The following is a 112489-nucleotide window of genomic DNA, read 5'->3' on the forward strand; positions in this document are numbered from 1 at the left end:
CAACAACGAGAACCTGTGGGGCTTCGCCGACTGGGAGTGGGAGCAGGTGCTCGCCGGCGACTCCTGGGGCGAGGGCTACTACCTGGGTCTGCTGCCACGCGTCGTGGCACAGACGGACCCCACCCGCCCGTACTGGGCCGGCAGCCCCTGGTCCGGTTCCTGGGACCACGCTCCGAACGACCCCGACCACGGCACCGCCCACTCGTGGGAGGTGTGGAACCGCCGGGACTACAGCGACTACCTGGCCACCGTGCCCCGGTTCGTCGCGGAGTTCGGCTGGCAGGCGCCGCCCGCGCTCGCCACGCTGGAGCGCGCCCTGTCCGAGCGCCCGCTGGCCGCCGACTCCCCCGGCATGCTGCACCACCAGAAGGCCGAGGACGGCAACGGCAAGCTCAACCGGGGTCTGGCAACGCACTTCGCCGCGCCCGCCGACTTCGACACCTGGCACTATCTGACCCAGCTGAACCAGGCGCGCGCCATCGCCACCGGGGTCGAGCACTGGCGCTCGCACTGGCCGCGCTGCGCCGGCACGGTGCTGTGGCAGCTCAACGACTGCTGGCCGGTCACCTCGTGGGCAGCGATCGACGGCGACGCCCGGCTCAAGCCCCTCTACTTCGAGGTCGCCCGGCTCTACGCCGACCGGCTGCTGACGATCCAGCACCGCGACGGCGGTCTCGTCGTGGCGGGCTGCAACCAGGCCGCCGCCACCTGGGACACCAGCGTCACCGTCCGCCGGGTCGACGCCGACGGCACCGTGCTGGCGAGTGCGGAGGTCGCACTCAAGGCCGACGGACGCAGCGTGGCCCTGGAGGGGCTTCCGGACGCGGTCACGGCGTTCGGCGATCCGCGCCGGGAGTTCCTCGTCGCGGACGCGGACGGCCTGCGGACGGCGTACTTCGCGTGCGCGGACCGCGAGTTCGCCTACCCTGCCGCCTCCTATGATGTCCGCGTGACCGAAAACGACGAGAGCGGGGCGGCGGTCACGGTCACCGCCACGGGCCTCGTACGGGACCTGCTGCTGCAGGCCGACCGGCTGGACGCGCACGCCCGCACCGACCGCGGCCGGGTGACGCTGCTGCCCGGCGAGAGCGCCACCTGGCACGTCACCGGCTGGTCGCAGCCCGACGCGGCGACCGCCCGCACGGCACTGTTCTGCGTCAACGGCGGAACCAGCGGTGAGTGAGTCCCAGGCACGCCGGCCGGGGCGCGTCACGATCAACGACGTGGCGGCCCTGGCCGGCGTGTCCCGGGGGGCGGTGTCCCTGGCCTTCAACAACCGCCCCGGCGTCTCGGAAGCCACGCGGGAACGCATCATGACAGCAGTGGCCGAGCTGGGCTGGGTGCCCAGCCAGGCCGCGATCAAGCTGTCCGGATCAGCGACCGGCGCGGCGGACACCATCGGCCTGGTCATCACCCGCCCGGCGCGCCAGCTCGGCCTGGAGCCGTTCTACATGGAGTTCATCTCCGGGGTGGAGTCCGTCCTGGAGGAGCACGGGTGCTCGCTGCTGCTGCACCTCGTGCGGGACACCGCGCAGGAGATCGCCGTCCACCACGCGTGGTGGCAGTCCCGTCGCATCGCCGGCTCCATCCTGGTCGACATCCAGCAGAACGATCCCCGGGTCACCGAGCTGGCGGCGATCGGCCTGCCGGCCGTCGCGGTCGGCCACCCGTCCCTGACCGGCGGCTTCACCTCGGTGTGGACCGACGACGAGGCCGCCGTCCATGAGGCGGTGCGCTACCTCGCCGCCCTGGGCCACCGACGGATCGCCCGGGTCGGCGGCCACCCGGGGCTCGGCCACACCATGATCCGAACGGCCGCACTCAACGCGATCGTGGCGGAACTCGGCCTGGAGGCGGCCCGGAGCCTCACCACCGACTACTCCGGGGAGCAGGGCGCCCGGGCCACCCGCTCGCTGCTCGCCTCCGCGCAACGACCCACGGCGATCATCTACGACAACGACGTCATGGCGGTCGCGGGTCTGTCGGTGGCGGCCGAGATGGGGTTGCGCGTCCCGAGGGACATCAGTCTGATCGCCTGGGACGACTCGCAGCTGTGCCAGCTCACGCACCCGACCCTGTCCGCCATGAGCCATGACGTGTTCGGCTTCGGCGCCGACGTGACCCGTCGGCTGTTCGACGTCGTCCACCGCCGCGACGTCTCGTCCGGCCCGGTGGCGACCCCCGTACTGCTGCCCCGCGGCAGCAGCGCGCCGCCGCGGGGCTCGGACGACTGACGGCGAGGCGGTGGAGGGCGGCCCGGTCCGGGGATGTGTCCGGACCGGGCCGCCCTGCTGCCGTCTCCCCTTGTTCTCCATCCCCTCCGAACCGAACGGCAGGACCGACATGCCGCAACTGCGCCCGCAAGGTGCCCTCATCACCGGCGCGGCCTCATGAGGCTCGCGACCCGTGTCTGGGGCGACGGTCCCCGCACGGCCGTGCTGGTGCACGGCATCATGACCGACTCCCGCACCTGGAACCGGGTCGCTCCGGCCATCGCCCACCACGGCTACCGGGTCATCGCCGTCGACCTGCGCGGCCACGGCGCGAGCGACCACGCCGCCACCTACTCCCCCGCCGAGCTGGCCGCCGACCTGATCGAGACCCTGCCGCCGACCCCCGACCTGGCCATCGCCCACTCCCTGGGCTCGGCCGCGCTCCTGATCGCCGTACCCGAGCTGCGCTGCGCCCGCGCGATCCACTGCGACCCCGCGTGGCTGCGCCGGCCCCGGGACTGGGACGCACTGCGGGCCGTCAAGCAGGCCACCTGGGCCGAGCTACGTGCAGCGCAGCCCCGCTGGCACGACGACGACATCGCCACCGAGCAACAAGCCCTCGCCACCTGGGATCCGGCGTCAGTCGACGCCCTGCGGCAGCTGCCCGGCCTGCCGGACTCCCCGGCCGTGCCCTCGCTCGTCCTGCTCGCCGATCCCAGCGAACGGATTCCCCCGGCCGAGGCCTCCGCGCTGCGCGGCAGTGGCTGGCACCTGCGGACGGTGGAGGGTGCCGGGCACACCATCCACCATGACGATCCGGCGGGTTTCCTCCATGGCTTGCGCGGCTGGCTTCAGTGACCGTTCCGTTCGCTCCGGACGTCCACCCGGTGCCGGACTACCGTCGCCGCCGGTGCCGGCCACGGTAGGCCGGCACCGGCGGCGACGCCGGACTAGAAGGTGAGTTCGCCCTGGTTCAGTACGCGAGGGAGGAAGTAGGCCGTCTGGATCTCGGCGTTGGTGTTGCTCCCGCGCAACTGCTCGGACCACAGCATGAACCACGCCCACTGCGGTTGGCTTTGCAGCAGAGCGGCGGTCGGCACCTTACCCATTTCCGCGATAGCGATGGGCTTGGTTCCGGCGATGCTCCGGATCTGCTGATAGTCGGCGGCGCTGGGGTAGTTCTTGTACCAGGCATCCAGTGAGGCGACGTCGACGTACTGGCTGCCCGGATAGTAATTGCTCCAGCCGCCGGCCGGGTTGTCCTGGACGTTCCACACCCAGATCAGATTGTCGAGGCCCTTGGTTCCCGCGAGGTAGTCACGCGTGATCTGGTAAAGGCGCGCGCTCCCATTCGCTCCGGGCCGGTTTCCCCACCAGTTCCACGATTCGTTCATCTCGTGCAACGGGCGGAAGAGGACGGGAACTCCGGCGTTCTTCAACTGCTGGAGGTAGGGGACGGCTTCGTCGAGCCGCTTCTTCCACGCGGTGTTCAGCGCAGTGCCGCTGGTGACGGTCTGCGAGAACTGCGCGTCCGAGATGTGCGACTTCACGCCGCCGTCGAACGCACAGCTGCTGCCCTGGGTCGGCGGGCAGACATGCCAGGTCAGAGCGACCAGTGAGCCGTTCGCCCACTCGGTCTTCGCCTGGTCCACCACACGCTGGCGGTTGGCCACGTCCGTGGCGTTGAACATCAGGTCACCACCCCACAGGCCGGGGTACTGCCCGGTGATGTCCTTGACCTGTTGCGTGTACTGACCGGGTGAGGTGGCGGGCTCCTTGTTGTGCTGACCGGAAACGATGTGGTTTCCGGATATGGAGTGCAGATAGTTCAGCACGGTCTGCTTGGGCGTCGCGGGAAATGCCTGAGCGGATTCCGTCGCGGGTCCGGTGAATACCGCGGTCAGGACGGCCGCGGCGGTCAGGGCCGAGGCGACGCAGAACTTCACTTTTTTCATGGGCATCCCAGCTCTCACGGAGGTACGGACTTCGTGTCGCTATGACGGTGGCGGCTGTTCCGCTTCTCGTCAATGGCTACCGCCGCTTTCCGCAACCCGTCGGCAACATTATTTACTCAACTTTTCCTAAACTCCGCGCGAAGATCGACCACTTGCCCCCAATACGCCGCATAGCGTGCGGACGGCAGAATCCCTGACCTGGCGTCAAGTCAAGCCTCCGGCGCGACCCGTACTTCCGGGGCGGCGAGATTCGGCCTCGCCCCACGCGACCGCCGGCTCCTCCGCGGCCTCCGCGGGGCTGCGTCCGGAGGCTGAAATCCGCCCCCCGTCCGCCCCCGGGGCCGGACGCCCGCGCCCCCATCGCTCGCGCGCGTCCTTGCGCAGGTGAGCGTTGCCGGACTCGGCGCGGGCGGGGCGAGGAGCGAGTGCCGGCGCCGCCGGGGACCGACCGGTTACCCCGGGCACCAGGGGTCATGCAAACCGTTCATGTTCCGTTCACGAGACCGCACCGTATTCCGACACGGCTTTCCGTCACCCGTGACGAATCGACGATGTCTCAAACCCATCGTTTACCACCGTAACGAATGAGCAGGAAACAATTTAGCGACGAAATCCGACATCACTCAGCCACTCCACCAAGGAGCAAACATGGCAATCGACATTGTCTCGGTCGGCGGATACGTACCGCCAGACGTGGTGGGTAACGAAACGATCGGCAACTGGGCACACGTGAGCGAGGACTGGATAGAGTCCAGGACCGGAATAAAGGAGCGCCGATACGCTCCCGACGATATGGCGACATCCGACATGGCCATGAACGCCGCCCGCCCGCTGGTGGCCGATCCGGCGGTGAAGGAGAACGTCGGCGTGGTCGTCCTGGCCACCGCAACCCCCGACCAGCCGCAGCCCGCGACCGCGAGCTTCGTGCAGGACGGGCTGGGACTGCGGGCCGTGCCGGCGTTCGACATCAACGCGGTGTGCTCAGGCTTCCTGTACAGCCTGACGGTCGCCGAGGCGATGATGGCCACCCGGTGCGACGCGAAGTACGGACTCGTCGTCGGTGCGGACAAGTTCTCCAGCATCATGGACCGTGACGACCCCAGGACCGTCAGCCTCTTCGGCGACGGCGCCGGGGCGGTGCTGCTGGGCCACGTGCCGGACGCGTACGGGATCCAGGGAGCTGCCCTGCTGGCCGACGGCGGCGCCGCCGGCCTGGTCCGCGTCGAGGGCGGCGGCACCCGCCACCCGCTCGACAGCGACAGCCTGGACGCCGGCGAGCAGCTCTTCCGCATGGAGGGCCGGGCGGTGCGCGACTGGGGGCTGCAGTTCGTCCCCAAGGTCGTGCAGGACGCCCTGTCCCAGGCCGGCTGGTCCGCCGCCGAAGTGGACCGGGTGATCCTGCACCAGGGGAACACGCGGTTGGTGGAGGCGCTGGCGGAGGCCCTCGGCATCAGCGACGACAAAGTGGCCCTGACGGCCCCCGAGTTCGGCAACACCGCCGCCGCCTCGATCCCCCTGACGCTCTTCGAGGAGCACAACCGGCGGCCCCTGCGGCGCGGCGAGCGCGTCCTCCTGGCCTCGGTCGGCGGCGGCATGACGGCCGCGGCTCTGGCCATGACCTGGTACTGAACCGGTAAATCCCGGGACTTCCCCCGGCGCCCCCAACGCAGCGCTCCGCGCTCTTTTCCGGCCCGCATCACGATGTCCGAACCACCCGGAACAGACGAATCGAGGAATTTCTTTCATGCTCCCCATCGTGGACCACGCACAAGGTGTTTTCGTATACGACAACGAAGACCGTGAATACCTTGACGGTTGCTCAGGTGCCGTCAATGTCAATATCGGGCACGCGGTTCCAGAAATCGTCTCCCGCATGCATGAGCAGATAGACCGGATCTCTTTCGCCTACCGTACGCAGTTCCGCTCGCAGCCCCTGCTGGATCTCGCGGGCCGGCTGGCCGAACTGGCTCCCGGTGACCTGAACCAGGCGCAGTTCAGCAACTCCGGCTCCGAGGCGGTCGAGGCGGCGCTGCGCCTGGTCACCCTCGTCAACGCCCGGGCCCACCGCCCCTTCAAGTGCGTGGTGCTCTCCGAGGAGCCCAGCTACCACGGCATGACCACCGGCGCCCTGGCGGCGTCGGGGCACCCCCTGCGCCGGCAGGGGCTGCAGTCGCTGCTCGCCAACCAGGTGACCGTCGCCCGGGTCCGGTCCAGCACCGAAGGGCTGCGCGCCTCCGCCGAGGACTGGGAGGACGCCATCAACGAGATCGGCCCGGCCAACCTCGCGGCCGTGATCATCGAGCCGGTCGGCGGAGCCTCCAGCGGCGCGGTGCCCGCTCCCCTGGACGCCTTGCGACGGCTGCGGGAACTGGCCGACGAACACCGGTTCCTGCTGATCGCCGATGAGGTCATGACGGGTCTGGGCCGCACCGGCCGCTGGTTCGGCTGCGACCACGCCGGCATCGTGCCCGACCTGATGGTGCTGGGCAAGGGCCTCTCGGGCGGCTACGTGGCGATCGCCGCCCTGCTGGTGTCCGACCGGGTCGCCGCGGCGCTGGACGCTCCGGTGGGACAAATGCTGTTCGGCCACACCATGGCCGGCGCCCCACTGGCCGCCGCCACCTCGCTGGCCGTCGTCGACTACCTCGTCGAGCACGACATCCCCCGGCGGGCCGCCCGCGCCGGGGAGCACCTGCGGCCGCTGCTCGACGCCCTGTGCCGGCGCCACCCGCTCGTCACGGAGGTCCGCGGCACCGGCCTGCAGCTCGCGCTGGGCCTGCACACCGACCCCGACCGTTTCCCCGGGATCTCCCTGGACCTGACCGACGCCGCCCGCGACCAGGGGCTGCTGCTGTACCCGGCGGGCGTCACCCCGGCCACCGAATCGGTCCTGGTCACCCCGCCGTTGACGATCTCCGAGCGGGAGTCCGACGAGCTCGCGCTGCGTCTGGACCGCGCGCTCACCAGCCTGGTGCCCTCCGCGCCCGCCGGTGATGTCCGCGAACTCCTCGCCACCAGCGGCTGACGCCACCGCGACCGCGTACGAACAGCCCGTACACCCACCGCGCCGAGCCCGGCAGCCGGGCTCGGCCGACCTTGTGCAAAGGACACCGTAATGATCAGACACTTCGCCACGCCCGAACTGCGGGACACCTACCAGGAGCTCGCCGCCGTGACGGTCGCCCAACGCGCGGAGGAGTTCACCCAGAAGGGCCGGCTGGACCGTGAGTCCTGGCGTGAGATCGCCGACGCCGGCGTGTGGGGCCTGGCCGTGCCGACCGAGTGGGGCGGCTCCGGCGGCACCTGGTGGGACTTCGTGGCCGCGCCGGAGGGCATCGCCGCCGGCGGGCGTGATCTGGGCTTCTGCCTGTCGATGGTGGCGCAGGCCGGCCTGATCCGCTCGATCCTCACCTACGGCACCGACGAGCACAAGGCGGCCTGGCTGCCGCGGCTGCTCGGCGGAGACGTGGGGGCCACCGCCCTCACCGAGACCACCGGCGGCTCCGACGTCACCCGCATCCGCACCGCGGCGGTCAGCGACGGCGACCATTACGTGCTCAACGGCCACAAGGACCACATCACCAACGGTCCGGAGGCCGACGTGGCCCTGGTGCTCGGGCGGGTTCCCGAGGCCGGGCAGCAGGACATCACCCTGTTCATGATCGACATGCACGCCGACGGCGTCGTCCAGGGCCCCATCGAGGACATGATGGGCAACCGCACCAGCCCGACCGGCCCCATCGCGCTGGACGGGGTCCGCGTGGAGGCCCGCAACATCGTCGGCGGCATCGGCGGCGGCATCGACGCCGTCTACAACACCATCTCCCTGGACCGGCTGCTGTACGGGATTCTGGCGGCCGCCTACCTGGACCCGCTGCTGGACGAGGTCATGGAGTACGCCCAGCAGCGGCACGCCTTCAAGGTGCCGATCGCCGAGCACCAGTACGTCCAGGGCCGGATCACCGACGCCAAGTTCGCCATCGAGGCGACCCGCTGGGTGTCCTACGGGGCACTCGACGCTCTCGTGCAGGACTCCGACCAGGCGTCGCTGATGTGCTCGGTGGCCAAGTACCACGCCGGGGAGACGCTCAAGCTCGGCACCGAGACCGCGCTGCGGGTCTACGGGCACCTCGGGTACATGGAAGGCCGGCACAGCCAGGCGCTGCGGGACGCGCTCGGCACGCTGATCGCCGGCGGCACCGCGGAGATCCAGCGCAAGAACGTCTTCAACCAGATGCAGCGACTGGGCGCCCGGGCGGCCTGACCCGGCCCGGACCCTGCCCGAACCCTCCGTCCCGAACCACCATGACAAGGAGTGGCATGACCAGCCGACCCACCTCACCAACCGCCTCCACCGGCACCCGAACGGCGACGCCCGCCCCCGACCTGGCCTCCCTGGTGGGAACCTCCGCCACCCTCACCCACACCGTCACCGCCGAGGACTCGGCCGGCCGCTGGGGCAACGACATCGACGTCCTGGCCACCCCGGTCCTGCTCTGGCTGAGCGAGATAGCCGCCATGCGGGTCCTGGGGGACGCCGTGGCCGAACCGTGGATGACGGTCGGACTGCACCACGACACCGGGCACCTGGCCCCCACCCCCACCGGCGAGGACGTGCACATCACCGCCCGGCTGACCCAGGTCGACGGCAAGAAGCTCACCTTCGAGGTCGAGGGGCGCGACAGCCGCGCCACGGTGCTGCGCGGGACCCACCAGCGGGCCGTGATCGACCGCGGCCGCTTCCTGGCCGGTCTCGCCAACCGCCTGCCGGGCTGATCCCGGGCCCTCCTACGACTCCCGGCGACCACACGACCGCTCACTCGCGAAAGGGAACCCATGCAGCACCAACTCGTCATCGGCAACGCCACCACCGAGTACACCTACGGGCGTTCGCTGGACAGCTTCCCCACCAAGACCCTCAACACCCGGCACGCCGAGTCCGCGCGCACCGCGTGGCTCCTGCGGGACGGCGACGCCATGGTGACCGAACGGCCGCTGACGGACGGGTTCGCCGCCTACCTCGGCCGTACGCTCGGGCTGGACCTGGACTCCATCACCTTCCTCACCCACGACAAGGAAGCGTCCGGCTCCCAGTTCCTGGACGGCGCCAGCCTGCTCGAGCCCGGCCTTGTCAAGCAGCTGAGCGACGTCGTCGGCCCGGACTGGAAGGTCGTGCCGTACATCCACGACCGCACGATCGCGACCCTCGGCCGCCGGCTGGGCCTCGACGACCGCGCCAACCCGCCGTTCTTCGCCCAGGGCGGCAGCGACATCTTCAACAGCAAGGCGTTCTTCCGCGCCTGGACCAGCGGGCTGGGCGCACCCGTGGCCGCGGGCCAGGTGACCCGCAACCGGGCGGCGACGGCGCAGGCCGTGGCCGAACTGCTGCCGGTGACCGGATCGGTGATCGTCAAGCAGGACTTCAGCGCCAGCGGCTACGGCAACGTGCTGTTCACCACGGACGGCGACACGCCCGGCATCGGCGTGTCCGGCACCCACGTGGTGGATGACGGCGTCGGGGTGGACGAGTTGTTCGCCCTGCTGTCGGAGTCCTTCCCCGCCGTCGACCAGGTCCGTGACTTCCCCGACGGCCTGCGCCCGTGCGAGGCGGTGGTGGAGGTCTACTACGCCAACAGCCTGACGTTCTACAGCGAGGTGGACATCCCGGAGCCGGATGCCGAACCGACCGTCCTGAACTGGGGGCTCATGCGGATGGAGCCGACCTGGAACGGGTTCGTGATCCCCTCGCCCGACCTGTCCGGCACAGCCGAGGCCGAGATGCTCTCCTGGTCCGTGGAGATGGCGGCGTACCTGCAGCGGACCGGCTACCGGGGCCTGCTCAACTGCGACTCCATCCTCACCCCGGACGGCCGGATGCTCTTCAGCGAGGTCAACGCACGGGTCGGCGGCTGCACCCACGTCCACCACGCGGCGGCCCGGCTGCTGGGCGACGACTACCTGCGGCACTACACGCTGCGGACCCGCAACAACCTGCCCTGCGCCGACTTCACGGCGCTTGCCAAGATCATCGACGATGACGATCTGCTCGGGTCAGGACCGGCCGGAGGCTGCGGCGCGCTGCTGCTGGTGGACGACACCACGTACAACCACGTCGTGCAGTACCTGGCCTACGGGGACACCCCGCAGAAGGCCCGAGCCGCGGAGGAGCGCCTGGTCGCACTCGCGACCGGCTGAACCCCGGCCGGCCGGGGTCAGGCGCCGCGGCCCGGTGCACCGCCGCGTGTGCCGGCCGCGGGCGGTCAGGATCCGGCGGCGGCCGACCGGCGCGAGCGCATCGCCGTGACCTTGGCGATGCTGCCGCAGGCGCGTCCGGTACTGCCCGCGTACATGCTGCACCACACGCGGGAGTTGTTCCGCGACTGGTCGTAGAAGACCCAGCGGCAGTCCGGGCAGGCACGCAGCCGGCTCCAGCGCCGGTCCGTCACCAGCCAGGCGGCCAACCGCAGGATCTCCTCCACCGGGGTGTCGGCTCCGCTCAGCACGAGGGCGCCCTCCTCGATGCGGGCCGTCTGCGGGTAGCGCGACAGCCACCCGTCGAGCCGTCCCGACCCGCGCTCCTCGACGTCGGCCCGCAGGTCGTCGCGCAGCCGGGCCAACTCGGCGCCGGCCTTGCGGCCGTGCGGGGCGGAGATACGGCCGAACAGCCGCTGCCAGGACATCACGTCCGCGGTCAGGGCGGGCAGCGCGTCGGTCAGGGCCCGGGTGTCGTTGGGGATCGACAAGGTGTTGAGAAAGTGACGCAGTTCCTCGACCTCGGCGGCCACCGTAGTCGGTTTCATGTTCCAACTCTATTGTCCCGGCGCCGCGTCGGCTCCCTCCCTGCAACGGGAGGGGCCGGCGCCGCGGCCGGCCCGACCAGGAAACCACAGGTGGTCACCCGTGGAGAACACTGAGAACACAGAACGTATACCCTCTATTTCCATGACCGGTAACCTCTCCACCGGCCGCCAGACGGCCGACACAGAAGAAACCGACGAGTCGGAACGTGATGCGGCGGCCACCGGACCGCCCGCGGAGGGCAAGGGCGCCGGCTACCGCCAAGTGCTGGCCCTGCCCGCCCACTCGACCTGGTACGCCGCCGCCGCGATGGTCCGCGCACCCGTGGTGATGGCCCCGCTCGCCCTGGTCTTCGTCGGCTACAGCACCGGCTCCTTCGCCGCCGGCGGCATCCTGGCCGCCGCCCACGCCCTGGGCGAGGCCGCCGCCGCGCCGCTGATGGGCCGGTTGTTCGACACCCGCCCGTTCGTCCGCCAGTTACGGCTCAGCCTGGTCGCGGAGGCGATCGCCTTCACACTGCTGGCGGTGTTCATGACGGACGCCCCGCTCCCCGTACTGATCGCCCTGGCCGCACTGGCCGGCGGCTCGGCGGCAGGCGCCCCCGGCGGGATGCGGGCCCAACTGTCGACCACCACCCCCGCAGACCTGCGGCCTACCGCACTGAGCTTGGAGAGCTCCCTCAGCCAGACGGTGTGGGCCGTCTCCCCACCGCTGGTCTCCCTGCTCTACGTGCAACTGACCGCGCGCGGCGCCCTGCTCGCCATCGCGCTGATCGCCGTCACACCCGTGCTCTTCGCCGGCCGCATCGCCCACAGCGACCGCCACACCAGCGCGACGGCCACCGCACAGAACGCGATGCCCACCAGGCAGGTGCTGCGACTGGCCTGGCCCACCGCGCTGCTGTCCGCGTCGATCATGTTCCTCATCGGGACCGTCGACGTGCTGCTGCCGGCCCGGCTGACGGAGACCGGCAGCGGGCCGGCGCTCGCCGGACCGGTGATGACGGCCTTCGCGGTCGCCAGCGTGCTGGCCGGACTCGTCTACGGCCTGCGGCGCTGGCCAGGCACCCCGCGCGTCCAGTCGCTGGCCCTGCTGCTCGCGATGGCCGCCGCGTTCACCACCCCGGCGCTGATGACCCATCCGCTGGCGTTCGCCGCCGCGTTCGCGGTCGGCGGCCTGTTCTTCAGCCCCCTGATGGTGATCAGGAACGTCACCCTCCAGGACCGCCTGCCGCAGCGGGCGTGGGCCACCGGCTTCTCGCTCCTCTACGCCGCCGGCGGACTGGGCTACGGTGCCGCCGGGCTGATGTCGGCGGCCATGCTGCGGGTGGTCAGCGCCGGCGAGACCTTCGCGGTGTGCACGGCTGTCACCGCTGCCATCGGCCTGGCATCGCTCGTCGCGGAGCGCGGGCGCGCGGCGGCGGCGCCGGCCGACGCTGTCGAGCCGGAGCAGGCCTGACCCGTCGGGCACGGCCTACTGGGGCTGGGGCAGCGGGGACTCCGCGGGGGCGCGGAGTCCCTCCGCGGCGTCCGAGACGCGGCGGATCAGCTGCAGGAACAGGACCTGCTCCTCGGCGGACAGCGGGGCGAGGAAGACCTGGTTCATCCGGGCCGTACGCACCGTCAGCCTGCGGTGCGTACGGCTGCCCTCGTCGGTGAGTCGCAGCAGGAAGCGGCGGCCGTCCTCGGCATCGCGGACCTTGTCCAGCAGGCCGCGGGAGTTGAGCCGGCTGATGACCTCGGCGATGGTGGAGCGGTCCAGGCCGACCCGCTCGCCCACGGTCCGCTGATCGAGGCCGGGCTCGGCGGTGAGCGCGTTGAGCACACCGAACTGCGGGGAGGTGATCTCCTCGGAGACCATCGCGGTCCACAGCAGATGATGCGCCTGCTGCAGGCGCCGGGCCAGGTGCCCCGGGTGGGTGGTCAGGTCGACCGCGGCCATAGCGCTCCCTTTGCATTTCGTTGGTGCACTGAGGATAACTCGGCAAACTCCTCCCCGTCCCGCGTCTCGCCGAGGCCACTGCCTGCGTATTTTATGGTTGATATTGACGGTCGGTCCGCCGAGTGCCAGCATGGCGACGCCTGAGATAATAGTCAGTGCACTGAGCATCTGAGGGTGTGAGCCCTTGGAGACCGGAGGCTTCTCGCATGGACAAGGTGGTCGCCGGCGCCGCTGAGGCGGTGGCCGACGCCCGGGACGGGGCGACCTTCGCGGTCGGTGGCTTCGGGCTGAGCGGTGTTCCCAACGTGCTGATCGCCGCACTGCACGAGCTGGGCGTGGCGGACCTGGGCGTGGTGTCCAACAACTGCGGAGCGATGGACGCCGGGCTGGCCGTCCTGCTGTCCGCAGGGCGCATCTCCCGCGTGACCGGGTCCTACATCGGCGCCAACAAGGAGTTCGCCCGCCAGTACCTCGGCGGCGAACTGGAGGTCGAGATGATCCCCCAGGGCACGCTTGCCGAACGGCTGCGCGCCGGCGGGTGCGGGATCCCGGCCTTCTACACCCCGGCGGGGGTCGGCACCCAGGTCGCCGACGGCGGACTGCCCTGGCGCTACGACGGGAGGGGCGGCGTCGCGGTGGCGTCCCCGCCCAAGGAGGTACGTGTCTTCGACGGCACCGAGTACGTCCTGGAACACGCCATCCGTACCGACTTCGCGCTGGTGCGCGCGGCCAAGGGCGACCGGCACGGGAACCTCGTCTTCAGCAAGGCCGGCCGGAACTTCAACCCCCTGGCGGCGATGGCCGGGAAGGTGACGATCGCCGAGGTGGAGGAACTGGTGGAGGCGGGCGGGATCGACCCCGACGAAGTGCATCTGCCCGGCGTCTTCGTCCAGCGCGTGGTCGCCCTCACGCCCGAGCAGGCCGCGGACAAGAAGATCGAACGGCGCACGGTGTCCGCACCGGCGGCACGAGAGACGGGGCGCGGCTGATGGGCTGGTCACGAGAGCAGATGGCGGCGCGCGCGGCGCGTGAGCTGGTGAACGGGCAGTACGTCAATCTCGGCATCGGGCTGCCGACGCTGATCCCCAACCACCTCCCGGACGGCGTCGAGGTGGTGCTGGAATCGGAGAACGGCATCCTGGGCGTAGGGCCCTACCCGGCCGAGGACGAGGTCGACCCCGACCTGATCAACGCGGGCAAGGAGACAGTCACCGTGCTGCCCGGAGCCTCCTACTTCGACTCGGCACTGTCCTTCGGAATGATCCGCGGCGGACACATCGACGTGGCCGTGCTCGGCGCCATGCAGGTGTCCGCGCGGGGCGACCTCGCCAACTGGGCCGTCCCCGGCAAGATGATCACCGGGATCGGCGGGGCGATGGACCTGGTGCACGGGGCACGGACCGTGATCGTGGTGATGACCCACACCGCCAAGGACGGCTCCCCGAAGATCGTCCAGGAGTGTTCGCTGCCGCTGACCGGCAGGACCTGCGTCGACCGGATCATCACCGACCTCGGGGTGCTGGAAGTCACCGACGACGGACTGGAGTTGACCGAGACCGCTCCGGGCGTCCCGGTCGAGGAGATCCTGGCCAGGACCGACGCGACGCTCCGTATCGCCCTCGCTGCCGGGAGTGCCTCATGAACCGCCGCGACGTCTACATCGTGGACGCCGTCCGGACCCCGGTCGGCAGGTACAACGGCGCCCTCGCGAGCGTCCGCCCCGACGACCTGGCCGCCCACACCCTCCGCGAACTCCTCGCCCGCACACCGGAGCTGGACCCCGCCCGGATCGGCGACGTCTACTTCGGCAACGCCAACGGAGCGGGTGAGGAGAACCGCAACGTCGGCCGGATGGCCGGCCTGCTGGCGGGCCTGCCGACCTCGGTGCCCGGCGTCACCGTCAACCGGCTCTGCGCCTCGGGCCTCGAAGCGGTCATCCAGGCCGCGCGGGCCATCGCCCTCGGCGACCTGTCCATAGCCGTGGCCGGCGGCGTCGAGTCGATGACGCGCGCCCCGTACGTGCTGCCCAAGAGCGACCGGCCGTTCCCAGCGGGGCACCAGGAGCTGTACTCCACGACGCTCGGCTGGCGCATGGTCAACCCCCGGATGGAACCGCGGTGGACGGTGCCACTGGGCGAGTCGGCCGAACTGATCGCCGACCGGCACGGGATCACCCGCGAGCAGCAGGACGCCCTGGCGCTCGCGTCCCACCGCAAGGCGTCGGCCGCGTGGCGGGACGGGCTGTTCGACCCCGAGGTCGTGCCGGTTCCGGTGCCCCGGCGCAAGGGGGAGGCGATCCTCTTCGGCCGCGACGAATGCGTGCGGGACGGTGCCTCGATGGAAGCCATGGCGCAGCTGAAGCCGTCCTTCCGCGAGGACGGAGGAACGGTCACACCGGGCAACGCCTCGCCGCTCAACGACGGCGCGGCGGCCCTGCTCCTCTGTGACGAGGCCGGCCTGAAGGCCACCGGACGCGAGCCGCTGGCCCGGGTTGCCGCCACCGGCGTCGCCGCGGTCGAACCGCACTACTTCGGCCTCGGCCCCGTCGAAGCCGTCAACCGCGCCCTCGCCCGGGCCGGCAGGTCCTTCGGTGACCTGACGACGCTGGAGCTCAACGAGGCTTTCGCCGCGCAGGTGCTGGGCTGTCTCGCCGAGTGGCCCGACTTCGATCCGGCGCTCCTCAACCCGCAGGGCGGCGCCATCGCCCTCGGCCACCCGCTGGGCGCCTCCGGCGCCCGCCTGGCCGGCACCGTGGCCCATCAGCTCGCCCGACACGGCTCCGGCACGGGCGTCGCCACCTTGTGCGTCGGCGTCGGCCAGGGCCTGGCCCTCGTACTCGAACGCTGAGGCGCTTGCCCGACCGCCGCCCTCACGGACCAGACATCCCAGGACACCCCATGACTCTCTCCCAGTCCGACATCGACACCGAGATCGACGACCTGCAGACCGCCTACGACCGGGCGCTCGCGGCCGGCGCGCCAGCCCGCCACCATCCGCCGCGGGACTACGCCCCCTACCGCAGCTCCCGGCTGCGCCACCCCCAGCAGCCGCTGGTCGCGGTGGACGGCGGCGACCCCGAGACGGTCGAGCTGTCCGGTCCGGTGTTCGGCCCGACCGACATCACCGAGACCGACAACGACCTCACCGTCCAGCACCTGGGCGAGCCGCTCGGCGAGCGCATCACCGTCTCCGGGCGACTGCTCGACCGCGACCGCCGTCCGGTGCGGGGCCAGCTCATCGAGGTCTGGCAGGCCAACGCCTCCGGCCGGTACGCGCACCTGCGCGACCAGCACCCGGCACCGCTCGACCCCAACTTCACCGGCGTCGGCCGCACGCTGACGGACGACGACGGCCGGTACACGTTCACCACCATCAAGCCGGGCGCCTACCCGTGGCGCAACCACACCAACGCGTGGCGTCCCGCCCACATCCACTTCTCCGTCTTCGGCGCAGCCTTCACCCAGCGTCTGGTGACCCAGATGTACTTCCCCAACGACCCGCTGTTCCGCTACGACCCGATCCTGCGGTCCGTGACGGACGCGGCGGCCCGGGACCGCCTGGTCGCCACGTACGACCACGACCTCTCCCGGCCCGAGTTCTCGCTCGGCTACGCGTGGGACATCGTCCTGGACGGTCCCTCCGCGACCTGGATCGAAGAAGGGCGATGAGCACGATGACCGAGACGTTCGTCCCCACCCCGTCCCACACCGTCGGCCCCTTCTACGGCTACGCGCTTCCCTTCCCGGACGGCGGACAGGTCGCGCCCAGGGGCCACCCCGACACGATCGTCCTGCACGGATACGTGCTCGACGGCGCGGGCGACCCGGTTCCCGACGCGCTGCTGGAGTTCTGGCAGGCCGCCCCGGACGGTTCCCTCGCCGGCGCCCCCGGATCCCTGCGCCGCGACCCGGTGACCGGCGGCTTCCTCGGCCGCAACGGCACCAGTCTCACCGGCTTCGGCCGGGTCGCCACCGATGCCGACGGCCACTATGCCCTCTTCACCCTGCCACCGGGCAACGCGGGACCGCCCTACATCAGCGTGTGCGTCTTCGCGCGCGGCCTGCTGCACCACATGTTCACGCGCGCCTATCTCGCGGACGGCGCCGACCCGGTTCTCGACTCGGTGCCGGGACCGCGCCGGGCCACGCTGCTCGCGCGGCCCGGCGAGAACCGCACGTACCGCTTCGACATCCGCCTGCAAGGCGAGGGCGAAACGGTCTTCCTGGAGTTCCAGTGAGCTGCCCCGACATCGACCACGGCCTGCTCGCCCCCGGCCGGGCCGGCTCCCCCGCCGAGGCCTCGACCGCGGACAGCGCCTTCCTGCGGGCGCTGCTCGACGCCGAGGCGGCGCTGGCCCGCGCCCAGGCGGCCGTCGGCCACGCGCCCGTCGAGGCCGCCCGCGCGATCACGGCCGCAGCCGGCTCGGCCCGCTTCGACATCGGCGCCATCGCCCACCGCGCACGAGCCGGCGGGAACCCCGTCATCCCTCTGGTCGCGGACCTGACGGCGGCGGTTCCCGAGGAGTTCGGCCCGTATGTGCACCGGGGCGCGACCAGCCAGGACATCATGGACACCGCCACCATGCTCGTCGCGGCCCGCACCCTGGACCTGATCCTGGTCGACCTGCACCGCACCGAGCGGGCGCTGTCCGCCCTGGCCGCGCACCACCGGAACACGGTCATGCCCGGCCGTACCCTGACCCAGCACGCCGTACCGACGACGTTCGGCCTCAAGGCGGCGGGCTGGCGCTCCCTGGTCCTCGACGCCCGGGACCGGCTGCGCACGGTCCGCGCCTCGCTTCCCGCGCAACTCGGCGGCGCCGCGGGCACCTTGGCGGCCTTCGACAGCTACGCGGGCCGGCACGACCCCGGCACGGCCGTACAGCTCACCGCCGCCTACGCCCGCGAGACGGGCCTCGCGGTACCGGCTCTGCCCTGGCACACGCTGCGCACACCCGTCGCCGACCTCGCCGCGGCCCTCGCGTTCACCGCGGGCGCCCTCGGCAAGACCGCGGCCGACGTCCTCACCCTGTCCCGCACCGAGATCGCCGAAGTCGCCGAAGGAGACGGCGGTACGGAGTCCTCCGGGGGCTCGTCCGCCATGCCCCACAAGCGGAACCCCGTGCGCGCCACCCTCGTCGCCGCGGCCGCGCGCCGCGCCCCGGGCCTCGCCGTCACCCTGTTCGCTGCGATGGTCGCCGAGGACGAGCGCCCCGCCGGCGCCTGGCACGCCGAGTGGGAGCCGCTGCGGGATCTGCTGCGCCTGACGGGCGGCGCCGCCCGCGACGCCGCCGAGCTGGCCGAAGGCCTGCGGGTACACGCCGCGACCATGCGCGCCCACCTCCACCTCACCCACGGGCTGATCGTCTCCGAGCGGCTGGTCGCCGTGCTGACCCCGATCCTGGGCCGCGCCCGGGCCACCGCCCTCCTCACGGATCTCGCGCGGCGCACGTACAGCGAGGGCAGGACGCTGGCCGCGCTCCTCGCCGAGCAGCCCGAACTCGCCGGCGCCGGGCTCGACGGCACCGCTCTCGACCTCGCCGGCCTCACCGACCCCGCCGCGTACACCGGCGCCGCCGGCACCCTCACCGACCGCGCCCTGGAGCGACGTTGACCAGCCGACAGAACACCGCACCGGCCGGCAGCCGGCACCAGGGACTGCACCACCGCGCCGAAGGGCCGGCCACCGCCCCCGCGCTGCTCCTCGGACCGTCGCTCGGCACTTCCACCGCCCTGTGGGACGCCGTCGCCCCCGAACTGTCCGCCACACACCGGGTCGTGCGCTGGGACCTGCCCGGCCACGGCGGCTCCCCCGCGGACCTCATCGGCCCGGGCGCGACCGTCGGCGAACTGGCCGACCTGGTGCTCTCCCTCGCCGACGCGCTCGGCATCGACCGGTTCGCGTACGCCGGGGTCTCGCTCGGCGGGGCTGTCGGCCTGCACCTGGCCGTCCACCACCCCCAGCGGGTGCGGAGCCTCGCGGTCATCTGCTCGTCCGCGCACTTCGGCGGCTCCGCGCCGTGGGAGGAGCGCGCCGCACGGGTCCGCCGGGAGGGGCTGTCCGCCCTGGCCGACACCGCGGACTCCCGCTGGTTCACGCCCGGCTTCACCGTGCCGCGCCTGGTGGCCGATCACCGCGGCTGCGACCCGGCCGCGTACGCGGCGTGCTGCGACGCGCTGGCCGCGTTCGACCTCCGCGACGCCCTGTCCTCCGTCACCGCTCCCACCCTGGCCGTCGCGGGCCGCGAGGACCCCGCGACACCGCCCGCGCACCTGCGGGAGATCGCGGACGCGGTGCCCGGCGCCTGGCTCACCGAGATCCCCCACGCCTCCCACCTCGCCCCGGCCGAGCGGCCCGAGGCGGTGCTGGCCGCGCTGCGCAGCCACTTCACGGGTGGTGCGAGGAGCGGGATGGCGGTACGCCGCCAGGTGCTCGGTGACGCGCACGTGGACCGGGCGCAGGAGCGTCAGAGCGACTTCACCGCGCCGTTCCAGGACTTCATCTCCCGTTACGCGTGGGGCGAGATCTGGACCGACGACACGCTCTCCCGCCGCGAGCGCAGCATGGTCACCTTGACGGCGCTCAGCGCCCACGGCCACTACGACGAACTGGCCCTGCACGTCCGGGCGGCGCGGCGCAACGGTCTGACCCCCCAGGAGATCGGCGCGGTGCTGCTGCAGACCGCGGTCTACTGTGGCGTCCCGGCGGCCAACTCCGCGTTCGCCGTGGCCCAGCGCGTGCTGGCGGAGGAGGAACCGACCGGCCACTGAGCGCGGGCCGATGCGCGCCGAAGGCCGGCCGTGCCGGGGGCGCCGGCCGAATCCACTTCACCCCACGAACAGCGGCTCGGTCCCCCGGGCCCGTTTCCGCGACGAGGAGAACTGATGCACACGACCGTCGGCATCATCGGCGGCGGCCCCTCCGGCCTGCTGCTCGCCCGCCTGCTGCACCGCGCCGGCATCGACAGCGTGGTGCTGGAGCGCCGCGACCGCGCCTTCGTCGAGCAGCGGCAGCGCGCCGGCATCCTGGAGCAGGCCACCGTGGACGTGCTGCGCGAGGCGGGCGCGGGCGCACGGCTGGACCGCGAGGCACTGGTCCACGACGGCATCGAGCTGCGCTTCGACGGCCGCAGCCACCGCGTCGACTTCCCCTCCCTCACCGGCGGCCGCCGGGTGGTGGTCTACGCCCAGACCGAGGTGGTGAAGGACCTGATCGCCCTGCAACTCGACGAGGGCGGACCGCTGCTCTTCGACGCCGAGGTCCTTGCGGTGGAGGGCGCCGACACCGACCGGCCGCTCATCCGCTACGCCCACCAGGGTCACGAACAGACCCTGAGCTGCGACTACGTGGTCGGCTGCGACGGCTTCCACGGCGTGGCACGGGGAGCCGTCCCGGACGGTGTGAGCACCACGTTCGAGCGCACGTATCCGTACTCCTGGCTCGGCATCCTCGCCGATGCCGCGCCGGTGTACGACGAGCTGATCTACGCCCACTCCGAGCGCGGCTTCGCCCTGGCCAGCATGCGCTCCCCGTCGGTGAGCCGGCTGTATCTGCAGGTGCCGAACGGAACCGACCCCGCCGACTGGCCGGACGAGCGGATCTGGGACGAGCTGGACGCCCGCTTCGCCCTGCGCGCGGAGCCCGGAAGGCTGCTGGAGCGCGGCCGCGTCACGCAGAAGTCGGTTCTGCCGATGCGCAGTTCGGTCACCGAGCCGATGCGCTACGGCCGGGTCTTCCTCGCCGGGGACGCCGCACACATCGTGCCGCCCACCGGCGCCAAGGGCCTGAACCTCGCCGCCGCCGATGTCGTGGTCCTGGCGCGTGCCTTCGCGCACCTCGACAGGACCGGCTCGGCGGAGTTGCTCGACACGTACTCCGACACCTGTCTGCGCCGGGTGTGGCGGGCCGAGCACTTCTCGTACTTCATGACCACCACCCTGCACACCGACCCGGAGCAGTCCCCCTTCGACACCCGGCTGCAGTTGTCCCAGCTGGAGCGGATCGCGACCTCGCCCCACGCCGCCGCCGAACTGGCCGAGAACTACACGGGGCTGCCGCTCGCGCCGACCGCCTGACGACGCAGCACCGGGACCGGCCCACGGGGGGCGGTCCCGGTGCTGTCGTGTCCGCGGGCCGTGCGCGTGGTACCCCGCCGTTTCAGCCGTCGACGAGAGCGTCGACGACGGCCCGGGCGACGCGGCCGGCCCGCTCCGCCGTCCAGTAGGCGGGCTCCTCCACGGTGGAGACGAAGTACCCGCGGGTCAGCAGGGAGAGCACGTCTGCCGCGAGCTCGGCGTCGGGCACCCCGGCGGCCAGGGACGCGTCGAAGAACTCCTGCCGCGACTCGCGCGGCTCACGATGGTCGACTCCCCCGGGGTCGGTGTGCGCCGAGGAGAGCATCTCGACCCACAGCGTGCGCAGCAGCAGGTCCTCGGGGTCCGTGCTCAGGTGCCACTCGACCGTCGCCCGCAGGCGCTCCTTGCCGTCGAGTTCCCCCACATGCGCGTCCAGGTCGGCCCGCCAGCGGGACTCCGCCGCGCGGACGGCGTTGGTGATCAGGGCGATCCGGGTGGGCACGTAGTTGGTGATCATCGCCGTGGAGCCGCCCAGCTCCTTGGCCACGGCGCGAATGGTGATCGATCGCGCCCCGTCGCGTGCGGCGACCGCCAGGGTGGCCTGGGCGATTTCCTTGCGGCGCTGGACTTCGTCGACGTCGATCGGCATGAAGGCAACCTAGCTCAGAGGGGGGGTTGACGCTGAACACATTCAGATGCAACGCTGTTATATCACGTTGTTTTCTTAAAGTTCTTCTTCCTGGAGGGCCCATGAGCCTTGCCGTTCAGCGTGTCACCTCCCAGCCCGCGCCCCCGCACGCGCGGCAGCACATGGTGCGTATGCGCGACGGGGTACTGCTGGCGACCGACGTGTACGGCGCCGGCGCCGCGACCGGCCCCGCGCCGACCGTGCTGGTGCGCCTGCCGTACGACAAGAACAGCCGGTACGTCTTCTTCGAGAAGATCGCCGAGCGGTTCACGGCGCGCGGATACGTCATGGTCGTCCAGGACGTTCGCGGCAAGTTCCGCTCGCAGGGCGTCACGCTCGGATGGACCGGCGAGGTCGACGACGGGTACGACACCATCGAGTGGGTCACCCGTCAGCCCTGGTCGGACGGGATCGTCGGCATGTTCGGCGACTCGTACTACGGCTTCACGCAGTGGTCGGCGGTCTCCAGTCAGCACCCCGCCCTGCGCGCCATCGTCCCCCGGGTGACCAGCACCAACAATGGCCCCGGTGTGGCCAGTTACGATCCCGGCTCCGGTCCGCAGCCGCTGTGGCTGGAAGGGGCCGACTACCAGGCACACGTCTGGGTGGACAACGACGGCTACGACTTCACCGCCGACCTCACCAAGCGCCCCCTGATCGCCGCCTACGAAGAGGCGTTCGCGGCCATCGGCAAACGCTCGGCCGGCTTCGACCTGGTCGTCGGCGACATCCCGCTGCCCGCCTACAACGGCCCTCACCCCTACGACGCCCGGCCGGTGCCCGTCCTGCACTGCGTGGGCTGGTTCGACAACCTCGGCATCGCCCACATGCGGGACTACACCGAGCTGGCCGGACGCCCCGGCTGGGCGGCCCTGCAGTACCTGGTCGCCGACGCGATCGACCACGAGAACTACTTCCTGGAGAACGCCCCGGTCTCCCCCGACGCGGACCACCTGCTCGACGACACCGCGTTGCAGCGCGTGCTCGACACCTACACCGAACCGGCGCTGGAGTTCTTCGACGTCTTCCTCAAGGGCACCGCCGCACCCGAGGCACTTTCCCGGGTGCGCTGGAAGCTCGGACACGTCGGCTGGCGCACGTCGACCGCCTGGCCTCCCCCGCAGGCGACGCGGACCGCCCTGCATCTGGCGGAACCGCGATCCGCCACGGGCCCGGTACCCGGCGGCCTCCTCGCCGAACACCCCGCCGCGGAAGCACAGTCCACGGCCTGGCGCTACGACCCCGACAACCTCGTGCCGTCCGCCGCGACCGACACCTTCCTGCAACTGCGTGACCATCGCGACGAGCGCCCCACCGCCGACCGGGACGACGTCCTCGTCTTCACCTCCGCGGTCCGCGACACCCCGCTCGACCTGGCGGGCCCCGTGCAAGCGGTCCTGCACGTCGAGAGCACCGCGCCCACCTTCGACGTCTTCGTCCGTCTCCTGGACCTGTCGCCCGACGGCGCGGCCCGGTTGATCGTGCGCGGCTGCGTCCAGGCCGACGCCCCCGGAGAAGCGCGGATCGACCTCGGTCACACCGGCTACCGGCTCCGTCCGGGCCACCGGCTCGCGCTGGTGATCGCCGGCAGCGACTTCCCGAACCACCTGCCCAACTCGGGCTCGCGGGAGAACCCGTGGCTGACGACCGCCCCCAAGGCGAGTCTGCAGACCCTGCGCACCGGATCCACCCACCCCTCACGCCTGCACCTGACCATCCTGCCCGACAGCGGCGAATAGCCCCCTTCCTGGAGGGCCCATGCTTCCTCTGCGCCCCGTTCCCACCGCGCCCGACACGGCCGCGCGCCGCCCGCTCCACGAGATCCGCCGCACCGGACACGGTGGTGCGCGATGACGCTCCACTTCGTCGCGACCCGGCTGGCCACCCTCGTCGTGACCGTCCTCGTCTCCAGCCTGGCCATCTACGGGGCGATGTTCCTCACCCCCGGCGACCCCGCCACCCTGCTGGTCGGCGGCAGCCGCCAACCCGACCCGCAGGTCCTGGCCGCAATCCACCGCGCGTACCACCTGGACGACCCGTTCCTCCAGGGGTACTGGCACTGGCTGAGCGGCTGCCTGCGCGGTGACTTCGGTACCTCCCTCGTCTACCGCGACACCGTCGCCGACCTGATCACCGCACGGGCCGGTGCCACCCTCGCGCTGGTCGGCTACGCGACCGTCCTGGTCCTCACGATCGGCACCGCCATCGGCACCCTCGCCGCCCTGCGCGGCGGACGCACGGAGACGCTGACCATCACGCTGACGGCGGGCGCCATGGCCGTCCCCACCTTCGTCATGTCGGTCCTGCTCATCTGGCTCTTCGCCGTCCAACTGCCCTGGTTCCCCGTCTACGGCGCGGGCGAGGGCCTCACCGGCACCCTCGCGCACCTGACCCTGCCCGCCGTCGCGCTGGCGATGACCTGGATCGGCTACGTCGCCCAGGTCACCAGGACCGCGGTCCGCGCGGAACTGCGCGCGGAGCATGTCGACACCGCCCGCAGTCGCGGTGTGCCGGAACGGATCGTGATCCGGCGGCACGTGCTGCACAACGCCTCCGGCCCCATCTTCGCCGTGTCCGGCGTCGGCATCGCGGGTCTCATCGCCACCGCGGCCGTCGCCGAGCAGGCCTTCGGCACCGGCGGGCTGGGAGCCCTCATGATCGAGGCGGCCTCCAAGCAGGACATGGCCGTGGTCCAGGCCGTGTCCCTGCTCTTCGTGGTCGTGTTCGTCGTCATCAACACCCTCGTCGACCTGGTCAGCGCCGCCCTCGACCCCCGCACCGCACAGAAGGGCGCCCGATGACCACCACCCTCTTCGCCCGAACCGCCCGCGCCCCCGGCACCGAACCGCGGCCCGGACGCCCGCGCGATCATGTGACGCTCGGCGCCGCGGGCATCGTCTCGCTGTTCTTCCTGCTGGCCGTCCTCGCGCCGCTGATCACCCCGCACGACCCCAACGCCGTCGACGCGCTGAGCGTCCACGCCGGTCCGTCCGCGACCCACCTCCTCGGGACGGACGACACCGGACGCGACCTCCTGTCCCGGCTGATCAGCGGTGCCCGCGCCAGCCTCGCGGCCCCTGCCGTGGTGGTCACGGTCTCCACCACGCTCGGCACCCTGCTCGCGCTGTGCGCGGCCTGGTTCGGCGGGTGGCTCGACCGGTGCGTCTCGAGCGCCCTCGACGTCGTGTTCGGCTTCCCGGGACTGATCATGGCCGTGCTGGCCGCCGCCGTCTTCGGCGCCGGCCTCACCGCGCCGATCGTGGCCCTGTCGATCGCGTACCTGCCGCTGATCACCAGGGTCGTACGATCAGCCGCGATCACCGAACGACGGCTGCCGTACATCTCCGCGCTGCAACTCCTCGGCGCCTCCACCACCCGCATCTGGCTCCGCCACCTGCTGCCCAACCTCCTGCCCCTGGTGCTCGTCCAGGCCACCATCGGCTTCGGATACGCCCTGCTCGACGTCGCCGCGATCTCCTTCCTCGGGCTGGGCAGCCAGCCGCCGGACCCCGAATGGGGACTGATGGTCTCCAACGGCGCCCCCTCGATCCTGGCCGGCCAACCGCAGGAGTCGCTCTACGCGAGCCTCGTCATCCTGATCGTCGTGGTCGCCTTCAACCTGCTGGGAACGGGACTTTCCCGACGTCCGCTCGGAGGGCCCGCATGACCGCACCACCCCTGCTCGAGATCAACGGGCTCAGGATCGATCTCCCCCTCGACGGAGCCGCGCGCACCGTCGTCCACCGCGCCGACGTGCACATCACCGAAGGAGCGGCCGTCGCCCTGGTGGGCGAGTCCGGATCGGGCAAGTCCCTGACGGCCCGCTCCGTCATGGGGCTCCTGCCGCCCGGCGCCCGCGTCCACGGGGACCTGCTCTTCGCCGGCGAATCCGTTCCGACGATGACACCGCAGCGCCTGCGCGCCTTCCGCGCGTCCGACGTCGCCATGGTCTTCCAGGACCCGCGGGCACACATCAATCCGGCCCGCAGCGTCGGCGACTTCCTCATCGAGGGGCTGACCACCGCACGCGGCGCACCGGCCGCCGAGGCCGTCACGAAGGTCACCGCGATCCTGCGGGAGGTCGGCATCGCCGACGCCGGCCGGCGGATGCGCCAGCGTCCGCACGAACTGTCCGGCGGGCTGCTGCAACGCGTGATGATCGCCGCGGCGCTGGCCGCCGAACCGCGGCTGCTGCTCGCCGACGAGCCGACCACCGCGCTCGACGTGACCACGCAGGAGGAGGTGATGGCCATCATCGGCGAGACCCGGGCGGCCCGCGGGCTCGCCCTGCTCTTCATCACCCACGACCTGGAACTGGCCGCCGCCGTGTGCGACCGGGTCGTGGTGATGTACGCGGGGTCGACCGTCGAGGAACTCCCCGCCGATCACCTGCGGGACAGCGCCGCCCACCCGTACACGCGCGCACTGCTCGCGTCCCGCCCGTCGCTCGGCAACGACACCGAACTGCGTTCCATCGCCGGCAGGCCGCTGTCCGGCTTCGAGGCTCCCGTGGGATGCGCCTTCGGCGACCGATGTCCCCGCGTACAGGATCTGTGCCGCGGTGACCGGCCGCGGCCGCGCCCCACCGGCGACGGCACGGCGGCGTGTCACTTCCCCCACACGCTCTCGTCCGAGGAGGTCGGCAGGCATGCTTGAAGTCAGCAATCTGCGCAAGGTGTTCGGTGACTTCGTCGCGGTGGACGACATCACCTTCTCACTGCGCGAGGGCGGATCACTCGCGATCGTGGGCGAGTCGGGATCCGGCAAGACCACCACCGCCCGCATGCTCGCCGGCGTCGAGACCCCCAGCGCGGGCCGCATCGTCGTCGCCGGCGACGAACGGCGGCCCGGACGCACCCGATCGCGGGAGCGGCGCACCCACGGCCGGCAGATCCAGCTGGTCTTCCAGGACCCGTACGCGTCGCTCGACCGGCGGCAGCGGGTGGCGGACGCGGTCGCCGAAGCGGTCCGGCTCCACCGCCCCCTGCCCCCGTCCGCCCTCCAGGCCCGGGTGAGCGAGCTGCTCGACATGGTCGGCCTGGACGACCGGCAGGCACGGTCACTGCCCAGAGCACTGTCGGGTGGCCAACGACAACGCGTCGCCATCGCCCGCGCGCTGGCCGCCGAGCCGCGGGTGCTGGTCCTCGACGAAGCGATCGCGGCGCTGGACGTGTCGATCCAGGCACAGATCCTCGCCCTGCTCGCCCACATCCGCGCGAGCCTCGGAACCGCGCTGCTGTTCATCACGCACGACCTCGGGGCGGTCCGCCACATCAGTGACGACGTGCTGGTGATGCGGGCCGGGCAGGTCGTCGAACACGGCCCCGTCGCCGCCGTCCTCAACGACCCGCAGGACCCCTACACCCAGCGCCTCGTCGCCTCCATCCCGAAACCCGGCTGGACCCCTCGCAGGCGGTCGCGCGAGGCGGCGGCCTGAGCTTCGGGGGCGGCCGTGGGCCTTGTGGGCTGTTCGGGCGTGCGGCATGATCGCGTGCATGATGGTCGACCGAAAGGCCCATGCCGCGTAGGCGGCCCGGCGCGTTGCGCGCCGAACATCCGGCCCCGCCCGTCTGGGGTCCGTGGACCGATCGAATTCCCGGGCTCTCCGAGCGCACCTGCGCCGAGATCCAGCGCGTGGAGCGCGAGCACGACGACTCCTGGCCCGGACTGTGGGACGGCCTGTGGGACGGGGCGGTGGAAGCCGCGCTCCGGAACTACCGGGCGTTCCTGCGACAGCCCGGCCGCTTCCTGGACCTGTGCTTCGCGGTCTCCCCCCACCCGGGGTCCTCGCTCGTCGACATGGCGAACGCCCGGGACATCCTGCGGGAAGCGCTGCATGCGCTGCCGCAGCCCTCCCGCGCGGAACTCGGGCGCGTGGTGGCGGGTCTGGACGCGGAGCTGCGCCGCCGGACCCTGCCCGACCCGCTCGCCCACCGGCGCCTGTGGTGGCACGGCGCGTGGTGGCACCGGCGCCTCTACGACGGTGAGTTCCGGTGGTGAGGGGCCACGGCCCACCGACGCAGGATGCAACATTGTCGCCCGGGTCGCGCGTCTTAAGGGGGACGGGGTATCGCACCCCGAGGCTGGGGGGATGCGACGTGGTTGTCGGCACAGGGGTACGGGCTCTGCTCATCGGCGCGGTGTCCGCGCTCGTCATCGGCGGGGGGTTGCCCGCGTCCGCCGTGGCGGCCCCCGCGTCCGACGCGGCCACGCCGCGCTGGAGCGCGGCAAAGCTGCCGGGCGGCGACACCGTCCTGACCGGTGCGATCAGACCCGACGCGCACACCACGTGGACGGCCGGCTTCCGGCTGGCCGACGAGGACGGCGTCATGTCGTTCCAGCCCGTCGTCTACACGCACGACGACCGGCGCGACGGGCCGTGGACCGAGATGCCGACCGCGCCCGGCGCGGCCGGCCGGGTCAACGCCCTGGCGGCGACCTCGGCCCGCGACGCGTGGCTGGTCGGTGACGCCGGCTTCGAGGGTGAGCCGGCGATGACGCAGCACTGGGACGGGCGTACGTGGCGGGTCAAGCCGGCGCCCATGCCGGCGAACTCGGTCAGCGGCGGGCTGTTGAGCGTCGACGCGGTCACACCGGACAACGTGTGGGCGGCGGGCTGGGCACAGGTAATCGACCGGCGGATCCCCGATCCGGACGGCGGTCCGTCCCAGATCATCGACCACCAGGAGGGCCTCATCGAGCATTGGGACGGGCACGCCTGGCACCGCGTCGCCCTGCCCGAGCAGTACGCGAACTGGGGGCTCAACGCAATCTCGGCGTCCGGCCCGAAGGACGTCTGGGCGGTCGGCAGCGGGTACGGCGATGACGACCGGCCTGTCGTTCTGCACTACGACGGGCGTTCCTGGACCGCGCTGCCGACTCCTCCCTACGGCGGCCTGTACGGCGAGTTCAACGATGTCGCCGCGAACGGGCCGCACGATGTGTGGGCGGTGGGACGCACCCTCCTGGACGAGAACGACCGTGGCCACGCGCTGATCATGCACTGGAACGGCCGGACGTGGACGCGCCTGGACGGGCCCCCCGACGCCGGCCCTCTGACGGGCCTGGCCACGACGCGCGACGGCATCGTCGCCGTCGGGAACACCGTCGACCGCGACAGCGGCTACGCGCTGCGGGTGGCCGGCACCCGAGTGACCTCACTGGGCTTCCCGCTGACGGCGGACGGAACGACGTACGCGCCGTGGAAGGTCTCCGCCGCCGGGCGCGAGGTGACGGTCAGCGGCGCGTTCAACTACGCCGGGCAGCGCCTCCCGCAACCCATGCTGCTGAGCGCGCGCCTCTGACGCGGACGTTCGTGCCCCCGGCGGTAGGGAAGCCGCCGGGGGTGCGAACGTCGGTACGGAGGGCGCGGACGGAGTGTCAGCCGGCCAGGGCCGGCCGCGTGCGCCGGGCCCTGGCTTCGATGTCGGTGGCCACATGGAGCAGGGTGTCCTCCCGGAAGCGTCCACCGATCAGCTGCACCCCGGAGGGGAGCCCGTCGCGGATGCCGGTGGGGACCGACATCGCCGGGAATCCGAGGACCGGTACGGCCTGCATGGGCCACTGGGCGGCCAGCAGTTCCCGCACCCGGGCGTCGCCGGCCAGGTCGGCGTCCTGCTCGAACGGCGGCTCCGCCGCCACCGGGGTCATCAGGATCCGGTCCGTGCCCAGATACTGCTGGAGGCGGGTGATGAGCGTGCCTCGCCGGGCGTAGCCCTTGATGTACGCGTCCAGGGTGGGCCGCTCGCCCCACGTCTCCGCGGCGGCGGCGAACGAGGAGGCGAGGGAGACGCGTACCGCGTCGTCACCGAAGCGTTCGATCTCCGGCATCATCGTGCGCAGCTCCTCGTAGAGCAGCAGCGACCACAGCCGGGCCGCCTCGCCGAGCAGCGGGAGTTCGACCTCCTCCACGTCGTGGCCCGTCTCGCTCAGCCACCGTGCCGCGTCGTCGAGGGCGGCGTTCACGGCGGGGTGGGGCTTGGCCAGGCCGACATCACGCACGAGGGCGACCTTGACGAGTCCGGGCCCGCCCAACGGCGGCCGCAGTGGGAGGCCGACCGGGTCGCGGAGGTCCGGGGTCACCATGGCGTGCAGCCCGAGCCGCACGTCGTTGACGGTCCAGCCGAGCGGGCCGTGGACGGCCATGGTCTGGAAGGACAGCGGGCTGTCGAACTCCTCGGCTCCGCGCGGTTCCGAGCCGGAGACCAGCCCCATCGTCGGGCGCAGGCCGACCGCGCCGCAGCAGTAGGCGGGGAAGCGGACGGAGCCGCCGATGTCGTTGCCCTGCGCGATTGGCACCATGCCGGCCGCGACCGCGGCGGCGGCGCCGCCGGACGATCCGCCGGGGGTGTGCGCGCCGTCCCACGGGTTGAGTGTCCTGCCGTGCAGGTCGTTGGCGGTGAACCACCGTACGGCGAAGGCCGGGCTGTTGCTGCGGCCCATGAGGTTGGCGCCCGCGTCGCGCAGCGCGGCCACGCACGCGGCGTCCTGCGGTGCGATGGCGCCGGCCCAGGCCGCGACGCCGTGCGAGCTGGCGTAGCCGCGCTGCGAGGTGTTGATTTTGGTAGCGACCGGGACGCCGTGCAGCGGCGGAAGGTCCTCGCCGGCGGCGACCGCCGCGTCCGCGGCCGCCGCCTGGGCGAGGGCTTCCTCGGGGCGGAGGTCCACCAGGGCGTTGAGCGCCGGGTTGGTCGCGTCGATTCGGGCGAGGAACGACTGGGCGACCTCGGTCGCGGAGAAGGACTTGTCGCGGATTCCCGCTGCCAGCTCAGCGGCGGAACGGTCCCACAGCGGCGAATCGCCCGGGGTGTCGGTCATCGTTGTCTCCTTCGAGGTGAAAGTGCGCACGTCACTTGCCGGTGCCGCCGAGCTGGGCGGCCCACGGCATGCCCATATAGGCGAAGGATGTGGGCGCGCCGCTGAGGCGCTTGTTCATGAACATCCGTTCGTGCGTGGTGGCGAGGTAGATCACCGGGGTGGTGGGGGTGAAGAGGGCTTGGGCCGCGGTGTAGGCCTTGGCCGACGCCGCGGGGTCGGAGGAAGTGCGGGCCTCGGTCAGCAGACGGGTCACCTCGGGGTTGTCGTACTTCGTCCAGTTGAAGATGCCGCCCGGGGTCACACTCTCCGCCACGTAGGACGCCGGGTCGGGCATGGCCACGTAGCCGAAGGTCAGGATCAGGTCGAGGCCCTTGCGGACGGACGGGTCGTAGAACAGCGACGACATCTCGATCGGCTGGAGTTGTCTGATCCGGATGTCGACACCCAGCTGCTTGGCGGCGGCCTGGATGAAGGTCAGCGCCTGCAGCCCCCTCTGGTCACCGGCGGGAATGGCTGCCACCAGCGGCCGGGGCACCGGCCCCGCCTCTGCCAGCAGCCGCTTGGCGCCCTCCGGATCCGGCTGGGGTACGGCCGGCAGGGCCGCGTAGGCCGCGTCGAACTGGTCGGCGGCCTGGTCGCCGCTCCAGGTGAGCGGTGGGACGAGTGACTTCAAAGTGGTGGCGTCGCCGCCGAACACGTTCTTGATCAGCGCGTCGCGGTCGATGACCTGCGACAGGGAGTCCAGGAGCCGGCGGTCGGCGGCCGGGGACTCGGCGTTGGCGGGGATCAGCAGGACGTTCTGCGTCGAGGGGCCGAGGTGGATCGCGCCGTTGCCGGCCTTGGACAATGCCGTGGCGCTGCTGGGCGGCAGCTCGTAGGTGCCGTCCACGTCACCGGAGAGCAGGGCGCTGGTCAGCGTGTTGCTGTTGGTGATGAACGTGAAGTCGACCTGCTTGGCCTTCGGCTTCAGTGCCGTGTCCCAGTAGGCGTCGTTGCGTTGCAGGGCGATGCTGGTGCCCGACTTCCATGAGCCCAGTTCGAACGGCCCCGTACACATGAGGCCGCCCTTGGCGGTGCCGTAGGCGGCGCCGGTCTTCTCGGTGTACGCCTTCTGGTTCACCGCGCCGAACGAGGTCGACAGCGCCTTGGGCAGTGTCTGGTCGTACGTGCTGGTCCGCAGCGTCACCTGGTGCGCTCCGGTGGCCTTGATCGACGTCACCTTGGCGAGGTAGTTGCCGTACAGCGCCTGGGTCTTCGGGTCCCGCTGCCGTTCCAGGCTGTAGATCACGTCCTGCGGCGTCATGGGTGAACCGTCCCAGAACGTCACGTCGGACCGCAGTTCCAGCACCAGGGTCCGGTCGTCGGTCCAGGTGACTTTGGACGCGAGTCCGGGGCTGAGGGAGAAGTCCGCGTTCATCCGCGTCAGCGTGTCGCAGAGGTTCGCTTCGACGGTCTGGGGCGAGTAGTCGCCCGTCCTGGCCGGGTCCAGGGTCGTGGGCTCCCCGTAGGGCAGGGCCCAGGTGACGCGGTCGACGCCGGCGGGGCCGGGCACCGTCGTGGTGGTGAGTCGGTCGGGCCTGCCCGCACCGCTGCCGTCTGTCGAGGCGGAGGTGCAGGCCGCGGTGGCCAGCAGACCCACGCTCATGAGCACCGTCAGCACCGGTCTCTTCGCAGCCATGGCTGATGCTCCTTGCCGAGGGGGAGGAAGGGAGGAACGCTCGCGATCGGGACGCGGGACATGCCGGCGCGCCGTGATAAACGAACGTCATATAACACTGTTGCATGTCACGCTCGCATCTGATGAGCTAACGAGTCAAGGCCCCGGCGCATCCATCTCACGAGGCCTCACCGCACCCCTTCGGGGCTCGAGCGCGGCCAGGCCCCGGCCTGTCACCAGCGACGACACCGGGCACCGAGCCCCCCCCCTCACCCAAAGGAGCACGACCGTGCCTCTCACTCCCGCACTCACCTTCGCGTTCGAGATCCGCGCCCATGTCGCCCAGACGCTGCACATCGGACACGGGGACGGAGAAGTCACCGAGTTCACCCCCATCACCGGAGGCAGCGTGGACGGCCCCCTGCTCCGCGGGAAGGTGCTCGCGGGCGGTGGCGACTGGAGCAGCACGCGCGGCAAGGTCTGCGAACTCGACGCCCGCTACCTCATCCAGGCCGAGGACGGCGCGGTGATCGACATCGCGAACCGCGGCTACTACCGGCCGGAGGCGGACAGCCCGGACCAGTACGACGGAGACCTGCAGGTCTCCGAAGCCGGCCACTACTACCGCACGTCCCCGGTCTTCAGGACGGACGCGCCGGCGCACCGGTGGCTGACCGGGACGGTCTTCGTCGGGCTGGCGCGCCCCGACGGCGACGACGTGGTCGTCATCCGCGTGTACGCACTGGGGTAGCGGCGGAGCGCCGGTGATCGGCCGTACCGATCACCGGCGGCCGCGCGGGCCGGCGTGCGCGGCCCGCGTCAGGACAGCGCGCGCCACGCACGGTTCAGGGCGTCGCGAAAACGCTCGGCCTCCTCCGCGTCGAGTTCCCCGACCATGCGCTCCTCGAGCTTCCTGGCCGGCTCGGCGTACTCGGCCAGCAGGGCGCGCCCCGCGCCGGTGAGCAGGATGAGCCGCTCCCGGCGGTTGCCGGGGTTGAGTTCGCGACGGATCAGAGCGCGGGTCTCCAGCGCGCGCACCATGTCGGACATCGACTGGGCCGTCACGAAGGAGTCCCGGGCGAGCTGCGCGGCGGACACCCCGTTGTGCCGCTCCAGCACCGTCAGGGCCGTGTACTGCAGCGCCGTGATGCCGGCGGGCTTGAGCATTTCCTCGAGGCGCGCCCGGACAACAAGTTCGGTGCGCTTGACCAGATAGAGCAGCGAAGGGCTCACGTTCGCCCTCCGGAGGTCGTCGTCCGCGCTGGTTGGGCCATGTCGTTCCTCCACTGGATCTCACCGCCACCGGTGAGGGCCCACCTTAGGCCATTGACAGGAAACCTGTTGATCGAGAACACTGCCGTTCATCAGGATTCCTGTCGATCAACCCTGGGGGCCGACGCGGTCGGCACCCGCCCCACACGAGAGGTGCGAGGAATGGATCTGCACGGGAAAGTCGCCGTCGTCACCGGCAGCGGACGCGGGCTGGGCCTGGGCTACGCCCGGGCGCTGGCCGCCGCCGGAGCCTGCGTCGTCGTCAACGACGTCGACGCGGATGTGGTCGGCGCCGCCGTCGCCGCCATCACGTCCGACGGGGGCAGGGCGGCCGGAGTCGTGGCCGCGGTGGGCGACAGCGAGGCCGCCGAGCGGCTGGTCGACACGGCGGTGCAGGAGTTCGGCCGGCTGGACGTACTCGTCACCAACGCGGGCATCCTGCGCGACCGGGTGCTGTGGAAGATGACGGACGACGACTTCGACGCCGTCGTCAAGGTCCATCTGCGCGGCACCTTCGCCTGCGCCCGGGCAGCGGCGGTACGCATGCGCGAGCAGGGAACCGGCGGCCGCCTCGTCCTGATCTCCTCGCCCGCCGGGCAGCGCGGCAACTTCGGTCAGACGAACTACGCCGCCGCCAAGGCGGGCATCGTCGCGATGGCACGGACCTGGGCGATGGAACTGGCCAGGGCCGGCATCACCGTCAACGCCGTCGTCCCCGTCGCGGCCACCGAGATGACCAGGACCATTCCGGCCTTCGCCCCGGTCATCGCAGAGTCCGAGCGCACCGGAGAGCCGCTGCCGGACTGGCTGCGCAAGGACGAGGGCCTGGGCACCGTCGAGGACGTCGCCGGGCTGATCACCTTCCTGGCCTCGGACGCCTCCGGCGACATCACCGGCCAGGCCATCGGCATCGGTGGTGACCGGCTGGCCCTGTGGGCGCACCCCCGGGAGAAGGCGGTCGCCTTCGCCGACGGCGGCTGGAGCGCGGACGCGATCGCCGCCGCGTGGCACGGCGGCGTCGGCGCCGAGCCGGAGACGTACGGCATCCCCGCTCCCCAGGCACCGGGAGCCTGAGATGAGCGACCTCAAGCTCGACCTCGACCGACTGACCGCCATCGACATGCACACCCACGCCGAGGTCTCCAAGGACGGACACGGCGCGCTGAGCCCCGAACTGTTCGGCGCCTCCGCCGACTACTTCAAGGCCCACGGGCACCGGCAGCCCACCATCGACGAGATGGCCGACCACTACCGCGAGCGCCACATGGCCGCGGTCGTGTTCACCGTGGACGCCGAACACGCCACCGGGCACCCGCGGATCGCCAACGAGGAGATCGCCGAGAGCTGTGCCGCGCACGCCGATGTCCTCATCCCGTTCGCCAGCATCGACCCGCACAAGGGCCGGGCCGGAGTGCGCGAGGCGCGGCGCCTGGTGGAGGAGCACGGGGTGCGGGGCTTCAAGTTCCACCCCAGCATCCAGGCCTTCGCCCCCAACGATCCGCCGGCCTATCCGCTGTACGAGGCCATCGAGGAACTCGGCGTACCGGCGCTGTTCCACACCGGCCAGACCGGCATCGGCGCGGGTGTCCCGGGCGGTGGCGGGATACGGCTCAAGTACTCCAACCCCATGATGATCGACGACGTCGCCGTGGACTTCCCCCACCTGCGGATCATCCTGGCCCATCCGTCCTTCCCCTGGCAGGACGAGGCGCTGGCGGTCGCCACGCACAAGCCGCACGTCTACATCGACCTGTCCGGCTGGTCACCGAAGTACTTCCCGCCGCAACTGGTGCGGTACGCCAACACCCTGCTCAAGGACAAGGTCCTCTTCGGCTCCGACTACCCCGTCATCACACCCGACCGGTGGCTCGCCGACTTCGAGAAGCTCGACATCAGGCCCGAGGTGCGGCCGAAGATCCTCAAGGAGAACGCCGCCCGCCTGCTCGGTCTGCTCAAGGACTGAAGGAGCCTCTCGTGTTGAACCAAGGCATCGGCTCCTGGCCGGCGCGCCGGGCCCGGAAGACGCCCGACCGGATCGCCCTCGTCCACGAGGGCCGCACGTTGACCTACCGGCAGTTGCACGAACGGGTTCTGCGTCTCGCCCACGCCCTGCGCGCCCTGGGCACGGGCCGCGGTGACCGGGTCGCCTACCTGGGCGTCAACCATCCGGCCTTCGTGGAGACGCTGTTCGCCGCCGGAGCGCTCGGCGCCGTCTTCGTGCCGCTCAACACCCGCCTGACGGCGCCGGAGCTGGCCTACAACCTCGCCGACTCGGGCAGCACCGTACTCGTCCACGCTCCGGAACAGGCCGAGGTCTCGGCAGCGGCCGCGGCGGAGTCCGCGGTACGCCACCGCATCGCCCTCGACGGAGCCGGGCCCGGGGTCCTGGGCTACGAGGACCTGCTGGCCGGCGGCGGGACCGGGGCGCTGGACGTGAGCACCGTCCCCGACGACCCCTGCATGATCATGTACACCTCCGGGACCACGGGCCGGCCCAAGGGCGCAGTCCTGTCCCACGCCAACATCATCTGGAACAGCGTCAACGTCCTCGTCGACACCGATCTGGCCGCGGACGAGGTGACCCTGGCCGTCGCCCCGCTCTTCCACACCGCCGGCCTCAACATGACGTGCCTGCCCACCCTCCTCAAGGGCGGACGGGTGCTGCTGCTCGGCGCGTTCGACCCCGACCGGGTGCTGCGGCTCATCGCGAGCGAGCGCGTGACCTACATGTTCGGCGTTCCCACGATGTACGACGCCATGGCCGCCGGCCCGCGCTGGGCGGACACCGACCTGTCCAGTCTGCGCAGCCTCAACTGCGGCGGCGCGCCGGTCCCGGCCCGCACCATCGCCACGTACCTGGAACGCGGACTGGCCTTCAGCCAGGGCTACGGCATGACCGAGGCGTCCCCCGGAATCCTCTACCTGGACCGGGAGCAGACCTCGGCCAAGGCCGGCTCCGCGGGCGTTCCGCACTTCTTCACCGACACCCGCGTGGTGCTGCCCGACGGTCACGACGCCCCACCGGGCCGACGCGGCGAGATCCTCGTGCACGGCCCGAACGTCATGACGGGCTACTGGGGCCGACCGGACGACACCGCGGCGGCCGTCACCAACGACGGCTGGCTGCGCACCGGTGACATCGCCCGGACGGACGAGGACGGCTACGCCTACATCGTCGACCGGGTCAAGGACATGTACATCTCGGGCGGCGAGAACGTCTACCCCGCCGAGATCGAGGACGCCCTCCTCGGACACCCCGCCGTCGCCGAATGCGCGGTCATCGGGGTGCCCGACCCGGCCTGGGGCGAAGTCGGCCGCGCCGTCGTCGTCCTGCACCCCTCGGCCCGCGCCGAGGAGCACGACCTCCTCGACCACCTGCGGGACCGACTCGCCAAGTACAAGATCCCCAAGTCCGTGGTGTTCCTGGGCGCCCTGCCCCGCACCGCCTCCGGAAAGATCATCAAACCCGCCCTGCGCGACTCCTGCGCGGGCCGTTCCGCCGACCACCCGACCTCGTGATCACGCGCCCTTCACCCGCGTTCGCCATCGAAAGGATCTCCCATGCGCACCACTGCCAACGGCCTCGACGAGCTCAAGGCCCTCAGCGGAGCCGACCTCGGCCGCACCGACTGGCGTCGGATCACCCAGGAGCGGGTGAACACCTTCGCCGATGCCACCGACGACCACCAGTGGATCCACACCGATCCGGAGAAGGCCAAGGACGGCCCCTTCGGCGGCCCCATCGCCCACGGCTACCTGACCCTTGCCCTCATCATCCCGCTCTTCAACGAGCTGCTGGACATCACCGGCGTCTCCATGAGCGTCAACTACGGCCTGGACAAGGTGCGTTTCCCCAGCCCGGTCCCGGTCGGCGCCGACATCCGCCTGCACGGCGCGGTCGGCGCCGTGCAGGACGTCAGGGGCAACGGCGTCCAGATGCCGTTGACCTTCACCGTGGAGGTCGAGGGCAGCGACAAGCCGGCCTGCGTCGCCCAGGCCGTCTACCGCCACTACGCGTGAGGTTGCGCGGGACCGGGTCGTCCCGGTCCCCGCCTCCGTGCCCGCGCTCGCTCTTGATTACCGGCCTTTCCCTATGTCAGGCTACCTGACGTTCGGTGCGCAGGTTGATCCAGGGAGACCGCATGACCATCGAGTACGCCACCCGCTACCGCACGGCCTCACGCATTCCCGCGGAACCCGGGAAGCCCTACTTCATCGAGAAGGGCGAAGGGGACCGCGCCCACCTGTTCGGTGACCTGATCACCATCTACGCGGGCGGCGAGCAGACGGAGAACATGTTCAACTTCTTCACCGTCGAGGGCCCCAGGGGCGAGCTGATACCGGCACACATGCATCCCGAAACCCACGAGGTCTTCTACATCACCCAAGGCGCGGTCCGGCTGTTCGTCGAGGACACCGAAGGAAACCAGCAGGAGAAGCTGCTGACGCCCGGCGACTTCGGCTTCGTACCCAAGAACTGCCCGCACGCCTACCGCATGGAGCGCCACCACAGTCAGGTCGTCGGCGTCGCCGCCGGCCCCGGCGGCACCTTCGAGCGGTTCTTCGAAAACCTCGGCGCCCCCGCGGAGCGCCTCGGCCTGCCGACCGAGCCCGTCGTCCCGGCACCCCACAAGTTCGGCTGCGTCCCCCAGCAGTACGACGTGCGCTTCCTTCCCGACCACCAGTGGCGCGCCCGATGACGGCCACCGGCGCGACGGGGCCTTCGAACCGGCAAGTGATCGCCGCACCCCATCCCGACCACGCCCCGCTGCCGCCCGCGAGCGAGCCGGGCGTACGCGAACTGCGGGGTGTGCCGTACCGCGAGGTCGCGGGCGGCCGGCCACTGGAACTCGACCTGTGGTTGCCCGAGGGCCGGCCCGCGGGACGTCGTCCGCTCGTGCTGTTCGTGCACGGCGGCGCCTGGCGCCGAGGTCGACGCGACGACATGGGCCTGCGCACGCGCGACTGGTCTCCCCGGCCGTTCGCACGGCTCGCGGCCGCGGGCTTCGTGGTCGCCTGCGCCGACTACCGCCTCAGCGGCGAGGCCGTTTTCCCGGCCCCGCTCGACGATCTGCGTGCCGCACTGCGGTGGCTCACCCTGCGCGCCGCGGACCTGGGCGTCGACACCGGGCGGACGGTGGTGTGGGGAGAGTCCGCCGGCGGCCACCTCGCCTCGCTCCTCGCGCTGACCCCCACCGACCCCGCACCGGTCGGCGCCGTGATCTGGTATGCCCCGAGCGACCTGACCACCGCACGGGGCGCCTTCGCGCCCGAGGACGCCGCCACCCCCGAGGCGCTGCTGCTCGGCGCCGCCCCGGCCGCCGCCCCGGAGCGCGCCCGCGCGGCCAGCCCTCTCGCCCAGGTCCGCCCCGGCGCGCCGCCGTTCCTTCTCGTCCACGGCGAAGCGGACAGCATGGTGGCCCGCTCCCACAGCGAATCCCTCGCGCAGGCCCTGGAGACGGCCGGCTCCCCGGTCGAGTTGTGGACGGTACCGGGCGCCGACCACGGGTGGCACGGGCTCCCCGATGCCCAGGTGGAGGAGATCTTCACGCGCTCCCTCGCCTTCGCCCGCGGCCTCGTGGCGGACGGCAGGCCCGCGGCGCGTCAGTGAGCGTCGACGAGGGGCGGCTCGCCCCATGGCGCGGTGAGGGCCGCGCGAAGCGCGGTGGCGTCGGTACTGCCGATGCGCTCGGTGAGAACCGTTTCGATGACGGAGATGGCGGCGAGGGCGCGCTGGTGGACGCGGGTGCCCTCGGCGGTGGTACGGATCAGGCTGCTGCGGCCCGAGGCGGGGTCGGGCACCTGCTCCAGCAGCCCCATGCCGATCAGGCTGTGCACGGCCTGGTGGGCGGTCTGCCGGGTGACACCGATCCTGCGGGCCAGTTCGGAGATGGAGGTGCCTTCGTCGTCGAGGGTGGCGAAGACGCCGGCCTGGGCGGCGGTCACCGGGCGCTCACCCGCGGCCTGCATGCTGGCGAGCAGCGCGTCCTCGAACCAGCGCTTGGCCTGGGCGAGCAGCTGGGGCAGGTTGCGTGCGGGCTCGCTCATGGCTCCTCTGACGGCGGGGGACCCCGAGCATAGCCACCGGTGGCGCAGGGGCGACAAACCTCATCCCGCGCGGGACGACTGAATCCCCTTGCCCTGGGAAGGGGGGAATGACGGCGGCCGGGGGGCCGTCTCCCGGCGCCTGCGATCGGCGTGTGCGGTTCTGAATATGTCGTACGCTGCGCGGAAGACACTGTTGCTGTCAAGAAACTGTTGTTATGAGGAAAGGGTCCATCGTGGTCGAGCACAACGCCCCGCAGCGGCTGGTCGAGCTGCTGTCGACCGACGGCGAGAGCATCACCGCCGCCTGGATCGACGGTGTGTCGACGTCACTGCGCGGGCGCGTGAGCGCCGCCGAACTCAACCGTGAGCTGCACGAGTTGTACGCGGCGACCCTCGATGCCCTGCGCAAGGGGGCCACGGACGGCACGGGCGAGGACTTCTCCGAGGTCCGAGCCCTGCTGACCGAGTTGTCCCGCAACCGTGCGCGCCAGGGGTTCAGTCCGTCGGAGACCGCCGCCGGGGTCTTCGGCCTGAAGTCCGCTCTGGAGCCGTTCCTGGAGGACGGCTCCGTGGAGGACGTCAGGGCCCTGCTGCGCATGAACCGTCTGCTGGACCAGCTGGGTCTGTTCACCATCGAGACGTACGCGCGCACCCGCGAGGAGATCATCTCCGCCCAGGCCGACCAGCTGCTGGAGCTGTCGACCCCGGTGGTCAAGCTCTGGGACGGGGTGCTCGCGGTACCGCTGGTCGGCACGCTGGACTCCGCCCGCACCCAGGTGGTGATGGAGAAGCTGCTCCAGGCTCTGGTCGACACCGGTTCCGAGCAGGCCATCATCGACATCACGGGGGTGCCCGCGGTCGATACCCAGGTCGCGCAGCACCTGCTCAAGACCGTCATGGCCGCCCAGTTGATGGGCGCCGAGTGCACCGTGTCCGGGATCCGGCCGCAGATCGCGCAGACCATCGTGGCGCTGGGCATCGAATTCGGGGACATCGTGACCAAGGCGACGCTCGCGGACGCGCTCCGCCACGCCCTGCGCAAGTCCGGCACCGACCTGGTCGCCCGCGATGGCGGCCGACGGTGAGCGAACGCGTACCGGTCCTGCGGATCGGTGATGTCCTGCTGGTCTCGATCCAGATGGATCTCGAGGACCAGGCGGTGCTGAACCTCCAGGAGGACCTCGCCGACCGGATCGTCACCTGGGGGGCAAGCGGCGTCGTGATCGACATCACCGCCGTCGAGATCGTCGACTCCTTCGTCGGCCGGATGCTCGCCACCACCGCCGCGATCTCCCGCATGCTCGACGCGGAGACCGTCGTGGTCGGCATGCGCCCGGCCGTGGCCATCACGCTCGTCGAGCTGGGCCTGTCCCTGGGCGGGGTGCGCACCGCGCTCGACCTCGAGAAGGGCCTCGCCCTGCTGCAGCGATCGCGCACGGCACAGCCATGATCGGGCCGTGGACGGCCGTCGACGCGTCGCAGACCCAGTCCATCGCCTCCAACGACGACGTCGTCAGGGCTCGCCAGCTGGTCCGGGCCCTGGCGCAGAAGTGCAAACTCTCCCTGGTCGACCAGACCAAATTCATCACCGCGGCCAGCGAGCTGGCCCGCAACACCCTCGTGTACGGCGGCGGCGGCTCGCTCCAGGCCGGCCTGGTCCGCGACACCCTCGGAAGGGTGGGCGTGGCCGCGGTGTTCGAGGACTCCGGCCCCGGCATCCCCGACATCGATCTCGCCCTGACCGACGGATGGACCTCGGGAGGCGGCCTCGGGCTGGGCCTGAGCGGCTCACGCCGCCTGGTGGACGTGTTCGAACTGGACACCGAAGCCGGGCGGGGCACCACCGTCACCGTCGTCAAGTGGTCCCGATGACGGCCCGGACGGCATGGACGCTTCTGGACAGCGAGGACGTGGCGTGGCTCCGCGACGACGACGCGCTGCCCACGACCGCACGCGGGGCGGCCGCCTCGCTGGCCCGCCGGATCGGCCTGAACGATCAGCGGGTGGCCGAGGTCTCCCTGGCGGTGTCCGAGGCGGCGACCAACCTCCGACGGCACGCCGTTGACGGGGCGATTCTGCTGCGCGTGCTCCGCACCGCGTCGAGCGCGGCGGTGGAATTCGTCAGCGTGGACAGCGGGCCGGGCATGGCCGACGTCACGGCGTCGATGTCCGACGGCACCTCCACGGCCGGCACCCTGGGGATCGGGCTGGGCGCGCTGGCACGGCTGGCGGACTCCTTCGACATCCACTCGCTGCCCGGCCGCGGCACCGTCATGATCGCCCGGTTCTGGCCCCGCGACGCCGCCACGCGGGCCGGCGGAACGGGGGGCATACCGGCCGGTGAACCCGTGGTCGCGGGCCTTACCCGGCCCATCAGCGGCGAGGAATCCTGCGGCGACGCGTGGTGCGCGCGCATCGACACCGGCGCCGCGATCCCCGCCGCCGTCGGCCTGCCGCCGCGCCGCGAGAACTCTCTCCTGCCCCAGGAGTGGGCCGACCGCCGTCCTCGGCTGCCGGCCGAGCCGCTCACGGTGACGGGCGACGCCGCCATCCTGGTCATGCTCTGCGACGGGCTCGGGCACGGCCCGCTCGCGGCCCTGGTCGCGGCGAAGGCCGTCGCGGCCTTCCGCGCCTCGCCGGCCCGGCACCCCGAAGCCATCATCCGCGACCTGCACCTCGCGCTGCGGGGAACGCGCGGCGGCGCCGTGGCGGTGGCCCGGATCGAACCCGACGCCGGCCGGGTACTGCTCTGCGGCGTGGGCAACGTCAGCGGCTTCGTCATCACGCCCGACCACCGCAGCACCCTGATGTCCACACCGGGCATCGTCGGTCACCAGATGCGGACGCTGCGCACCTTCGAACAGCCGCTGCCGACCGGCGCGGCGCTCGTCCTGCACTCCGACGGCCTGACCGAGCGGTGGACACCGGAGAGCATGCCGGGTCTGCTGCGGCACTCCCCCACGGTCATCGCCGGACAGGTACTGCGTGAAGCGGCCGTCCGCCGCGACGACGCCGGGATCGTGGTCGCCAAGGGGTCCTGGTGATCGTCGACGAGGTGGCCTGGCACCCGCTGACGCTCCCGCTCGCCACGGAGCAGGACGTTTTCGCGCTCCGCCGCCAGGCCCAGGCGTTGGGCGCGGCCATCGGCCTGGACCGTCAGGACCAGGTGCGGCTGGCCACCGCTCTCAGCGAACTGGGCCGCGACCGGTTCCCCTGCGGCGCGGCCACCGTGACCTTCACCGCGCGCACCGGCGCCTCGCCCGCGGTACTGGTGACGCTGCACTGGACCAGCGGCCCGGAACCGTCCCGTGATTCGCTGGACCTGGCCTCCCGCCTGCTGCCCCATATCGCCCACACACCGGGCAGCCACCGCATCGAGGTGGAACAACCGCTGCCCGGCACCGCCCCCGCGGACTGGAGCGGCCGGCTGCGCGACGCCCTGCGCGCCGACGCCCGCACCACCGTCGCGGAGGACCTGCGGGCGCAGACCCGCGACCTGATCGCCAGCCTGGAGGAGACCCGGGCCCAGCGGGAGGAGCTGCAGCGGCTCAACGAGGAACTGGAGGAGACCAACCGCGGGGTCCTCGCGCTGTACACCGAGCTGTCGCAGGAACTGGAGGAGACCAACCGGGGTGTGGTGGCGCTCTACGCGGAACTGGAGGACAAATCGCAGCAGTTGAGCGATGCCAGTGAAGCCAAGAGCCGTTTCTGGGCGAATGTCAGTCATGAACTGCGCACCCCCGTCAACGCCGTGGTCGGGCTGACCCGGCTGCTGCTGTCCGAGACCTCGGCCCTCACCGACGACCAACGCCGCCAGTTGTCCCTCATCGGCTCCTCGGGTGACACCCTGCTCTCCCTGGTCGGTGAGCTGCTCGACGTCGCCAAGGCGGAATCCGGGCAACTGCAGATCCAACCTGCCCCGGTCGACCTGCGCGTGCTGCTCGGCCAGCTCCACGGCACCCTGCGAGGCACCGCCGCACCCGACGTCACCCTGACGATCGCCGATCCCGCGCCCGCCCCCCGGATCGCGACCGACGAGATCCTGCTGACCCGCGTCCTGCGCAATCTGCTGTCCAACGCCCTGAAGTTCACCGACCACGGCGAGGTCCGGCTGGACCTGCGCGCCGAGGTCCGCGACGAGCAGCGGTGGCTGGTCTTCACGGTCACCGACACCGGCATCGGCATCGCGGCCGACCAGCACGTCCGCGTCTTCGAGGAGTTCTACCAGGTACCCGGCCCCCATCAACGCGGCCGGCCCGGCACGGGCCTGGGACTTCCCTACGCGCGACGTCTGACGGATCTGCTGGGCGGCGTGCTGACGCTCGACAGCGTCCCGGGCCGCGGCACCACCGTCGAAGTGCGGATGCCGGAACTCATCGGCCGCCCAGCGGCGGCCCAGGCCCCGCACCCGACCTCCGAACAGCACCATGCGCAAGGGAACGACCGGTGAACGACGACATCGCAACCGACAGTGCGCCCGCCGTCGTGCTGGTGGTGGACGACAACGCGACCAACCGCTACATCATCGCGAGTTGGCTGACCCGGGCCGGGCACACCGTCGTCGAGGCCGGCGACGGCACCGAGACCCTGGCGATCCTGGCGTCCGGCGCCGACCCCGCACCGGAGATCGTCGTACTCGACGTGCGACTGCCGGACATGAGCGGCTACGAGGTGTGCGAGGCCATCAAGGCCACCCCGCACACGGCCGGCATCCCCGTCATCCACGTCTCCGCCAGCGCCGTCACCGCCGCGGACCGCATCCAGGGACTGCACCGCGGCGCCGACGCGTACCTGACCGAACCCATCGACCCCGACGAGCTGCTCGCCACCGTGACCGCCGCCCTGCGCTACGCCCGCGCCCGCAGGCGAGCCGAGTCCCTCGCGGCCCGGCTGACCGCGCTGAACCGCACCACGCTGGAGGTGTACCGGGCGATAGGCTTCCACTCCTTCGCCCAGGCGGCCACCACCGGCGCCACCACCCTCATGGGCAGCCCCGCGTCCGCCGTCTTCCTCAGCCCGCAGGGCCAGGCCGTGTACACCAGCGCGACCGCCGACCAGCAGCCGGTGTCCCGACCGGTCCGCGCGGACCTCCTCGTCCGGCTGACCCAGCACACCCTGGGCAGTGACACCGGAGCTGACCTCACCACCCTCCCCCAGACGCTCTGGAACAGCCTGCTGCCCCACGCGCCCGTCGACGAGGACGTCACGGTGGTCCTGGCCCGGACCAAGCGCGGGCGGCCACCGGTGTGCCTGGCCGTACCGGCCGGCGCCGTCACCACCGGAGACGACCGCGACCTGTTCCTGCAGCTGGCCCAGGCCTGCGCCCTGTCGCTGGAGGCGCTGCGCACCTACAACGAGGAGCACTCCCTCGCACTGACCTTGCAGCGCACCTTCCTGCCCGAGCGCCTTCCCGAGGTTCCCGGCACCACCCTGGCCGTGCGCTACCTCCCCGCCACCGACCAGGCGGAGATCGGCGGCGACTTCTACGAAGCGACCGAGACCGACGCCGGCCTCCTCCTCGCCATCGGAGACGTCGTCGGGCACTCCCTCGCGGCGGCCGCCGTCATGGGCGAGCTCCGCCACGCCCTGCGCGCCTACGCCGTCGAGGGCCATGACCCGGGCACGATCCTGCGGCGCCTCGACACCCTCCTGGTACGCCTGCGGCCGGGGATCACCATGACGGTATGCATGGTCCTGATCGAGCACGGCAACCGCCGCGTCCACGTGTCCAACGGCGGCCACATCCCCCCGCTGCTGCTGTACCCGGACGGCACGGCCGCGTTCGTCCCGGAGCACAGCGCCCTGCTGGGCCTCGGCCTGCCCCACCCGCCCGCGGTCACCCGGGACGTCCCGGCCGGAACCCGGCTGCTGCTCGTCACCGACGGCCTGGTGGAGGAACGGGCCAAGGACCTCGACATCACACTCGAACAGTTCCGCCGGGCCGCCTTGGCCGGCTCGCTCAACTTGGAGGCGCTGTGCGACGATCTGCTGCAACGATTCGGCACCGCCAAGGACGACGACATCGCCGTACTCGCCGCGCAACTGGACTGACGGGCAGCACGTCGGCACCCCACGCACGGCACACGACACGGGGGCACACGGGGCGCATGAACGGCCAGGAATCGGTAAGGAGTCCCTTTCCGGCGGCGCACCACACGCCAGAAGTCACGGCCCGAGTTCACCCCCCGGGCGTCGCCGATTCGCCGCCACCGACAGCAGAGGAGCGACCAAGCGTCATGGGCGGGCCAGAACCGGATGATGCCGATGCACAGCAAGCCGGCGCCGGCCAGGCCGACGGACAGCGGAATCACGGAGTCGCCCGGCATACGGGGCACTTCGGAACCGGACACGGAAGCATCGCGTCCGCACGGCAGATGGCCGACACCTTCATGCGGGCGCTGAGCGAACGGCGGTCGGCCCAAGGCCTCGACCTGCTGCCGGGCGCCGCCCAGGACATCCTGCTGGTCGTCAGTGAACTGGTGACCAACTCGATCCGGCACACCGCGGGACCATGCCTCCTGAGCCTGCGGGCCGACGACGACACCGTACGGATATCCGTCCACGATTCCAGCCGCGCCCTGCCCGAGTTCTTCGCCCCGGACCCCACCCGGATCGGCCGGCACGGCTGGGAGATCATCAACCAGCTCTGCTCCCGCGTCCGCATCACCCCCGACCCCGACGGCAAACTCATCGAGGTCTGGCTGCCGATCAGCCCCTGATGACCGGGCAGTGTCAGTGGCGCGCGATACAGTCCGCTCCTCTGACCGAGGAGGGCCGATGACCACCCAGTGGAGTCTGACGATCGACTGCGCGCACCCGGCGAAACTGGCCGCCTTCTGGGCGCTGGCGTTGGGCTACGGGGAGAAACCCCCGCCTGCCGGGTTCGGCAGTTGGGAAGAATGGCTGTCCCACCACGAGGTTCCGGAAAGCGAGTGGGACGAGGGCGCCTACCTCGCCGATCCGGACGGAGTGGGACCGAACCTCTCCTTCCTGCAAGTGCCCGAGCCGAAGACCGTGAAGAACCGGCTGCACCTGGACGTCCAGGTCGGCGGCGGCCGTGACACCCCCTGGGAAGTGCGCTGGCCACGCGTCCTCGCGGCCATGGAACGCCTGACCACCGCGGGAGCGACCGCACTCCGCGAAGAGACATTGCAGGGCAGGCCCGATCACATGGTGATGGCAGACCCGGAAGGCAACGAGTTCTGCCTGCTCTGACCACGGCACAGGGCGAATGCCGCACGTGGCGAACACGGAACACTGCCCTACCGGGCCGCCGCCAGGAGGAATTCGTTGCCGTCGGGGTCGGCCAGCGCCACTCGTTCGCCGTCACCGTGGCCCTGACCGGTGTCGAGCAGGGTCGCCCCGAGGGAGAGCAGGCGGTCGACCTCGGCCTGTCGCTCACCGTCGGCAGGTGATGCCAGGTCGAATTGCACCCGGCTCTTGCCTGTTCTCGGATCCAGCGGCGGACCACCCCAGGTGATCTTGGGACCGCCGTGCGGCGAGCGGATAGCGGTCTCCTGATCCTGGTCCCAGACCAGCGGCCACCCCAGTGCCTTACTCCAGAAGTACCCGACTTCCTGGGAACCGTCGCAGGCCAGCGCCCCGACGAATCCGCAGTCGGCCAGGAAGTTGTTGCCCGGCTCGATGACGCAGAACTCGTTGCCCTCGGGGTCGGCGAGCACCACATGGCCCTCTTCCGGGAGCTGGCCGACGTCGATGTGCTGCCCGCCGAGCTCCAGCGCCCGGGTCACCGTCTGCTGCTGGTCCTCCAGGGACGTACTCGTCAGATCGAAATGCATCCGATTCTGGCCGAGCTTCCGCTCCTGGCTCGGCAGGAAGCGGAGGCGGAACCCGGTGTCATCGCTGGGCAGGAGCCCGACACCGTCGCGGGAATCGTCGACCAGTTCCCACCCCAGGACCCCGGACCAGAACCGCGCCAGACGCAACGGCTCCCTCGCATCGAAACAGACCGCGAACAGTTGACTCGTCATAGCCCGGTAATCTCCGATCGGCTGACTGACCTCGGTCGACAGGGCGCTTCGCCAGCCCTCCACCGAAAGCCTATGGTCGAGGCACCCTCACCCGCAGCCCGGTTTCCGGCAGCGCCCGCACCAGGCGGACCGCCCCCGTCGTCAGAAGACCCAAAAAGATCCACACGCGGATGTCGAGAACCTGTGTCCGGCTCCGTCCCCGGCGTGCAAGCGGCCACAATGGGTCGCACCAGTACCGAGGAGAAGCACGATGGCCAAGTACCTGCTGCTCAAGCACTACCGTGGCGCGCCGGCTCCGGCCAACGACGTTCCCATGGACCAGTGGACGCCGGAGGAGATCTCGGCTCACGTGCAGTACATGAACGACTTCGCGGGCCGCCTCCAGGAAACGGGTGAGTTCGTCGACAGTCAGGCGCTCGCCTCCGAGGGTACGTTCGTACGATATGACGGCGAGGGTCGCCCGCCGGTCACGGACGGGCCGTTCGCCGAGACCAAGGACCTCATCGCCGGCTGGATGGTGATCGACGTCGACGGCTACCAGCGGGCCCTCGAGCTGGCCGCGGAACTGTCGGCCGCTCCCGGGGCGGGCGGCAAGCCGATCCACGAGTGGCTCGAGCTGCGCCCGTTCCTGGGCGAGCACGGCGCCGTCACGGAGTGACCACTGGAGTGAACGAGGTCCTGCTAAGGAGCCTCACGCCGAGTGTGCTCGGCGTCCTCGTCCGCCGCGGAGCCGACTTCGCGGCGGCCGAGGACGCCGTGCAGGACGCGCTCGTCGAGGCAGTGCGCGTCTGGCCGGCCGAGCCGCCCCGGGACGCGAAGGGCTGGCTGATCACCGTGGCCTGGCGCCGGTTCCTCGACGCGACCCGGGCGGACGCCGCCCGGCGCCGGCGTGAGGAGCGCGTCGACGAGGAGCCGGCGGCCGGACCCGCCCCCGCGGTGGACGACACGCTCCAGCTCTACTTCCTGTGCGCCCACCCGTCCCTCACCGCGTCGTCGGCGGTCGCGCTGACGCTGCGCGCCGTCGGTGGGCTGACCACCCGCCAGATCGCCCAGGCCTACCTCGTACCCGAGGCGACCATGGCGCAGCGCATCAGCCGGGCCAAACGCACCGTCTCCGGCGTGCGCTTCGACCAGCCGGGCGACGTCGCCACCGTGCTGCGCGTCCTCTACCTGGTCTTCAACGAGGGTTACTCCGGCGACGTCGACCTCTCCGCCGAAGCCATCCGGCTCACCCGGCAACTCACGGCGGTCATCGACCACCCCGAGGTGGCGGGGCTGCTCGCCCTGATGCTGCTCCACCACGCCCGGCGCGCCGCTCGGACCGCGCCCGACGGCAGCCTGGTATCGCTCGCCGAGCAGGACCGCGGCCGATGGGACACCCGGTCCATCGCCGAGGGCGTCGAGATCCTGCAGGCGGCCCTCGCCCGCGACCGGCTGGGCGAGTTCCAGGCCCAGGCCGCCATCGCGGCACTCCACGCCGACGCACCCGCCGCGGAGGAGACCGACTGGGTGCAGATCGTCGAGTGGTACGACGAACTCGCGCGCCTGACCGACAACCCGGTCGTCCGGCTCAACCGTGCCGTGGCCGTCGGCGAGGCCGACGGGCCGCGCGCCGGCCTGGCGGCGCTCGCGGCGCTGGACGACTCGCTGCCCCGCCACACCGCGGTGGCGGCGTACCTCCACGAGCGCGACGGCGACCTGGCGACGGCGGCACGCCTGTACGCCGCGGCGGCCCGCAAGGCACCCAACCTCGCCGAACGCGACCACCTGACCCGTCAGGCCGCCCGGCTCAACGCCCGCAGGGATCGCTGACGAGTCCAGCGGTCTCGCTCGTGCAGGTTTTCCGCCGCCGCGTCGGGAGGATCGCCCGGCTGCGGGACCACTTCGCCCCGGACCTGCTGAGCTGACGTCGACGTCGACGATCAGCGCGTTCGTCAGGGGTGCCGGGCGGAACGCGGTGTCGTCGTGCCGGGCTCGGCGAGATGGGCGTCCATGGCGGAGTTCAGGTCGGCGACGAAGGCCTCGAACCGCTCCAGGAGTTCCGGCGGATAGCGGGACATCGTGATGTCCAGGCGGTCGGCGAGCGGGCCGAAGAACTCGTCCGCGCGTTCCTGGATGTGCGCCCCGCTGTGCAGGGTGATCACGCGCCGGTCGGAGTGCTCGCGGGTGCGCGTGATGTGACCTGCCCCTTCCAGGCGGTTCAGGAGTGCGGTGGTGGCGCCCGTGGACAGGGAGATGCGTTCGCTCAGCCGCGCAGGCGACAACGGCGTGCCTCGCTCCTCGGCGGCGGCGATCTCCAGTACCGCGGTCGCGTCGGTGGAGTGCAGGCCCAGCCAGGCGGCGAAGCGACGGCCGAGTTCGGTGTAGTGGCCGCCGTAGATCCGCAGTCCTTCCGTCAACCGCTCCCGCTGCTCCGCGAGGTCGTCGCGCATCGCCTCTGCCATGGACGCCTGCCGCCTTTCTCGTCTGCCGCGCCTTGGTTCGGCGGCCTGCTTTGACAACCTACCGCCCACACTTTACCTTCACCGCGGAATTACTTTACGATGGAGGTATCGCGCATGAGCGACGCATGTCCCGCCGCGGACCAGGTTGGCGAGCCCTACCGGTGGCGATGGCTGATTCTGGTGGTGATGCTCGTCGCGGAGATCATGGATCTCCTGGACGCGTCGATCGTCAACGTCGCCGGCCCGGACCTGGAGAGGTCCCTCGGCGCGGGTCCCTCCGCCTTGCAGTGGGTGATCGGCGGCTACGCCCTCACCCTGGGAGCCGGGCTGGTGGTCGGTGGACGGCTCGGTGACCGCTACGGGCGCCGACGCATGTTCCTGATCGGCCTGGCCGCCTTCACCGCCACCTCGCTGCTGTGCTCGCTGGCACCGAGCATCGAGTTGCTGATCGCGTTCCGGCTGTTGCAGGGCACCGCCGGCGCGATGCTCCTGCCCCAAGGGCTGGGGCTGCTGCGCGAGAACTTCTCCGGGACCGAGCTCACCAAGGTCTTCGGGATCTTCGGCCCCGTCCTCGGGCTGGGCGGCATCGTCGGCCCGGTGCTGGGCGGTTTCCTCATCCAGAGCGACATCGCCGGCCTGGGATGGCGAGCGGTCTTCCTGGTCAACCTGCCCATCGGCATCGCCGCACTGATCATCGCCGCCAAGGCCGTCCCCAAGAGGCCGGGCAACCCCGCGGTGCGGGTCGACATCGTCGGCGCGGGCCTGGTCGCGGTGGCCTGCGCCCTGCTGGTGCTGCCGCTGAACCAGGGGCAGGAGGACGGCTGGCCGCTGTGGACCTGGCTGTGCATGGGCGCCTCCGTCATCACCTTCGCCCTGTTCGCCCTCCAGCAGGGCCGCACCGCGGCGGCGGGACGCGAGCCGCTGGTGACCCCGGGGCTGCTCCACAAGCCCGCTTTCACCGTCGGGCTCGGGGGCATCGCCCTGTTCTTCGGCGGCCTGGTCGGCACCCAGCTCGTGCTGACCCTCTACCTCCAGATCGGCCAACACTTCACCGCCGGTCACGCGGGCCTGGGCAACCTGCCGCTCGCGGTGGGCACGGCGATCGGCGGCGCGGTCAGCGGCGCCGTCCTCGCCGACAGACTCGGCCGCGCGGTCGTGCAGATCGGTCCAGTGATCCAGCTCGCCGGCGCGGCCCTGCTCTGGTTCGAGCTCGACGGACTCGACCCGTCGGCGTTCTCCATCTGGGACATCGCCCCGGGCGTGACCGTCGCCGGCATCGGAGCGGGCATGGTCATCGCCGCCCTGTTCAGCTCCATCCTCGCCGCGGTCGACGACCACGAGATCGGCTCCGCCTCCGGCGTGCTGTCGGCGGTGCAGTCCCTCGGCGGCTCCATCGGCGTCGCCGTCTTCGGCTCGGTGTTCTTCGCCCGGGCCAAGACCGGCGACTTCACCGCCGGCTTCCACCACGCCCTCATCGTCCAGGGGTGTCTGCTGGCTGCGTTCCTCGCCATCACCTTCCTGCTTCCCAAGGAAAGCCGCCCCGAGGACGAGCAGCACGGCGTCGACGCCCCCGCCGACCCGCAACGCGCCGCCGTGTGACCCGGCCCGGCAAGGACGGGTCAACCGGTCCGCCGCGAGCACCGCAGCGTTCACCCACGGCGATCGGACCGGCCGAAGGAGCGCGTGGGAGCAGGCCGGTCAGATCTGGTACGACGTACTCACCGGTGGGCAGCTCTCGTCCGGCGCGAGCTTCACCGATTTCGCCGACCTTACCGTGGCATCGGCTCTCGCCCGGTGCGGCGCGGGCTTCGAGCGCGCGGCCGTCATCGCGGCGTGGACCCAGGTGGGTGTGCTGCAGGCACCCTCGGCGGGCGGTTCCCTGGCCGGTGAGAGGACACCCGGAGCGCTTGGGCCCGATTCTTGTTCGAACAGAGCCGCGAGTGTGGCAGGATCGTTGTCTTACGACAACAAACCAAATGGAGCGACCGTGGCATCTACGTCCGACCCTGTGCCGCAGGGCGCCCGTTTGACGGTTTCCCTCGCGCCGGGCGAGCCCAGTGTCATCACGGTGACCGGGGAGATCGACCTGCACGGGGTCACTCCCGTGCGGGACGCGGTGGATCGCGCCCTGGCCCACCATCCGCACGTGGTCCTGGACCTGGCGGGCGTGAGTTTCGGCGATTCCTCCTTCCTCAGCACCCTTCTGAAGGCTCGTCTCGACGCCCTGGAGCGCGCCGGGAGCCTGACCCTGGTGGCCCCCAGCAGCCAGATCCTGCGCCTTCTGACCATCACCGGCGCCCTGGAGCTCTTCCCGGTCGTGGACAAGGAAGAGGATCTGCAGGCGAAGCTCTGACGGGACCTCGCCATCGCCGGCGGCCCGCGCCGCGGCCGGACATGAGCGCGACCACCACCGACCGGCGTCGCACCCGCCCCCGAGCTCTCCCCGTGACCCGCCGAAGATCACTCTTCTACAACAGCCATCGTCCGAACGTTCGATCGATCGGGTCGCCGGGTATCGTCGTTCGAACGCCGTGGGGGGGGACCCACCGGAGCGTTGCCGCGACTACACAAGGTCGCCTTCCGCAGCAGCAAGGGAACGCGTGGGTAAGCGATGTGGCCGCCTCGCGGCCGAAGGGGGAACGGCTGCCGTGGTGACCGTCGGAGTGATCCGCAGGGGTACCGGGCCCGCAGCCACCGACGGCCCGGACGTCCGTCTCCTGTCGCGGCGCCCCCGGACCCCCCGCCGCTGACCGCCCGCAGAGCGACGGCTGCCGCCAACAGGCCGGCAGTCGGTACGGCTATGGCGAGAGCGCCCGTACGAGCTACCGCGGGCGCACCCTCGTGTGTCGCCGACATCGACCGCGCAAGGAGACCAGCCCCACCGTGAACGTGAACGACCTGCCCCCACCGCCACCGGCTCCCGAACGGCAGGGTCCGCACGGCGGGGAGCCTGTGCATTACCCGTATCCCCAGCAGTGGGCACCCTTGATACCCACTCCCCCGCCGTCGACCAACGGTGTCGCCATCGCCTCCCTGGTCCTGGCGTTGGCATGTCTGCCCCTGGTGGGCCTCATCACCGGCTTGGTCGCGCTGTCCAAGATCCGCCGGAGTGGCGAGGGGGGCCGGGGTCTCGCCATCGCGGGGATCACGATCGACTCCCTGCGGTCGGGCCTGATCGTGGTGGGCCTGCTCGCGGGTTCCTTGACGGGAGCGTCGGCCGGGAGCAGCGCCGGCGCCAACGGTACGACCGGCGCCGCGCACCTGTCGGTCGGGGAGTGCTTCACGCTGCAGGATGGCGAGTTGGGGAAGATCGACCCCGATGAGACCACCTACGCGAGGTCGGCGAGCATGACGACAGCAGTGCCGTGCACCGTTGCGCACGATGCCGAAGTCGCGGGCAAGTGGCAGTTCGACGACGTCAAAGGCTCCCGCTACCCGGGCGACGATCACATCGCCAAAGTGGCGGAGGACAAGTGCACTCCCTTGATGGAGGGCTACGCCATGGACACCTGGGCGCTCCCCGCCTCGGTGGACTCGTACTACTACATGCCGTCCAGAAGCACGTGGACGGTGGGAGACCGGGAGATCGTCTGCTTTCTCGCCAATGACAAGGTGAAGCTGACCCGGTCGCTGCGTGCCGACGCAACGGTATTGAACCCGGACCAGGTGGCGTATCTGACGGCCGTCATGAAGTTGAACGCGACCGATGCCGAAGGCCCCGACACCGAGGCGGTCGAGGATCTGGTGGACTGTCGCGACTTCGCCGCGCGTATGGCCAATGCCTTGCACGAGGAGACCCGGCAGCTCACCGAACATGCCTGGCCGGCGAAGGCGAAGCAGCCGGTGGTCGACATGTTGGCCGAGATCAAGATCAGCACCGTTGCCTGGGAGGACGCGGCGACGGCGTCGGACGCCGCGGAGTTCAGAACCCACGTCCGTCGAGCCGACGACCACATGGCCCACCGTGAAGCGATCCAGGTCCGTGCCGCCCTGAGCCTGACCACGAGCCAGGAGTCGGGACAGGACATCTGAGGCGTTGGGCGCCGAGCCGGAGAGGCCGTTCGATGCTTCTCCGGCTCGGCGTCGCACTTTCTCAACGGCTCGGCAGCCGAACCGAATCGCTCAGGGACAGCGGCGGGGCCGGTCAGGCCGTCGGGGTGGCGAAGTAGTGACCCTTGTCGAGGTCGTCGATGAGCCCGGGACCGGTCGGCTGCCACCCCAGCAGTTGGCGGGTGTACGCGCTCGAGGTGGCGCTGTCCATCCCGAGGTAGGCGGCCAACCAGGTGAAGTGCTCGGCCGCGTCGCCGGGGGCGATCGAGGCCACGGGCAGACCGAGGTGACGTCCGATCACTTCGGCGACGTCACGGATCGGCACACCCTCATCCGCCACCGCGTGCAGGCTGGAGCCGGCCGGAGCAATCTCCAGCGCCAGGCGGAAGAGATGCGCGGCATCCGATCGGTGCACGGCGGGCCAGCGGTGGGCGCCGTCGCCTATGTAGCCGGAGACCCCCTTCTCCCGCGCGATGGCGACCACGGTGGCGAGGAAGCCGTGATCCCCGTCGCCGTGCACGGTGGGGGGAAGACGCACGACCGACGAGCGGACGCCGCGGTCCGCGAGCGCGACCGTCGCATGCGCGTTGGCCAGCCGCTTGGCCGGTCCGCCGGCCCAGTGGGCGCCCATGGGGGCGGACGCTTGGCCGTCCTGCTCGGTGGCGAGCAGGCCCGGCGCCAGCCCGAGGGTCCCCGAGGCGATGAGGAACGGGCGGTCGGAGCCGGCGAGCACCTCTCCGAACGTGTCGATGGCGCGCCGGTCGGCGGCGGCGGCGTCCTCGAAGCCGCCGCTGAAGGCGATGTCGTGCTTGAAGGCGAGGTGGATCACGCCGTCCGACTCGGCAGCCGCGCTGCGCAGCGTGTCGAGATCGTCGAGCGTGCCGCGGCGCACCTCGGCGCCCGCCGCGGCGAGGGCGGCGGCCGAGGCGTCCGAGCGGGCGAGTCCAACGACCTGGTGACCGGCGTCGATGAGTTCCGGGACGACGGCTGAACCGATCCAGCCGGACGCGCCGGTGACGAACACACGCATGAGGAGAACCTCCGGGTAGGTCGAGCGTGTTCGCCGCAGGTGCCGAGGCAGGGGAATTGCGGCGAACACGTCGATGTCAGCGACTGACATCAACCGTAGCACTCGATGTCAGTCACTGCCATCACGTAGAATCCGCATATGGGTCGATGGGAACCGAACGCACGTGGGCGGCTTGAGCAGGCAGCGCTGGACCTCTACAAGGAGCACGGGTTCGAGCAGACCACCGCGGCACAGATCGCCGAACGGGCCGGGCTCACCGAGCGGACGTTCTTCCGGCACTACGCCGACAAGCGCGAGGTGCTGTTCGCGGGTTCGCACGAACTGGAACAGGCCTTCGTGGACACCCTCGCCGGCACGTCGGCCGCGACCGCGCCGATCGACGCGATGGCCTCGACGTTGGAGACCGTCGCGGCGTTCTTCCTGGAGCGCCACGAGTTCGCCCGGCAGCGCCAGGCGGTCATCATGGCCAACGCGGAGCTGCGCGAGCGTGAGCTGATCAAGCTCGCGTCGTTGTCCGCCGCGCTCGCTGCCACGCTGCGCCGGCGCGGCGTCCAGGACCCGGCAGCGAGCCTCACGGCGGAAGCGGGCATCGCCGTCTTCAAGGTCGGTTTCGAGCGCTGGGTCGGCGACAGCGGGGAACGGACGCTGGCGGACTTCCTGCGGGAGTCGCTCGCCGAACTCAAAGTCGTGACCGCGGGCCGGTAACCGGCGTCTCGGCCGACGCAGCGCTCCACCGCCCGGCCGCCGGCCATCACGTCCCCATCCAGTGGGGGTGCGGGCGGGACGGTGCCGCGCGCGCTGCGGCACCGTCCCGCACGGCGTCCGCGTCAGCCGACGCGCTCGATGCGCGCCTTGCGGATGAGGAACTTGCCCGGCTCCCTGACCTGCTCGAAGGCCTCATTGTTCAGCAGGGCGCAGCTGCCGGACGGGGAGACGACCTTGACGGTGGTCGACTTGAGGTTGTCCAGGTTGGTCACCTTGAGTGTGGTGCCGACCGGGAACTGGTTGCTGGAGGCGGCAGGGGCACCGGCTTCGCCGGAGAGCGTCACCGTTGAACCGGCACAGACGACCTCGCCCGCGTCGCCCAGGTCGCCGCCGGCCTGGTCCTGGCCGGCGGGGGGAGCCTGCTCTCCGGCGGCGGGTTCCTGCGCGGCCGGAGGCGCGGCTTCAGCGGGCGGCTGCTCCTGGGCAGGGGGCGCGGCCACGTCGTCGTCTCCCGCCACCTGACACCCGGAAGCGGCCTGCATACGCTTGATCTGCTCGATGACGGCCTGGCGGTTGGCGATGCGCGCCTCGGACTGAGCGTCGGGTTTCGCACGCTGGCCCGCGATGAACTGCTGGTTGTTCTGCAGCGCGGTGGTCAGGCCGTCGCAAGCGCCCGATGCCTGGCTGGTGCCGGTCATGACCACCGCTGTACCGCCGATCGCTACGGCGGCTCCGACGAGCAGAGCGATCTTCTTCTTCGTACTGAGCGTCCTCTTGCGTGACACGTGGGACTCCTGTGGGGTCGGTTCCGTGTGTCGTCAAGTACGAGTAGGGATTCCGGTTCTCTCAGCCGACCCACCCACAACTTCCTTAACTTTCCTTAAGGTTGTGGCCGTCCGTCCCCCAGGCCTGCGGCTCGTCACGTCCGCATGGTCGCCGATACCGGCAGAACGGCATGGCAACGCCCACGCCCAGCGCCGGGCGAGGTTCCACCGGTCGGTCAGGCCGGGCGGCGGACCAACACGCGGGTGGCGCTGCCGTCATCCTCTTCGATGTCCCGGACGTGCTCGAAACCGATTCCGCTCAGCAGAGCCAGTGAGGCCGCGTTCGGTGCGGCCACAGTGGCGTACACCTTGGTCAAGCCGAGGGTGCCGAAGGCATGCGCGACGATCGCCTCCGCCAGCTCGGTCCCGAGCCCGGACCCCCATGCCGTCGGCGCCAGGGCGTAGATGATCTCGTGCCCTCCGACGGCGTCGGTCGGCTTGATCTCGGCATGCCCGACAAGGAGTCCGTCGCGCCGAACGGCCCAGACATCGAACAGGTCCTGGGCATAGACCTTCGTGAAGATCCGCCCGAACAGGGCCCGGTCTTCTGCTGCGGAAGCAATGCCGTCACCCATCCACTGCGACACTCGGGCGTCCTGGAACAGAGCGACGAAACCCTCTTCGTCCCCTGGAATGTACGGCGCCAGAACCAGCCGCTCGGTGTGCAGAGTCGGTGTCACAGACGGCGACGCTACTCACGCGACATCCGGGTCGGCAAACCGATTTTCCCTGCGCCGGCATCGTCCAGCTGCGGGTCAGCCCTCAGCGGTGCTCGGACTGGTTGTAGAGGACCTTGGCGAACGCCCCCAGGGGAGTGCCGAAGCTGGTGGAGTCGTTCCCGCTGACGTTCACGGCGATCACGCTGCCGAAACCGGTGGCGCCGAGACCGACGATGTAGGGGCCGCCGCTTGAGCCGATGCCCATGTGGCAGGGAATCGCGATCATCGAGGGGGCTCGGTCGTCGCGGGAGCTGGGGCCTTCGCAGTGCAGAGGACGGGCGGTGTAGGGGTAGCCGATCTGGTGGGTCCGGGCACCGGGTTCGAAGGCGAAGTCGACGTTCTGCGCACCCGTGATCGCCGAGATGCCGCGTCCGTCCGACGCCGTGTTCATCTCCAGCATGGCCACGTCGTACCCAGGCTCCTGCCAGTCCTTGGCCATATGCACCGAACGCACGGTGAAGCCGCCGTAGGGGCGTTCTCCGTCCAGATATCCGGGGACGAAGTAGAGGTCCTTGTCCCAGGTCGCCGACGCCGAGGTCCCGCCGGGCGTGGAGGTCCTGACACAGTGCCCGGCGGTGACCACCGTGTTCTTGCCCACCACCGTCGCGGTGCAGGCACCACCGCCTGTGTTGCCTCTGCTGTACAGCCGGCCGACGGTGCGGGCAATCGCCCCGCCCTTGTTCCAAGCGGGCGGCTTGAAGTCATCGGCCTGATCGTTGCGCGCTATCGCGGCGATCCCCGTGCTGATCCAGTACTGCTCCACGCTCCGCCGCACGGCCGCCGTGGACGCGGCGTCGCGGACCACGACCTCCTGCGACACCGCTGCCGACGACGAACCCGCGGTCGGTGCTCGATCCTCTGAAACCGCGGAGTCATCCCCTGGCGACGCCGGACTGCAGCCGGCAACCCCCAGAAGCAACGTCCCCGCCGCCAGTGCGCCCAGCACTCTTCCGTACGTCATCCGACCCGCCCCCCGTAAAGCCCCCGTGCAACAAGATCCGCAGACTACGTGACCGTCTGACCAGCACGGACGCCAGGTACCGCGTGTCGGGTATGGGGGAGGTACGCAGGAAGGTCCAAGGTTCCCGCCGGACCGGAGACGCTTTTGAGGTAGTTGTCCGGCCGAACCAGGAACAGCGTCGGTGTGGTCACGTCGTACGCGTCATGAGCCTGCCCGTTGATGTCGACGAGAGCGCCCGGAGCCGTTGGTGCGCCCGGCAGAACTATGTGGTGGATGTGCAGATCCGGCGTCTCCGGCGGGAGCTCGGCATCGGGGGCGTCGAAGACCAGTAGCGTCCACTGCGGACCGCGCAAGAGGTCGAAGACACGGGCCGGGCCGCAGGGCGCGTCGGGGGCTCGGTCGCCCGCGCGCAGCCGGCCCGGTTCCGTCCCCGCCGTCTCCGCCGCGACGGCGGCCAGCGGCCCGCCGCGGTAGTTCAAGGACAGCTGACGCAGCACCGGATCGTCTCTTCGCATCGCGTCTTCGGCGTTCTCCCGGTGCCTCTGGTGCAGTCGCGTGCTGATCCCGAGCACGTCGGCCGCGACCGGCAGACGTTCGGCCTCGTAGGTGTCGAGCAGCGCGTCGTCCCCGCTCGCCAGCTTCCAGCCCAGGTTGAAGGCGTCCTGGATCCCGGTGTTCAGACCCTGCCCGCCGGCCGGCGAGTGCACGTGCGCGGCGTCTCCGGCCAGGAACACGTTGCCGACGCGGTAGCGGTCCACCATCCGGATGTTGGCGCGGAACAGCGACGTCCATCCGACATGGGTGAGTGCGATGCCGGGCGCGACGTCGTCGACCAGCCTCCGCAGTGACGTCAGGGAGATGTCGTCCTGTGTCGCGACGGAGGAGCCCTCGTCCACGGGCGCGGTGAGCTGGAAGTCCTCGGTCCCCGGCAGCGGGCACAGGCCCAGGCGCAGGGTGTTCGGCCGGTCGCCGGGCCACACGTGCCAGTGCTCGCGGTCCAGACCGGTCAGCCGGACATCGGCGATCAGCATGCGCTCGGTGTCGTGTGTCTCGCCTGCGAATCCCACTCCCAACTGCCGCCGGATGGTGCTGCGCCCGCCGTCGGCCGCGACCAGGTAGCGAGTGGTGACGCGTTCACCGGTGCTGAGGGTGACGTGCACCCCGCTCTCGTCCTGGGTGAACTCGTCCACCGCGACTCCCCGTTCGACCTTTCCGCCCAGTTCGGTAAGCCGTTCGGCGAGGAGTTCACCCGTGCGCCACTGCGGGAGCATCAGCACGTTCGGGTACGGCACCGAAGGCGTCGGTGCGTGCAGTTCGTCCATGCGCAGGGTCATCGTGCCGCCGTCGGGCCGGCGGATCAGCAGTTCGGGATAGTCGGCCCCGAACGCCCGGAACCGGTCGAGCACGCCCAGATCCTCGAGGATCTCCTGCGTTCTGGGCTGTATCCCCTTGCCGCGTGAGCCGTAGTAGGGGTTCGGCGACTTTTCCACGATCCGGCACGGCACACCCCGTCGCGCCAGGTCGATGGCCAGGGCGAGTCCGGTCGGACCGGCACCCGCGATCATTACGGTGAATGACGATTCAGTGAACATGAATTCAAGCTAGAGGTGCTGTTAGCCTGCTGTCAAGACCCGGATTGCGGAGGTGGAGCATGGCGGTTGGCGTGCGCAAACAGCAGGCGGCGCGGACCGAGGCGGAGCTGAAAGAGGCGGCGGTCCGGGTGTTCGCCCGCCTCGGCTACCTGAACACGAAGATCACCGACATCACCGCCGAAGCGGGTCGGGCGGCCGGCTCCTTCTACACCCACTTCGCCAACAAGGAGTCGTTGCTCGAGGCCCTGCTGGCCGACCTGCTGGCCCAGGCGGACACCTCCGTGGTGGCATCCGGACACAGCGACGACTTCCGGGACCGGGAGGCGGTCCGCTGGCACGTGGCCACCTACTGGGACTTCTACCGGCGCTACCGGACGACCGTGGTGGCGCTGCAACAGGCGGCCACCGTCGACGAGTCGTTCGCGCGGCGCAGCCGGGAGTTGATGGACCCGGATCTCCAGCACATCGCCGACCACCTCAGGAATCTGGACCTGCCGGGCGATCCGCTGGTGGTGGCGTCGATGTTCACCACGCTGTTGTCGACCTGCGCCGACCTCTGGCTCTCCGGGCGCGGCCCGCAGTTCGGCCGACAGCTGTCCGACGACGAGGCGATCGAGACGCTGACCTCGTTCCTCTACGCCGGCATCGGCGGAACCGGCGCAACCGGCGCAACCGGCGCAACCGGCGCAACCGGCGGCGGGAAGTCGTGATCCGCCAGCCGGGTTCCGGCTTGGGGGCCTCTCGATCGCGGCAGCCGCCAAAACCCCGTGCGCGGCGCGGTGCCCTGGCCACACACTGCGAGCATGGACGCACCGGGCCGCAGCCCCTCATCCGACCGACCTTCCGTTCAGTCGAGTGAGTCACTCGGGTTCGCCCCTGATGCCCGACTGCTGATCGTCAACTGCGACGACTTCGGAATGCACCCATCGATCAACACCGCGGTGATCGAGTCGATCGAACAGGGGATCGCCAGCTCCTGCAGCCTCATGACCCTTTGCTCCTCGGCCCCGCAGGCCATGCGTCTCCTCGAACAACGACCCGACATCCCGTTCGGCATCCACCTCACCATGGTCTGCGAGACGACCCACGCCCGGTGGGGACCGATGAGCGCCAAGGAGAAGGTGCCCTCCCTGCTGAACGACGAGGGGGAGCTGTTCGCACCCACGCCCGCCGGACGCGCCGCGCTGCTCGACCGAGCCCGGATCGACGAGGTCGAGCGCGAGTTCCGCGCACAGATCGATGCCGTGGGCGACGCGGGACTCACGCCGACCCACCTGGACTTCCACTGCCTGGCCGACGGAGGCCGTGACGACATCCTCGACCTGACCGTGGACCTGGCGGCCGAGTACGGCCTGGCAGTGCGGGTCTGGCTCCCACCGGGGCTACGGCGAGTACGGCACCGCGGGCTGCCGGTCATCGACAACGGCTTCCTGGACAGCTTCTCCCTGAGCATCGGGGGAAAGGCCGCCCGGTACGAGCAGCTGCTGCGCGACCTGCCGGCCGGCCTCAATGAGTGGGCGGTGCATCCCGGCACAAGCGGTCGCCGGCCCCACGTCGTGGACCATGACCAGCTCGTACGGGGAACCGACTACGCGTTCCTGATGTCGTCCCGGGCCCATGACGTTCTACGCCACGAGGGAATCGTGGTGATCGACTACAGGGTGGTCCAGCGGATCTGGTCCGACACCACGGTTCAGTGGCCCCCCAGGACCGCCGGTCGACTCCGACCGTCCGCTCCACCCCTGGGGCCACAGGTCAAAACGTAGGAAATCGCCCAACTCGCTGTGAGCCTCGTCATATGACGCACGCCACATACGACTCGGGGTAGTGGTTGATTCATCCGGCACACCCGGAGCAGCCCCGCGGCAGAGAGTTGCCGTCCCAGCAGCCACGATGGCGGTTAGTAGAGACGCTGGTTGCCGAGTTGTTTTGCGTGGCGCTAAACATCTCCCCCACCCGAAGAGCGCGCCCGCAGAACGTTTGTCCCGTTTCTGCCAGGTGAGACGCGCTCGCACACCCGGAGAGATGGGGTCAGTCATGGGCAAGCACGCCCGGAAACGACCGAATCGGACGCGCATCGCCGTCGTTGCCACCGCGTCGGCAGCCGCGGTGACGGCGACCATCGCTTGCACCGTTCTGCCAGGAACCCCGGAAGCCGACACGCAGAACGCCTCGGCGGCGTCGGACGCCGCGCTCGGGAGCGACCTGGTGCCCGCGAACCACGTCATGTCCCAGCAGGTGGCCATCGCCCGCCAGAACGTGCAGACGGCCGAGGACGAGGCCCGCTCGAAGGCCCGGGCGGCCGCCCGGTCGCAGGCCGAGGGCCGCGCGAAGGCGGAGGCCACAAGAAAGGCCGAGGCCATCAGGAAGGCCGAGGCCGCCAGAAAGGCCGAGGCCCGGTCCAAGATCGAGGCCCGCCAGCGCGCCGAGGAGGCGGCGCAGCGCGCCGCCCGCTCGCAGCCGACGCGGACACCCGCCAGTGCCACGCCCTCCGCCAGCGCGTCCGCGTCCGCCACACCCTCGGCCGGCACCTACAGCGACGACCTCGACGGCTGGATCAAGGAAGCGCTGGCCGTCATGACCGCCCACAACATCCCGGGCACCTACGACGGCATCTACCGCAACATCATCCGTGAGTCGTCGGGCAACCCGCAGGCCATCAACCTGACGGACTCCAACGCCGCCGCCGGCATCCCGTCCAAGGGCCTGCTGCAGGTCATCGACCCGACGTTCCAGCAGTACCACGTCGAGGGCACCTCGATGGACATCTACGACCCGGTCGCCAACATCACCGCCGCGTGCAACTACGCGGCCGCGAACTACGGCTCCATCGACAACGTCGACTCGGCCTACTGAGTCGGTCGCACGAGCGGATCACGGCGGCGGGCGCGGGACGGTCCAGCGCTCGTCTTCGCCGAGGCCTCGTCGCAATTCACTCGACCGGTCGGCTCCTGGACGAGACCCTGGGGCATGGAGTTCTTCTGCTACCACCGCGACCGGCCCGGCTCCGTAGCACTGCGTGACGATCTGTTGGAAGAGCACTGGTCCTATATGGATCTGTACGCGAAGGAGTTGATCGCCCGGGGTCCGACCCTCGCCGACGACGGTGACACGCCCACCGGCAGCATGCACATCGTCGACCTGCCCGGCCCCGCCGCCGCGCGCGCGTTCGCCTTCGACGAGCCCGGCTACCAAGCAGGCGTCTATCGGGATGTGTTGGTGCGACGGTGGCGCAACACCCTGGGTCGCACCATGTGGGACTTCCCCGGCGGCCGGATCGGTGGCAGCCGGTACCTGGTGCTCGGGCTCGGCACGGGGCCCGCCGCGGACCTTGCGGTGCCGAGGGAGCTGGACGAACTCATCGCCTACGGACCCTTGTTGTCCGACGACGGCGACACCTGGCTGGGAACGGCGGCGCTGGTCCGGGCACCGGACCCGGACACGGCTCGCACGCTCCTGACCGCGGATCGGTACGCCGACATCGAGGTGCACAACTGGCAGTTCGGCGGGCGGTCATGATGTCACCCCGGGGGACTCACGGCCGGTTGTTCAGCCGAGGACGAGCGGCAGGCTCTCGACCAGAGAACCCAGTTCGGCCTTCTCCACGTCGGTCGCGGCGCGCCGGCCGGTGCCGACCAGCAGGACGTCCGTGTCGCTGAACGACGCGGGGAACGCCGCACCGGCGATCTGTTCCAGCAACTCGCGGGACCCGGCGAGCCCCTCGGCGGGCGGTGGCGCCGCGTCAGGGAGGTACGCCACCAGGTCGAGGTGGTGCAGCGTCCACTCCAGGACGTAGGCGGAGAGGTAGTCGCCCGCGGTGAGGACCTGGCCCTGCGTCGCGACCCGCAGCCCCGGGTCGACCAGTTCGGCGGCACGGCCGGCGGCGGAGCCGACGTCGTCGAGATGGAACGTGAGCAGCCCGGGCTCCCCGTACGCGGCCGCGAGCCTGACGGTCAGCGCGTCGAGCGGGTCAGCGCCCGTGGGCGGTGTCGTGGCGACGGTCCAGTAGGTCGCCGCGTCACGGGTCGGCTCCGTTGCGGCAGGGGTCACGAGGGTGATCAGGACGTCCTGGGCATCGATGACCAGATGGCACACCAGGTCCCGCACCAGCCAGCACCGACCGTCTGCACCTGCTCGCGCAGGACCGCCGCCCCGGTGCGGCTCGGTCGATCCCGACTCCCCCGCGTCCGGGATCGTCGGCCGCAGGCTCGCAGCCCTGGCGGCCGAGATCGAGAGGCTGGCGCGACTGCGCGAGAACCTCGCGCGGCGGGCTTCGGGAGCCGAGTGACCGCGAAGGTCTCCTGAACCGGACCGAACCCGAACCGAACTCGAACCTGAACCGAAGCGAGTCAGGTCCGGAGTGCGTGCGACCGGCCATCGAGAGGTCAGGGCAGGGTGAGGACGCGGGGGCCGTCCTGGGTGACGGCCATGGTGTGTTCGATATGCGCGGCGCGGCTGCCGTCGATCGTGCGCAGCGTCCATCCGTCGGGGTCGGTGTAGTAGTCGTTGCGTCCCCCGGCCATGAACATGGGTTCGAGGGCGAGAGCCAGGCCGTGGCGCAGCGGGAAGCCGCGGCCGGGTCGGCCGTGGTTGGGGACGTGGGGGTCCTCGTGCATCTGGCGGCCGATGCCATGGCCGCCGAAGTCGGCCGGCATGCCGCAGTCGGCTTTGCGGGCGACCGTGCTGATGGCGTGGGAGATGTCGCCGATGCGGTGCCCGGTGGTGGCGGCGGCGATGCCGGCGTCCAGGGCCTGCTGAGTGGCGGCGATGAGGTCGAGGTCGGCGGGGCGGGGGGTGCCGACGGTGAAGCTGATCGCGGCGTCGCCGGTCCAGCCGTCGAGTTCGGCGCCGCAGTCGATGCTCACCAGGTCGCCGTCGCGCAGGCGGTAGTCGCCGGGGATGCCGTGCGCGACGGCGTCGTTGACGGACGCGCAGATCACGGCGGGGAAAGGAGTGGGGGCGAAGGAGGGCTGGTAGCCCAGGAACGGAGAACGTGCTCCGGCCTTGGTCAGGACGGTGCGGGCGGCTTCGTCGAGCTCGCACAGGCGGACTCCCACGGCTGCGGCCGCCCGGGTGGCCGCGAGTGCGTGGGCCACGACGCGCCCGGCTTCTCGCATCGTGTCCAGTGCCGTGTCGGTCTTGATCTCCACCATGTGCCGTGTCTCCCTGCGATGCGCCGTTGTCCAATACTTATACCGGTATTAGTATCACGGGCATGGTGAGAGTTCCTTTGAGTCCGGAAGAGCGGCAACGTGGAGAGCGCTTCGGCGCCCTGCTCCGCCAGGCCCGCGGCGATCGCAGCATGGTGGACGTGGCCGCGGCGGCCGGAGTGTCCGCGGAGACGCTGCGCAAGATCGAGACGGGCCGGGCCCCGACCCCGGCGTTCTTCACCGTGGCGGCCCTGGCCCACGCGCTCGATGTGTCGCTGGACCACCTGGTCACGGTCTGCGCAGAGGGTGCCGATGACGGTGGCCAGGCCCTTTCGGCGTGAGCATCAGGGACCGGCCTTCCACCGGTCCGCCCCTCAGGCGCGTTCGAAGCAGTGCGAGTGCCCGATGGGCGTAAAGCCGTGGCGCTCGTACCAGTGACGCGGCCAGTCCCCCGAATCGGCGATCAGGAACCGCGTACCGCAGTCCGCGTCGCCGGCCCGGCTCAGGGCGGTGGCCAGCACCGCGTTCGCGTAACCGCGTCCGAGGTGTCGCTCCGACGTGACCAGATCCTCGATCTGGGCGATGCCCGCTGCCGGATCCAGATAGAGGTCGGCCCAGGAGGCGACCTCGCCGTCCTCCGCACGGGCACCGATGAACTGCACGACGTCGGCGCCACGGCGGCGGGTGTCGCGCCGGTCGACGAGGTGGCGGATGACCTCGTCGTTCACATCCGGCAGGAAGTTGTGCCAGCGCCGGGTGAGCGGCACGCGCAGCGTGTCGAGGTCCACTTCCTCCGCACCGCCGGCGACCGGCAGCGGGCCCGTGTGCAGCATGATCAGATCAGCGGAGTGGCTGTATCCCGCCCGGATCAGCGGCTCGGCGCAGACTGTCCCGAACTCGTCGTCGAAAACGGCGATCATGCGGTGCGACAGATGCCCCAACGCCTCGTCCGCGAGCGCGGGCAGCGTCTCGGGGTCGACCGACGTCTGGTCGATGACGACGAAGTTGTTCCCGCGAGAGTGCGCGAAGGTGTCGTCGAGTGCGGCGAATCCGCCCGGGAGGACGACAGTGCGCGCGGCCTGGCGCCGGGCGAAGGCAGACAGGAAAGCGCGGATCCGCTGCAGTTCTGGGCTTGCCATGAGGCGCAGCCTACGCAGCCGTGGTCCTGGTGCGCCTCCGATTTTCTCCCAGGCGCGTCAAGGTTCCAGGATGCGCGGACCGATAGGAACGCGCAGCCGATCCGGGGCCACCTTTTCGCCGGGGAATGGGCGCCCGCGGTGTGCCGTTCTCCTTTACGTGACCGATTCGCCCCCCGATGCCGCCTCTCCCCCGATCGAGCACGAGTCCGTTCGCGAACGGCTCGCGGTCGAGCGCGGCGACACGAACGGGCGGATCGCGGCGCTGAGCCGGGATTTCGACGGGATCGTCGCTGCGAACGCTCTCGTGGCGGTCGATGACGAGCACGATCCGGAGGGGGCGAGCACCGCCTTCGAGCGGGCCCACGTCGCCGCGCTGCTCGCGCAGACCCGTGAACACCTCGCCGACCTGGACCGGGCACTGGCACGGTTGGAGCGGGGTGACTACGGACGGTGCGAGCAGTGCGGCGCGCCGATTCCCGTGGAGCGTCTGGAAGTGCGCCCTGCGGCGAGCACTTGCGTCCACTGCGCGGCGACTCGCCACCGCTGACGGGAAGGTCCGTCCCGCCCCCGGTGTCCGGCCCGCCGGACGGCTTGTCGGCGGCGTTCGCGCGCGTGCCGTCAGCCGACCCGTCGGGACAGCACCTGGCCCGGCCACTCCTGGGACAGGAAACGCTCGGTGGGTGCGAAGTTGTTGCGCTCGTAGAAGGCGACGAGTTCGCCGCCGCCCCCCGCCCAGCAGTCGACCCGCAGCAGCTGCACCCCGGCCCGCCGGGTCTCCTCGGCGGCGCGCTCCAACAGTCGCGCGCCGATCCCGCGTCCGGCGTACCGGCGGTCGGAGACCAGGAGCCGCACATACCGCTCGGGTTCGCCGGCCGGCGCGATCGGCATCTGCGGGCTGGGGCCCGAGTCCAGCACCAGCGCTCCGACCGGTCTCCCGTCCAACTCCGCGATGTACGGGACGTTCTGAGTCCTGTACCGCTCGACCCGCGCCACCCCGCCCGGCTTCTGCGAATAGGGCGTCGTGCCCCACTGCTGGGTGTTGCCGCGAGCGTTCATCCAGACCACTGCCGCGTCGAGCATGTCCAGAATGGCCGGTGCGTCGGCCAGGCTGCCCGGCCTGATCTGTATCCCCTGCGTGCTGTCGTTCACGGCGAGAGTTTAAGCGCCATCGGGCCGCGGGCCGTCGTGAGCGGTCCGCCGAGCGCGGTGCCGAGCGGCCATGCGGTAAGCAGCTCCGCGCCGTGGGGGACGCGACGGCGCGGCACCGGGGGCATGTCCCGACAACGAGCGGGTCGATCTCGTCTCAGCGGATCTCGTTGATGCGGATCAGGTTGCCCGCGGGATCGCGGACGGCGCAGTCGCGAACGCCGTACGGCTGCTCGGTCGGCTCCTGGACGACCTCGGCCCCGGCCTGCAGCCGCTCGAACGTGGCGTCGAGGTCGGTGGTGGCCAGGATGATGATGGCGTACGTGCCCTTGGCCATCATTTCCGTGATGGTGCGGCGCTCGTCGTCGGTGATGCCCGGGTCGGCGGCCGGCGGGTGCAGGACGATGGACAGTCCCGGCTGGTCGGCGGGCCCGACCGTGATCCAGCGCAGCCCGCCGTAGCCGACGTCGTCGCGTACCTCGAAGCCCAGCAGGTCGCGGTAGAACGCCAGGGCGGAGTCCGGGTCGTCGTGTGGGAGGAAGGTCGAGCGAAGGGTGAGGTCCATGCCGTGAACGCTAGTTGCGGCCCGGTGCCCGGTGCTTCTCGATTCCTGATCGGTCCGCACCACCGGTCGCGACCGCACCCGGCGCGATCGCTCGCCGCCCGCCCGGCTCACTCCGACGCGTTCTCCCATACGAACCCGTCCGGGTCGGTGAAGGAGCCGCCACCGGTGCCGATCGAGATCCGGTGCGAGCCGGTGCCGTCGGCCGGGACGCCGGCGTCCTTGGCGAGGGCCCGGCGCCCGTACAGCCCCAGCTTGACGGGACTCGACGGCGTGGCGAACTCGACGTACATGCGGGGAATGCTCTTCGCCACGGCCAGGCCCCGGTCCACGTAGAACCGCTTGCTCGCGGCCAGGTCCGCGACCCCGAGCAGGAGCACGATGTCGTCGATCTCGCGGGTGGCCGGTCCGGAGTCCTTCTTCGCCGAGGTCGCGACCTTCCAGATCGTCCCGTCGGGGGCTCGAACGACGCCGCCGTGGCCCCACAGCGACTTCGTGACGGGCTTCAGCGGTGTGGCACCGGCGTCGATCGCGGAGTCGATGAGGCTGTTGACGGTGGACGGCTGGGAGACGGTGAGCGACAGGGTGAACCCGCGGAAGCCGTCCGTGGGCACCTCCGAGGCCCGCAGGCGCACCTGCTTGTCCAGGCCGAAGGCGGCGGCGTAGAAGTCGGCGGCGGCCGCGGGGTCGGCCACGTCCAGGGTGATGGATTCGATGGAAGTCATAGCTTCACGCTAGGTGTGGCCGGGTGGCCGGCGCTTCTCGATTCCTGATCGGTTCACGGGACCGCCGGGGGATCACGGGCACACCGGAGGATTGACTTGCCCCTTGGGGCGGACGACGATTCCTTCCGGGGTCGGGGCGGGCGGCGACCGGCCGAAGGGAGCTGTCGATGGACGAGGCGGCAGCAGGGCCGACCGGACACGGCCAGGCGCGGTACGACAGCGCCGCAGCCGATGCCGTCGCCTTCATGCGCACGCTGGGTGCGGAGGATATGGAGCATCCCGGGGGGACGCTCCCGCAGCACCTCCAACGGGTGAGCCGGCTGCTGGCGGCATGGGGCGCCCGGCCGGATCTGCGACTGGCCGGCCTGTGCCACGCCTTCTACGGCACCGACGGGTTCGCGCCGTCGTTGCTCCCGCTGGAGGCCCGCGGCGAGCTGGTCCGTCGCATCGGAGCGGACGCTGAGGAGATCGTGTACGTCTACGCCAGCTGCGACAGGAAGGTCTCCTACCGCGAACCGGCAAGCGAGAGCGGGACGTTCCGCGACAGGTTCACCGGGCGCACGTACTCCCCCGGCCCGCGCCAACGCCGGGACTTCGCCGAGCTGACAGCGGCGAACGAACTGGACCTGGCCGGCACCGACCCGGCCTTCCGTGAGGAATGGGGAGACGGCCTGCTCAAGCTGCTCACCCGGCTGCGGCCCCTCCTGAGCGACCACGCATGGGAACACACCCAAAAAATCCTGACCTGACGCCCCCGCCACCGCAGGCGTGTCGAGGCCGGTCTCCGCCGGGGCCCGGGGCGCTTCCGGGTGGTCGTCGCTGAGCGGCTGCCGGCGTTGGTCGGTAGGGTCGGAAGTGATCGCCGCTCGCTTCTCCCGCCCGGCTCATGAGCCGCGGCAGCCGAGCGGAGGGAGGCAGGCCGCCCATGACTGTGATCTCCCTGAAGTCCGCCCTGGTGCGGAAGGGCGTCACGCTGCCCTATGCCGAGGCGGGCTATCCCAACGGCACGCCGGTGGTCTTCGTGCACGGGCTCGGCGACTCCTGGTGGTCCTTCGAGCAGCTGCTGCAACGGCTCCCGGCGTCCCTGCACGGTTATGCGCCCTCCCAGCGTGGCCACGGCGACGCCGACCGTCCCCCCGACGGCTACACGCCCGAGGATTTCGCTTCCGACCTGGTGGCCTTCCTCGACGTCGCAGGCATCGAGCGCGGTCTTCTCGTCGGGTCCTCGACCGGCGGTGTGGCCGCCCGGATCGTCGCGGGCAGCCATCCCGACCGGATCTCCGGGCTGGTCCTGGTAGGCGTCCCGGCCACGCTCGCGGACAAACCCGCGGCGGCCGCTCTGAGCGAGACCGTCCAGGGCCTGTCGGACCCGGTTCCCCGTGCGGTCGTGGAGAGCCTCATGGCTGGTGTCACGGGCCGCCCGGTTGCGCCAGGGCTCATCAAGACCATGACCGACGAGAGGCTCAAGCTTCCCGCCCGCGTCTGGCAGGGGACCCTGCGCGGGCTGCTCGAAGCCGATCTCGGCGCGACCCTCGCGGGCATCCTGGTGCCGACACTCGTCATCTGGGGCGACCAGGACGACCTCCTGCCGCGCGACGACCAGCAGGCCATCCTGGACGCCATCCACGGCTCGCGCCTGCTCACCTACGAAGGGGCCGGGCACGCCGTCCACTGGGAGCAGCCCGAACGCGTCGTCGCCGACATCGCCGCGTTCGCCACCCAGATCGCACGCCGCGCCACTTCTGGCGGGCGGTGAAGGGGGCGTCCAGGGCCTGGTGACACCGTCGCTACTGACGAGTAGGGTCAGGGGCCGACGAATGGAGCTCCCATGACCCGCACGTTCACCGTGTCCCGCAGCATCCTGATCGAGGCCGCCGCGTCGACCGTGTACGAACAGGTCAGCCGGCCCGCGCAGATGGGGCGCTGGAGCCCCGAGAACCTCGGTGCGACCCTTCCCTGCGAGGACGAGTGTGCCCCCGTCGGCCTCGTCTTCAACGGCCACAACAAGCGCGGTCCGTTCCGCTGGACCACCCGCTGCACCGTGACCGCCTCCGATCCCGGTCGCCGGTTCGCCTTCCGCGTCCACGCGATAGGGCTGCGCCGTCCCCGCCTGTCCGCTCCCATCGCCTCCTGGGAGTACCGGCTGGAGGAAACCGGCACCGGCACCACGGTGACGGAGACCTGGACGGACGACCGCCGCTCGTGGCCCGCCTTCGTGGCCAACACCTTCGACCGCCTCGCCACGGGCGGCCACACCTTCGCCGTGTTCCAGGTCCGCAACATCGAGACCACGCTGCGCAATCTGAAGCGCGAGCTGGAGACCTCGATCTCCGCCTGACCCGCCCCCCGCCCCGGACCGGTCGCGCGACCGCGGCGCGAGCGTCCCGCGAGGGGTATCCGACGCGCAGAGCCCAGGATGGTGACCGGGGTCCGGCAGGTCCCTGCCGCCCGGACACCGACTTTGGTGCGCCACCGCTCCCCCACAGCGTCGCGCTTCCGTGTCACCGTTCCTGTATGCAGCCCTTACGCGCCCTCACCGAGCCCACCGCGCCCGCTCTCCGAGACTCCCCGCACCCCGGGGCGACCCCGGCACCCGCTGGATCCACCGCGAGAGAGGAAGAAGCCTCCTGATGTCCGACACAGCGCATCTGTGGATGCGGCAGGAGTTCCGGTCCGGTGAACGGCGGGCACCGATCGTTCCCGAGGACGCCGCGCGGCTGGTGGACAGCGGAGTGCGGTTCACCGTGGAGGAATCCACCCAGCGTGTGTTCCCTCTCCAGCAGTACGCGGACGCGGGATGCCGGATCGAGGCTGCCGGCAGCTGGCAGCGCGCCCCGAAGGACACCTACGTCATCGGGTTGAAGGAACTTCCGGCCCAGCCACCGACGTTGCGGCACCGGCACATCTATTTCGGCCACGCGTACAAGGGCCAGCACGACGCTCCCGCGCTGCTGGAGCGATTCTCGGCAGGTGGCGGGACGCTGCTGGATCTGGAGTACCTCGTCGACGAGGACGGCCGCCGGCTGGCCGCGTTCGGCTACTGGGCGGGATACGTCGGCGCGGCCCTCGCCGTGCTCAACGCGACCGGACGGCTGGTCCGGCCACTCGTACCACTCGCCCGGGACGACCTGGACGCCGCTCTGCGCGCCACGCCGACGCGGCGGGAGGCGGACGGACAGCCCCTGCGCGCCCTGGTGATCGGCGCGTTGGGCCGCTGCGGCCAGGGCGCCTGCGACGCGTTGGAGGCGGCGGGTCTGTCACCGACGCGGTGGGATCTGGCGGAGACCGCCGACCTCGACCGTCCGGCGCTGCTCGCGCACGACGTGCTGATCAACACCGTCCTGACGACGCGACCGCTGCCGCCCTTCCTGACCCCCGCCGACCTGGACGATCAGGCGCGCCGGCTGTCGACGATCTGTGATGTCACCTGCGATGTGACCTCGGAGTGCAACCTCCTGCCGATCTACGACGAGATCACCGACTGGGACCGGCCGGTCCGCCGACTGCGCGACGGGGAGCGGCCGGTGGAGATGATCGCCATCGACAACCTGCCCTCGCTGTTGCCCGAGGAGGCCAGCCGCGCCTTCTCGGCCGACCTGCTGCCGCAGCTTCTGCGCCTGACGTCGCAGGGCGACGACGCACCGGCGTGGGCCCGCTGTCAGGACACCTTCGACACGGCGGTCCGCGCCGCGAGCAAGGAGACCGATCATGCGCGATGAGACGACTTCCGCCCCGCCCGCGCCTCCCATACCCGCGAGCGGCACGGTGCACTGGGTCGGCACCGGCCTGTCGACCGGCGCCGCCGGGCTCGGCCTGCTGTTCGACTGGGCCGAACGGGTCCTGCTGTGGGGCCGCAGCACGGAGCGCGCCGCCGGACTGCTGGCACGGCTGGAGCTGACCGGCCGGGCCGGTGTGCGGGCGCTGGAGGACGGGGCGCTCGCCGCCGAAGTACGCGCGGGCGATGTCGTGGTGTCCATGCTGCCCGCCACCGAACACGCGGGTCTGCTGCGGCTGTGCGCCGAACGCGGCGCGCACTTCGCCTGCTCCAGCTACGTTGCCGAGCCGCTCGCGGAACTGGCCGCCGACGCCGCGTCCACCGGTGTCGTCGTGCTGACCGAGGCGGGCCTCGACCCCGGCCTCGACCACCTCCTGGCCCACCGGCTGATCCAGCGCGCCAGGGAAGCCGTCGGGGACCGCGCCGGATCGGTCCGCTTCACGTCGTTCTGCGGCGGCCTGCCCGCGGTGCCGAACGACTTCCGCTACCGCTTCAGTTGGGCGCCCTACGGCGTCCTCGCCGCCCTCACCTCGCCCTCGCGGTACATCGACGAGGACGTGGAGCGCACCAGCGTCCACCCGTGGGAGGCGACCCGGCCGCACCGCCTCGACGGTGAGGAGTTCGAGGTCTATCCCAACCGCGACAGCCTGCCGTTCATCGCGCAGTACCGGGTGCCGGACGGTTGGCACTTGACGTCCTTCGTCCGGGGCACGCTGCGCAACGCGGGCTGGAGCACCGCCTGGAAGCCGGTCTTCGAGACCGTACGCACCGGCGACGAGGCCAGGATCCGGGCGCTGGCCCAGGATCTGGCCGAGCGCTACCCGACGACCGACGCCGACCGGGACCGCGTCGTGCTGTCCGTCGCGCTGGACGTGCGGGGCGCGGACGGAACGGACTGGCAGGGCTCGTACGTGCTGGATCTGACCGGCGACGGCACCCACAGCGCGATGGCCCGCTGCGTCTCCCTGCCGCTCGCCTTCGGCGTCACCCGCATCCTGGACGGCGGGCTGCCCGCCGGCCTCAACCGCGCGGCGGAGAGCCCCGGGGAGGTCGACCGCTGGCTGCGGTTCCTGGACGACAACGGCGTACGGTCCACGTTCCAGGAGACGGTCGGCACCGGCCCCACCGCGCCGGCATGAGCGCGGATCCGCCACCGATGGGGGACCTGCTGCGCCTGTACGCCATCGCCCCGCACCTGGGGGCGGACGAACTGCGGCGCGGCGTGTGCCGCGTCCTGACGGGCGACGACCCTCGGCCGGGGCCGTGGCCGTGGCCCGAGGGGCGGCACGGGCAGGTGCTGCGGCACGCGGGCGTCACGGCCGAGGTGGCCGGGTCCTGGGACGGGCCGCAGCTGTGGCTGCGCGTCGCGCACGACTCGCAGCACGCCTCCCGGGCCGCGGAACTGCTCGCGGACATAGCCGCGTCGGCCGGGGAGACGGCGCGTCATCCCCGCCCACGCCCCGCCGCCCGGCACGATCGGCGCGACGGGAACGACGCGCCGGGGAACCGGAGCACCCCGGGATACCGCGCCTGGCGGGCCATGATGCGCCGGTGGGACGTCCCCGGCACCGGGCGGGCGGAGATCGCCGTCCCCGGCCGGCTGGATCCCGTCGATCCCACGGATCACGACATACCCTCGGAGGCTCCCCAAGGAGTCGACGGCGTAGCGCCGTTGACCTTCGTCTTCGATCACACGCCGGCACGGCAGCCGCCTCCGGGGTGGTTGCTGCGCTCCTGGTTCTTCCCGGCCGCCGGCAGGTTCCACTGTTCGTGGGAGGCGTCGGGCCGGTTGCGGGTCAGGACGCCCCGCACCGCGGACCGCCCGCAGGCGGTGGCGCTGCTGTCGGTCTGGCGGGCGGTGACCGCCGAACTGGACGTGCGCCCCGACCTGCCGCCCGATGCCCTGAACATTCCGCCCCGCGCCTTCGTCCTCGCCGCGCGGGACGTCAGCCCGTCGGCGTGATCCCCGGGCGGGTGCCGCTGGAGCCGGATGGTTCGAGGGACGCGGGCCTCCGCCCGTCCCGGACGGGTTCGGTGATCTCGATGTAGCCACCCTCCGGGGTCCTGACGATCCGCCCGGTCTCGCGCCCGTGTGCGGCCTCGTGGCTCGCCCGTTCCAGCAGTCCGAGGCAGAACCAGCGGGTGAGGACGAACGCGAATACCGGTCCGGCCAGAACGGCCGCCCGCAAGAAGTCGGTGACGTCGTTCACGGACAGGTGGAAGCGGACGGCGATCTGGTCGTTGGCAGCGGCAGCCCACAGAAGCCCGTAGAAAGCCAGGGCCCCCGCCCCGACGCCCGTGCGGGTCGCCGCGTCGCGTGGGCGATCCAGCTCGTGATGCGGCTCCCTGTCGCCGGTCAGACGGCGTTCGATCAGGGGGTACGCCGCCAGGAACGTGAAGAACGCGCCGGGGATGATGAGCGCGGGAACCAGCACGGCGACGGTGAGCGTACGGCCGGCCACCTCGAACTCCCAGCCCGGCATGAGTCGCACCGCGCCGTCCAGGAACCCCATGTACCAGTCGGGAACCGCCCCTGCCGTGATCTCACCGGGACGGTAGGGGCCGAGCAGCCAGACCGGGTTGATCTGGGCGAACGCGCCGAGCAGCACCAGCACCCCGCACGTTCCGAAGAACAACGCCGGCCCGGCGGCCACCGGGAGCGACCGCAACCAGTGCGGACCGCGGGTGGCCGCTGCCGGCAGGCGGGGGCGGCCGTGCCGCCGCACGAGCCTGTGCCGCAGGACGAACAGGCCGATGATCGCGACGGGCAGCACCACCGTGTGCAGCCAGTAGAAGCGCGGGACGATCGCCTCACCCGGGAAGTCGCCGTCGAACAGCCAGAACGTCAGGCGGGTTCCGACCAGCGGGATCGACTGGAGCACGCCTTGGATGAGCGCGAGGCTGCCGCCGGACAGCATGTCGTCCGGCAGGATCGTGCCGGTCAGCCCGGCCGCCATACCCAGCACGAGCAGCAGGACCCAGATCGACCACAGCGGCAGGCGAGGCCTGCGGAACGCTCCGGTGAAGAACATCCGGACCAGCTTGAGGCAGATCGCGGCGACGAAGATCAATGTGGCCCAGTGGTGCACCTGCCGCAGCAGAAGACCGCCGCGCACCTCGAGACTGAGGCGGACCGTCGACGCGTAGGCCTCGCTCACGACCACCCCCTTGAGCGGGCGGTAGGGGCCCTCGTAGGCGCTGCGCGCCATGTCCGGCCGGTAGAACACCGCCAGGAGGATGCCGGTGACGACGAGTACCACGAGCGCGTGGGCGGCGATCTGTCCGAACAGCGCCGACCAGGGGTCCGCAGGTGCGCGCCGTGACCACCGCCGCGCCGGCCCGGCCGGGGAGAGTGCCGCGAGCAACCTCTTCATGTGTGTCCTCCAGCTGCCTCAGTAGCTCTGCTGCTAAGACACCGGGGGACGAGGGAATGTGACATCACGGGCGTGCGGGCTGTCCCTGGTTGCCCACGGAAGGCGTGAAGGACCCGGCCGCGCCCCGACATATCGAACGGATCAGCGCGTGGGAGCTCCGGACATCCCGTCCTGGCGTCCCTTATGGGCAGATTCGTTCATGATCTGGAACACAACGTGGGCGTTTGTGGGGGCACGGCCTGACAGAGCACGGGAGCCGCGGGCAGGATCGGACGTTATGAGCAACTCTGAGACGGCCGGTCATCCACCGATCTACGAACGTCTGATCCATGAGCGCGGGGACGCGCCGGCGGAGGCGCGTCAGGCGGCCCAGCAGGTGCAGCGCCGGGCAAACGAGGCACTGGACTGGAGCGACCTTCGGGCCTCGCAGAAGAAACGGGAAGAAGGCTTCTTCTCCGCCTTCGACTGAGCGGGACGGGCGGGCGGTGGGGGCGCGGGCCGGACTGTCGTGGGTTCATGACGCGGGCCGGGCGCCGTCCAGTGGTGTTCGCAGCGCTGTGCGGTTGTTGCGCCAGGCGGTCATGATGTGGGCGCCGAGGCGGTCCTCCAAGAAGTTGGTGCTTTCGATGCCGAAGGCGATGTCGGCTTCGAGCGCGGGCTCGTCGGCCAGCAGTCCCCCGATCACCTCGCGGCGGACAACCTGTTCGTGGACGGCGTCGGCCTCCACGTGTTCGTCGTAGAACCGTTCCGCAGCCGCTCCCGCTCCCGTACGCCGCATCGCCTGCGCCATGCGGCGCGACCCCGGCGACGACGTCACCTCCACAGCGGCGAAGTGACCGACCAGCGCGCCGCGCAGGCTGCGATGCAGACCGAACAGCGACATCTGGTTGACCGTCGCGAGGACGGTCGCGGGGGCCGCGTCGAGGTAGTGCCCGTACCTGATGTCCAGGGCAAGGTCCTCCATGAGGTCGGCGTAGAGCCGGGCGTGGAGGTCCTGCGCGCGACCGGCACCGAACTCGTCGAACTCGACGGCGGCCATCGCGGCCTTGGCCCGGCCGTACAGCCGCGGGAGCACCCACGCGTGCGGGTCGGCCTCCTTCAGGTGATAAAGGGACCGCGCCGCCGCGTACTCGCGTACGTGGTCCAGTGAGCCGTCCCGCTGCAGGTAGTGGCTGACCCCGGCATCCTCGCCGTCCGCGACGACGGGCTCGACCAGCAGGCCGGCCAAAGCGTCCTGAGCGCTGGTCACGGAACCGGCGTCGGAGCGCAGGGCATCGAGGAATCGGTCTTCGAGCGCGCGCCGCAGGCGCAGGAGCTCCGGGTCCCACTCCCGCTCGTCGTCCACGCCCGCGAAACCCTGGTAGTGCAGTTCGTACAGCACGTACAGAGCCAGCTGCAGATCCTCGCCGTACGGGTCCGACTCCCGCACGCTTTCCGGACCGGGCAGCTCCGAACGGCCGGACCGGAGGGCGGCGATGACCGCCGCGGACAGTTCGCCTCGTTCCGCCGGCAGTGCGGGGCGGACGCTGCGCGGCTCCTGACAGTCCGTCATCGTCCGACCTCACCAGCGGGAACCGCCGAGGCCGCCGCAGCCTTCTTCTCGTCCGGCTTGGTGCGGCGCCGGTGGCTGGTGTCGCACCACGGGTAGGTCCGACTGCGCCGGCAGGTGCAGATCGCGCAGACGAAACGATCCGACGTTGCGACGCTCCCGTCGTCCGAGATGACTTCCACCGGCCCCTCCACCAGCAACGGTCCTTCCGGGTCGACCGTGATACGGCGTGCTCGCTCAGGCGTGTTCGGCACGGATGATCACCAGCTCTTCCCGGTTCTGTCCTTCACGCAGCAAACCGCGCGCCCGCAGCCAGGGCAACCGGGAACGCAGCACCGGCCCGAAGGGCACGAGCGCCCGCTCACTGACGGTCGCGTGCATCCCCGCCTGTGCCAGCCGCCGCACCGTCGCCTCCGCGTCGCACAGGCCCGAGTGCACCAGCAGCAGCGCTCCCCGCGGCCGCACCGCCTTGGGCGCCAGGTCGCAGATCCGGTCCACCAGGGCCCGTCCGTCGGTGCCCGCGTCCCAGGCGCGCGCCGCACCGTGCCGTGGCGGCACCCCATCGGGGGCGGGCACGTACGGGGGGTTGCTGAGCACCAGGTCGTACGGGCCCCGGGACACCGCCGCGGTGAGGTCGCCGCGCTTGACGGTCACCCGCTGACGGCACAGGAAGGCGTTCAGCCGGGCTGTCAGCACCGCTCGCCGTGCGATATCGACCGCCGTGACCTGCCCACCCAGCTGCGCCGCGCGCACCGCCAGCGCACCGCTGCCCGTTCCCAGGTCCAGCACCTCGCTGCCGGGGCGCAGCCGCTCCCGCTCCAGCGCCGCCATCAAGAAATGTGTGTCGTACTGAGGGACGTACACGCCCGGCAAGGTCACCATCCGCGGCGCGCGTCCCGGCGCCGGCAGCTGCAGGTCAACGGTCATGAACATCCTCCGCTCTGGAAAAGCACGAGAGCGAACCGAACTCGTAGCCAACTCTCCGCGCACTCCCCGACAACCGCCACGGGAGAGGTAACCCTCCGTGACGGAGCATCTCGTTCGTGCTGCGCACGGGTCTCGTAGTCGCCGTGTTTCTCGACTGCCCCAGGCGTCACACCGCACACGCAGGAGATGGCAAAACGTTGCTTCCTCACCCAAACCGGTCGGTGGCGCACGCGACGGCGGCCCACCGGAGCATCCGGTGGGCCGCCGCTGAGCGGGTATGCCGTGCGTCAGTCGCGGGGTGTGCCGTAGTAGCCGCCGACCTGCTGGTGATAGCCGGCGTCGCCGAGGTGCTTGTCCTTGTCGAACTCGGGGGCGTCCTTGATCTCGTCCTTGGTGCGCGACACGAACACCGTCTTGTTCTCGTGGTCCACGCGCGAGATCGTGCCCGCCGGGAGCAGTACGGACTTGCCGAAGATCCACACGCCCGTGTCGACGACCAGGTACGCGGCGCCGACCTCGTCGGAGTGCTTGTCGACCTTGCCGATGTGACCGTCGGTCGCCTCGACCTTGTACCCCGTCACGTCCGCTTCCGTCTGGTAGCCGGAGTCCGCCCCGTATCCCCAGATGTTGTCGCTCATCGTGCGCGTCCTTCCCTCGCCGTCACGGAAGCCCAAAACTGAGCCAATCGCCAGAAAGCGTCCAGCGCTTCCCAAAAGACCGGCTACCCGCCCCCATCACGGCCACACGTGCGTCCTTTCAGCCATCCGCCGGGCGGGGCCGGCCATCAGCCGTGCGAAGGGGGCGGTGTCAGGCCGCAGTGGTCAACTGCTGCGCGGACGCGCCGCAGTGGCGGTGCGCGACGCGCAGCGCGTCACCGATGTTCCGGGTCCCGGTGGAGACGCACAGCGTGTAGGTGGTGTCTTCCAGCCGCCGACGGTCTTCGGACGTCGCGGCCCCGGCGGCTTCGAGCGCCCGCAGTTCCTCGTAGCGGTTGATCAGCCGCTGCAGCGTGGCGGGGTGTGGCATCAGCATGACGGTGTCTCCTTCAGCGCCGAGTTCTTCGCTCATCAGGTGCCCCGGATCAGAGATCGACGGGACGGGAGAACGAGGCACCATCGCCCGGCCGCCGCTTGGCAACCGCGGGCCTACGGTTCCCAGAAGCGCGTGTCTCCCGTGCCGCTCCTACCCAGCTCTCCGGACAGCACACTGCCCTGCGAGTCGATGGTGACGGACGCGACAGTAGCCAGGGGCCGTGAGATTGTCTATTGTGTTCACGATAGTTTTTCATGCACCATGAGAGCAGCCTAGAGGCCGGGGGCGCGCAGGACGCGAGAGCCGCGGTTCGCGGGCGCGGGAAGTGAAGATGCCGGTGTGCGGTCCGGTTCTGGGGGTACGTGGCGCCCAGTCGCCGTACCGAACCAACAGGATGAGGAGCAGTCATGACGATCACCACGGCCGCGCAGACCACCGTCACCGCTCCGGCATCGCGCCCTGAGCCGCTGCCGTGGATCGAGGACGCGGGGAAGATCGCCCCGGCCGACGCACGGGAGCTGTCGAAGCTGTTCTTCGACCGTCTGCAGTCACTGGAGGAGGGCACCCAGGAGTACCAGTACGCCCGCAACACGCTCATCGAGCTCAACATGGCCGTGGTCACGTTCGTCGCGCGCCGCTACCGGAACCGCTCGGAACCGCGCGAGGACATCATCCAGGTCGGCACGATCGGCCTGATCAAGGCCATCGACCGGTTCGAGCTGAGCCGCGAGGTCGAGTTCACGACCTTCGCCATTCCCTACATCTCCGGTGAGATCAAGCGGTTCTTCCGAGACACCAGCTGGGCCGTCCACGTCCCGCGCCGCCTCCAGGAACTGCGTCTCGAGCTCGCGAAGGCCACCGAGGCGCTGTCCGACCGGCTGGAACGGGAGCCGACCGTCGCGGAACTCGCGGCGCTCCTGGAGATCACGCCGGAAGAAGTCACCGAGGGCCTGGTCGCGTCCAACGGCTACACCGCCGGGACTCTGGATCTGCCCCTCGGCGGCGACGACAGCGGCGACAACGACAGCCTGCTGGCCGACCGTATCGGCGACATCGACCCGGCCCTGGAGGGGGTGGAGAACCTTCTCGCCCTCAAGCCGCTGATCGCCGCCCTGCCCGAACGCGACCGCCGGATCCTGAACATGCGCTTCGGCCAGGAGATGACCCAGTCGCAGATCGGAGCCGAACTCGGCGTGAGTCAGATGCACGTCTCCCGGCTGCTGAACCGCACCCTCAGCCACCTGCGCGACCACCTGACGGCAACAGCTTGACCTGCGATGACGCCGGCGGAGCAGCGTCTCCCCGACAACGTGTGTGGGGACCCCGGAGCCCCGCCGGCTCCGGGGTCCCCACGCGACCACTGCTCGCCGGCACGGCCGCGAGGGCGGCGGCGACAGCCGCCGCGCCGCGCCGAAGGGGCGCGGCCTACACCCCGGTGTCCCGGGTAGTCGGCGACTGACCATCCCCTGCCCCGGGGTGCAGCCGCCCGGTGGCCGGGTCAGAGTGGAACGGTGCGCCGGGCGGCCGGACAGCGGTCATCGGCTGTCCGTGACGTACGGCCCCGACGTCGAGGAGCATTGATGCCGGAGACAACCTACCCAGCGGCTGCGGCACGTGCCGCGGGCCCGCCGCCCGACGGCGCGGTTCCCAGCGGGTTCACACCTCAGGCCGCGCGTCAGGAGACGTCGCAGGCGTTCTCCCGGCTGGTCGCGTCGCTCGCGGCGGGGGATCTGGAGTTCCCGCTGCCCGGATCGGGACGGACCGGCGACCGCTTCGCCGCGCTGCGCTCCGTCGCCGAGCAGGACCTGTGCCTGGCGCGGTTGGCCGAAGGACACGCGGACGCGCTGGCCATCCTCGCCGAGCTGGACGGTCCGGTGCCCGGTGCGTCCGAACGGTGGGGGGTGTGGGCCGCCGAGCCGCCGGGCGACGGGGTGACGGCCACGCGCGTCGGCGACGGGTGGGAGCTCGACGGTCTCAAGCAGTACTGCTCCGGGGCGCACAGCTGCACGCACGCCCTGGTGACCGCCACGGCCGGCGACGAGCGGCGGCTGTTCGCGGTGGAAGTACGGTCCCCCGGGTGCGGCCCGGTCGAGGACTCGTGGCAGGCCATCGGCATGGCGGGCAGCGACACCCCCGATGTGCGGTTCCGTGCGGTCGCCGCCGTGCCGGTCGGGCGGGCCGGGGAGTACCTGACGCGCCCGGGCTTCCAGCACGGCGGCATCGGCGTGGCCGCCTGCTGGTACGGCGGCGCCCGCGCGGTGGCCGCGACCCTGCACCGCGCGGCGGCCGGACGGGGACCGGATCCGCACACCGACGCGCACCTCGGGCACATCGACATGCAGCTGCACGCCGCGCAGGCGGTGCTGGAGCGGGCCGCCGCCGAGATCGACCGGGATCCGCTGGACCTCGAAGGCGGGGCCAGAGTGCGCAGTCTGCGGGTGCGGGCCCTGGTCGAGGCGGTGTGCACCGAGGTGCTGACCCGGGTGGGCCGGGCCACCGGGGCCGGGCCCCTCTGCCATGACGTACGCCATGCCCGGAACGTCTCCGACCTGACCGTGTACATCCGCCAGCACCACGCCGAGCGGAACCTGGCCGAACTGGGTGCGCTCATCGCGCGCCCGGAGGGGTCCCGGTGACGCCACCCGGCAACGAGGCCGCCGCGGCCGCGATCGACGCGCCGGGGACGGATGAGGCCCTGTGGCGGGCCTGGCCGGTTCTGCGCTCCTTGCCCGCGGTGGACCTGCCGGCGAGCGGCCGCGTCGTGATCGTGGCCGCGCATCCGGACGACGAGGTGCTGGGTTTCGGCGGGTCGATCAGCTTGCTGGCCGCCGCGGGGACGGAGCTGACGGTGGTGTCCGTGACCGACGGGGAACGGTCGCACCCGGACAGCAGCGTCGTCAGCGCGTCCTCGCTGGCCGCCATCCGGGCCACCGAGACCCGGCAGGCGCTCAATGAACTGGGAGCGGAGCGGGCCCGGGTGATCCGGCTCGGCGTACCCGACACCGAGGTGGCCGGCCAGGAGGTCCCGCTGGCCGCCGAGCTCGCCGGTCTCCTGCGCGGCGCGGCCCTGTGCGTGGCGCCCTGGACCGGAGACCTGCACGCCGATCACGAGGCGGCGGGGCGGGCAGCCGTGCGGGCGGCTGAGGTGGCGGGGGTGCCGTGTCTGCTGTATCCCGTGTGGATGTGGCACTGGGCCCGGCCGGACGATCCGCGCGTGCCGTGGGAGAGCGCCGCCCGCATCGCCCTTCCTCCGGTGAACGCGGCCCGCAAGGCAGCCGCCGTGGAACGGTTCGCCAGCCAGATCCGCCCTCTCGGACCGGGCCCGGGAGACGCGGCGATCCTGCCGCCGGACGAGACGGCCCACCATCTGCGCGACTTGGAGGTCGTTTTCCGTTGAGTACCGCCGCGTCCTACTTCGACGACATGTACCGCGGCTCCGAGGACCCGTGGAGCCTGGCGAGCCGCTGGTACGAACAGCGCAAGTACGACCTCACCGTGGCCGCGCTCCCCCGGCCCCGCTACCGATCCGCCTTCGAACCCGGTTGCTCGGTCGGCGAGTTGACCGCCCGGCTGGCCGAGCGGTGCGACGAAGTCCTGGCGTGCGACCGGGTCGGGAGCGCGGTCGCCTCCGCCACGCGGCGGACCGCGCAGCTGCCCCGGGTGACCGTCCGGCAGCTGACCCTTCCCGAACAATGGCCCGCGGGAACCTTCGACCTCATCGTGCTGTCGGAACTCCTCTACTACTTCGACGCCCACGACCTGACCCGGCTGCTGGACCGCACGGTCGAGGCCCTGGAGCCCGGCGGGACGCTCGTCACCGTCCACTGGAACCATCCGGTGGAGGAACACGCGCGGACCGGCGACGACCTGGCCGTGATTCTGGCCGGCATCCCGGAGCTGGGGCTCCTGGCGAACCATCGCGAGGACGACTTTGTCCTGCAGGTATTCGGCCGCGCCCATACCGACGGCGGCCGTCCCCTGTCGCCCGCCGCGCGTGAGGGCCTGGTGTGAACGCCGCAGCGATCGCCGTCGTCATTCCGGCGCACAACGAGCAGCTGCTGCTGCCGCGCGCCCTCGACGCGCTGGAGGTGGCCCGCCGTCATCCGGCCCTCGCCGGGGTCCGGATCGTGACCGTGGTCGCCGCCGACAGCTGTCGCGACCGGACGGCGGCGCTGGCCCGCGAGGCCGGAGCCGAGGTCGTGGAACTCAGCGGCCGGAACCCCGGCGCGGCCCGTGCGGCGGGGGTCGCGCACGCGCTGGCCGTGCTCGGCACGCGGCCGGCGCGAACCTGGATCGCGACGACCGACGCGGACAGTGCCGTCCCGCCGGACTGGCTGGCACGGCAGGCCGGACATGCGGGCGAGGGCTGGGAGGCGGTGGTCGGCACCGTACGGGTGGAGAGCTGGCCGCCGCACGCCGCAGCGCTCGCCGCGCGGTTCGAGGAACTGTACGAGGCCTCCCGACCCGCGGCCGGACTGCACTGGGAGCATCCGCACGTCCACGGCGCCAACCTGGGCGTCGCCGCCAGCGCCTACCTGCGCATCGGGGGGTTCCCGCCCCTGACCGTGGGCGAGGACCGAGGTCTCGTCGCGGCACTCGAACGGGGCGCCCACCGCGTCCTGCGCACGGCGGACTGCACGGTGGTGACGTCGGCCCGCCTGCGCGCGCGGGCCAGGGGCGGCTTCGGCGACCATCTGATCGGGCTGGCGATGCCGGAGGGTGCGCGAGCCGAAACAGCCGGTTGACGCCACGTCCGGTAGGAGCGCGCAGCGCTTCCGCACGCGCGAGGGCCGCAGCCAGCGCTGGCTGCGGCCCGGAGTTCGCGGTATCCCGCTCAGTCCTTGAAGGCGTCCTTGATGTGCTCCCCGGCCTGCTTCACGTCGCCCTTGGCCTGGTCGGTCTTGCCTTCGGCTTCGAGGCGCTCGTTGCCCACGGCCTTGCCGGCTGCTTCCTTGACCTTGCCCTTGGCCTTCTCCGCAGTGTTCTCGGCCTTGTCTTCGGTGCCCATGAGGTCTCCTCCACTATCGGTACGGGGTGATGCACTCAGCCGCCTACCCCGGGCCTCCACCTCCATACCAGGAGATAGCGGACTTGGACCGAATGATCCCCGAAGATCCACCGGACGGCCCCGCCTGGATCCGCAGGGCGCCCTTCAGAGTCGCTTCGGGTCGCTCAGAGCGCTGTCGTCGAGCCGTGCCAGCAGATCGCCCGGGCTCTCGTAGACCTGCTCCGCCCCGGCGTCCAGAAGTTCCTGACGGGAGATTCCGCCGGACAGGACGCCGAGAGAGCGGACTCCCGCCCGCTGTGCCGCCCGCGCGTCCCAGAGCGCGTCACCCACGAAAACCGCCCGCTCGGGCGGTACGCCGGCGCGCTCCAGAGCCACCCGCACGAGGTCGGGCGAGGGCTTGCTGGCGTCCACGTCGTCGGCTTTGGTACTCGCGTCGATGGCATCGTCCGCGCCCAGCGCCTTCCTCATGACGTCGAACTCCTTGCCCGAGGCGGAACTGGCAAGGACCACGGCCCAGCCCCGATCGGCGCAGGCACGCAGCAGGTCGGCCGCGCCGTCCAGCGGAGGCAGGCGCGTCCAGTACTGGGCGTAGAGCGCGTCGTGCGCCGCGCTCAGTCCTTCGTCCTCGTCGCGGTCCCGGTCCTCGCCGAGCAAGCGGTCGAGCAGGTGGTCGGAACCCATTCCGATCGTGCGGTGGATCGACGCCATGGGCACCTGGTGCCCCTTCTGCCGAAACGCCTCCCACCACGCCACGGTGTGCAGGTAGACCGTGTCCATCAGGGTGCCGTCCACATCGAACAGCACGGCACCGCCTGCCTGCTCCGAATTCACCACCACTGCCTCCGTTGTGCTCGCTGAACAGCCAGCCTGCTGACGTCCTCCCTCGTGTACCCGAAGCCCGAGACCCCCACTCACGGCGGAAACACCACGCCACCCGGACAGTGGGGTCGGCCGCCGGCGATCGCGGACCTCCGTCCGGTGAGGTCGTGACCAAGGTCCCGTGCCCGGATGCCCTGGGCAGGGAACCCTTGAAGAGGCCGCCGCCCCCTGCCGAGTGGATGACACGATGACGACTGCGATCGAGTTTTCCGGGAACAACCAGGACGAGAGCTCCGAGGACGAGGGCGCCCTGGCATCCGGCACCGCCTGGCTGACGGTCTCCGTCCTGCCCACCGGAGGCGAACCGGGCGGGGGCCGGATCGTGGACGCGAGTCGCCGGGCCTGCCGGCTTCTGGAGCGCGACGCCGACGCGATCACCCAGCACCCGTTCACCGCACTCGTCACCGACGGCAGCCGGCACATCGCCCGGTCACTGCTGATGGCAGGAGGCCGGTCCGGCGCCGGGGACGAGACGGTGACCCGTCAGCCGGTGGAGTTCGAGCTGTCCGAGGGCAGCGTCATCTGCATGGTGTCCGCCACCCGCGTGGGCACGGCGTACCTCGAAGGACGCGGCGAGGACGACGAGGCGGACATCCTCCTCATCCGTCTCGAGGAAGGGCGCCGCTGGGACAACTGGGAGACCCTGCGCATCGGGGCGGTGCTCTCCGGCGAGTCGCTGTGGATGTACGACGAGGACGAAGACCGCCTCAGCTGGCTCGACGGCGAGCAGGTCCACAACAGGATCGGCCCGGGACAGAGCCTTGACCTGGACGGCTTCCTCGCCACCCTGCACACGGAAGACCGCGACCGGGTGGCCGAGGTCTTCCACGAGCTGCGGCGCGGCGAACGCGACCGGGTCGACATCGACTACCGCGTCTCCGAGGGACCGGAGCACCTCCGCTGGCTGCGCACCCGCTCCCGCATGATCCGCTTCGGATTCGGGGGCCCGCGCCGGATCGTCGGCACCACCGCGGACACCACAGCGAGCGTCGAACGGCACCGCGCCCTCCGTGAGGCCTACGCCTCCGAGCTGAGGCGCGGCGACCTGGTCGCGGAGCTGTCCGCGTCCTTCATCGCGGCGTCGACCGAGGCGGAGCTGACGGACGCGATCCTCCACCGCCTCGCCCCGGCCTTCGGCGGGACCGGCACCCTGCTCGTGTTCGTCGACGACGACCGGCTCCGGGTGACGTTCGGGGACGGTATCGACCCCGCCCTCGCCCACTCCCTGAACGGGCTGCCCCTGGACGCGCCCAAACCGCTGGCCGAGGCCATCCGCACCGGGCGCCCGCAGTTCATCGCCAGCCGGGACGACTACCGCGCGACCTGGCCCATGGCGCACAGCCTTCTGCACGCCACCGGCGCCGAGTCGTTCGTGATGGTCCCGTTCCTCGCCGGCGCCGGCCGCCCGCTCGGCGGCTGGGTGATCGCCTACAACCGGCCGCGCCACCTCACCCCCCAGGAATGGACGCTGCTGGGCGCGCTCGCGAACCTGGCCGGCCAGGCATGGGAACGCATCCGCCTGCACAGCGTCCGCGTCGAACTCGCCAACGCCGTCCAGCGCAGCATGCTCCCCCAGCGCCTCCCCGCCCTGCAGCGACTGGAGATCGCGGCACGCTACGTCCCCGCCAGGACCGGTCTCGACGTCGGAGGCGACTGGTACGACGTCATCGACCTCCCCGGCGGCGCGGCGGCCTGCATCATCGGCGATGTGCAGGGGCACAACGTGACCGCGGCGGCCCTGATGGGCCAGGTGCGCACGGCCATGCGCGCGTACGTCTGGCAGGATCCCGAACCCGATCACGTCCTGGCGTGCACCAACGAACTGATGCTGCGCATGGGCGTCAAAGCGTTCGCCACCTGCCTCTACGTTCTGGTGACCGCGGACGGCCTGCTGCGCACCGCCCGTGCGGGCCACGTCCCCATGGTGCAGGCCGGTCCGGACGGCACGGCGGTGGTCAACGAGGGGCCCGGCGGACTTCCGCTGGGCGTCCTGCCCGAGGCCACCTACCCGATCGTGGAGTACACCCTGCCCGAGGGCGGAATGTTCGCCCTGGTCACCGATGGCGTGGTCGAGGGGCCGCGGCTCTCGGTGGACGAGGGCCTGGCCCGGCTGGGCGACACCCTGCGTGACCGGGCGGGTTCCCCCCTGGACGAACTCGCCGACCGCGCGATGGGGCCGGCCCGCGCGACCGGCCACGACGACGATTCCGCGCTGCTGCTCGTCCGGCGCAACGGCGTGACCCGGTGAGCGTCGCCGCGCCCAGCGCGCCACGCAGGGGCGCTCAGGCTGCGGCGGTCCGGCGGACGGCGACACCGGGGAAATCGCAGTCCAGTTGTTCTCTCGCCGCGGTCAGGGCGGCGTCCACGTCCTGACTGTCCGTCGACACGCACAGGGTGAACGCGGCGTCCTGCAACTGCTGTTGGATCCGGGGTCCCACAGCCTGGTGGTGAGCGAGGGCCGCGAGGGCCTCGTACTGCTCGACCAGTTCCCTCATCACCAGGGGATGGGCCATCAGCATCGTTGTTTCCTCCTCGCGCGGCACGGAATTCGCTGATCGGCTTCCCCGCTCGGACCGACGCATGCACCCCCTTCGCGCCGACCTTCGAAGGAGGCCGAACACCGGAGCAACCGGCCACGGCGGGACCGGAACTCCGGGCCCACCGTGGCCGGGCGTCAGCGCGCGAGGCGCGCCAGCAGGGAACCGCGGATCTCGCCGGCACGGATGGCCGCGTACGGCGTCGCCATGACGGCGGTGGCCTTGGCGAACTCGGGGTGCTGCTTCTGGGCCGTGCTGAAGGCACTCTTGACGCCCTCGACGAGCGTCCTGGCCTCGGCCTGCTTGCCGAGCGCCTTCCCGATGGTCTCGGTCTGCTGCTGCCAGGGGATGCCGAAGTCGTTGAACTCCTTGGGCTGCGCCACGACCGGCGCGAACTTCGACAGCGTGTCGTACTGGGCCTTCGTCAGGCCGGAGTACAGGGCGATGATCAGATCGGGCCGCAGGGCGGCGATCTTCTCGGTCTGGGGCCCGGTCCCGGTGTCCTTGAGCACGGTCGGCACGGCCGCGCCGCCCAGCTTGCTCTGCGCCCAGGGGCCGATGGCGCCCTTGTAGCCGCCGACCCACTCCGTCGTCGCGACCGGCACCTTGCCCAGCGCCAGCACGGCGTCCTGGTCGGTCAGACCGACCGTGACGATGCGCTTCGGCTCGGACTTGACGGTCGTACTGCCGTACTTGTGCGCGATGGTGACGGGGAAGGCACCGGCGTCGGCCGTCTTGCCGCTACCAGTGGACGGGGAGCCGGAACCGGTGCCGGAGTCGGACGAGCCGCAGGCGGCCACCCCACCCGCGAGCAGCAGTACGGAGGCGAGCCGTCCGGCGAACCGGGTGGCTCTCTGGGCGCGGGACATCACATGATCCTTCGGTTCGGGTTCGGGTTCGGGTTCGGCTTCGGGTTCGGGTTCGGGTCCTGGGGGACCTCCGGCCGGCGATCAGTGCCGGCCGGAGCTACGACTGGTTGCCGGGGTTACGGCCGGTGGTCCGCGGCGGGTCCGGCATCTCGGCTCGGTACCGCGGTGCTTCGGTGCTGTGACCAGGCCTGCCACAGGACGGCATAGGGTCCCCCGGCGGCGCGCAGCTCGCCGTGGCTGCCGCTCTCGACGACCCGGCCGTTCTCCAGGACGACGATCCGGTCGGCGGCCGCGGCCTGGCTCAACCGGTGCGCGACGACCAGCGCGGTGCGGCCTTCCAGAGCCCGCTCGGCAGCCTGCTCCAGCAACTGCGCGCCGGAACTCCCGGCCTCGGCCGTGGCCTCGTCGAGGACCGCGACCGGCGGATCGGCCAGCACCAGCCGGGCCAGCGCCAGCTGCTGCGCCCGGTCGGCGGTCAACCGGTGGCCGCCGTCGCCGACGACGGTGTCGAGCCCGTCCGGCAGGGCGTCGACCCAGCCCAGCGCGCCCACCCGCTCCAGCGCCTCGCGCAGTTCCTCGGGGTCGGCGTCCGGCCGGGCCAGCCGCAGGTCGTCGGCGAGCGGACCGGCGAAGACGTGCACCTCCTGGGTGACCAGCGCCACCGCACGGCCGGCCTCGCCCGGCTCGCTGCCCGCGATGTCGATCCGGCCGGCGGTCGGGCGGTGAATGCCGACGACGAGCTTGGCGAGGGTGGTCCTGCCCGCCCCGCTGGCACCGACGAGGGCGACCTTCTCCTTCGGCCGCAGGACCAGGTCCACGTCGTGCAGCACGGGCCGGCCGGGCAGGTAGGCGTGGCCGACACCGGTCAGGGTGACGGTCGGGACGCCGCGCGGTCCCTCCGGCGCCGCACCGGCCGCTTCCTTCGGTACCGGCTCGTCGACCACTCCGACCAGCCGGGCCAGCCCGGCCGCGGCGACAGCCCGACGTACACGACGCCGAGCAGGAGCAGCCAGCGCACCAGCGCGCCGGTGTCGCCCTTGGCCACCGCCTGGTCGATCACGACGCCGATCAGCACCGGCACCAGGGCTTCGCCCAGTTGGTGCCCGGCGCCCAGAACGGCCCCGGTGCACACGTCGCGCCGTTGCCCCCCGACCGCCCGCCCCAGCACGTCTCGCCCTCGCGGTCCCTCTGCTCCCACCGGCACACCTTCCGGACCCAGCCCTACCCGAATGTTAGGTAAGGCTAGTCTAAGTAAGTGCTCTCCGGTCAAGCCGTCGGGACGGCCCGTCCCGACGGCCGGCGACGATCCCGGGGCGCTAGCGGCCGATCAGCGGCACCGCCGGGAAGGTGTGGTCCTGCCAGATCAGCCGGGAGGTCTCCTCGGGGTAGGCGGTGACCACCGACCGGGTGTCGAAGAGCTGCACGAGGCGTCGACCGGCGTCGTACGCGGGCCAGCCGGGGTCGCCGTGGGCGGCGAACGCGGTCCACGCGGCGCGCATGCGGGCGGACAGTTCCTCCGCCTCCGCGGACGGGCTCTCGCCGAACAGCAGGGCGGGCCCGCCGCGGTCCAGGTTGCCGAAGACGAGCGGCACGTCGAGGCCGTGACAGGCGCCGAGCACACCGCCCATACCCGGTGCCGGCCACGTCAGCTCGCAGACGTGGGCACGGCCCCCGCCCGCGATCTGGGCTTCCGCGAGGTGGAGGGAGGGCATGCGGAACAGCCAGTCGGATTGGACGAGTTCGTACAGCTCGTCCGGGCCGGCCGTCGGAAACCCCTCGCGGTAGCAGAGCGCGCCGTCCCGGCCGGGGCCGAAGACGGCCAGAGCGGTCTCCGCCTGCTCCTGCGTCACCTGGCCGAGCCGTCCCTCGAGGAGGGTGAGCAGACGCTGTTCGTCGCGGGTGTGGCTGACGAGGAGCTCGATGTCCCGTCCGGCGCCGTCGGCCAGGGCCTGCCACGGTGTGACCGGCAGCGTGTCCCCGTCGACGACGGGCGAGTACGGGATCGACCGGTGCGCGATCCGGCCCCAGCGCTCCGCCCACTGGACCGTCTTGGCGCCGACCGCGTCACCCGCGGCGGACAGCCGGGGCGGTGCCGCGGCCGACAGGTCGGCGAGGGTGGGCTTCAGCCCCAGCTCCGCCGCGCAGGCGGTGGCGATGTCGGCGGCGAGCTCGGGTGAGAAGAACGTGCCCGGCACACTCTGTGCGACGGCCCGCCCGAAGAGCCCGGCCGCGCGCGGCATCGCCAGCAGAGCGGCGATGGATCCGGCGCCCGCGGACTCCCCGAAGAGCATGACGCGGTCCGGGTCACCGCCGAAGGCCCGGATGTTGTCGCGGACCCACTCCAGGGCGGCGACCTGGTCCAGCAGGCCCCGATTGGCGGGCGCGCCCTCGATCCACCCGAACCCCTCAGGACCCACCCGGTAGTTGAACGTCACCACGACGACGCCGCCGTCGCGTGCCAGACGGCCGCCGTCGTACTCGGGGAGACCGGACATACCGACCACGTAGGCGCCACCCTGGATCCACACCATCACCGGCAGGCCCGCGCCCGGACCCGGGTCCGGTGACCAGACGTTGACCGTCAGCCAGTCGTCGCCCACCGCGTCCCGCGACATCGCGGCCATGCCCAGAGCGCCGCCCTGAGGGGGCGGCGGACCGTACTCCAGGGCCGGCCGCACGCCGTCCCACCCCCGTACCGCCCGCGGCGCGGCGAAGCGCAGCGGGCCGACCGGCGGCTCGGCGAACGGGATGCCGCGGAAGACCGCTACCCCCGCCTCGCGGCTGCCGCGCAATGCCCCGCCCGCCGCACGGACTTCGGGCCGGGCTCCGGACGGATCGGACGGCTCGGACGCGGCAGCACGCATCACAACTCCTCGCGGGGCAGGTTCGTGGCGGCCCGGACACCACGCACGCGCGGCCGGCCGGACTCTCCGGATCCTCCCGCCGCACTCCGATGCCCGCCAGTCATTTACAGCAGGCGGGAACCCGTACAGGAGCCCGGCGGCCGGCGGATTCCTCCGGCCGGGCAGCGCCGCGACGTCCGGACCTGCCCCGGCGGTCAGAAGTCGACGCGCATGACGACCCGGCGCAGCGTCGGCGCGCTCACCTCCGTGAAGCCCGCGTCGGCGAAGACGTTCCGGCTGCCCACATGGAGCTCGCCCCAGGTGATCTCCACTCCGGGCCGGGTGATCATCGGATACGCCTCGATCGCGCGAGCGCCCCGCTCGCGGGCGAATCCGATGGTGGCGCGGGCGAGCGGGTAGGTCAGACCGCGTCCGCGAAAGTCCTTGCGGACGACGAGGCACGTCACCGCCCAGACGCCGTCGTCGGCCTTGTCCTCCTGCCGTCCGGTCCACGGGACCCGGGTGCGCATCAGTCGGGGGAAGGCGGTGCGGGGCTCGACCGCGCACCAGCCGGCCGGCTCCCCGTCCCAGTAGGCCACCAGTCCGCTCGTCGACGACGCCCCCGCCTCGTCGCAGCCGGTCTGCTCTCGCAGCCGCTCGGCGCGTTCGGCGAGGGGGACCGACGTCCACTGGTCGCCGAGGATCTTGAACCGCTGGCACTGGCACTGGACGGATAGTCCGTGGTACCGAAGATCGCCCGCAGGTCGTCCCAGGACGCCTCGTCGGCGGGAACGACCCTGACCCGGCCGTCCGCGGCCGGTCGGCCCGCGCCGGACACCGACGGCGTCACTCCGGGGCGTCCTCTCCGACCAGTCCGTCGACGGACTCGCGCAGGAGATCGGCGTGCCCGACATGACGCGCGTACTCCTCGACGAGATCGACGAGCAGCCGCCGCAGGCTGGGTGAGCCCCCGCCCGGGTGGACGACCGCCGCTATGTGCCCCGGGCCCCCGTCGGCCACGGCCTGCCGCACATGGGCGCGCGACCGGGACACCGCGTCCCGCCAGAGCGTCAGGAGCTGCTCGGGGGTGTCCTCGGCGGCGGTGCGCCACTCCCAGTCGGGATCGGCTTCCCAGTCCACGGCGTCCCACGGCGACGCGGGCCGGAGCCCGAGCAGCTTCTGCGAAGAGGCCTTGCGCACACTCGGTGAACGCCTGTTGCGGGCAGCCGGCGGTGGTGTCCCGGAGGCCGGGAGCCGCTGACATCCGCACGCACCCGGTCAGGGCCGGGACGGCTTGCCCGCCGTGTCGATCCACGTGTGGAACAACCCGCCGAGGTGCTTGCCGGACTGACGCTCCGCGAGGTGGATGAACTGGGCGGTGGTCCCGTGACCTTCGCGGTGGTCGGTGGCCCAGGCGCGCAGGATCCGGAAGAACGTCCGGTCACCGACCGTCTGGCGCAGCTTGTGCAGCGCCATGGCGCCGCGGGAGTACACGGGTGCCTCGAAGATGTGCTCCCCGCTGCCGGGGTCCCCGGGCGGGAACGACCACAACTCGTCGTCCTCGGGGGTGGTGTACAGCTCGTCGAAGGTCTTCTGTGCGCTCTGGCCGCCGTGCTGCTCGTCGTACAGCCACTCGGCGTAGGTCGCGAAGCCCTCGTTGAGCCAGATGTCCTTCCACGTGGTGAGGGAGACGGAGTCCCCGAACCACTGGTGCGCACTCTCGTGCACCAGGGTGCCCAGGTCCGGCGCCCGGTCGTACACCGGCCGGGTCTGGGTCTCCAGCGCGTATCCGACCTGCGGTGCGTGGTCCACGATGGCTCCGGCGCCGCGGAACGGATACGGGCCGAAGAGCTTGCTCTCCCAGTCCAGCACCGACGGCAGTTTCTTGAGCACCGGTGCCGCGGCGGCCGCCTCGCGGGGGTCGACGGCGTTGTAGATCCTCAGGCCGCCCGGAGTGGTGAACTGCTCCACCTTGAACGTGCCGACGGTGGCGGTGGCCAGGTACGCGGCCATCGGCTCGGATTGCCGCCAGCGGAAGGTGGTCCGTCCGCCGGTGGTCGTCTGCCCGAGGAGGACCCCGTTGGCGACGGCGCTGCGCCCCTGGGGGACGGTGACGGTGAAGTCGTAGCTCGCCTTGTCCAGCGGGTGGTTGTTGGCGGGGAACCAGGTCATGGCACCTTGCGGTTCTCCGGCGACGAAGGCTCCGTCGTCGGTGGGGATCCACCCGTCCAGGGAGCCGTCCGGGTCGGTGACCGGCTGCGGTATGCCCGCGTAGGTGACGGTGGCACGGAACTCGCGGTCCTTCCCGATGGTGTGCCGCGGGGTGACCACGAGTTCCTGCCCGTCGCGGCGGAAGGACGCGGCGGCCCGGTCGACCGTGATGCTCGTGACCTTCAACCCGTTCAGATCGAGGTTGAAGCGGTTGAGCTGCTGGGTGGATCGCGCGGTGATGACCGCGCGCCCGTCGAGATGGCCCGTCGCGGGGTCGTAGCCGAGGGTGAGGTCGTAGTGCTCGACGTCGTAGCCCCCGTTGCCCGCCAACGGGAAGTACGGGTCGTTCACGCCGGGCGAGCCCGCGGAGGCGGCTGCCGCGGGCCCGGCGGCGCCGGCGAGGAGCGCCACGACGGCGATGGGGATACCTGCCGCGACAAGGGTTCCTCGGCGGCGGAGGGCCGAGCGCCGGACGGGCTGCTGCAGGGGTGGCGTCACAAGTGCTCCTTCGAACGCGGACCGGGGACGGGGGTGTGCGGCGGCGAACCCCCGTCCGGTCCTTGCTGGTCTTCACAGGTGTCGCCACCTGTAGTGATCAGTGTTGAGGGAAATCCGCACCCGCACCAGTGATCGGAGCAGACTGCGGCGAGCCCGGCCGGCCCCGCCTCGCGGCGGGCGGATGCGGTGAGCCCCCAAGGGGTCAGCGCCGGGCGAACTGGGTGATGGTGACGTCGTTGTCGAACGAGGTGCGGTCGGTGACCTTGAACAGGGTGGGGTTGAACTCCCCGTTGAAGGCCGCGATCCCGGCTCCGGCGACGACGGGATAGCTCTTGATGACCAGCTCGTCGATCTCGGGCAGCAGCGCGCCGGCGAGCTGTCCCCCGCCGCAGAGCCAGATGTCCCGGTCCCCTTCCTCCTGCTTGAGCTCTCGGACCAGGGCGACCGGATCCCTGTCGCCGACAACGGTGACGGCGGGGTCGGTGTCGGGGGCGAGGGTGCTCGACACGACGTACTGACGCAGGTGGGCGTAAGGGCTCGTGAAGCCCGCGTCCAGGCCGGGGCGGTAGGCACCCAGGCCCATCAGCACCGTGTCGAAGCGCGGGTTGGGGGTGTCCGCCAGACCGTGGGCGGCGCGCAGGAAGGTCGGGACGGTCTCGGGGAAACGGGCGTTGGTCCATTCGATGTAGGCGGCGGCCTGCTTCTCGTCGCCCTGCGGGTAGAAGTCGAATTCTCCGCCGGGGCCGGCGATGTAGCCGTCGAGGGTGACCGCGACGTAGTACACGAGCTTTCGCATACAAGAACCTCATCTATAGTACTGTGATTGAAGTGGTATCACCGTAGTACTACATCTGGAGTGGTGTCAATGGCGCGCAGGAACGACGAGCGACGGACGGCCCTCATCGACGCCGCGATCGAGGTGCTGGCCGACGTGGGGGCGCGCGGGCTGACCTTCCGGGCGGTGGACACCGAGGCCGCCGTGCCCGTGGGCACCGCCTCCAACTACTTCGCCACGCGCGACGACCTGCTCACCCAGACCGGCGCCCGGGTCTACGAGCGCCTGCAGCCCGAAGAGGCCACGACCGTCCGGCAGCGGACCGGCGCGTCGGACCGGGACACGTACGTGATGCTGATGCACGAACTGGTCGACCGGGTCAGCGCCTTCCGCACCGGCTACCTGGCGCTGCTCGAACTGCGCCTGGAAGCCACCCGCCGCCCCGACCTGCGTGCCGTGCTGACCGAGCGGGTCCGGGCCGATCTCGACGCGAACGTGGCCTACCATCTGGCGGCCGGACTGCCGGGCGACGAGACCTCCGTCAAACTGCTCTACCTGGCCTTCAACTGGCTGATCGTCGAGCAGCTCACCCTGCCGGGAGTCTTCTCACCGGCCGACCGCGAACAGCTCGTCACGGCGGCGGTCGACCGCATCGTGCAGGCGTGAAGGCGTGACGCCCACCCGCCGATCCGCGGGGCCCGAACGCGCGTCGGCCCGCCGGAATGTTCCGGCGGGCCGACGGTCCGTGCGGTGGGCCCCTCCCTGGGAAGAGACCCACCACCACGGGGGCGCTACTGCGGCGAGGTCGCGTCCGACAGCGCTTGGACGAGACTCAGCGCCAGGGCGTCGAGGTTCTCCCGATGGAAGCCCAACTTCACGTGGAAGTTCTCCGCCGAGAAGTACGTCGAGCTGATGAGGAACATCGTCGCGGCCGCCGTCAGTGCCGCGTGCACGGCGTGCAGCTCCCGCAGGTCCAGGACGTACTCGCGGGTGGTCCGGTGATCACCGGCGAGCTTGTCCACCAGCACCCCGACCCCGTCCCGCCCCATGCCGAGTTGCACGGTGAGGGCGGCATCGGAGAAGTACTGCTCCGCGAGCAGGGCCAGCGCGTTGACCATGGCGTCCGACTGGGGCCAGGTGAGGCGCACGCGGTACGCCTCACCTTCACGGGTCAAGCTGATGCGGGTCCTCATGGCAGGGGAACGTACTTTCGCAGGAAGTTGGCCTCGGTCATCGAGTACCCGTGGATGAACCGGGCGTTGATGATGATAACGACACCCCCGTGCTGGGGGTCCCACACCGTGCGGTTGCCGGTCGTCGGGTCGACGTGGGTCGCCTTCCCGCGCCACTTGGCGAAGTAGGCGGCCAGCTTGTCGTAGTCCATCCCGATACCGGGAATCGTGTGGTCGGCCGCCTCCTTGGGCGTCCCCTGGTGGATCTTCTTGTAGTTGTAGTCCACGCCGTCGGCGGCATCCGTGCCGTAGCGCTTGTCGAGGTCGTCGAGGACCTCGATGTCGAGCTCGCCGTCACCGTCGTGCGTGCTGCCGTCGTGCCCCTCGATGTCGCACTCGTCCGCGGCGGCCGAGGCGTGTGCGGAGGCCTGGATCACTCCGGTGCTCGCGAAGCCGCCCGAGGACGGCACGAAGGTCGCCGCGCGCAGTGGCGTCTTGCACGGCGGCTTGTAGTCCGGCTCCTTCTTGACCTTCTCGATCAGCTTGCGGAGCCGGTCCAGGGTGCGCTTGCCCGCGGCGGAGGCCTCGAAGAACTTGGTGAGACCCGTGCCGATCTTCACCATGGCGGCGGCCACGGCCTCGAACTTCAGGATCAGCAGCGCGTAGCTTCCGGCGTTGACCAGGGTCCACAGGCAGGCTTCGATGTCGCCCTTGCTGAAGCACGCCTTCGCGTCGGTGTACCCGACGAGATCCAGGATGATCCCGGCGCCGTTGGCCTTGATCCAGTCGATGACGTCCTGAGCGGTCACCGCCTTGGCCGCGCGCCACTCATCGACGCAGACCTGGCCGCAGGTCTTCAGGAGGATGGCCTCCTCGTCGGCGGTGAGGTCGGCTCCGGTGTCCGGTGCGCCGTTGACGCGGGCGGCCCGGTTGGCCTCGATCCGCTTGCGCTGTTCCTCCTCCGCGCGCGTGGCGGCCTGGTCGGCCTCCGTCGCGCTGGTCTGGGCGTTGGCCGCGGCGGTCTCGGCGCCGGTGGCGTCCCGCTCCGCCGCCGTGGCGATGGTGCCGGCCTGGGTGGCGTCGGCCTGGGCCGCGTTGGCGGCGCCGCGCGCGCTGGCGGCATCCTGTTCTGCCTCGGTGGCCGAGGCCCGGGCGGCCGTCGCCTCACCGGCGGCGACGCCCGCGGCGGCCTTGGCCGCAAGGGAGTCCGCGATCGCCTGCCGGTCGTATTCGACGGTGTTGGTCTCTGCCTTGGTCGCCGCCGCGGCGGCGGTCGCGGCCGCGGCTGCCGAGGCGCGGGCCTGGCTGAGCGAGGCGGCCGCCTTGGACGCGGAATCCGCGGCTTCGGCGGCGGCGGTGGCCGCGGCCTTGGCGTCACCCGCGGCCTGGGCGGCGAGCGCCTTGGCCTCGGTGGCGGCCTTCGCCGCCTGCGCGGCCTTCGCCGTGGCCAGGGCGGCCTGTTGCTCGGCCGCGGTCTTGGCGGCCTGGCCGCTCAGCACGGCAAGGCCGGCTGAGGCGTCGGTCTCCTTGTAGGGCGATCCGAGCTCGATCGCGTCATTCGCCGGATTGATCACCTGGGCCGCGCTGTCACGGGCAGCCACGGCGGCCTGCGCGGTGGCGTAGGCGAATCCCGCGGTGCGTACCGCGGAGGCCGCGGCCAGGACCGCTTCGCTCTGCGCCGCCGTCGCGTTCTGGCGGGCGATGATGGACTGAGCGGCCGCCTCCTGAGCCAGCAGCTCGGCGGCCTTGACGTTCTGCGCGGCGCCCTCGGACGCGGCGATGGCCTCGGCGGCCGCCGCGTGCGCCTTCTTGACCGCCGCCCCGGTGATCACCACGTCGGCGGCGGCGGCCTCGGACGCGGCCTGGGAGCGCGCGGCGGCGCCGCCGGCCTGGGTCGCCGCGGTGCGAGCCGCGACGGCGGCCTCGCCGGCCTGCCCGGCGGCGGTGTTCGCGCCGGCCGCGGCAGTGGCGGCCTGGTTGGCCGCGGTACGTGCCTCAGTGGCGGCCTGACGGGCCGCGCCGGCCGAGCTGGAACCCTCGGCCGCTGCCGCGGCGGCTTCCAGTGCCCGTGCCCTGGACGCCGTCGCGTTCTTGTTGTTCTCCGCCGCGACGGCCTGGTCGCGGGCCGTGGCGGCCCGGATCTCGGCTGCCACGGCCGCGCCACGCTGCGTCTCCGCGGTCGATCCCGCGGTCTGCGCGGCGCTCAGTGCGGTTGCCGCGGCGGTGCGCTGCTGCTGAGCCGTGGCCTCGGCGGTGGCCGCCTTGGCCCGCTCCGCGTCCGCCGTCGCGCGGAAGGCGGCTGCCTTGTCGCGCTCGGTCTCGGCGGTGGCGCGCTTGGCCTTCGCGTCGGCGGCGGCCTTCTGCGCGGTCTTCTCCGCGGCCTCGGCCTTGGCCTGCGCGGCCTTGGCCTTGGTCGCGTTCTCCGCGGCCTTGGTGGCCTGCACCGCCGCGCCGTCCGCGGCCGCCTTCGCCTGAGCGGCTGCCTCCTGAGCGGCCATCCGGCGGAACTCGGCCGCCGACGCGTGCGCCTGGGTCTGCGCCAGCGCGTTGAGGGTCTTGCTGTCGGCGGCCGAGGCGCGGGTGGCGTTGGACGCCGTCTCCGTCGCCTTCGCCACCGCCACGGCGGCGGCCGCGGACGCCCGGGTCACCTGAACGGCCTGCTGACCGTAGAGGAGCCCACGGCCGCGGGGCAGCCCGGCGGCGTCCGCGATGCCGTACGCGGTCTGCTGCGCGGCGATGGCGGTGGTGGCGTGCCGCTGGGCGGACTGAGCGGCCCGCGACGCGACGAACAGCCGTCCCAGCGCCATGGCCTGCGCCTTGATGATGTCGGCCTTGACCTTGGTGAACACGGCCGCTGCCGGGTAGGACAGGCCGGCGCCGGCGGGGGTCTGCTTCAGCCAGTAGGCCTGCCAGTCCGCGAGGCGGCTGGCGATCGTCGACTGGCCGAGCGCCTCACCCAGCGCCTGCGTGGCGACCTGCAGGTCGGCGGAGGCCTGGGCCTCCTCACCGAGGATGGTGTCCCGCTGGGTGCGCTGGCCGTTGATCTCCTGCTGCCACTCCGCGGAAGCGGTGATCAGCTCCGAGGTCAGCACGTGGTGCGGGTCGGGCGGGTTGTGCGTGGTGCAGGACGCGAAGCGCGCCTTGAGCGCCTCGACGTCGACCCGGTACTCCATGCTCGCCGGGTCGGGGGCGCTGGTGGGGAACCCGCCGTTCTGCAGGAAGATCCGCGCGTCGTCGGCGTACATGGGATGCATGAACTGCATCTCCCACTTCCACGCCGTCCAGTCCTCGTAGTCCTCGTGCCGGTCCTCGGAGTACCGGGTGGTGGCGATCTTGGTCACCGCGGCCACGGAGTCCGCGTTGGCGACCGGAGCCTGGTCCTCGTGGAACAGGTCGTACTCGGACTGCCAGAACTGGTCGGCGATCCACCCCGACAGGCCCGTGGCGTTGAAGGGGTTGTCCTTGTCCTCGATCCACTGGAATCCGGTGTAGGTGTAACCGGCCGGGGGCTCGATCTTGAGGGACTTCTCCCACTCGAGGTGGCGGTCGCCCAGTTCGTCCATCTTGGCCGAGGCGGACGCCCTGTCCTTGTTGTACGCACCGTCCAGCGGTGGTCGCGGATCCTCGTAGTACGCGGGGTTGGCGGCCTGCAGCAGTTCGGCGTCAGTGCCGTTCAGGCCGCCGCGGGCGACGGACTTCATCTCCTGCCCGCCCTTGCGCTGCATGAGATTGAGCAGACACTGGGCCGTGCGGGTCTTGGCGGCGGCGTCCAGGTCGAAGCCCGGTGCGTCCTCGAGCGCGCCCACCGGCACGGCCCGGTGGAGGGGCTGGATCTGGCTGCCGGTGAACGTCACGGCGGCGACGGTCACCAGGGCGGTGGAGGCGAGCATCCGCCCCAGGAGGCGCCGGGGAAGGCGCGGGAAAGGTGGCGCGTTGGTGCGCATGGGTGGTGTGAGCCGTTCTGCTGGTGCCGCCCTCGTGGCCGGCCGGGTGCCGGGCCGCGGGGCGGGGGAAGTGGGGAGAGTGGCCGGGAGGTGAACGCCGGTCTCAGAACAGGGTGTTGAAGGCCTGCCAGCCGGAGGTGCCGATCTGCACCCGGGCCGCGAAGGGAGTGGCGGCGGTGCCGGTGCCCTTGAACAGCCACAGGGCGCCGGCCGCGTCGCGGCCGATCAGGTCGGCCTTGCCGTCTCCGTTGTTGTCACCGGTCGACACCAGGGTGGTGTAGTTCGTCCAGTCGGTTCCCGGCACCGTCAGCCGGGTTCCCAGGATCGCGTTGGCCGTCACACTGCCCGTTCCCGGGTAGATGTAGAGCGCTCCCGCCGTGGTGCGGGCGATCAGGTCGTTCTTGCCATCGCCGGTGTAGTCCCCCACCCCGGCCAGGGTGTCCATGCCGCTCCAGCCACCGGTTCCGGCCTGGACCCTCGCGGCGAACGTGCCGTCCGGCTTGCCCTGGTACAGCCACAACGCCCCCGCGGCGTCACGGGCCAGCACGTCGGGATCGGCGCTGCCGCCCAGATTCCCCGCCGACACCAGCGCGTTGTAGGCATCCCATCCAGCGCCGATGACCTTCGTCTCCGTGCCGCGGCCGGCGGTGTAGTAGAGCGTCGTGCCGATCCGGTAGTACAGGTCGACGCCGCCGCCGGCGGCGGACGTCTTGGTCTGGAAGAACGCGGTGGCGACGGTGAATCCGCCGCCCAGGTCCGCCGCGGGCCGCACTCCCCCGGTGCCCGTCGGTTCGTAGTCGTAGAGATGGCCGTCGGCCTTGCGGCCGAACAGCGGCAGCATCGGGGCGGCGGCAGCGGCTTGAACGGCCGGCAGGTCGGCCGAGGCGGAGGAGGGACCGTGGTCGTCGGCCGGCGACGGCGCCGAGCCTCCGATCACCACGGCGAGCACGGCCGCGGCGGCGAGGCCGGCGGCACGTATCACCGCCCGGCGGGCCGGGCGGTTGACGAGACTGAGCATGCGAGAGAACGTCCTCACGGGCGCACGAGAGCAGGCACGCGCGCGGTCGCTCGGATGTCGGACGTGTACCGCCCGCCGGCTCCCCCACGGATACCCGCACGCCTGGTCCACGACCACGGCCCGCGAACTTTACAGAACAACAAGATCGAAAAGGAAGAGCCTTTCGCCAACCGTGATGCTTCGGCGGTCGGTTGAGGCCGCGGCCACGCCGGCTGCGGCCTCAACCGCCGGAACCGGGGCACTCACAACCGGAGTTCCTGCGGGCAGCCTCACGAATTGAAACGATATCGGAGACGGCTGCCGATGGTCCGAGGTGGCAACAACCTTTCGGACGAGGGTGGTTGAATGCCTCCGTCATCCGAAGCATTCAAGCCACCCAAGGCTTTGACCGCTCACCGACGGGGCCATGTCGCACCGCGACGACGGCTGTCGAACCCCTGGACGGCGCGGGGGTGCACGCCGTAGCATCCCGCCGAATGAATCGATTCATTCCTAGGTGGGAGTAGCCATGCCGCTGGACGAGCCGTCCCCCTCCGGGCACGAACGACGCGTGATCCTGAAATGGGGGCTCGGCGGAGCCGCGCTCGCCGCGGCGGGATTCTCCGCCCTGACGGCCCCCTCCACGAGCGCCGCACCGATGGCGGGAACCGCGGTCCCCGTCGGTCTCACCGGGGCGCACTGGGTGTGGTTCCCCGAGGGCAGCCCCGCGAGTTCCGCCCCGGCGGGCGACCGGTACTACCGCCGGACCTTCACCGTTCCGCCAGGTGCTGTCACCGAAGCGCAGTTCGTCGTCACCGGAGACGACACCGTGGACGTCTGGCTCAACGGCACTCCCCTGGCCTCCTCCCCGCGGGGCGCCGACTCATGGGCCCAGGCGCTCTACGTCGATCTCCAGTCGGCCCTGCTCCCGGGGGCGAACACCCTCGCCGTCGCGGCACGCAACACCTCCACCGGTCCGGCCGGCCTCATCGGGCGGGTGCGCGTCGTGGCCGGCGGCAGCGCCGTCGACCTCGTCACGGACGGAGCCTGGAAGGCGTCGCAGAGCGCGGCGGCCGACTGGGAGCAGCCCAGCTTCAACGACGCGGCCTGGCCCGCGGCCGCGGACCTCGGTGCCTATGGCGCGAACCCGTGGGGAAGCCGCGTCGCCGCGCCCGACACGGCGGCCGCCTCGCCGCTGAGCGTCGCCTCCGCCACCACCGAGCGCCGCACCGACCCGCTCGGACTGGACGCCGCCCGGCCCCGGTTCGGATGGAAACTCACCGGGACCGGCGGGCAGGCACAGGGCGCGTACCAGGTCATCGTCGCCACCACGAGCGCGCTGGCCGACGCCGGCACCGGCGACGTCTGGGACAGCGGCCGCACCCCGAGCGGGCAGTCCGTCGATGTCGTGTACGGCGGTCCGGCGCTCGCCTCGCGCACCCGCTACTACTGGCGGGTCAAGATAGGGGACACCCAAGGGCGCGTCAGCGCGTGGAGCGCCGTCCGCACCTTCGAGACCGGCCTGCTCGCCCCGGCCGGCGAGTGGAAGGGCGCCTTCGTCGGGCAGCCGCTGTCCACCGCGGGACTGAGCGGCGCCACCTGGATCTGGTATCCCGAGGGCGATCCGGCCTCCGGTGTCCCGGCCGCGACCCGCTACTTCCGCAAGACCGTCAACCTCGCCGCCGCACCCTCGTCCGCCACCCTCGTCGTCTCCGGTGACGACACCGCGACCGTGTGGGTCAACGGCGCCCAGGTCAGTGCCGCCACCGCGTGGCAGCAGGCCTCGGTCGTCGATCTGACGAGTCGGCTGCACGCCGGGACCAACACCATCGCGGTGTCGACGCAGAACACCAGTCAGTCCCCGGCGGCCATGATCGCCCAACTGACCGCGACCGGCAGTCCGGTGGTCAACACCGACGCCACGTGGAAGGCCGCGCAGACCGGACCGGCCGGCTGGGAGCAGCCCGGCTTCAACGACTCCGCCTGGGTACAGGCCAAAGCGGTCGCCGTGTACGGAAGCGGGCCCTGGGGGTCCGGGGTGGCGATACCGCAGGCCAAGCCCTCCCCGCTGCTGCGCAAGACGTTCACCGTCTCCAAGCCGGTCGCCAGGGCCCGGCTGTTCACGACGGCCCTGGGGCTGCAGGAGACCCGGCTCAACGGTGCCAAGGTCGGCAACGACGCGCTCGCGCCCGGCTGGACGGACTACTCCAAGCGTGTGCAGTACAAGGAGTACGACGTGACCGGCCAGATCGTGCAGGGCGCCAACGCGCTCGGTGCGTGGCTGGGCAACGGCTGGTACACCGGGCATGTCGGCTGGCACGGGCCGCAGCTCTACGGCGCGCAGCCGTGGTACTCGGCGCAACTGCACCTGACCTACACCGACGGGTCGACCTCACTGGTGGCCACCGACGGCAGCTGGAAGTACGCGCCCGGTCCGATCCGCACCGACGACCTGCAGATGGGCGAGGAGTACGACGCCCGGGCGGCTGTCGCGGGGTGGGACGGAGCAGGGTTCGACGACAGCGCCTGGAGCGCCGTCACGGTGCGCCCGGGTGCGCTGCCGAACCTGGTCTCACAGGTCGACGAGGGCGTGCGCGTGCAGCACGACCGTCTTCCCGTCTCCCTCACCCAGCCCAGACCCGGGGTGTGGATCTTCGACCTGGGGCAGAACGCCACCGGCTGGGACCGGCTGCGGGTGTCCGGGCCGGCGGGCACCGTCGTGACGCTGCGGCACGGTGAGATCCTCAACGCGGACGGCACGCTCTACACCGACAACCTGCGGGTGGCGGGCCTGGGAACCGACCGGTACACCCTCGCGGGCACCGGAACGGAGACCTACGAGCCGCGGTTCACGCTGCACGGCTACCGGTACGTCGAGGTGACCGGTTTCCCCGGTACCCCCACGACTTCCGCCATCACCGGTCGCACCGCCTGGACGTCCGCGCCGCAGTCGGGCACCCTGACCACCTCCAGCACGCTGCTCAACCAGGTGCAGCAGGCGATCGTGTGGGGTCAGCGGTCCAACATGCTCGCCGTTCCCACCGACTGCCCGAGCCGCAACGAACGGCTGGGCTGGACCGGTGACATCGCCGCCTTCGTCGAGACCTCGACGTTCAACATCGACATGTCGGCGTTCCTCAACAAGTACACCGACGACCTGACCGACGCCCAGCACGCCGACGGGTCGTTCACCAACACCGCACCCGACACGCAGGACGGCTCGGGCGTCGCGGGATGGGGCGACGCCGGCGTCATCGTCCCCTACGCCCTGTGGCAGCGCACCGGCGACGTACGTGTCGTCGACGAGCACTTCGCCGCGATGGTCCGGTGGGTGGAGTACCTGAGGTCGACGGCCGACGCGAACCTGATCCGTGACCAGGGTGGCTTCGGTGACTGGCTGAACGTCAACGACGACACCGCCCGCAACGTCATCTCCACGGCGTTCTTCGCGTGGGCGGCACGCCTGGTGTCGAGAATGGCGCGGGCCACCGGGCGCAGCGCGGAGGCCACCACCTACGGCACTCTCGCGGACCAGGTCGCCGCCGCGTTCACGAACTACTTCGTGGCGGCCAACGGGACGGTGTCCGGCAACACCCAGACCGGGTACGTGCTGGCGCTCGCCTTCGGGCTGGTTCCGGAGAACCGGGTGCAGTCCCTGGTCGACCGGCTGGTCACCAAGATCTCCGCTTCCGGCGGCCATCTGTCCGTCGGGTTCCTCGGGGTCAAGGACCTGCTGCCGGTCCTCACCGATCACGGCCGCGCCGACATCGCCTACCAGGTCCTGCTCCAGCCCGGGTACCCCGGCTGGGGGTACATGATCAGCAAGGGCGGGACCACCATCTGGGAGCGCTGGGACGGCATCAGGACCGACGGCAGCCTCCAGGACGCCGGAATGAACTCGTTCAACCACTACGGACTCGGTTCCGTCGGCGACTTCCTCTACCGCCAGGTCGGCGGCCTCGGCCCGGCGTCCCCCGGCTACCGGGCGCTGCTGGTCGCACCGCGGCCCGGCGGCGGGCTGACCTCGGCACGCTCCGCGTACGAGACGCCGTACGGGCAGGCGGTCAGCGACTGGTCCCTGTCCGGCGGGGTGTTCACCCTCAAGGTGACCGTGCCCGCCGGCACCTCGGCGACCGTCCGGGTGCCGGCCGGCTCGGCGGCCTCGGTGACCGCGCCCGCCCAGGCGGTGCCCTTCGGATACGCCCAGGGCGCCGCGGCGTTCCGGGTGCCGGCCGGGAGCCACACCTTCACCGCACCGGCCTGAGCCGCGTACGTGCCGGTCCCCTCCTCAGGCGGGGGGACCGGCACGTGCGACGCGGGAAGGCCGGGGGGTGCGGCGGTCAGGTGGCGAGGAACCTTGCCACGGCGCTCATGGTGACCGTGTCGGTGAGGAAGCCGATGTGGGTCTGGCAGGCGACGAGATGGTTCGCGGCGCCGCTCAGCACGGTGCTGGTGTAGGGCAGGATGACGCCGTCGCAGGGCGAGTACCAGGTGGCGTACTTGGTGTCACCTGGGCTTTCGTCCCCGGCGTTGACGGTCGCCAGGAAGGCCGAGCCGGGGTACATCTCGATGCAGGACGCGTTGATCAGACAGGCGCTCGCGAAGGTGGTGCCGTGGTTGGCGCCGGCGATGGAGGCGAGGTGGCGGACGTACGGCTGTCCGCCCAGTTGCTTGACGTACCAGTCGCTGACCAGGCCGCCCATCGAGTGGTTGACGAGGTCGACCCGCTGCGCACCGGTCCGCGCCAGCACCTGTTGGACGTAGGTGGCGAGCCCTGCCGCGCTCGTCTTGTTGGACTTGCTCCAGTCGTACTCGTAGGCGAAGAGCTCATTGCTCGTGTAGCCGCCGGCCATGAAGACGGCCTTGGCCGACGTCCAGTTGCTCGCACTGCCGCTGAAGCCGTGGACGAAGACGACCGGGGTATGGGGGGTGGCCGCCGTCGCGGGGGCGGGTTGGGCGGTCAGGATCAGGCCGATCGCGGTGAGCAGGGCGAACAGGACAGCGGATATCCGTCGCATGAAGGCTCCTTCGTCTCGGGTTTCCGAGGTCTCCGAGGTCGTGGAGATCGCTCGGGGGGACGTGGGGAGTCTCAGGGCGGGACGCTGTGCACGGACCGGTGTAATCACCGGCCCTCTGAGGTGGTTCGGGCCACGGAACGCGCATCGCTATTCCGTTTTTCGCTACTCGCGCGTAACACTGACGTCATGGAACCTGCGCCGGGCGCGCGCACCACACCGCGGGGCCCGCGCGTACCGCTGCCGGGTCCGTTGCACGGCCGTGAGCGGGAGCAGGAGCTGATCGGCGGGCTGCTGGCCGATGCGCGTGCCGGCCGGGGCGGCGCCGTCCTGATCGCGGCGGACCCCGGTATGGGCCGCTCCGCCATGCTGGCGGAGAGCGCCAGGATCGCCGACGGTTTTACCGTGCACACGATCGGCGGTACGGCGGCGGAAGCCCACGTGCCGCTGGCGGGGGTGCAACGCCTGCTCCTGCCGATGGCTTCCCACCTCCGCTCCCTCCCCGCCTCGCAGGCCGCCACGTTGGAGGAGGTTCTCGCCGGGAACACGCCGCGCGGGGGTGACCTCCGTCTGGGGGTGTGCCTCCTGCGGTTGCTGGCGTCGGCCGCCCGCACCGGGCCGCAACTGTGGTGCGTGGACGACGCGCAGTCGCTGGACGCGACGTCTCTGCGCGCCCTGGCCTTCGTCGCGCGCCGGCTGGACGGCGTCGCAGCGGCGGCAGTGTTTGCCACGGACGCGGCAGGACCGGCCGAGGAGACGCTGGGCGGAATCACGGTGCTGCGCCTCGGCCCGCTGAAGCCGCGCGAGGCCGGGCGGATGCTGGCCGAGCGGGGCTGCGGCCCGCCCGGCACGCACCCGGCGGACGAGATCATCGCCCTGGCGCAGGGCGCCCCGCTGGCGCTGCTGGAACTGGCACGCGCGACGGACCAGCCCGCTTCCGCACCGTGGTCGGGCGCGAACGGAGCGGGCCTGCCCCGCGGACCGCTCACGCTGCCGGCGACCAGCCGTCTGCGCGCCCACTACCGGCGGCGCTACGGGGGACTGTCCGCCGCGGCGAGGGCCGTGGTGTCGCTGGTCCTGGTGGGCGGACCGCTGACCCTGGGAGTCGTACAGGCCGCCACACACCGGTCGGGCCCCTTCCAGAAGGCGCTGGACGAGGCGCTGGCGGCGCACCTGGTGGTGTGCGGCGACGGGCTGGTGACCCTGCCGGGACCTCTCCTGCGAGCAGTTCTGTCCGGGGAGGTCCCGCTCGCCGACCAGCGCGCGGCCCATCAGGCCCTGGCCGATCTGGCCGAACGGTCCGACCCCGCCGACTGCCCCCTGCGCCGGGCCGTGCACCGGCTCGCCACCGCGGACGTGCCCGGGCCGGAGCTGGTGACGGACCTGGACACCGCGACCGCCGCGGCACGCGCGGCCGGTGACCACGCGGGGTCCGCGTCCGTCCTGGAGCAGGGCGCCGACCTGACGGCGCATCCGCAGGTACGGGCCCGCTGGCTGGTCACCGCGGCCTCCGACCGGCTCACGGCCGGCGAGGTCCGGCGCTCCCTCGGGCTGCTGCACCGGGTTCCGGCCCGCTACGGGCCACCGGCCACCCGTGGGCTGCGCAAACTGGTGCAGGGCGAGATCGAACTGCGCAACGCGGTGCCGGCGCGCGCCTGCCGGGACCTGTCCCAGGCCGTCAGCCTCCTCTCCCCCGAACGGCACCTTTCCTCGCGCGCGCTCATGCTCGCCGGAGAAGCGAGCTGCCTGGCAGGGGACTTCGCCGCCTACTTCACCCTCGCCGAACAGGCCCGCCGGCTGCGCCGCGCCGACGACCCGCCGGAACTGCAGCTGATCTTCGACCACTTCGCCGGCATGTCCGCCACCTTCCACGGCCGGCACGACGAAGCGAGCCACGCCCTGGGGCGGGTCCTGCGACTCTCCGGTACGGTCGCCGGTCCCGAGCCGGCGATCTGGGCCAGCCAGGCCGCCTACACGCTCGGCAACACGCAGCGCGCCCACACGCTGGCGGTCGCGGCCGTACAGGAGGCCGGGGAGACCGGCGCACACGCGCTGGTGCCGGCCGCTCTCGTCTACCAGGCCCTGTCCGCGCTCATGCTCGACCGGCACGCCGCCGCCGAGACCGCCGCCCTGGAGGGGCTGCGGCTGGCGGAATCGACGGGGCAGCGCAATCTGGCGGTGGACCACCTGTCGCTCCTGGCCCTGCTCGCCGCCCTCCAGGGAGACCGGGCCACCGCGTCACTGCGGCTGGGGACAACCGCCCACGAAGTCGCGGCGCGCGAGCTCGGCCGGCCCAGCGCGTTCAACTGCTGGGCGTCTGCCTGCCTCGACCTCGTGGAGGACCACCCCGCCGACGCACTGGCCCGCTTCAGCCACATGTCGGCCGGGGTCGGCCAGATCAACCTGGCGATCCGCGCCATGGCCGCACCTCACTTCGTCGAGGCGGCGATCCGCTGCGGCCGCCGGGACATGGCCGCCCGCGCGCTGCGCGCGTTCGACAGCTGGGCCGCCAGCAGCGCGGGGCCGGGACGGCGGGCCCTGGCACACCGGTGCCACGGCCTGCTCGCCGAGAACCCCTCCCTGGCGGAGGATCACTTCCGCGAGGCACTGCGGCTGCACCATGACGACCATGCCGCACTCGAGATGGCCAAGACCCAGCTCTTCTACGCGAGCCGGCTGCGGCGGGCCCGCAAACCGCGCGCGGCACGCGGCCTGCTCCGGGACGCGTTGGCGATCTTCCAGCAGTGCCAGGCGCGCCCGTGGGCGGAGCGGGCCACCGCGGAACTGCGCGCGGCCGGGGACCGGGCCGGGACGTCCGTCCGGCACGAGGGCCAGGATCTGACGGCACAGCAGGTCCGCATCTGCGAGCTGGTCGCGCAGGGAGCGACCAACCGCGAGATCGCCGACCGTCTCGTCCTGAGCTCCCGCACCGTCGAGTACCACCTCCGCAATGTCTTCGCCCGGTTGAGCGTGCGCTCGCGAACCGAACTGGCCGCCCTTTTCCGCTGAAGCGGACTCCGCACGGAACCCGGTCCCGCCCCGCAGAAAATGCCGCTGGTTCCCGCCGACCCTCTTCTCATGCGATGTGACATGTGCAATGTTATTGCGCGCAGGCTGTGTCCATGTCAAATGACGCAGATCGGCCCGCGGTTCTCCCCCCACGCCGTGCAATGGCGCACGGCCTTCACACCGCTGGGAGGCGGCACGTGAACACCCAACCGCTACGACGAAGTCTCATCGGATTCCTGATACTCGCCCTCGCCCTGTGCCTGGGCATCGCCATGCTGGTCCAACCAGGCCGCGCCGCGGCAGCGGACGAGCGGCAAGGACCGGCCACCCGCTCCACCGCGGTGCCGCCGCCGCTCGGCTCGCACACCGACGCATCGGACCGGGCCGACGCGCGACGCCACCCGATCGACGCCGCCCACCTGCCGCCGATACGCCCCATCACCTCCTCGGCGCCCTCGAAGAACCCGCCGAGGGCGCAGACGGAGAGAGGTACCGCCGCGGCGTCCTGTACCCCGGCCGACTTCGCCAGGACCGGATCCGCGCTGGTCGCCTTCGTCCAGGCGTCGACCACGAGCTGCGTCAACACCCTGTTCGGCCTCACCGGCACCAACGCCTACAACGCCTTCCGCGAAGCGCAGATGGTCACCATCGCCAACGCCTTCCAGAGCACGTCGCGGACCTACCCCGGTGACAACTCAGGCAACGTGTGGCAACTCGTGCTGTTCCTGCGCGCCGGCTACTACGTGCAGTCCTACAACTCCTCCGCCGTGGGACCGTACGGCCCGGTCCTGGCCACCGCCACCGAAGGCGCGCTGGACACCTTCGTGGCGTCCCCCCACTTCCTGGACGTCAGCTCGGCCAACGGCGACGTCATGGGCGAGGTCATGATCCTCACCGACAGCGCCAATGAGCAGGCCCGTTACCTGAACACCTACAAGAGGGTGCTCAACGCCTACACCAGCTCCTGGGACGCCTACTGGAGCATGGACACCGCGGTCAACGACGTCTTCACCCCGATCTTTCGCGGGCACTGGAACCCCGCGTACATCACCGCCGTCACCGCCGACCCCAGCCTCATCGACACACTCAGCGCGTTCGCGCTGAACCACCGCGACGTGCTGAACGGCACCTGGTTCTGGCTGGACGCCAACGCCGGCACCGAGATGGCCCGCTTCCTCGACACGCCCGCCCTCCGCGCCAAGGTACGGCCGCTGGCGAAGGGCCTGCTGAACGCGTCGTCGATCACCGGCACGACCGCCCCGCTGTGGGTCGGGGTCGCCGCCATGACCGACACCTACGACCAGGCGCAGTGCTCGTTCTACGCGACGTGCGGCTTCACGGCCCAACTCACCGCCGCCGCACTGCCGATCACGTATCCGTGCGACGCCGCGCACACCTTCCGCGCCCAGTCCCTGACCCCCGCCGCCCTGGCCGCCGCGTGCACCAGCCTCAAGGGCCAGGACGCGTACTTCCACAACATCGTCAAGGACAGCGGTCCGGTCGCCGACGACAACAACACCAACATCCAGATCGTGACGTTCGCCAGCCCCAAGGACTACCAGGTCTACTCCGGCTGGATCTTCGGCAACAGCACCGACAACGGCGGCATGTACCTGGAGGGCGACCCCGCCGCGCCGGGCAACCAGGCCCGCTTCCTGTCCTACGTCAAGAGCGTGAATGACGGCTTCCCCGGCGACATCTGGAACCTCAACCACGAGTACACGCACTACCTCGACGGACGCTACGACATGTACGGCGACTTCACCGCCGGCCAGGGCGTCCCGGACATCTGGTGGATCGAGGGCTTCGCCGAGTACGTCTCCTACAGCTACCGCGGCCTCCCCGACACCGAGGCGATCGCCGACGCCGCCCGGCACACCTACGCACTGAGCACCCTGTGGCAGAGCACCTACGACAACAGCAGCCTGGACCGCACCTACCCGTGGGGCTACCTGGCCGTCCGCTACATGATCGAGAAGCACCCCGCCGACGTGCAGAACATGCTGGCCAAGTTCCGCACCGGCGACTACAACGGCGCCTACGCGGTCTACAGCACCGGCATCGGCACCCGCTACGACGCCGACTTCACCACCTGGCTCGACGCCTGCGCCGCCGGTGCCTGCGGCGGAACCGCCGGCGGGCCGACCGCGGCCTTCGACGCCGTCGTCTCCGGCCTGACCGTGAGCCTCACCGACAAGTCCACCGACACCGGCAGCGCCATCACCGCACGCTCGTGGAACTTCGGCGACGGCACCACCTCCACGGCCACCAACCCCTCCAGGACGTACGCCACCGGCGGCACGTACACGATCACCCTGACCGTCACCGACGCCAAGGGCCTGAGTTCCACCACCGCCAAGCCCGTCACGGTCAGCGGCGCCCTGCCGACCTGTACGAGCGCCGACGCCCGCGTCATGGGCCGGAACTGCTCCCGCTCCGGCCGGTCGGCCGCGACCGGGGACCTGGACTACCTCTACATCTACCTGCCGGCCGGGACCACCACGCTGAACGTCACGACGACCGGCGGCACCGGCGACGCCGACCTCTACTACAACCCCACCACGTGGGCGACGTCCACGGCCTACACCGCCCGCTCGGCCGGCGCGGGGAACACCGAAACCCTCACCGTCACCAACACCACCGCCGGGTACCGGTACATCAGCCTGTACGCCCGGACGGCGTTCAGCGGGGTGACCGTCAGCACCAAGTACTGACCGTCTCCTGCTCGCCCGTGCACGGCGAAGCCCGCGGGCAGCGGCACCGGCCGCTGCCCGCGGTGCGCCGCGGCGCACGCTCCCCCGTCACCGGCCGCGCTGATCCACCGATCCGGTGGACCGGCGCAGCCGACGTCTCGGAAGCACCGTGAGCGGGCAGCCCCGGGTACCCCGCCCCGCGTCACGGTCCGTCCCGTGCAGTTTGGGCGGCGCCGCGAGCCGACCACCATACGAGGGTCTGCGTATGCCGCGGACCGCGGCGGCCCGGTAGTCTAAGCCCCGCCTGCGGATGAAGGGGGCCCCGGTGGGGAGCTCGTTATCGCTCAGCGACCTGGATCTGCGCACCTTGGCGCGGATCGTCACGGAGGACCGCACCGACGCGCCCGCACGGGGGCTGCCGCCGTCGCTGCTCGGTGATCTGATGGGCCAGATCCGCTGTGACGACCTGACCTTCGCGGGCTTCGACAGTCACCGGCAGACGTGGTGGCTGACGCAGGTCGGCCCTGGTGGCGACGGTACGGACGACGCGGCCGCCGACGCGACGCACTGGGAGCACTACTGGGACTGCCGCCCCTGCAGCTACCCCGACCGCAGCGGCGACCTGCGCAGCGTCGTGACGATCGCGGACTTCTACTCGGCCAGGCAGTGGCACAGCACCGGCATGTACACCGACTACTTCAGGCCGCTGGGGATCGAGCACCAGCTCATGCTCTGCATGCCCGCCGGAACACCGGGGACCAACGGCCGCGGCCGGACCCTGCGGATGTTCCTGTTCCGCGGGCCCGGCCCGGACTTCTCCGAGCGCGACCGTGCGCTGCTCACCCTGCTCCGCCCCCATCTGCACGAGGCATACATGGAT

Annotated in this window: 108 protein-coding genes and 4 pseudogenes (2 of these 112 only partly in view); 70 read left to right on the forward strand and 42 right to left on the reverse strand. The window is 71.3% G+C overall.

The genetic code is table 11. From position 1 onward, the window contains the following. The 3 genes from O3X23_RS10910 to O3X23_RS10920 form a co-directional block, all read left to right on the forward strand. Positions 1-1183, forward strand: partial view of a glycoside hydrolase family 2 protein gene (locus tag O3X23_RS10910; protein ID WP_269271080.1) — the 3' end only. It extends 1292 nt beyond the left edge of the window; the window shows 1183 of its 2475 coding nt (coding positions 1293-2475); its start codon lies off the left edge, out of view; it ends in the stop codon at positions 1181-1183. Beyond that, positions 1176-2234, forward strand: coding sequence for a LacI family DNA-binding transcriptional regulator (locus tag O3X23_RS10915; protein ID WP_269271081.1), 1059 nt, complete (start codon positions 1176-1178; stop codon positions 2232-2234). Before O3X23_RS10910 ends, O3X23_RS10915 begins: the two co-directional genes overlap by 8 nt. Before the next feature lie 156 nt (positions 2235-2390). Further along, the gene (locus O3X23_RS10920) at positions 2391-3071 is read left to right on the forward strand and encodes an alpha/beta fold hydrolase (RefSeq protein ID WP_269271082.1); all 681 of its coding nucleotides are present in this window, start codon (positions 2391-2393) and stop codon (positions 3069-3071) included. Positions 3072-3163: 92 nt separating this feature from the next. On the opposite strand, the gene O3X23_RS10925 is transcribed toward O3X23_RS10920, so the two are convergent. Next, a complete protein-coding gene (locus tag O3X23_RS10925) occupies positions 3164-4168 on the reverse strand; it encodes a glycosyl hydrolase (RefSeq protein WP_269271083.1) in 1005 nt (334 codons plus the stop codon). 648 nt (positions 4169-4816) lie between these two features. Between O3X23_RS10925 and O3X23_RS10930 the strand changes: the two genes are divergently transcribed. From O3X23_RS10930 to O3X23_RS10950, 5 genes are all read left to right on the forward strand, one after another. Next, positions 4817-5797, forward strand: a complete 981-nt coding sequence (locus O3X23_RS10930; protein WP_269271084.1) for a 3-oxoacyl-ACP synthase III family protein — start codon at positions 4817-4819, stop codon at positions 5795-5797. 115 nt (positions 5798-5912) lie between these two features. Beyond that, positions 5913-7193 (forward strand): aminotransferase family protein, encoded by a 1281-nt coding sequence (locus O3X23_RS10935; RefSeq protein WP_269271085.1) that lies wholly within the window; start codon positions 5913-5915, stop codon positions 7191-7193. A gap of 90 nt (positions 7194-7283) precedes the next feature. Beyond that, positions 7284-8432: an acyl-CoA dehydrogenase family protein gene (locus O3X23_RS10940; protein WP_269271086.1), complete on the forward strand. Its 1149-nt coding sequence runs from the start codon at positions 7284-7286 to the stop codon at positions 8430-8432. A 56-nt stretch (positions 8433-8488) separates the two neighbouring features. Then, positions 8489-8944 carry a thioesterase family protein gene (locus O3X23_RS10945; RefSeq protein WP_269271087.1) on the forward strand — a complete coding sequence of 152 codons (456 nt, stop codon included), beginning with the start codon at positions 8489-8491 and terminating at the stop codon, positions 8942-8944. A gap of 60 nt (positions 8945-9004) precedes the next feature. Further along, complete coding sequence (locus O3X23_RS10950) at positions 9005-10363, forward strand: hypothetical protein (protein WP_269271088.1); 1359 nt, start codon at positions 9005-9007, stop codon at positions 10361-10363. A 65-nt stretch (positions 10364-10428) separates the two neighbouring features. Here O3X23_RS10950 and O3X23_RS10955 read toward each other — a convergent pair whose 3' ends face one another. Beyond that, positions 10429-10968 (reverse strand): CGNR zinc finger domain-containing protein, encoded by a 540-nt coding sequence (locus O3X23_RS10955; protein ID WP_269271089.1) that lies wholly within the window; start codon positions 10966-10968, stop codon positions 10429-10431. Positions 10969-11110: 142 nt separating this feature from the next. Between O3X23_RS10955 and O3X23_RS10960 the strand changes: the two genes are divergently transcribed. After that, positions 11111-12424 carry an MFS transporter gene (locus tag O3X23_RS10960; RefSeq protein ID WP_269271090.1) on the forward strand — a complete coding sequence of 438 codons (1314 nt, stop codon included), beginning with the start codon at positions 11111-11113 and terminating at the stop codon, positions 12422-12424. Between the two features lie 15 nt (positions 12425-12439). On the opposite strand, the gene O3X23_RS10965 is transcribed toward O3X23_RS10960, so the two are convergent. Beyond that, the gene (locus O3X23_RS10965) at positions 12440-12907 is read right to left on the reverse strand and encodes a MarR family winged helix-turn-helix transcriptional regulator (RefSeq protein ID WP_269271091.1); all 468 of its coding nucleotides are present in this window, start codon (positions 12905-12907) and stop codon (positions 12440-12442) included. A gap of 206 nt (positions 12908-13113) precedes the next feature. On the opposite strand from O3X23_RS10965, the gene O3X23_RS10970 reads away from it, so the two are divergent. The 8 genes from O3X23_RS10970 to O3X23_RS11005 all read left to right on the forward strand — a co-directional run bounded on the left by O3X23_RS10970 (position 13114) and on the right by O3X23_RS11005 (position 20982). After that, positions 13114-13896: a CoA transferase subunit A gene (locus O3X23_RS10970; protein WP_269271092.1), complete on the forward strand. Its 783-nt coding sequence runs from the start codon at positions 13114-13116 to the stop codon at positions 13894-13896. Continuing rightward, a complete protein-coding gene (locus O3X23_RS10975) occupies positions 13896-14549 on the forward strand; it encodes a CoA transferase subunit B (protein ID WP_269271093.1) in 654 nt (217 codons plus the stop codon). The genes O3X23_RS10970 and O3X23_RS10975 overlap by 1 nt, the downstream gene beginning before the upstream one ends. Then, a complete protein-coding gene (locus tag O3X23_RS10980; RefSeq protein WP_269271094.1) occupies positions 14546-15754 on the forward strand; it encodes a thiolase family protein in 1209 nt (402 codons plus the stop codon). Before O3X23_RS10975 ends, O3X23_RS10980 begins: the two co-directional genes overlap by 4 nt. A 50-nt stretch (positions 15755-15804) precedes the next feature. Continuing rightward, positions 15805-16575 carry a protocatechuate 3,4-dioxygenase subunit beta gene (pcaH, locus tag O3X23_RS10985; protein WP_269271095.1) on the forward strand — a complete coding sequence of 257 codons (771 nt, stop codon included), beginning with the start codon at positions 15805-15807 and terminating at the stop codon, positions 16573-16575. Then, positions 16572-17144, forward strand: a complete 573-nt coding sequence (gene pcaG, locus O3X23_RS10990) for a protocatechuate 3,4-dioxygenase subunit alpha (protein ID WP_269271096.1) — start codon at positions 16572-16574, stop codon at positions 17142-17144. The genes pcaH and pcaG overlap by 4 nt, the downstream gene beginning before the upstream one ends. Beyond that, positions 17141-18520, forward strand: coding sequence for a 3-carboxy-cis,cis-muconate cycloisomerase (pcaB, locus tag O3X23_RS10995; RefSeq protein ID WP_269271097.1), 1380 nt, complete (start codon positions 17141-17143; stop codon positions 18518-18520). The genes pcaG and pcaB overlap by 4 nt, the downstream gene beginning before the upstream one ends. Continuing rightward, a complete protein-coding gene (gene pcaDC / locus O3X23_RS11000) occupies positions 18517-19677 on the forward strand; it encodes a bifunctional 3-oxoadipate enol-lactonase/4-carboxymuconolactone decarboxylase PcaDC (RefSeq protein WP_269271098.1) in 1161 nt (386 codons plus the stop codon). Before pcaB ends, pcaDC begins: the two co-directional genes overlap by 4 nt. A 114-nt stretch (positions 19678-19791) precedes the next feature. Then, positions 19792-20982 carry a 4-hydroxybenzoate 3-monooxygenase gene (locus tag O3X23_RS11005; protein ID WP_269271099.1) on the forward strand — a complete coding sequence of 397 codons (1191 nt, stop codon included), beginning with the start codon at positions 19792-19794 and terminating at the stop codon, positions 20980-20982. A gap of 82 nt (positions 20983-21064) precedes the next feature. Here the strand turns inward: O3X23_RS11005 and O3X23_RS11010 are convergent, their stop codons facing one another. Beyond that, on the reverse strand, positions 21065-21631 hold the full coding sequence (locus O3X23_RS11010) for a TetR/AcrR family transcriptional regulator (RefSeq protein WP_269271100.1): 567 nt from the start codon (positions 21629-21631) through the stop codon (positions 21065-21067). Between the two features lie 101 nt (positions 21632-21732). On the opposite strand from O3X23_RS11010, the gene O3X23_RS11015 reads away from it, so the two are divergent. From O3X23_RS11015 to O3X23_RS11045, 7 genes are all read left to right on the forward strand, one after another. After that, positions 21733-23409, forward strand: coding sequence for a CocE/NonD family hydrolase (locus O3X23_RS11015; RefSeq protein WP_269271101.1), 1677 nt, complete (start codon positions 21733-21735; stop codon positions 23407-23409). Positions 23410-23520: 111 nt separating this feature from the next. Continuing rightward, positions 23521-24471, forward strand: a complete 951-nt coding sequence (locus O3X23_RS11020) for an ABC transporter permease (RefSeq protein WP_269271102.1) — start codon at positions 23521-23523, stop codon at positions 24469-24471. Further along, positions 24468-25337: an ABC transporter permease gene (locus O3X23_RS11025; protein ID WP_269271103.1), complete on the forward strand. Its 870-nt coding sequence runs from the start codon at positions 24468-24470 to the stop codon at positions 25335-25337. The genes O3X23_RS11020 and O3X23_RS11025 overlap by 4 nt, the downstream gene beginning before the upstream one ends. Further along, positions 25334-26326 (forward strand): ABC transporter ATP-binding protein, encoded by a 993-nt coding sequence (locus O3X23_RS11030; protein ID WP_269271104.1) that lies wholly within the window; start codon positions 25334-25336, stop codon positions 26324-26326. The genes O3X23_RS11025 and O3X23_RS11030 overlap by 4 nt, the downstream gene beginning before the upstream one ends. Further along, on the forward strand, positions 26319-27107 hold the full coding sequence (locus O3X23_RS11035; protein ID WP_269271105.1) for an ABC transporter ATP-binding protein: 789 nt from the start codon (positions 26319-26321) through the stop codon (positions 27105-27107). The genes O3X23_RS11030 and O3X23_RS11035 overlap by 8 nt, the downstream gene beginning before the upstream one ends. An 80-nt stretch (positions 27108-27187) precedes the next feature. After that, positions 27188-27670 carry a hypothetical protein gene (locus tag O3X23_RS11040; protein ID WP_269271106.1) on the forward strand — a complete coding sequence of 161 codons (483 nt, stop codon included), beginning with the start codon at positions 27188-27190 and terminating at the stop codon, positions 27668-27670. Between the two features lie 98 nt (positions 27671-27768). Next, positions 27769-28974, forward strand: coding sequence for a hypothetical protein (locus O3X23_RS11045; RefSeq protein WP_269271107.1), 1206 nt, complete (start codon positions 27769-27771; stop codon positions 28972-28974). A gap of 76 nt (positions 28975-29050) precedes the next feature. Here the strand turns inward: O3X23_RS11045 and O3X23_RS11050 are convergent, their stop codons facing one another. Together O3X23_RS11050 and O3X23_RS11055 are read right to left on the reverse strand one after the other, a co-directional pair. Continuing rightward, a complete protein-coding gene (locus O3X23_RS11050) occupies positions 29051-30487 on the reverse strand; it encodes an amidase (RefSeq protein ID WP_269271108.1) in 1437 nt (478 codons plus the stop codon). Between the two features lie 31 nt (positions 30488-30518). Continuing rightward, entirely contained in the window at positions 30519-32165 is a 1647-nt protein-coding gene (locus O3X23_RS11055) for an ABC transporter substrate-binding protein (protein ID WP_269271109.1), read from the reverse strand. 268 nt (positions 32166-32433) lie between these two features. Here O3X23_RS11055 and O3X23_RS11060 point away from each other — a divergent pair, with 268 nt between their 5' ends. Further along, complete coding sequence (locus O3X23_RS11060; RefSeq protein WP_269271110.1) at positions 32434-32895, forward strand: DUF3237 domain-containing protein; 462 nt, start codon at positions 32434-32436, stop codon at positions 32893-32895. 68 nt (positions 32896-32963) lie between these two features. Here the strand turns inward: O3X23_RS11060 and O3X23_RS11065 are convergent, their stop codons facing one another. Beyond that, positions 32964-33311: a MarR family winged helix-turn-helix transcriptional regulator gene (locus O3X23_RS11065; RefSeq protein WP_269271190.1), complete on the reverse strand. Its 348-nt coding sequence runs from the start codon at positions 33309-33311 to the stop codon at positions 32964-32966. Positions 33312-33578: 267 nt separating this feature from the next. On the opposite strand from O3X23_RS11065, the gene O3X23_RS11070 reads away from it, so the two are divergent. The 6 genes from O3X23_RS11070 to O3X23_RS11095 all read left to right on the forward strand — a co-directional run bounded on the left by O3X23_RS11070 (position 33579) and on the right by O3X23_RS11095 (position 39027). Then, a complete protein-coding gene (locus O3X23_RS11070; RefSeq protein WP_443047819.1) occupies positions 33579-34490 on the forward strand; it encodes an SDR family oxidoreductase in 912 nt (303 codons plus the stop codon). 1 nt (position 34491) lies between these two features. Further along, positions 34492-35379: an amidohydrolase family protein gene (locus tag O3X23_RS11075; protein ID WP_269271111.1), complete on the forward strand. Its 888-nt coding sequence runs from the start codon at positions 34492-34494 to the stop codon at positions 35377-35379. A gap of 11 nt (positions 35380-35390) precedes the next feature. Further along, the gene (locus tag O3X23_RS11080; protein WP_269271112.1) at positions 35391-36935 is read left to right on the forward strand and encodes an acyl-CoA synthetase; all 1545 of its coding nucleotides are present in this window, start codon (positions 35391-35393) and stop codon (positions 36933-36935) included. A gap of 42 nt (positions 36936-36977) precedes the next feature. Beyond that, the gene (locus tag O3X23_RS11085) at positions 36978-37436 is read left to right on the forward strand and encodes a MaoC family dehydratase (RefSeq protein ID WP_269271113.1); all 459 of its coding nucleotides are present in this window, start codon (positions 36978-36980) and stop codon (positions 37434-37436) included. A gap of 122 nt (positions 37437-37558) precedes the next feature. Then, positions 37559-38116, forward strand: coding sequence for a quercetin 2,3-dioxygenase (locus tag O3X23_RS11090; protein ID WP_269271114.1), 558 nt, complete (start codon positions 37559-37561; stop codon positions 38114-38116). A 35-nt stretch (positions 38117-38151) separates the two neighbouring features. Beyond that, the gene (locus tag O3X23_RS11095) at positions 38152-39027 is read left to right on the forward strand and encodes an alpha/beta hydrolase (protein WP_269271115.1); all 876 of its coding nucleotides are present in this window, start codon (positions 38152-38154) and stop codon (positions 39025-39027) included. Here O3X23_RS11095 and O3X23_RS11100 read toward each other — a convergent pair. Further along, on the reverse strand, positions 39021-39464 hold the full coding sequence (locus O3X23_RS11100) for a MarR family winged helix-turn-helix transcriptional regulator (protein WP_269271116.1): 444 nt from the start codon (positions 39462-39464) through the stop codon (positions 39021-39023). The two genes, O3X23_RS11095 and O3X23_RS11100, sit on opposite strands and share 7 nt — an antisense overlap. 233 nt (positions 39465-39697) lie before the next feature. On the opposite strand from O3X23_RS11100, the gene O3X23_RS11105 reads away from it, so the two are divergent. The 8 genes from O3X23_RS11105 to O3X23_RS11140 all read left to right on the forward strand — a co-directional run bounded on the left by O3X23_RS11105 (position 39698) and on the right by O3X23_RS11140 (position 46679). After that, positions 39698-40549 (forward strand): STAS domain-containing protein, encoded by an 852-nt coding sequence (locus O3X23_RS11105; protein WP_443047823.1) that lies wholly within the window; start codon positions 39698-39700, stop codon positions 40547-40549. Beyond that, complete coding sequence (locus tag O3X23_RS11110; RefSeq protein WP_269271118.1) at positions 40546-40914, forward strand: STAS domain-containing protein; 369 nt, start codon at positions 40546-40548, stop codon at positions 40912-40914. The genes O3X23_RS11105 and O3X23_RS11110 overlap by 4 nt, the downstream gene beginning before the upstream one ends. Next, the gene (locus tag O3X23_RS11115) at positions 40911-41336 is read left to right on the forward strand and encodes an ATP-binding protein (protein ID WP_269271119.1); all 426 of its coding nucleotides are present in this window, start codon (positions 40911-40913) and stop codon (positions 41334-41336) included. The genes O3X23_RS11110 and O3X23_RS11115 overlap by 4 nt, the downstream gene beginning before the upstream one ends. Then, the gene (locus O3X23_RS11120; protein WP_269271120.1) at positions 41333-42508 is read left to right on the forward strand and encodes an ATP-binding SpoIIE family protein phosphatase; all 1176 of its coding nucleotides are present in this window, start codon (positions 41333-41335) and stop codon (positions 42506-42508) included. Before O3X23_RS11115 ends, O3X23_RS11120 begins: the two co-directional genes overlap by 4 nt. Continuing rightward, the gene (locus O3X23_RS11125; RefSeq protein WP_269271121.1) at positions 42505-43914 is read left to right on the forward strand and encodes a sensor histidine kinase; all 1410 of its coding nucleotides are present in this window, start codon (positions 42505-42507) and stop codon (positions 43912-43914) included. The genes O3X23_RS11120 and O3X23_RS11125 overlap by 4 nt, the downstream gene beginning before the upstream one ends. Beyond that, positions 43911-45515, forward strand: a complete 1605-nt coding sequence (locus O3X23_RS11130; protein WP_269271122.1) for a fused response regulator/phosphatase — start codon at positions 43911-43913, stop codon at positions 45513-45515. The genes O3X23_RS11125 and O3X23_RS11130 overlap by 4 nt, the downstream gene beginning before the upstream one ends. A gap of 323 nt (positions 45516-45838) precedes the next feature. Beyond that, positions 45839-46183 carry an ATP-binding protein gene (locus tag O3X23_RS11135; protein WP_269271123.1) on the forward strand — a complete coding sequence of 115 codons (345 nt, stop codon included), beginning with the start codon at positions 45839-45841 and terminating at the stop codon, positions 46181-46183. Positions 46184-46241: 58 nt separating this feature from the next. After that, the gene (locus tag O3X23_RS11140) at positions 46242-46679 is read left to right on the forward strand and encodes a VOC family protein (RefSeq protein ID WP_269271124.1); all 438 of its coding nucleotides are present in this window, start codon (positions 46242-46244) and stop codon (positions 46677-46679) included. A 47-nt stretch (positions 46680-46726) separates the two neighbouring features. Here O3X23_RS11140 and O3X23_RS11145 read toward each other — a convergent pair whose 3' ends face one another. Beyond that, positions 46727-47455 (reverse strand): VOC family protein, encoded by a 729-nt coding sequence (locus O3X23_RS11145; RefSeq protein WP_269271125.1) that lies wholly within the window; start codon positions 47453-47455, stop codon positions 46727-46729. A gap of 250 nt (positions 47456-47705) precedes the next feature. Here O3X23_RS11145 and O3X23_RS11150 point away from each other — a divergent pair, with 250 nt between their 5' ends. Continuing rightward, a complete protein-coding gene (locus O3X23_RS11150; RefSeq protein ID WP_269271126.1) occupies positions 47706-48113 on the forward strand; it encodes a YciI family protein in 408 nt (135 codons plus the stop codon). Between the two features lie 8 nt (positions 48114-48121). Then, positions 48122-49267, forward strand: a complete 1146-nt coding sequence (locus O3X23_RS11155) for an RNA polymerase sigma factor (RefSeq protein ID WP_269271192.1) — start codon at positions 48122-48124, stop codon at positions 49265-49267. 122 nt (positions 49268-49389) lie between these two features. Here O3X23_RS11155 and O3X23_RS11160 read toward each other — a convergent pair whose 3' ends face one another. Next, positions 49390-49899 carry a MarR family winged helix-turn-helix transcriptional regulator gene (locus tag O3X23_RS11160; protein ID WP_269271127.1) on the reverse strand — a complete coding sequence of 170 codons (510 nt, stop codon included), beginning with the start codon at positions 49897-49899 and terminating at the stop codon, positions 49390-49392. A 114-nt stretch (positions 49900-50013) separates the two neighbouring features. Here O3X23_RS11160 and O3X23_RS11165 point away from each other — a divergent pair, with 114 nt between their 5' ends. The 4 genes and pseudogenes from O3X23_RS11165 to O3X23_RS11180 all read left to right on the forward strand — a co-directional run bounded on the left by O3X23_RS11165 (position 50014) and on the right by O3X23_RS11180 (position 53931). Continuing rightward, positions 50014-51498: an MFS transporter gene (locus O3X23_RS11165; protein WP_269271128.1), complete on the forward strand. Its 1485-nt coding sequence runs from the start codon at positions 50014-50016 to the stop codon at positions 51496-51498. Beyond that, positions 51395-51739, forward strand: a pseudogene (locus O3X23_RS11170) (M4 family metallopeptidase); the annotation flags it as partial. The gene O3X23_RS11165 and the pseudogene O3X23_RS11170, both read left to right, overlap by 104 nt. A 147-nt stretch (positions 51740-51886) precedes the next feature. After that, positions 51887-52252, forward strand: coding sequence for an STAS domain-containing protein (locus O3X23_RS11175; RefSeq protein WP_269271129.1), 366 nt, complete (start codon positions 51887-51889; stop codon positions 52250-52252). Positions 52253-52851: 599 nt separating this feature from the next. Beyond that, the gene (locus O3X23_RS11180) at positions 52852-53931 is read left to right on the forward strand and encodes a DUF4190 domain-containing protein (protein WP_269271193.1); all 1080 of its coding nucleotides are present in this window, start codon (positions 52852-52854) and stop codon (positions 53929-53931) included. Between the two features lie 112 nt (positions 53932-54043). Here the strand turns inward: O3X23_RS11180 and O3X23_RS11185 are convergent, their stop codons facing one another. Next, positions 54044-54979, reverse strand: coding sequence for an SDR family oxidoreductase (locus O3X23_RS11185; RefSeq protein ID WP_269271130.1), 936 nt, complete (start codon positions 54977-54979; stop codon positions 54044-54046). 138 nt (positions 54980-55117) lie between these two features. Between O3X23_RS11185 and O3X23_RS11190 the strand changes: the two genes are divergently transcribed. Next, the gene (locus O3X23_RS11190; RefSeq protein ID WP_269271131.1) at positions 55118-55684 is read left to right on the forward strand and encodes a TetR/AcrR family transcriptional regulator; all 567 of its coding nucleotides are present in this window, start codon (positions 55118-55120) and stop codon (positions 55682-55684) included. Positions 55685-55806: 122 nt separating this feature from the next. Here O3X23_RS11190 and O3X23_RS11195 read toward each other — a convergent pair whose 3' ends face one another. The 4 genes from O3X23_RS11195 to O3X23_RS11210 form a co-directional block, all read right to left on the reverse strand. Next, entirely contained in the window at positions 55807-56469 is a 663-nt protein-coding gene (locus O3X23_RS11195; protein ID WP_269271132.1) for a hypothetical protein, read from the reverse strand. Between the two features lie 215 nt (positions 56470-56684). Then, positions 56685-57188, reverse strand: coding sequence for a GNAT family N-acetyltransferase (locus tag O3X23_RS11200; protein ID WP_269271133.1), 504 nt, complete (start codon positions 57186-57188; stop codon positions 56685-56687). 82 nt (positions 57189-57270) lie between these two features. Further along, entirely contained in the window at positions 57271-58032 is a 762-nt protein-coding gene (locus O3X23_RS11205; RefSeq protein ID WP_269271134.1) for a trypsin-like serine peptidase, read from the reverse strand. A gap of 200 nt (positions 58033-58232) precedes the next feature. Continuing rightward, complete coding sequence (locus O3X23_RS11210; RefSeq protein WP_269271135.1) at positions 58233-59780, reverse strand: FAD-dependent monooxygenase; 1548 nt, start codon at positions 59778-59780, stop codon at positions 58233-58235. A 59-nt stretch (positions 59781-59839) separates the two neighbouring features. On the opposite strand from O3X23_RS11210, the gene O3X23_RS11215 reads away from it, so the two are divergent. From O3X23_RS11215 to O3X23_RS11230, 4 genes are all read left to right on the forward strand, one after another. Next, positions 59840-60490 carry a TetR/AcrR family transcriptional regulator gene (locus tag O3X23_RS11215; protein ID WP_269271136.1) on the forward strand — a complete coding sequence of 217 codons (651 nt, stop codon included), beginning with the start codon at positions 59840-59842 and terminating at the stop codon, positions 60488-60490. Between the two features lie 93 nt (positions 60491-60583). Then, positions 60584-61546, forward strand: a complete 963-nt coding sequence (locus tag O3X23_RS11220; protein ID WP_269271137.1) for a polysaccharide deacetylase family protein — start codon at positions 60584-60586, stop codon at positions 61544-61546. 271 nt (positions 61547-61817) lie between these two features. After that, positions 61818-62636: a transglycosylase SLT domain-containing protein gene (locus tag O3X23_RS11225; RefSeq protein WP_269271138.1), complete on the forward strand. Its 819-nt coding sequence runs from the start codon at positions 61818-61820 to the stop codon at positions 62634-62636. A 114-nt stretch (positions 62637-62750) separates the two neighbouring features. Continuing rightward, positions 62751-63299 carry a YciI family protein gene (locus O3X23_RS11230; protein WP_269271139.1) on the forward strand — a complete coding sequence of 183 codons (549 nt, stop codon included), beginning with the start codon at positions 62751-62753 and terminating at the stop codon, positions 63297-63299. A 30-nt stretch (positions 63300-63329) separates the two neighbouring features. On the opposite strand, the gene O3X23_RS11235 is transcribed toward O3X23_RS11230, so the two are convergent. Continuing rightward, a complete protein-coding gene (locus tag O3X23_RS11235; RefSeq protein WP_443047824.1) occupies positions 63330-64010 on the reverse strand; it encodes a maleylpyruvate isomerase N-terminal domain-containing protein in 681 nt (226 codons plus the stop codon). A 155-nt stretch (positions 64011-64165) separates the two neighbouring features. After that, a complete protein-coding gene (map, locus tag O3X23_RS11240; RefSeq protein ID WP_269271140.1) occupies positions 64166-64933 on the reverse strand; it encodes a type I methionyl aminopeptidase in 768 nt (255 codons plus the stop codon). 62 nt (positions 64934-64995) lie between these two features. On the opposite strand from map, the gene O3X23_RS11245 reads away from it, so the two are divergent. Next, positions 64996-65271: a helix-turn-helix domain-containing protein gene (locus O3X23_RS11245; RefSeq protein ID WP_269271141.1), complete on the forward strand. Its 276-nt coding sequence runs from the start codon at positions 64996-64998 to the stop codon at positions 65269-65271. 33 nt (positions 65272-65304) lie between these two features. Here O3X23_RS11245 and O3X23_RS11250 read toward each other — a convergent pair whose 3' ends face one another. Beyond that, positions 65305-66069, reverse strand: a complete 765-nt coding sequence (locus O3X23_RS11250; protein ID WP_269271142.1) for a GNAT family N-acetyltransferase — start codon at positions 66067-66069, stop codon at positions 65305-65307. A 157-nt stretch (positions 66070-66226) separates the two neighbouring features. Between O3X23_RS11250 and O3X23_RS11255 the strand changes: the two genes are divergently transcribed. Next, positions 66227-66616, forward strand: a complete 390-nt coding sequence (locus O3X23_RS11255; RefSeq protein WP_269271143.1) for a TraR/DksA family transcriptional regulator — start codon at positions 66227-66229, stop codon at positions 66614-66616. A 71-nt stretch (positions 66617-66687) separates the two neighbouring features. Here the strand turns inward: O3X23_RS11255 and O3X23_RS11260 are convergent, their stop codons facing one another. The 3 genes from O3X23_RS11260 to O3X23_RS11270 all read right to left on the reverse strand — a co-directional run bounded on the left by O3X23_RS11260 (position 66688) and on the right by O3X23_RS11270 (position 68502). Then, positions 66688-67218 carry a GNAT family N-acetyltransferase gene (locus O3X23_RS11260; RefSeq protein ID WP_269271144.1) on the reverse strand — a complete coding sequence of 177 codons (531 nt, stop codon included), beginning with the start codon at positions 67216-67218 and terminating at the stop codon, positions 66688-66690. A gap of 154 nt (positions 67219-67372) precedes the next feature. After that, positions 67373-67780, reverse strand: coding sequence for a VOC family protein (locus O3X23_RS11265; RefSeq protein ID WP_269271145.1), 408 nt, complete (start codon positions 67778-67780; stop codon positions 67373-67375). 107 nt (positions 67781-67887) lie between these two features. Continuing rightward, positions 67888-68502: a VOC family protein gene (locus O3X23_RS11270; RefSeq protein ID WP_269271146.1), complete on the reverse strand. Its 615-nt coding sequence runs from the start codon at positions 68500-68502 to the stop codon at positions 67888-67890. Positions 68503-68669: 167 nt separating this feature from the next. Here O3X23_RS11270 and O3X23_RS11275 point away from each other — a divergent pair, with 167 nt between their 5' ends. From O3X23_RS11275 to O3X23_RS11300, 6 genes are all read left to right on the forward strand, one after another. Continuing rightward, positions 68670-69251: a DUF6817 domain-containing protein gene (locus tag O3X23_RS11275; RefSeq protein WP_269271147.1), complete on the forward strand. Its 582-nt coding sequence runs from the start codon at positions 68670-68672 to the stop codon at positions 69249-69251. 176 nt (positions 69252-69427) lie between these two features. Then, a complete protein-coding gene (locus O3X23_RS11280; RefSeq protein ID WP_269271148.1) occupies positions 69428-70258 on the forward strand; it encodes an alpha/beta fold hydrolase in 831 nt (276 codons plus the stop codon). Between the two features lie 72 nt (positions 70259-70330). Further along, positions 70331-70840: an SRPBCC family protein gene (locus tag O3X23_RS11285; protein ID WP_269271149.1), complete on the forward strand. Its 510-nt coding sequence runs from the start codon at positions 70331-70333 to the stop codon at positions 70838-70840. 292 nt (positions 70841-71132) lie between these two features. Beyond that, positions 71133-72221: a saccharopine dehydrogenase gene (locus O3X23_RS11290; RefSeq protein ID WP_269271150.1), complete on the forward strand. Its 1089-nt coding sequence runs from the start codon at positions 71133-71135 to the stop codon at positions 72219-72221. Next, positions 72211-73416, forward strand: coding sequence for a saccharopine dehydrogenase family protein (locus tag O3X23_RS11295; protein ID WP_269271151.1), 1206 nt, complete (start codon positions 72211-72213; stop codon positions 73414-73416). Before O3X23_RS11290 ends, O3X23_RS11295 begins: the two co-directional genes overlap by 11 nt. After that, positions 73413-74240 (forward strand): hypothetical protein, encoded by an 828-nt coding sequence (locus O3X23_RS11300; RefSeq protein WP_269271152.1) that lies wholly within the window; start codon positions 73413-73415, stop codon positions 74238-74240. The genes O3X23_RS11295 and O3X23_RS11300 overlap by 4 nt, the downstream gene beginning before the upstream one ends. Here O3X23_RS11300 and qcrB read toward each other — a convergent pair. Beyond that, positions 74224-75651: a cytochrome bc1 complex cytochrome b subunit gene (gene qcrB / locus O3X23_RS11305; RefSeq protein ID WP_269271153.1), complete on the reverse strand. Its 1428-nt coding sequence runs from the start codon at positions 75649-75651 to the stop codon at positions 74224-74226. The genes O3X23_RS11300 and qcrB overlap by 17 nt on opposite strands. Before the next feature lie 277 nt (positions 75652-75928). Here qcrB and O3X23_RS11310 point away from each other — a divergent pair, with 277 nt between their 5' ends. Continuing rightward, on the forward strand, positions 75929-76120 hold the full coding sequence (locus O3X23_RS11310) for a hypothetical protein (protein WP_269271154.1): 192 nt from the start codon (positions 75929-75931) through the stop codon (positions 76118-76120). 45 nt (positions 76121-76165) lie between these two features. Here the strand turns inward: O3X23_RS11310 and O3X23_RS11315 are convergent, their stop codons facing one another. From O3X23_RS11315 to O3X23_RS11335, 5 genes are all read right to left on the reverse strand, one after another. After that, on the reverse strand, positions 76166-77203 hold the full coding sequence (locus O3X23_RS11315) for an iron-containing redox enzyme family protein (RefSeq protein WP_269271155.1): 1038 nt from the start codon (positions 77201-77203) through the stop codon (positions 76166-76168). Next, positions 77200-77454 (reverse strand): CDGSH iron-sulfur domain-containing protein, encoded by a 255-nt coding sequence (locus O3X23_RS11320; RefSeq protein ID WP_269271156.1) that lies wholly within the window; start codon positions 77452-77454, stop codon positions 77200-77202. The genes O3X23_RS11315 and O3X23_RS11320 overlap by 4 nt, the downstream gene beginning before the upstream one ends. Further along, positions 77438-78127 carry a HemK2/MTQ2 family protein methyltransferase gene (locus O3X23_RS11325; protein WP_269271157.1) on the reverse strand — a complete coding sequence of 230 codons (690 nt, stop codon included), beginning with the start codon at positions 78125-78127 and terminating at the stop codon, positions 77438-77440. The genes O3X23_RS11320 and O3X23_RS11325 overlap by 17 nt, the downstream gene beginning before the upstream one ends. 287 nt (positions 78128-78414) lie before the next feature. Continuing rightward, positions 78415-78765: a PRC-barrel domain containing protein gene (locus tag O3X23_RS11330; protein ID WP_269271158.1), complete on the reverse strand. Its 351-nt coding sequence runs from the start codon at positions 78763-78765 to the stop codon at positions 78415-78417. A 169-nt stretch (positions 78766-78934) separates the two neighbouring features. After that, entirely contained in the window at positions 78935-79159 is a 225-nt protein-coding gene (locus O3X23_RS11335; RefSeq protein ID WP_269271159.1) for a DUF5133 domain-containing protein, read from the reverse strand. Between the two features lie 407 nt (positions 79160-79566). Between O3X23_RS11335 and O3X23_RS11340 the strand changes: the two genes are divergently transcribed. From O3X23_RS11340 to O3X23_RS11360, 5 genes are all read left to right on the forward strand, one after another. Continuing rightward, positions 79567-80430, forward strand: coding sequence for an RNA polymerase sigma factor SigF (locus O3X23_RS11340; RefSeq protein WP_269271160.1), 864 nt, complete (start codon positions 79567-79569; stop codon positions 80428-80430). Positions 80431-80739: 309 nt separating this feature from the next. Next, complete coding sequence (locus tag O3X23_RS11345; RefSeq protein WP_269271161.1) at positions 80740-81795, forward strand: acyl-CoA dehydrogenase; 1056 nt, start codon at positions 80740-80742, stop codon at positions 81793-81795. After that, positions 81792-82556 (forward strand): PIG-L deacetylase family protein, encoded by a 765-nt coding sequence (locus O3X23_RS11350; protein WP_269271162.1) that lies wholly within the window; start codon positions 81792-81794, stop codon positions 82554-82556. Before O3X23_RS11345 ends, O3X23_RS11350 begins: the two co-directional genes overlap by 4 nt. Then, a complete protein-coding gene (locus tag O3X23_RS11355; RefSeq protein ID WP_269271163.1) occupies positions 82553-83170 on the forward strand; it encodes a class I SAM-dependent methyltransferase in 618 nt (205 codons plus the stop codon). Before O3X23_RS11350 ends, O3X23_RS11355 begins: the two co-directional genes overlap by 4 nt. Beyond that, positions 83167-83904, forward strand: a complete 738-nt coding sequence (locus O3X23_RS11360) for a glycosyltransferase (RefSeq protein WP_269271164.1) — start codon at positions 83167-83169, stop codon at positions 83902-83904. Before O3X23_RS11355 ends, O3X23_RS11360 begins: the two co-directional genes overlap by 4 nt. Positions 83905-83993: 89 nt before the next feature. On the opposite strand, the gene O3X23_RS11365 is transcribed toward O3X23_RS11360, so the two are convergent. Both O3X23_RS11365 and O3X23_RS11370 read right to left on the reverse strand, forming a co-directional pair. Beyond that, positions 83994-84167, reverse strand: coding sequence for a CsbD family protein (locus tag O3X23_RS11365; protein WP_269271165.1), 174 nt, complete (start codon positions 84165-84167; stop codon positions 83994-83996). 144 nt (positions 84168-84311) lie between these two features. Continuing rightward, complete coding sequence (locus O3X23_RS11370; protein ID WP_269271166.1) at positions 84312-85001, reverse strand: HAD family hydrolase; 690 nt, start codon at positions 84999-85001, stop codon at positions 84312-84314. Positions 85002-85233: 232 nt separating this feature from the next. On the opposite strand from O3X23_RS11370, the gene O3X23_RS11375 reads away from it, so the two are divergent. Then, on the forward strand, positions 85234-87294 hold the full coding sequence (locus O3X23_RS11375; RefSeq protein ID WP_269271167.1) for a SpoIIE family protein phosphatase: 2061 nt from the start codon (positions 85234-85236) through the stop codon (positions 87292-87294). Between the two features lie 34 nt (positions 87295-87328). On the opposite strand, the gene O3X23_RS11380 is transcribed toward O3X23_RS11375, so the two are convergent. The 9 genes and pseudogenes from O3X23_RS11380 to O3X23_RS11420 all read right to left on the reverse strand — a co-directional run bounded on the left by O3X23_RS11380 (position 87329) and on the right by O3X23_RS11420 (position 94800). Beyond that, a complete protein-coding gene (locus tag O3X23_RS11380) occupies positions 87329-87565 on the reverse strand; it encodes a DUF5133 domain-containing protein (RefSeq protein WP_269271168.1) in 237 nt (78 codons plus the stop codon). A 212-nt stretch (positions 87566-87777) separates the two neighbouring features. After that, positions 87778-88452: pseudogene (locus tag O3X23_RS11385) on the reverse strand (ABC transporter substrate-binding protein); the annotation flags it as partial. Between the two features lie 116 nt (positions 88453-88568). Then, a pseudogene (locus O3X23_RS11390) lies at positions 88569-89426 on the reverse strand (ABC transporter ATP-binding protein); the annotation flags it as partial. Continuing rightward, positions 89426-89650 (reverse strand): annotated as a pseudogene (locus tag O3X23_RS11395) (ABC transporter ATP-binding protein); the annotation flags it as partial. The pseudogenes O3X23_RS11390 and O3X23_RS11395, both read right to left, overlap by 1 nt. A 118-nt stretch (positions 89651-89768) precedes the next feature. Further along, positions 89769-91316, reverse strand: a complete 1548-nt coding sequence (locus O3X23_RS11400) for a carboxylesterase/lipase family protein (protein WP_269271169.1) — start codon at positions 91314-91316, stop codon at positions 89769-89771. Positions 91317-91510: 194 nt separating this feature from the next. After that, entirely contained in the window at positions 91511-92209 is a 699-nt protein-coding gene (locus tag O3X23_RS11405) for a GNAT family N-acetyltransferase (protein WP_269271170.1), read from the reverse strand. Continuing rightward, positions 92142-92495 carry a mycothiol transferase gene (locus O3X23_RS11410; protein WP_443047820.1) on the reverse strand — a complete coding sequence of 118 codons (354 nt, stop codon included), beginning with the start codon at positions 92493-92495 and terminating at the stop codon, positions 92142-92144. The genes O3X23_RS11405 and O3X23_RS11410 overlap by 68 nt, the downstream gene beginning before the upstream one ends. A 78-nt stretch (positions 92496-92573) precedes the next feature. Beyond that, a complete protein-coding gene (locus tag O3X23_RS11415) occupies positions 92574-94004 on the reverse strand; it encodes a M1 family metallopeptidase (RefSeq protein WP_269271171.1) in 1431 nt (476 codons plus the stop codon). Between the two features lie 202 nt (positions 94005-94206). Then, positions 94207-94800, reverse strand: a complete 594-nt coding sequence (locus O3X23_RS11420) for a dihydrofolate reductase family protein (protein WP_269271172.1) — start codon at positions 94798-94800, stop codon at positions 94207-94209. 69 nt (positions 94801-94869) lie between these two features. On the opposite strand from O3X23_RS11420, the gene O3X23_RS11425 reads away from it, so the two are divergent. Continuing rightward, the gene (locus O3X23_RS11425; RefSeq protein ID WP_269271173.1) at positions 94870-95445 is read left to right on the forward strand and encodes a TetR/AcrR family transcriptional regulator; all 576 of its coding nucleotides are present in this window, start codon (positions 94870-94872) and stop codon (positions 95443-95445) included. A gap of 125 nt (positions 95446-95570) precedes the next feature. On the opposite strand, the gene O3X23_RS11430 is transcribed toward O3X23_RS11425, so the two are convergent. The 3 genes from O3X23_RS11430 to O3X23_RS11440 all read right to left on the reverse strand — a co-directional run bounded on the left by O3X23_RS11430 (position 95571) and on the right by O3X23_RS11440 (position 100913). Beyond that, entirely contained in the window at positions 95571-95972 is a 402-nt protein-coding gene (locus O3X23_RS11430) for a hypothetical protein (protein ID WP_269271174.1), read from the reverse strand. Then, entirely contained in the window at positions 95969-99841 is a 3873-nt protein-coding gene (locus tag O3X23_RS11435) for a hypothetical protein (RefSeq protein WP_269271175.1), read from the reverse strand. Before O3X23_RS11435 ends, O3X23_RS11430 begins: the two co-directional genes overlap by 4 nt. Positions 99842-99998: 157 nt before the next feature. After that, on the reverse strand, positions 99999-100913 hold the full coding sequence (locus tag O3X23_RS11440) for an FG-GAP-like repeat-containing protein (RefSeq protein WP_269271176.1): 915 nt from the start codon (positions 100911-100913) through the stop codon (positions 99999-100001). 508 nt (positions 100914-101421) lie between these two features. Between O3X23_RS11440 and O3X23_RS11445 the strand changes: the two genes are divergently transcribed. Beyond that, positions 101422-105156, forward strand: coding sequence for a family 78 glycoside hydrolase catalytic domain (locus tag O3X23_RS11445; RefSeq protein ID WP_269271177.1), 3735 nt, complete (start codon positions 101422-101424; stop codon positions 105154-105156). A 76-nt stretch (positions 105157-105232) separates the two neighbouring features. Here the strand turns inward: O3X23_RS11445 and O3X23_RS11450 are convergent, their stop codons facing one another. Continuing rightward, positions 105233-105910, reverse strand: coding sequence for an esterase/lipase family protein (locus O3X23_RS11450; RefSeq protein ID WP_269271178.1), 678 nt, complete (start codon positions 105908-105910; stop codon positions 105233-105235). 186 nt (positions 105911-106096) lie between these two features. On the opposite strand from O3X23_RS11450, the gene O3X23_RS11455 reads away from it, so the two are divergent. From O3X23_RS11455 to O3X23_RS11465, 3 genes are all read left to right on the forward strand, one after another. Beyond that, entirely contained in the window at positions 106097-108916 is a 2820-nt protein-coding gene (locus tag O3X23_RS11455; protein WP_269271179.1) for a helix-turn-helix transcriptional regulator, read from the forward strand. A gap of 197 nt (positions 108917-109113) precedes the next feature. Further along, positions 109114-111630, forward strand: a complete 2517-nt coding sequence (locus tag O3X23_RS11460) for a collagenase (RefSeq protein ID WP_331283899.1) — start codon at positions 109114-109116, stop codon at positions 111628-111630. A gap of 304 nt (positions 111631-111934) precedes the next feature. Beyond that, positions 111935-112489, forward strand: the 5' portion of a protein-coding gene (locus tag O3X23_RS11465) for a response regulator transcription factor (RefSeq protein WP_269271180.1). The gene runs 264 nt beyond the window's last position; 555 of the gene's 819 nt are visible here — the first part of the coding sequence; its start codon is at positions 111935-111937; its stop codon lies off the right edge, out of view.

Origin of the sequence: Streptomyces sp. H39-S7 (assembly GCF_027158205.1) — a bacterium.
Lineage (GTDB): Bacteria > Actinomycetota > Actinomycetes > Streptomycetales > Streptomycetaceae > Actinacidiphila.

What these genes read in the sequence shown, in the direction of transcription:
- O3X23_RS10920 (WP_269271082.1), top strand. Translation starts at nt 2,391, where the DNA reads ATGAGGCTCGCGACCCGTGTCTGGGGCGACGGTCCCCGCACGGCCGTG.
- O3X23_RS10925 (WP_269271083.1), bottom strand. Translation starts at nt 4,168, where the DNA reads ATGAAAAAAGTGAAGTTCTGCGTCGCCTCGGCCCTGACCGCCGCGGCC.
- O3X23_RS10930 (WP_269271084.1), top strand. Translation starts at nt 4,817, where the DNA reads ATGGCAATCGACATTGTCTCGGTCGGCGGATACGTACCGCCAGACGTG.
- O3X23_RS10935 (WP_269271085.1), top strand. Translation starts at nt 5,913, where the DNA reads ATGCTCCCCATCGTGGACCACGCACAAGGTGTTTTCGTATACGACAAC.
- O3X23_RS10940 (WP_269271086.1), top strand. Translation starts at nt 7,284, where the DNA reads ATGATCAGACACTTCGCCACGCCCGAACTGCGGGACACCTACCAGGAG.
- O3X23_RS10945 (WP_269271087.1), top strand. Translation starts at nt 8,489, where the DNA reads ATGACCAGCCGACCCACCTCACCAACCGCCTCCACCGGCACCCGAACG.
- O3X23_RS10950 (WP_269271088.1), top strand. Translation starts at nt 9,005, where the DNA reads ATGCAGCACCAACTCGTCATCGGCAACGCCACCACCGAGTACACCTAC.
- O3X23_RS10955 (WP_269271089.1), bottom strand. Translation starts at nt 10,968, where the DNA reads ATGAAACCGACTACGGTGGCCGCCGAGGTCGAGGAACTGCGTCACTTT.
- O3X23_RS10960 (WP_269271090.1), top strand. Translation starts at nt 11,111, where the DNA reads ATGACCGGTAACCTCTCCACCGGCCGCCAGACGGCCGACACAGAAGAA.
- O3X23_RS10965 (WP_269271091.1), bottom strand. Translation starts at nt 12,907, where the DNA reads ATGGCCGCGGTCGACCTGACCACCCACCCGGGGCACCTGGCCCGGCGC.
- O3X23_RS10970 (WP_269271092.1), top strand. Translation starts at nt 13,114, where the DNA reads ATGGACAAGGTGGTCGCCGGCGCCGCTGAGGCGGTGGCCGACGCCCGG.
- O3X23_RS10975 (WP_269271093.1), top strand. Translation starts at nt 13,896, where the DNA reads ATGGGCTGGTCACGAGAGCAGATGGCGGCGCGCGCGGCGCGTGAGCTG.
- O3X23_RS10980 (WP_269271094.1), top strand. Translation starts at nt 14,546, where the DNA reads ATGAACCGCCGCGACGTCTACATCGTGGACGCCGTCCGGACCCCGGTC.
- pcaH (WP_269271095.1), top strand. Translation starts at nt 15,805, where the DNA reads ATGACTCTCTCCCAGTCCGACATCGACACCGAGATCGACGACCTGCAG.
- pcaG (WP_269271096.1), top strand. Translation starts at nt 16,572, where the DNA reads ATGAGCACGATGACCGAGACGTTCGTCCCCACCCCGTCCCACACCGTC.
- O3X23_RS11005 (WP_269271099.1), top strand. Translation starts at nt 19,792, where the DNA reads ATGCACACGACCGTCGGCATCATCGGCGGCGGCCCCTCCGGCCTGCTG.
- O3X23_RS11010 (WP_269271100.1), bottom strand. Translation starts at nt 21,631, where the DNA reads ATGCCGATCGACGTCGACGAAGTCCAGCGCCGCAAGGAAATCGCCCAG.
- O3X23_RS11015 (WP_269271101.1), top strand. Translation starts at nt 21,733, where the DNA reads ATGAGCCTTGCCGTTCAGCGTGTCACCTCCCAGCCCGCGCCCCCGCAC.
- O3X23_RS11020 (WP_269271102.1), top strand. Translation starts at nt 23,521, where the DNA reads ATGACGCTCCACTTCGTCGCGACCCGGCTGGCCACCCTCGTCGTGACC.
- O3X23_RS11025 (WP_269271103.1), top strand. Translation starts at nt 24,468, where the DNA reads ATGACCACCACCCTCTTCGCCCGAACCGCCCGCGCCCCCGGCACCGAA.
- O3X23_RS11030 (WP_269271104.1), top strand. Translation starts at nt 25,334, where the DNA reads ATGACCGCACCACCCCTGCTCGAGATCAACGGGCTCAGGATCGATCTC.
- O3X23_RS11035 (WP_269271105.1), top strand. Translation starts at nt 26,319, where the DNA reads ATGCTTGAAGTCAGCAATCTGCGCAAGGTGTTCGGTGACTTCGTCGCG.
- O3X23_RS11040 (WP_269271106.1), top strand. Translation starts at nt 27,188, where the DNA reads ATGCCGCGTAGGCGGCCCGGCGCGTTGCGCGCCGAACATCCGGCCCCG.
- O3X23_RS11050 (WP_269271108.1), bottom strand. Translation starts at nt 30,487, where the DNA reads ATGACCGACACCCCGGGCGATTCGCCGCTGTGGGACCGTTCCGCCGCT.
- O3X23_RS11055 (WP_269271109.1), bottom strand. Translation starts at nt 32,165, where the DNA reads ATGGCTGCGAAGAGACCGGTGCTGACGGTGCTCATGAGCGTGGGTCTG.
- O3X23_RS11065 (WP_269271190.1), bottom strand. Translation starts at nt 33,311, where the DNA reads ATGCTCAAGCCCGCCGGCATCACGGCGCTGCAGTACACGGCCCTGACG.
- O3X23_RS11070 (WP_443047819.1), top strand. Translation starts at nt 33,579, where the DNA reads ATGGATCTGCACGGGAAAGTCGCCGTCGTCACCGGCAGCGGACGCGGG.
- O3X23_RS11075 (WP_269271111.1), top strand. Translation starts at nt 34,492, where the DNA reads ATGAGCGACCTCAAGCTCGACCTCGACCGACTGACCGCCATCGACATG.
- O3X23_RS11085 (WP_269271113.1), top strand. Translation starts at nt 36,978, where the DNA reads ATGCGCACCACTGCCAACGGCCTCGACGAGCTCAAGGCCCTCAGCGGA.
- O3X23_RS11090 (WP_269271114.1), top strand. Translation starts at nt 37,559, where the DNA reads ATGACCATCGAGTACGCCACCCGCTACCGCACGGCCTCACGCATTCCC.
- O3X23_RS11100 (WP_269271116.1), bottom strand. Translation starts at nt 39,464, where the DNA reads ATGAGCGAGCCCGCACGCAACCTGCCCCAGCTGCTCGCCCAGGCCAAG.
- O3X23_RS11115 (WP_269271119.1), top strand. Translation starts at nt 40,911, where the DNA reads ATGATCGGGCCGTGGACGGCCGTCGACGCGTCGCAGACCCAGTCCATC.
- O3X23_RS11120 (WP_269271120.1), top strand. Translation starts at nt 41,333, where the DNA reads ATGACGGCCCGGACGGCATGGACGCTTCTGGACAGCGAGGACGTGGCG.
- O3X23_RS11135 (WP_269271123.1), top strand. Translation starts at nt 45,839, where the DNA reads ATGGCCGACACCTTCATGCGGGCGCTGAGCGAACGGCGGTCGGCCCAA.
- O3X23_RS11140 (WP_269271124.1), top strand. Translation starts at nt 46,242, where the DNA reads ATGACCACCCAGTGGAGTCTGACGATCGACTGCGCGCACCCGGCGAAA.
- O3X23_RS11145 (WP_269271125.1), bottom strand. Translation starts at nt 47,455, where the DNA reads ATGACGAGTCAACTGTTCGCGGTCTGTTTCGATGCGAGGGAGCCGTTG.
- O3X23_RS11150 (WP_269271126.1), top strand. Translation starts at nt 47,706, where the DNA reads ATGGCCAAGTACCTGCTGCTCAAGCACTACCGTGGCGCGCCGGCTCCG.
- O3X23_RS11160 (WP_269271127.1), bottom strand. Translation starts at nt 49,899, where the DNA reads ATGGCAGAGGCGATGCGCGACGACCTCGCGGAGCAGCGGGAGCGGTTG.
- O3X23_RS11165 (WP_269271128.1), top strand. Translation starts at nt 50,014, where the DNA reads ATGAGCGACGCATGTCCCGCCGCGGACCAGGTTGGCGAGCCCTACCGG.
- O3X23_RS11185 (WP_269271130.1), bottom strand. Translation starts at nt 54,979, where the DNA reads ATGCGTGTGTTCGTCACCGGCGCGTCCGGCTGGATCGGTTCAGCCGTC.
- O3X23_RS11190 (WP_269271131.1), top strand. Translation starts at nt 55,118, where the DNA reads ATGGGTCGATGGGAACCGAACGCACGTGGGCGGCTTGAGCAGGCAGCG.
- O3X23_RS11210 (WP_269271135.1), bottom strand. Translation starts at nt 59,780, where the DNA reads ATGTTCACTGAATCGTCATTCACCGTAATGATCGCGGGTGCCGGTCCG.
- O3X23_RS11215 (WP_269271136.1), top strand. Translation starts at nt 59,840, where the DNA reads ATGGCGGTTGGCGTGCGCAAACAGCAGGCGGCGCGGACCGAGGCGGAG.
- O3X23_RS11220 (WP_269271137.1), top strand. Translation starts at nt 60,584, where the DNA reads ATGGACGCACCGGGCCGCAGCCCCTCATCCGACCGACCTTCCGTTCAG.
- O3X23_RS11225 (WP_269271138.1), top strand. Translation starts at nt 61,818, where the DNA reads ATGGGCAAGCACGCCCGGAAACGACCGAATCGGACGCGCATCGCCGTC.
- O3X23_RS11230 (WP_269271139.1), top strand. Translation starts at nt 62,751, where the DNA reads ATGGAGTTCTTCTGCTACCACCGCGACCGGCCCGGCTCCGTAGCACTG.
- map (WP_269271140.1), bottom strand. Translation starts at nt 64,933, where the DNA reads ATGGTGGAGATCAAGACCGACACGGCACTGGACACGATGCGAGAAGCC.
- O3X23_RS11245 (WP_269271141.1), top strand. Translation starts at nt 64,996, where the DNA reads ATGGTGAGAGTTCCTTTGAGTCCGGAAGAGCGGCAACGTGGAGAGCGC.
- O3X23_RS11250 (WP_269271142.1), bottom strand. Translation starts at nt 66,069, where the DNA reads ATGGCAAGCCCAGAACTGCAGCGGATCCGCGCTTTCCTGTCTGCCTTC.
- O3X23_RS11265 (WP_269271145.1), bottom strand. Translation starts at nt 67,780, where the DNA reads ATGGACCTCACCCTTCGCTCGACCTTCCTCCCACACGACGACCCGGAC.
- O3X23_RS11270 (WP_269271146.1), bottom strand. Translation starts at nt 68,502, where the DNA reads ATGACTTCCATCGAATCCATCACCCTGGACGTGGCCGACCCCGCGGCC.
- O3X23_RS11275 (WP_269271147.1), top strand. Translation starts at nt 68,670, where the DNA reads ATGGACGAGGCGGCAGCAGGGCCGACCGGACACGGCCAGGCGCGGTAC.
- O3X23_RS11280 (WP_269271148.1), top strand. Translation starts at nt 69,428, where the DNA reads ATGACTGTGATCTCCCTGAAGTCCGCCCTGGTGCGGAAGGGCGTCACG.
- O3X23_RS11285 (WP_269271149.1), top strand. Translation starts at nt 70,331, where the DNA reads ATGACCCGCACGTTCACCGTGTCCCGCAGCATCCTGATCGAGGCCGCC.
- O3X23_RS11290 (WP_269271150.1), top strand. Translation starts at nt 71,133, where the DNA reads ATGTCCGACACAGCGCATCTGTGGATGCGGCAGGAGTTCCGGTCCGGT.
- O3X23_RS11295 (WP_269271151.1), top strand. Translation starts at nt 72,211, where the DNA reads ATGCGCGATGAGACGACTTCCGCCCCGCCCGCGCCTCCCATACCCGCG.
- O3X23_RS11300 (WP_269271152.1), top strand. Translation starts at nt 73,413, where the DNA reads ATGAGCGCGGATCCGCCACCGATGGGGGACCTGCTGCGCCTGTACGCC.
- qcrB (WP_269271153.1), bottom strand. Translation starts at nt 75,651, where the DNA reads ATGAAGAGGTTGCTCGCGGCACTCTCCCCGGCCGGGCCGGCGCGGCGG.
- O3X23_RS11310 (WP_269271154.1), top strand. Translation starts at nt 75,929, where the DNA reads ATGAGCAACTCTGAGACGGCCGGTCATCCACCGATCTACGAACGTCTG.
- O3X23_RS11315 (WP_269271155.1), bottom strand. Translation starts at nt 77,203, where the DNA reads ATGACGGACTGTCAGGAGCCGCGCAGCGTCCGCCCCGCACTGCCGGCG.
- O3X23_RS11325 (WP_269271157.1), bottom strand. Translation starts at nt 78,127, where the DNA reads ATGACCGTTGACCTGCAGCTGCCGGCGCCGGGACGCGCGCCGCGGATG.
- O3X23_RS11330 (WP_269271158.1), bottom strand. Translation starts at nt 78,765, where the DNA reads ATGAGCGACAACATCTGGGGATACGGGGCGGACTCCGGCTACCAGACG.
- O3X23_RS11335 (WP_269271159.1), bottom strand. Translation starts at nt 79,159, where the DNA reads ATGCTGATGCCACACCCCGCCACGCTGCAGCGGCTGATCAACCGCTAC.
- O3X23_RS11340 (WP_269271160.1), top strand. Translation starts at nt 79,567, where the DNA reads ATGACGATCACCACGGCCGCGCAGACCACCGTCACCGCTCCGGCATCG.
- O3X23_RS11345 (WP_269271161.1), top strand. Translation starts at nt 80,740, where the DNA reads ATGCCGGAGACAACCTACCCAGCGGCTGCGGCACGTGCCGCGGGCCCG.
- O3X23_RS11365 (WP_269271165.1), bottom strand. Translation starts at nt 84,167, where the DNA reads ATGGGCACCGAAGACAAGGCCGAGAACACTGCGGAGAAGGCCAAGGGC.
- O3X23_RS11375 (WP_269271167.1), top strand. Translation starts at nt 85,234, where the DNA reads ATGACGACTGCGATCGAGTTTTCCGGGAACAACCAGGACGAGAGCTCC.
- O3X23_RS11380 (WP_269271168.1), bottom strand. Translation starts at nt 87,565, where the DNA reads ATGCTGATGGCCCATCCCCTGGTGATGAGGGAACTGGTCGAGCAGTAC.
- O3X23_RS11400 (WP_269271169.1), bottom strand. Translation starts at nt 91,316, where the DNA reads ATGCGTGCTGCCGCGTCCGAGCCGTCCGATCCGTCCGGAGCCCGGCCC.
- O3X23_RS11405 (WP_269271170.1), bottom strand. Translation starts at nt 92,209, where the DNA reads ATGTCGGGCACGCCGATCTCCTGCGCGAGTCCGTCGACGGACTGGTCG.
- O3X23_RS11420 (WP_269271172.1), bottom strand. Translation starts at nt 94,800, where the DNA reads ATGCGAAAGCTCGTGTACTACGTCGCGGTCACCCTCGACGGCTACATC.
- O3X23_RS11425 (WP_269271173.1), top strand. Translation starts at nt 94,870, where the DNA reads ATGGCGCGCAGGAACGACGAGCGACGGACGGCCCTCATCGACGCCGCG.
- O3X23_RS11430 (WP_269271174.1), bottom strand. Translation starts at nt 95,972, where the DNA reads ATGAGGACCCGCATCAGCTTGACCCGTGAAGGTGAGGCGTACCGCGTG.
- O3X23_RS11435 (WP_269271175.1), bottom strand. Translation starts at nt 99,841, where the DNA reads ATGCTCGCCTCCACCGCCCTGGTGACCGTCGCCGCCGTGACGTTCACC.
- O3X23_RS11440 (WP_269271176.1), bottom strand. Translation starts at nt 100,913, where the DNA reads ATGCTCAGTCTCGTCAACCGCCCGGCCCGCCGGGCGGTGATACGTGCC.
- O3X23_RS11445 (WP_269271177.1), top strand. Translation starts at nt 101,422, where the DNA reads ATGCCGCTGGACGAGCCGTCCCCCTCCGGGCACGAACGACGCGTGATC.
- O3X23_RS11450 (WP_269271178.1), bottom strand. Translation starts at nt 105,910, where the DNA reads ATGCGACGGATATCCGCTGTCCTGTTCGCCCTGCTCACCGCGATCGGC.
- O3X23_RS11455 (WP_269271179.1), top strand. Translation starts at nt 106,097, where the DNA reads ATGGAACCTGCGCCGGGCGCGCGCACCACACCGCGGGGCCCGCGCGTA.